Source organism: Paenarthrobacter sp. NPDC057981, from assembly GCF_042886835.1.
GTDB lineage: Bacteria > Actinomycetota > Actinomycetes > Actinomycetales > Micrococcaceae > Arthrobacter.
This window is the reverse complement of sequence record NZ_JBHVQI010000008.1, coordinates 57672-146703: the sequence shown is the minus strand read 5'-3', so window position 1 is coordinate 146703 and position 89032 is coordinate 57672. Positions and strand designations below refer to the sequence as shown.

Annotated in this window: 77 protein-coding genes, 1 tRNA gene, 1 other RNA gene, 2 pseudogenes and 1 riboswitch (1 of these 82 running past the window's edge); of the genes and pseudogenes, 38 read left to right on the top strand and 43 right to left on the bottom strand. The window is 61.8% G+C overall.

Annotated features, from left to right (window positions below; translation table 11 throughout):
* Nucleotides 1-72: 72 nt before the first annotated feature.
* From rho to argS, 6 genes are all read right to left on the bottom strand, one after another.
* On the bottom strand, nucleotides 73-2214 hold the full coding sequence (gene rho, locus ACFVSI_RS10335; protein WP_387822764.1) for a transcription termination factor Rho: 2142 nt from the start codon (nucleotides 2212-2214) through the stop codon (nucleotides 73-75).
* Nucleotides 2215-2517: 303 nt separating this feature from the next.
* Entirely contained in the window at nucleotides 2518-3492 is a 975-nt protein-coding gene (thrB, locus tag ACFVSI_RS10330) for a homoserine kinase (protein ID WP_387822762.1), read from the bottom strand.
* Nucleotides 3493-3494: 2 nt separating this feature from the next.
* Nucleotides 3495-4598: a threonine synthase gene (thrC, locus tag ACFVSI_RS10325; RefSeq protein WP_387822759.1), complete on the bottom strand. Its 1104-nt coding sequence runs from the start codon at nucleotides 4596-4598 to the stop codon at nucleotides 3495-3497.
* Nucleotides 4599-5915 (bottom strand): homoserine dehydrogenase, encoded by a 1317-nt coding sequence (locus ACFVSI_RS10320; RefSeq protein ID WP_387822756.1) that lies wholly within the window; start codon nucleotides 5913-5915, stop codon nucleotides 4599-4601.
* The gene (gene lysA, locus ACFVSI_RS10315) at nucleotides 5908-7371 is read right to left on the bottom strand and encodes a diaminopimelate decarboxylase (RefSeq protein ID WP_387822754.1); all 1464 of its coding nucleotides are present in this window, start codon (nucleotides 7369-7371) and stop codon (nucleotides 5908-5910) included. The genes ACFVSI_RS10320 and lysA overlap by 8 nt, the downstream gene beginning before the upstream one ends.
* A 3-nt stretch (nucleotides 7372-7374) precedes the next feature.
* Nucleotides 7375-9024, bottom strand: coding sequence for an arginine--tRNA ligase (argS, locus tag ACFVSI_RS10310; protein WP_387822751.1), 1650 nt, complete (start codon nucleotides 9022-9024; stop codon nucleotides 7375-7377).
* A gap of 247 nt (nucleotides 9025-9271) precedes the next feature.
* Between argS and ACFVSI_RS10305 the strand changes: the two genes are divergently transcribed.
* The 6 genes from ACFVSI_RS10305 (at nucleotide 9272) to ACFVSI_RS10280 (ending at nucleotide 13862) form a co-directional block, all read left to right on the top strand.
* Nucleotides 9272-9763: a hypothetical protein gene (locus ACFVSI_RS10305; RefSeq protein ID WP_387822749.1), complete on the top strand. Its 492-nt coding sequence runs from the start codon at nucleotides 9272-9274 to the stop codon at nucleotides 9761-9763.
* Nucleotides 9764-9768: 5 nt separating this feature from the next.
* Entirely contained in the window at nucleotides 9769-10641 is an 873-nt protein-coding gene (locus ACFVSI_RS10300; protein WP_387822747.1) for an FAD:protein FMN transferase, read from the top strand.
* The gene (locus ACFVSI_RS10295; protein WP_387822745.1) at nucleotides 10638-12140 is read left to right on the top strand and encodes an FAD-dependent oxidoreductase; all 1503 of its coding nucleotides are present in this window, start codon (nucleotides 10638-10640) and stop codon (nucleotides 12138-12140) included. Before ACFVSI_RS10300 ends, ACFVSI_RS10295 begins: the two co-directional genes overlap by 4 nt.
* Before the next feature lie 77 nt (nucleotides 12141-12217).
* Nucleotides 12218-12290 (top strand) — tRNA-Arg (locus ACFVSI_RS10290).
* Between the two features lie 156 nt (nucleotides 12291-12446).
* Entirely contained in the window at nucleotides 12447-13487 is a 1041-nt protein-coding gene (locus tag ACFVSI_RS10285) for a M4 family metallopeptidase (RefSeq protein ID WP_387822778.1), read from the top strand.
* A 72-nt stretch (nucleotides 13488-13559) separates the two neighbouring features.
* Entirely contained in the window at nucleotides 13560-13862 is a 303-nt protein-coding gene (locus ACFVSI_RS10280) for a protealysin inhibitor emfourin (RefSeq protein WP_387822743.1), read from the top strand.
* Between the two features lie 68 nt (nucleotides 13863-13930).
* On the opposite strand, the gene ACFVSI_RS10275 is transcribed toward ACFVSI_RS10280, so the two are convergent.
* Nucleotides 13931-14899: a GlxA family transcriptional regulator gene (locus ACFVSI_RS10275; RefSeq protein WP_387822741.1), complete on the bottom strand. Its 969-nt coding sequence runs from the start codon at nucleotides 14897-14899 to the stop codon at nucleotides 13931-13933.
* A gap of 81 nt (nucleotides 14900-14980) precedes the next feature.
* Here ACFVSI_RS10275 and ACFVSI_RS10270 point away from each other — a divergent pair, with 81 nt between their 5' ends.
* The 3 genes from ACFVSI_RS10270 to hrpA all read left to right on the top strand — a co-directional run bounded on the left by ACFVSI_RS10270 (nucleotide 14981) and on the right by hrpA (nucleotide 20234).
* Nucleotides 14981-15151 carry a hypothetical protein gene (locus tag ACFVSI_RS10270; protein ID WP_387822738.1) on the top strand — a complete coding sequence of 57 codons (171 nt, stop codon included), beginning with the start codon at nucleotides 14981-14983 and terminating at the stop codon, nucleotides 15149-15151.
* A 146-nt stretch (nucleotides 15152-15297) separates the two neighbouring features.
* A complete protein-coding gene (locus ACFVSI_RS10265) occupies nucleotides 15298-16278 on the top strand; it encodes a helix-turn-helix transcriptional regulator (RefSeq protein ID WP_387822736.1) in 981 nt (326 codons plus the stop codon).
* On the top strand, nucleotides 16275-20234 hold the full coding sequence (hrpA, locus tag ACFVSI_RS10260) for an ATP-dependent RNA helicase HrpA (protein WP_387822734.1): 3960 nt from the start codon (nucleotides 16275-16277) through the stop codon (nucleotides 20232-20234). Before ACFVSI_RS10265 ends, hrpA begins: the two co-directional genes overlap by 4 nt.
* Nucleotides 20235-20303: 69 nt before the next feature.
* Here hrpA and ACFVSI_RS10255 read toward each other — a convergent pair whose 3' ends face one another.
* From ACFVSI_RS10255 to ACFVSI_RS10245, 3 genes are read right to left on the bottom strand one after another with little or no spacing between them, the layout of a single operon-like run.
* Nucleotides 20304-20732 (bottom strand): HIT family protein, encoded by a 429-nt coding sequence (locus ACFVSI_RS10255; RefSeq protein WP_387822731.1) that lies wholly within the window; start codon nucleotides 20730-20732, stop codon nucleotides 20304-20306.
* Nucleotides 20729-21877 carry an NAD(P)-dependent alcohol dehydrogenase gene (locus ACFVSI_RS10250; protein ID WP_387822729.1) on the bottom strand — a complete coding sequence of 383 codons (1149 nt, stop codon included), beginning with the start codon at nucleotides 21875-21877 and terminating at the stop codon, nucleotides 20729-20731. Before ACFVSI_RS10250 ends, ACFVSI_RS10255 begins: the two co-directional genes overlap by 4 nt.
* The gene (locus ACFVSI_RS10245) at nucleotides 21874-22773 is read right to left on the bottom strand and encodes a sulfurtransferase (RefSeq protein WP_387822726.1); all 900 of its coding nucleotides are present in this window, start codon (nucleotides 22771-22773) and stop codon (nucleotides 21874-21876) included. The genes ACFVSI_RS10250 and ACFVSI_RS10245 overlap by 4 nt, the downstream gene beginning before the upstream one ends.
* A gap of 68 nt (nucleotides 22774-22841) precedes the next feature.
* Between ACFVSI_RS10245 and ACFVSI_RS10240 the strand changes: the two genes are divergently transcribed.
* On the top strand, nucleotides 22842-23924 hold the full coding sequence (locus ACFVSI_RS10240) for a PLP-dependent cysteine synthase family protein (protein ID WP_387822723.1): 1083 nt from the start codon (nucleotides 22842-22844) through the stop codon (nucleotides 23922-23924).
* Here the strand turns inward: ACFVSI_RS10240 and ACFVSI_RS10235 are convergent.
* Nucleotides 23921-24574, bottom strand: a complete 654-nt coding sequence (locus tag ACFVSI_RS10235) for an MBL fold metallo-hydrolase (RefSeq protein ID WP_387822720.1) — start codon at nucleotides 24572-24574, stop codon at nucleotides 23921-23923. The two genes, ACFVSI_RS10240 and ACFVSI_RS10235, sit on opposite strands and share 4 nt — an antisense overlap.
* 93 nt (nucleotides 24575-24667) lie before the next feature.
* Here ACFVSI_RS10235 and ACFVSI_RS10230 point away from each other — a divergent pair, with 93 nt between their 5' ends.
* Complete coding sequence (locus ACFVSI_RS10230; protein ID WP_387822717.1) at nucleotides 24668-25144, top strand: Fur family transcriptional regulator; 477 nt, start codon at nucleotides 24668-24670, stop codon at nucleotides 25142-25144.
* Here the strand turns inward: ACFVSI_RS10230 and ACFVSI_RS10225 are convergent.
* The 5 genes from ACFVSI_RS10225 to ACFVSI_RS10205 all read right to left on the bottom strand — a co-directional run bounded on the left by ACFVSI_RS10225 (nucleotide 25141) and on the right by ACFVSI_RS10205 (nucleotide 30555).
* Nucleotides 25141-26031 (bottom strand): metal ABC transporter permease, encoded by an 891-nt coding sequence (locus tag ACFVSI_RS10225; protein WP_387822714.1) that lies wholly within the window; start codon nucleotides 26029-26031, stop codon nucleotides 25141-25143. The two genes, ACFVSI_RS10230 and ACFVSI_RS10225, sit on opposite strands and share 4 nt — an antisense overlap.
* Entirely contained in the window at nucleotides 26032-26847 is an 816-nt protein-coding gene (locus ACFVSI_RS10220; RefSeq protein ID WP_387822712.1) for a metal ABC transporter ATP-binding protein, read from the bottom strand.
* A 175-nt stretch (nucleotides 26848-27022) separates the two neighbouring features.
* Nucleotides 27023-28024, bottom strand: a complete 1002-nt coding sequence (locus tag ACFVSI_RS10215; protein WP_387822709.1) for a metal ABC transporter solute-binding protein, Zn/Mn family — start codon at nucleotides 28022-28024, stop codon at nucleotides 27023-27025.
* 117 nt (nucleotides 28025-28141) lie between these two features.
* Nucleotides 28142-29209, bottom strand: coding sequence for a hemolysin family protein (locus ACFVSI_RS10210; protein ID WP_387822706.1), 1068 nt, complete (start codon nucleotides 29207-29209; stop codon nucleotides 28142-28144).
* The gene (locus ACFVSI_RS10205; protein WP_387822703.1) at nucleotides 29206-30555 is read right to left on the bottom strand and encodes a hemolysin family protein; all 1350 of its coding nucleotides are present in this window, start codon (nucleotides 30553-30555) and stop codon (nucleotides 29206-29208) included. The genes ACFVSI_RS10210 and ACFVSI_RS10205 overlap by 4 nt, the downstream gene beginning before the upstream one ends.
* 490 nt (nucleotides 30556-31045) lie before the next feature.
* Between ACFVSI_RS10205 and ACFVSI_RS10200 the strand changes: the two genes are divergently transcribed.
* The 6 genes from ACFVSI_RS10200 to ACFVSI_RS10175 all read left to right on the top strand — a co-directional run bounded on the left by ACFVSI_RS10200 (nucleotide 31046) and on the right by ACFVSI_RS10175 (nucleotide 38546).
* Nucleotides 31046-34849, top strand: a complete 3804-nt coding sequence (locus ACFVSI_RS10200; RefSeq protein WP_262275387.1) for a multifunctional oxoglutarate decarboxylase/oxoglutarate dehydrogenase thiamine pyrophosphate-binding subunit/dihydrolipoyllysine-residue succinyltransferase subunit — start codon at nucleotides 31046-31048, stop codon at nucleotides 34847-34849.
* 92 nt (nucleotides 34850-34941) lie between these two features.
* On the top strand, nucleotides 34942-35589 hold the full coding sequence (locus tag ACFVSI_RS10195; RefSeq protein WP_387822700.1) for a GDSL-type esterase/lipase family protein: 648 nt from the start codon (nucleotides 34942-34944) through the stop codon (nucleotides 35587-35589).
* 2 nt (nucleotides 35590-35591) lie between these two features.
* Entirely contained in the window at nucleotides 35592-36851 is a 1260-nt protein-coding gene (locus tag ACFVSI_RS10190) for a serine hydrolase domain-containing protein (protein WP_387822698.1), read from the top strand.
* A 78-nt stretch (nucleotides 36852-36929) separates the two neighbouring features.
* Nucleotides 36930-37778: a DUF4097 domain-containing protein gene (locus ACFVSI_RS10185; RefSeq protein WP_387822695.1), complete on the top strand. Its 849-nt coding sequence runs from the start codon at nucleotides 36930-36932 to the stop codon at nucleotides 37776-37778.
* Nucleotides 37778-38392 carry a PadR family transcriptional regulator gene (locus ACFVSI_RS10180; protein ID WP_387822693.1) on the top strand — a complete coding sequence of 205 codons (615 nt, stop codon included), beginning with the start codon at nucleotides 37778-37780 and terminating at the stop codon, nucleotides 38390-38392. The genes ACFVSI_RS10185 and ACFVSI_RS10180 overlap by 1 nt, the downstream gene beginning before the upstream one ends.
* A 79-nt stretch (nucleotides 38393-38471) precedes the next feature.
* On the top strand, nucleotides 38472-38546 hold the full coding sequence (locus tag ACFVSI_RS10175; RefSeq protein WP_369299106.1) for a 50S ribosomal protein bL37: 75 nt from the start codon (nucleotides 38472-38474) through the stop codon (nucleotides 38544-38546).
* Between the two features lie 113 nt (nucleotides 38547-38659).
* Here ACFVSI_RS10175 and rsrA read toward each other — a convergent pair whose 3' ends face one another.
* The gene (rsrA, locus tag ACFVSI_RS10170) at nucleotides 38660-38920 is read right to left on the bottom strand and encodes a mycothiol system anti-sigma-R factor (RefSeq protein ID WP_018776387.1); all 261 of its coding nucleotides are present in this window, start codon (nucleotides 38918-38920) and stop codon (nucleotides 38660-38662) included.
* Nucleotides 38917-39720 carry a sigma-70 family RNA polymerase sigma factor gene (locus tag ACFVSI_RS10165; protein ID WP_387822690.1) on the bottom strand — a complete coding sequence of 268 codons (804 nt, stop codon included), beginning with the start codon at nucleotides 39718-39720 and terminating at the stop codon, nucleotides 38917-38919. Before ACFVSI_RS10165 ends, rsrA begins: the two co-directional genes overlap by 4 nt.
* Nucleotides 39721-39900: 180 nt before the next feature.
* On the opposite strand from ACFVSI_RS10165, the gene ACFVSI_RS10160 reads away from it, so the two are divergent.
* From ACFVSI_RS10160 to ACFVSI_RS10130, 7 genes are all read left to right on the top strand, one after another.
* Nucleotides 39901-40416 (top strand): DoxX family membrane protein, encoded by a 516-nt coding sequence (locus tag ACFVSI_RS10160; protein WP_144659828.1) that lies wholly within the window; start codon nucleotides 39901-39903, stop codon nucleotides 40414-40416.
* 6 nt (nucleotides 40417-40422) lie between these two features.
* Nucleotides 40423-41790: a 3-phosphoshikimate 1-carboxyvinyltransferase gene (gene aroA, locus ACFVSI_RS10155; protein WP_387822687.1), complete on the top strand. Its 1368-nt coding sequence runs from the start codon at nucleotides 40423-40425 to the stop codon at nucleotides 41788-41790.
* Nucleotides 41791-41792: 2 nt separating this feature from the next.
* Nucleotides 41793-42908 (top strand): ribosome small subunit-dependent GTPase A, encoded by a 1116-nt coding sequence (locus ACFVSI_RS10150; protein ID WP_387822685.1) that lies wholly within the window; start codon nucleotides 41793-41795, stop codon nucleotides 42906-42908.
* Between the two features lie 54 nt (nucleotides 42909-42962).
* A complete protein-coding gene (gene hisN, locus ACFVSI_RS10145) occupies nucleotides 42963-43787 on the top strand; it encodes a histidinol-phosphatase (RefSeq protein WP_387822682.1) in 825 nt (274 codons plus the stop codon).
* A 171-nt stretch (nucleotides 43788-43958) separates the two neighbouring features.
* Nucleotides 43959-44072, top strand: a riboswitch (SAM riboswitch).
* 31 nt (nucleotides 44073-44103) lie between these two features.
* Entirely contained in the window at nucleotides 44104-45507 is a 1404-nt protein-coding gene (locus ACFVSI_RS10140) for an aminotransferase class V-fold PLP-dependent enzyme (RefSeq protein ID WP_387822680.1), read from the top strand.
* Nucleotides 45508-45608: 101 nt separating this feature from the next.
* Nucleotides 45609-46430, top strand: coding sequence for a class I SAM-dependent methyltransferase (locus ACFVSI_RS10135; RefSeq protein ID WP_387822677.1), 822 nt, complete (start codon nucleotides 45609-45611; stop codon nucleotides 46428-46430).
* 9 nt (nucleotides 46431-46439) lie between these two features.
* The gene (locus ACFVSI_RS10130; RefSeq protein WP_387822674.1) at nucleotides 46440-47153 is read left to right on the top strand and encodes a metal-dependent transcriptional regulator; all 714 of its coding nucleotides are present in this window, start codon (nucleotides 46440-46442) and stop codon (nucleotides 47151-47153) included.
* Between the two features lie 19 nt (nucleotides 47154-47172).
* Here the strand turns inward: ACFVSI_RS10130 and ACFVSI_RS10125 are convergent, their stop codons facing one another.
* Nucleotides 47173-48627, bottom strand: coding sequence for an MFS transporter (locus ACFVSI_RS10125; protein WP_387822672.1), 1455 nt, complete (start codon nucleotides 48625-48627; stop codon nucleotides 47173-47175).
* A 31-nt stretch (nucleotides 48628-48658) separates the two neighbouring features.
* Here ACFVSI_RS10125 and ACFVSI_RS10120 point away from each other — a divergent pair, with 31 nt between their 5' ends.
* Nucleotides 48659-49033 (top strand): hypothetical protein, encoded by a 375-nt coding sequence (locus ACFVSI_RS10120; protein WP_387822669.1) that lies wholly within the window; start codon nucleotides 48659-48661, stop codon nucleotides 49031-49033.
* Between the two features lie 6 nt (nucleotides 49034-49039).
* Here ACFVSI_RS10120 and ACFVSI_RS10115 read toward each other — a convergent pair whose 3' ends face one another.
* The 14 genes and pseudogenes from ACFVSI_RS10115 to ACFVSI_RS10050 all read right to left on the bottom strand — a co-directional run.
* Nucleotides 49040-50020: a S1C family serine protease gene (locus tag ACFVSI_RS10115; protein ID WP_387822666.1), complete on the bottom strand. Its 981-nt coding sequence runs from the start codon at nucleotides 50018-50020 to the stop codon at nucleotides 49040-49042.
* Nucleotides 50021-50224: 204 nt separating this feature from the next.
* Nucleotides 50225-50593: a transfer-messenger RNA gene (ssrA, locus tag ACFVSI_RS10110) on the bottom strand.
* Nucleotides 50594-50693: 100 nt separating this feature from the next.
* The gene (gene smpB / locus ACFVSI_RS10105; RefSeq protein ID WP_387822663.1) at nucleotides 50694-51164 is read right to left on the bottom strand and encodes an SsrA-binding protein SmpB; all 471 of its coding nucleotides are present in this window, start codon (nucleotides 51162-51164) and stop codon (nucleotides 50694-50696) included.
* 65 nt (nucleotides 51165-51229) lie between these two features.
* On the bottom strand, nucleotides 51230-52645 hold the full coding sequence (locus ACFVSI_RS10100; RefSeq protein WP_387822660.1) for a peptidoglycan DD-metalloendopeptidase family protein: 1416 nt from the start codon (nucleotides 52643-52645) through the stop codon (nucleotides 51230-51232).
* Nucleotides 52646-52697: 52 nt separating this feature from the next.
* Nucleotides 52698-53612: a permease-like cell division protein FtsX gene (gene ftsX, locus ACFVSI_RS10095; RefSeq protein ID WP_144659818.1), complete on the bottom strand. Its 915-nt coding sequence runs from the start codon at nucleotides 53610-53612 to the stop codon at nucleotides 52698-52700.
* On the bottom strand, nucleotides 53609-54373 hold the full coding sequence (gene ftsE, locus ACFVSI_RS10090; RefSeq protein ID WP_144659817.1) for a cell division ATP-binding protein FtsE: 765 nt from the start codon (nucleotides 54371-54373) through the stop codon (nucleotides 53609-53611). Before ftsE ends, ftsX begins: the two co-directional genes overlap by 4 nt.
* Nucleotides 54374-54560: 187 nt before the next feature.
* The gene (prfB, locus tag ACFVSI_RS10085) at nucleotides 54561-55682 is read right to left on the bottom strand and encodes a peptide chain release factor 2 (protein ID WP_387822655.1); all 1122 of its coding nucleotides are present in this window, start codon (nucleotides 55680-55682) and stop codon (nucleotides 54561-54563) included.
* An 83-nt stretch (nucleotides 55683-55765) separates the two neighbouring features.
* On the bottom strand, nucleotides 55766-56293 hold the full coding sequence (locus ACFVSI_RS10080; protein WP_387822653.1) for a pilus assembly protein TadG-related protein: 528 nt from the start codon (nucleotides 56291-56293) through the stop codon (nucleotides 55766-55768).
* On the bottom strand, nucleotides 56290-56823 hold the full coding sequence (locus ACFVSI_RS10075; RefSeq protein WP_387822650.1) for a hypothetical protein: 534 nt from the start codon (nucleotides 56821-56823) through the stop codon (nucleotides 56290-56292). The genes ACFVSI_RS10080 and ACFVSI_RS10075 overlap by 4 nt, the downstream gene beginning before the upstream one ends.
* Entirely contained in the window at nucleotides 56804-57202 is a 399-nt protein-coding gene (locus ACFVSI_RS10070; RefSeq protein WP_387822775.1) for a TadE/TadG family type IV pilus assembly protein, read from the bottom strand. The genes ACFVSI_RS10075 and ACFVSI_RS10070 overlap by 20 nt, the downstream gene beginning before the upstream one ends.
* Nucleotides 57202-57450: a hypothetical protein gene (locus tag ACFVSI_RS10065; protein WP_387822781.1), complete on the bottom strand. Its 249-nt coding sequence runs from the start codon at nucleotides 57448-57450 to the stop codon at nucleotides 57202-57204. The genes ACFVSI_RS10070 and ACFVSI_RS10065 overlap by 1 nt, the downstream gene beginning before the upstream one ends.
* A gap of 86 nt (nucleotides 57451-57536) precedes the next feature.
* A complete protein-coding gene (locus tag ACFVSI_RS10060; RefSeq protein WP_387822648.1) occupies nucleotides 57537-58478 on the bottom strand; it encodes a type II secretion system F family protein in 942 nt (313 codons plus the stop codon).
* The gene (locus tag ACFVSI_RS10055; protein ID WP_387822645.1) at nucleotides 58475-59329 is read right to left on the bottom strand and encodes a type II secretion system F family protein; all 855 of its coding nucleotides are present in this window, start codon (nucleotides 59327-59329) and stop codon (nucleotides 58475-58477) included. The genes ACFVSI_RS10060 and ACFVSI_RS10055 overlap by 4 nt, the downstream gene beginning before the upstream one ends.
* Nucleotides 59329-59682: pseudogene (locus ACFVSI_RS10050) on the bottom strand (CpaF family protein); the annotation flags it as partial. The pseudogene ACFVSI_RS10050 and the gene ACFVSI_RS10055, both read right to left, overlap by 1 nt.
* A 116-nt stretch (nucleotides 59683-59798) precedes the next feature.
* On the opposite strand from ACFVSI_RS10050, the gene ACFVSI_RS10045 reads away from it, so the two are divergent.
* Nucleotides 59799-60698, top strand: coding sequence for a YDG/SRA domain-containing protein (locus tag ACFVSI_RS10045; protein WP_387822643.1), 900 nt, complete (start codon nucleotides 59799-59801; stop codon nucleotides 60696-60698).
* A gap of 116 nt (nucleotides 60699-60814) precedes the next feature.
* Here the strand turns inward: ACFVSI_RS10045 and ACFVSI_RS10040 are convergent, their stop codons facing one another.
* On the bottom strand, nucleotides 60815-61300 hold the full coding sequence (locus tag ACFVSI_RS10040; RefSeq protein WP_387822640.1) for a hypothetical protein: 486 nt from the start codon (nucleotides 61298-61300) through the stop codon (nucleotides 60815-60817).
* Nucleotides 61301-61547: 247 nt separating this feature from the next.
* Here ACFVSI_RS10040 and ACFVSI_RS10035 point away from each other — a divergent pair, with 247 nt between their 5' ends.
* From ACFVSI_RS10035 to ACFVSI_RS10025, 3 genes are all read left to right on the top strand, one after another.
* A complete protein-coding gene (locus tag ACFVSI_RS10035; protein ID WP_387822637.1) occupies nucleotides 61548-62264 on the top strand; it encodes a hypothetical protein in 717 nt (238 codons plus the stop codon).
* A 31-nt stretch (nucleotides 62265-62295) separates the two neighbouring features.
* Nucleotides 62296-63591, top strand: coding sequence for a hypothetical protein (locus tag ACFVSI_RS10030; protein ID WP_387822635.1), 1296 nt, complete (start codon nucleotides 62296-62298; stop codon nucleotides 63589-63591).
* A 717-nt stretch (nucleotides 63592-64308) separates the two neighbouring features.
* Nucleotides 64309-64560, top strand: a complete 252-nt coding sequence (locus ACFVSI_RS10025) for a hypothetical protein (protein ID WP_387822632.1) — start codon at nucleotides 64309-64311, stop codon at nucleotides 64558-64560.
* Nucleotides 64561-64727: 167 nt separating this feature from the next.
* Here the strand turns inward: ACFVSI_RS10025 and ACFVSI_RS10020 are convergent, their stop codons facing one another.
* Both ACFVSI_RS10020 and ACFVSI_RS10015 read right to left on the bottom strand, forming a co-directional pair.
* The gene (locus tag ACFVSI_RS10020) at nucleotides 64728-65387 is read right to left on the bottom strand and encodes a hypothetical protein (protein ID WP_387822629.1); all 660 of its coding nucleotides are present in this window, start codon (nucleotides 65385-65387) and stop codon (nucleotides 64728-64730) included.
* Nucleotides 65388-65535: 148 nt separating this feature from the next.
* Nucleotides 65536-66279 carry a hypothetical protein gene (locus ACFVSI_RS10015; protein WP_387822626.1) on the bottom strand — a complete coding sequence of 248 codons (744 nt, stop codon included), beginning with the start codon at nucleotides 66277-66279 and terminating at the stop codon, nucleotides 65536-65538.
* 187 nt (nucleotides 66280-66466) lie between these two features.
* Here ACFVSI_RS10015 and ACFVSI_RS10010 point away from each other — a divergent pair, with 187 nt between their 5' ends.
* Nucleotides 66467-67048: a recombinase family protein gene (locus tag ACFVSI_RS10010; RefSeq protein ID WP_387822624.1), complete on the top strand. Its 582-nt coding sequence runs from the start codon at nucleotides 66467-66469 to the stop codon at nucleotides 67046-67048.
* 102 nt (nucleotides 67049-67150) lie between these two features.
* On the opposite strand, the gene ACFVSI_RS10005 is transcribed toward ACFVSI_RS10010, so the two are convergent.
* The 3 genes and pseudogenes from ACFVSI_RS10005 to ACFVSI_RS09995 all read right to left on the bottom strand — a co-directional run.
* A complete protein-coding gene (locus tag ACFVSI_RS10005; protein WP_387822621.1) occupies nucleotides 67151-68791 on the bottom strand; it encodes a recombinase family protein in 1641 nt (546 codons plus the stop codon).
* Nucleotides 68792-68852: 61 nt separating this feature from the next.
* A complete protein-coding gene (locus ACFVSI_RS10000) occupies nucleotides 68853-70025 on the bottom strand; it encodes an endonuclease domain-containing protein (protein ID WP_387822772.1) in 1173 nt (390 codons plus the stop codon).
* Nucleotides 70026-70294: 269 nt separating this feature from the next.
* A pseudogene (locus tag ACFVSI_RS09995) lies at nucleotides 70295-71179 on the bottom strand (CpaF family protein); the annotation flags it as partial.
* 277 nt (nucleotides 71180-71456) lie between these two features.
* On the opposite strand from ACFVSI_RS09995, the gene ACFVSI_RS09990 reads away from it, so the two are divergent.
* The 8 genes from ACFVSI_RS09990 (at nucleotide 71457) to ACFVSI_RS09955 (ending at nucleotide 84831) form a co-directional block, all read left to right on the top strand.
* The gene (locus tag ACFVSI_RS09990; protein ID WP_387822618.1) at nucleotides 71457-74201 is read left to right on the top strand and encodes a GH25 family lysozyme; all 2745 of its coding nucleotides are present in this window, start codon (nucleotides 71457-71459) and stop codon (nucleotides 74199-74201) included.
* Nucleotides 74202-74462: 261 nt separating this feature from the next.
* Nucleotides 74463-75809, top strand: a complete 1347-nt coding sequence (locus ACFVSI_RS09985) for a hypothetical protein (RefSeq protein ID WP_387822615.1) — start codon at nucleotides 74463-74465, stop codon at nucleotides 75807-75809.
* A 169-nt stretch (nucleotides 75810-75978) separates the two neighbouring features.
* Nucleotides 75979-76788, top strand: a complete 810-nt coding sequence (locus ACFVSI_RS09980; protein WP_387822612.1) for a hypothetical protein — start codon at nucleotides 75979-75981, stop codon at nucleotides 76786-76788.
* A gap of 84 nt (nucleotides 76789-76872) precedes the next feature.
* A complete protein-coding gene (locus ACFVSI_RS09975) occupies nucleotides 76873-77400 on the top strand; it encodes a hypothetical protein (RefSeq protein ID WP_387822769.1) in 528 nt (175 codons plus the stop codon).
* Nucleotides 77400-80495 (top strand): chitobiase/beta-hexosaminidase C-terminal domain-containing protein, encoded by a 3096-nt coding sequence (locus ACFVSI_RS09970; protein ID WP_387822609.1) that lies wholly within the window; start codon nucleotides 77400-77402, stop codon nucleotides 80493-80495. The genes ACFVSI_RS09975 and ACFVSI_RS09970 overlap by 1 nt, the downstream gene beginning before the upstream one ends.
* Before the next feature lie 212 nt (nucleotides 80496-80707).
* Nucleotides 80708-81463 carry a glycosyltransferase gene (locus ACFVSI_RS09965; protein ID WP_387822606.1) on the top strand — a complete coding sequence of 252 codons (756 nt, stop codon included), beginning with the start codon at nucleotides 80708-80710 and terminating at the stop codon, nucleotides 81461-81463.
* Nucleotides 81460-82488 carry a lysylphosphatidylglycerol synthase domain-containing protein gene (locus tag ACFVSI_RS09960; RefSeq protein ID WP_387822604.1) on the top strand — a complete coding sequence of 343 codons (1029 nt, stop codon included), beginning with the start codon at nucleotides 81460-81462 and terminating at the stop codon, nucleotides 82486-82488. The genes ACFVSI_RS09965 and ACFVSI_RS09960 overlap by 4 nt, the downstream gene beginning before the upstream one ends.
* Nucleotides 82489-82587: 99 nt before the next feature.
* On the top strand, nucleotides 82588-84831 hold the full coding sequence (locus ACFVSI_RS09955; protein WP_387822601.1) for a hypothetical protein: 2244 nt from the start codon (nucleotides 82588-82590) through the stop codon (nucleotides 84829-84831).
* A 194-nt stretch (nucleotides 84832-85025) separates the two neighbouring features.
* On the opposite strand, the gene ACFVSI_RS09950 is transcribed toward ACFVSI_RS09955, so the two are convergent.
* The 4 genes in view from ACFVSI_RS09950 to glf are tightly spaced (at most 2 nt apart) and all read right to left on the bottom strand, a layout consistent with a single transcriptional unit that may run on beyond the window.
* Entirely contained in the window at nucleotides 85026-85754 is a 729-nt protein-coding gene (locus ACFVSI_RS09950; protein WP_144659804.1) for an ABC transporter ATP-binding protein, read from the bottom strand.
* Nucleotides 85755-86612 (bottom strand): ABC transporter permease, encoded by an 858-nt coding sequence (locus ACFVSI_RS09945; RefSeq protein WP_387822598.1) that lies wholly within the window; start codon nucleotides 86610-86612, stop codon nucleotides 85755-85757.
* A 2-nt stretch (nucleotides 86613-86614) separates the two neighbouring features.
* A complete protein-coding gene (locus ACFVSI_RS09940; protein ID WP_387822596.1) occupies nucleotides 86615-88624 on the bottom strand; it encodes a glycosyltransferase in 2010 nt (669 codons plus the stop codon).
* Nucleotides 88621-89032, bottom strand: the final stretch of a protein-coding gene (glf, locus tag ACFVSI_RS09935; RefSeq protein WP_262275417.1) for a UDP-galactopyranose mutase. It continues 773 nt past the right edge of the window; 412 of the gene's 1185 nt are visible here — the last part of the coding sequence; the start codon falls outside the window, past its right edge — the gene reads right to left on this strand; the stop codon is at nucleotides 88621-88623. Before glf ends, ACFVSI_RS09940 begins: the two co-directional genes overlap by 4 nt.

Below are 89032 nucleotides of genomic sequence, written 5' to 3'. Positions count from 1 at the left end.
GCTTCCGATCGCAGATCGGAAGCTGCCCGGCGCAGGGGCGGGGCCGGCATATTTTGAGCGGTTAGAGCCCAGCTACTTGTCGTTGTCCGACTTCGCTCCAAGCGTCGTCTTCTGTACCTGCATGAGGAACTCGACGTTGCTCTGGGTCTCCCGGATCTTGTTGGTCAGCAGCTCAAGGCTCTGCTGCTGCTCCAGGCCGGAGAGGACACGGCGCAGCTTCCACATGATCTTGACTTCTTCAGGCGAGAGCAGGTTTTCTTCGCGACGGGTACCCGAAGCGTTGACGTCCACGGCCGGGAAGATGCGCTTGTCTGCCAGCTGGCGGGACAGGCGAAGCTCCATGTTGCCGGTGCCCTTGAACTCTTCGAAGATGACTTCGTCCATCTTGGAGCCGGTCTCAACCAGAGCCGTGGCCAGAATCGTGAGCGAGCCACCGTTTTCGATGTTGCGGGCTGCACCGAAGAAGCGCTTGGGCGGGTACAGGGCTGCGGAGTCCACACCACCGGACAGGATGCGGCCCGAGGCCGGTGCTGCCAGGTTGTAGGCACGGCCCAGACGGGTCATGGAGTCAAGGAGGACCACAACGTCCATACCCATTTCCACGAGACGCTTGGCGCGTTCGATGGAGAGCTCGGCAACCGTAGTGTGGTCGTCGGCGGGACGGTCGAAGGTGGAGGCAATGACCTCGCCCTTGACCGTGCGCTGCATGTCCGTGACTTCTTCGGGGCGTTCGTCAACCAACACCATCATGAGGTGGACCTCAGGGTTGTTGGTGGTGATGGCGTTCGCGATGGACTGCAGGATGAGCGTCTTGCCGGCCTTCGGCGGGGAAACGATCAAGCCACGCTGGCCCTTACCGATCGGAGCCACGAGGTCGATGACACGGGGGCCGATCTTCTTGGGGTCCGTTTCCAGGCGCAGGCGCTCAGACGGGTACAGCGGAACGAGCTTTGCGAACTCGACGCGGTCCTTGAGTTCCTCGGGAGTCTTGCCGTTGACCGAGGTGACACGGACAAGCGCGTTGAACTTCTGGCGGGCAGACTGCTGTCCACGGTCTTCGCCTTCGCGCGGTGCACGGATGGCACCTACGACGGCGTCGCCCTTGCGGAGGTTGTACTTCTTGACCTGGGCCAGGGAGACGTAGACGTCATTGGCACCGGGGAGGTAACCCGAGGTACGGATGAACGCGTAGTTCTCCAGGACATCGAGGATGCCAGCCACGGGGAGCAGGACATCGTCCTCAGTGACCTCGACGTCGTCAACGTCCGGTCCCTGCGCACGTCCACGACGACGCTCGTTGCGGTCGCGGAAACGGTCGCTGCGGGAGTTTCCGTCACGGCTGTCCTGGCCGCCCCGGCGGTCGTTGCGGTCGTTCTGGTCGTTGCGGTCGCGACGGTTACGGCGGTTGCGGCGGTTGCCGGTGTCGTCGCCGTCGTTGTTCTCTTCACGGCGCCCGCGGTTGTTGTCGCGGCGTTCGCGCTGCTGATCGCCCGAGTCGGACTGCTCGCGCTGCTCACGCTGTTCCGTACGTTCGGTGCGCTGCTCACGCTGTTCGGTACGGTCGGCACGCTGCTCACGCTGTTCAGTACGGTCGGCACGCTGCTCAGTGCGCTGCTCGGCTGCCGGTGCTTCTGCTGCTTCAGCAGGAGCCGCGGCAGCTTCGCCGCGACGGCGGTTGCGGGTGCGTGGCTGGCGACGCTCAGTGCCGGCGTCGGCGGCTTCGGCTGCTGCCGGAGTCTCGACGGCGGTTGCTTCAGCGGGCTCTGCGGCCGGTGCGGCAGTGGCTGCGGCAGCTGTGGACGCGGCGGCCTCAGCAGCTGCGACGACGCCATCGCTTGTTGCACGACGGCTGCGGCCACGGCCACGGCCACGGGGCGCTTCCTGGGCCTCCGCAGCAGCCTCAACGGGCGTGCTGTTCTCAGGGGCCTTGGCCTCCGCAACCGGGGCTTCCTTGGCCGCGGCAGGAGCCTTGGCCGCAGTGGCCTTTGCAGGAGCCTTGGTCGTGGAGGTGCCCGCGCGGTGGGCAGAAATGGCCGAGACCAAATCTCCCTTGCGCATGCGGGATCCCCCCGAAATACCCAGCTGGCTCGCGAGAGCCTGGAGCTGGGCGAGCTTGAGGCCTGCGAGGCCGCTGCTCTTGGTTGCTGCCGTTGACGACTCAGCAGCAGAAGATGATGTGTCCACAGCTGAAGCCAGCTCAGTGGTTTCTGTCACGAAGGATCCTTCCCCCTCGACGGCGTCCAGAGCGAGAGCTGGACGCGATGATTGTTCTGGGCTGCAGTTCAGATCTGCAGCCGGTGATTTTGGCCGTGCCTGATGGATTATGGCCAACAGGGCCGGATACTGATCGTCATCACTGGAACCGGTTACCCGGACAGCCAGCCTGAAATTCAGGAAACAGAGAGAATTCTGCGGACCTGATGCAGGCCGGAAAGAGACGACACCACCAACGTTGGCACAGTTGACGAAAGGTACGGCGAAACACCGAAGTCCAAAATCAGGGAACTGCCCGCGGTTTTACCGGCGGTGCACTTCCACTCTAGCACCTTGAACGTCAACAGCCAGCGTCATCACGCGCCAACCAACGTCGGGTGTGTTGGCGGAGGTAAACGACTTGATGAAATCAACCACCGCGGTGGCGTCCTCCTCACCGTTGGCCAGGACCATCACCGTGGGTCCCGCGCCCGAAACGACGGCGGCATGCCCTGCTGACCGAAGTGCCGCGATGAGGTCGGCACTGGGCCTCATCGCCTGGGCCCGGTAGCTCTGGTGCAGGTAATCTTCGGTGCCGGGCAACAGCAGCGCCGGTTCTGCGGTCAGCGCGTGGATCAACAAGGCAGCACGCCCGGAATTCATCGCCGCAGCGTGGTGGCCAACTGATGCGGGAAGCAAACCGCGGGCGGTCTCGGTGGAGAGCTCGTAATCCGGTACGGCCACAATAGGAATGACCGACGTAGCCACCTCGGCCCGGGTGGTGCTGTACTGCTCGCTGTCCTGCCAGGACAGCGCCAGTCCGCCGAAAATCGCGGGTGCGACGTTGTCCGGGTGGCCTTCCATTTCGCTGGTCAGCTGAAGAATCCACTGCCGGTTCTGTTGCGCTTCTTCCGGCACCATGGCGTTGGCAGCAGTAACTGCGGCAACCACCGCAGACGCCGAGGAACCCAATCCCCGTCCATGGGGATTGACATTGTCCGCAATGATCCGCAGTCCGTTGTGCTGGAAGCCCAAACGGTCCAAAGCGAGATCGATGGCCCGCACCACCAGGTGGCTGGCATCGCGTGGAAGGGTGTCGGCGCCCTCACCGGAGAGCTCGAACGCGAGCTCCCCGGTGCTGAGGGTTTCCACCGTCAAGGTGTCGTAAATCGACAGTGCCAGGCCCAGGCTGTCGTAGCCCGGCCCGAGGTTGGCACTTGTACCTGGGACTTTGACGGTCAGCCGTTGGCCTGCCGCGACGAAAGCACGATCTGTCGCGGTGGGCTGTGTTGATTCCACTTTTAGTTTTCTTCCAGTCCCAGTTCCGCCGCAACGGTGACGACGTCGTTCGGCACCTTGACGGGCTGCACATCGCTGCCGTCTTCGGTCCGGAGGGCCCACTGGGGATCCTTGAGTCCGTGTCCGGTGACGGTGATGACGATGGTTTTGCCCGAGGGAACCTGGCCGGCAGCGTGCTTCTTGATCAGTCCCGCGACGCCTGCAGCGGAGCCGGGCTCGACGAAGACGCCTTCCTTGGAAGACAGCCAGCGGTGCGCGTCCAGGATTTCCTCGTCTGTGACCGCTTCAATCAGTCCGCCCGATTCGTCCCGCGCCGCCACAGCCGTGTCCCACGATGCGGGGTTGCCGATGCGGATCGCCGTTGCGATCGTGTCCGGCTCAGTAATGGGGTGCCCGGCAACGAACGGTGCCGCGCCGGCAGCCTGGAAGCCCCACATTGTGGGAGTCTTGGTGGAAACGGCCGGAAGTGTGCCGTTAGCGGTCTCAAAAGGGGCCGCGTACTCCTTATAGCCCTTCCAGTAAGCGCTGATGTTGCCTGCATTGCCAACGGGCAGGACATGGATATCCGGGGCATCACCCAATGAATCCACCACTTCGAAGGCCCCTGTCTTCTGGCCCTGGATGCGTGCGGGGTTGACCGAGTTCACAAGGAACACCGGGTAGGACTCGCCAAGTTTGCGCGCGATGTCCAGGCAGTTGTCGAAGTTACCGTCGACCTGGAGCAAGGTAGCGCCGTGGGCGATCGCCTGGCTCAACTTGCCCATGGAAATCTTGCCTTCAGGTACCAGCACTGCACATTTCAGACCTGCGGCGGTGGCGTAGGCTGCGGCGGATGCCGAGGTGTTTCCCGTCGAGGCACAAACCACGGCCTTGGCGCCGGCCTCGACAGCTGCCGTCATGGCCATGGTCATACCGCGGTCCTTGAAGGATCCCGTGGGGTTCATGCCTTCGACCTTAAGGTAAACCTCTGATCCGGTCAGCTCGGAGAGCTTGTGGGCGTGAACCAGCGGGGTGCCGCCCTCGCCGAGGGTGATGACCTTGGTGGCTTCCGTGACAGGCAAACGATCAGCATACTCGCGGATTACTCCGCGCCATTGGTGAGCCACTTAGACCCCTTCTACCCGCAGTACGGATGTGACGGAATTGATGACGTCAAGGCCCTTGACGGCCTCGACGGTTGCTGCGAGTGCAGCTTCGGATGCACGGTGCGTCACGATCTTCAGCTCGGCGGACTCAACCTTTGACTCAGAGTCGCGGTGGATCGTTTGACGCATGATTTCGATGGACACGCCGTTCTCCGCAAAGATGTGCGCAATACGGGCAAGGACCCCTGCCTGGTCGGCGACGTCCAGACCGATGTAGTAGCTGGTGTTGGAGGCATCGATGGCCAGTGCAGGTACATGGCCAGTAGTGGTCTCGGTTCGGCCCGGTCCACCCAGAACCAAACGGCGGGCGGCGGATACGAGGTCACCGAGCACTGCCGATGCCGTGGGCGTTCCCCCGGCTCCCTGGCCGTAGAACATCAGCTCGCCGGCATTTTCTGCCTCGATGAACACCGCATTGAAGGCGCCGCGAACCGCCGCGAGGGGGTGTTCACGCGGGAGCAAAGTGGGGTGCACGCGCACCGAGATGCCGCTGCCGTGATCCTCGGAGTCGATCTTTTCCGCAATCGCCAGCAGCTTGATGACGAATCCGGCTTCCTTGGCCGATGCGATGTCCGAGGCACTGACTTTGGTGATGCCCTCGCAGTAGACGTCGTCCAGGGAGAAACGGGTGTGGAATGACAATGACGCGAGAATGGCAGCCTTGGCTGCGGCGTCGTGCCCTTCGACGTCCGCTGTCGGGTCCGCTTCGGCGTAGCCGAGGCGCTGGGCTTCTGCCAGGGCGTCAGCGAACTGCGCGCCCGTGCTGTCCATCTGGTCGAGAATGAAGTTGGTGGTGCCGTTGACGATGCCCAGCACCCGGGTGATCCGGTCCCCGGAGAGGCTGTCGCGGATGGGACGCAGGATGGGGATGGCTCCGGCGACGGCGGCCTCGTAGGACAACTGCACTCCGGCCTTGTCGGCCTCTTCGTACAGGGTGGGTCCGTCCTGTGCCAGCAGGGCTTTGTTGCCGGTGACGACGCAGGCGCCATTCTGGATTGCGGTGAGGATCAACGAACGGGCAGGTTCGATGCCGCCCATGAGTTCGATCACCAGGTCTGCATCCTTGACCAGTGTGTCGGCATCCGTGGTGAACAGCTCGCGCGGCAGCTCGACGTCACGGGGGGAATCAACATTGCGGACGGCGATACCGGACAGTTCAAGACGGGCACCGCTGCGGGCAGCCAGGGCCTCGGCGTCGTCAATCAGAATCCGCGCAACCTGGGCCCCAACGTTGCCACAGCCCAGCAGGGCCACTTTCAAGGTTCGCACTTCAGACATTCGCCACTCCCATGTCGCGGTTCAAGAGATCTTCTTCGGTTTCCCCGCGGACAATGAGCCTGGCGGCTCCGTCGCGTACAGCGACAACGCCAGGCCGGGCCAGGTAGTTGTAGTTGCTGGAGAGGGCCCAGCAGTAGGCGCCGGTACCCGGTACTGCGAGCAAATCACCGGCTGCCACGTCCGCGGGCAGATATACATCTCTAACAACTATGTCGCCGCTCTCGCAATGTTTGCCCACTACTCGGGACAGCTGCGGAGCGGCTTCCGAAGCGCGCGAAGCCAAAATTGCCGAATAATCCGCGTCGTACAGCACCGGACGGGCGTTATCGCTCATGCCTCCGTCTACCGACACATAGCGTCGCGGATACGTAACGTTCTCCTGTCCTGCGGCGTCCCCCGGAGCATCAACGCGAACTGTCTTGAGCGTGCCGACTTCGTAGAGGGTGAACGTTGTGCTGCCAACGATCGCACGACCGGGCTCGATGGAGATGCGCGGCGCGGTAATGCCCAGTTCGTTGCAGGTGGAACGCACGACGGAGGCCATGGCCTGCGCGACTTCGGCTGGCGGACGCGGGGTGTCCACCGGGGTGTAGGCGATACCGTAGCCGCCACCGAGATCCAGCTCTGGAAGGACAATGGAGTACTTGCTCTGCATGGCGGCGAGGAACCGCAGAAGCTTCTCCCCCGCCACGGCGAAGCCATCCGGCTCGAAAATTTGCGAGCCGATGTGGCAGTGCAGGCCCAGGAGTTCAATGCTGGCATATGAAGTCGCCGCTGCCACTGCCTCCTCGGCAGCGGACAAGCCAGCTTCCTCGGTGGAGTCTTCAGCCATTGAGAGGCCAAATTTCTGGTCCTCGTGGGCCGTCGCGATGAACTCATGCGTATGGGCATGGACACCAGGAGTCAGGCGGAGCATGACCTTGGCAGTTTCACCCCTGCCCGAGGCAATCTTGGCGACCCGCTCAAGTTCGTCGAGGCTGTCCACCACGATCCTGCCAACCTGCATGTCCAGCGCACGATTGATCTCGGCGTCCGACTTGTTGTTTCCGTGCAGTCCAAGGTTGGCCCCTGCAATGCCGGCGCGTGCTGCGACAGCAAGCTCACCTCCGGAACAGGTGTCGAGGCGCAGGCCTTCTTCTGCCACCCAGTTCGCGACGGCTGTGCACAGGAACGATTTGCCGGCGTAGTACACGTCCACTCCCCCGCAAATGTCTGCGAAGGCGGCATCGAAGGAGTCCTTGAAGTCCCGGGCACGGGAACGGAAATCGGACTCGCTCATGACGAAGAGCGGAGTGCCGAACTGTTCCTTGAGCTCGCTGACGGCAATGCCATCAATGGTGAGAACACCGGCGTCGTTCTTTTCCACCCCGGCAGCCCACATAGGTGACTGCAGGGCGTTGAGGTCTTCCGGAAGGGCCAACCATTCCGGTGCAAGAGGACTGGCTTCTGTGGTCATTTCCTACATCCGTTCCGGCGCCGAGACGCCGAGCAGTTCGAGTCCGTTGGCAAGTACCTGGCTGGTGGCATCGTTCAGCCACAAACGCGTCCGGTTTACATCCTGTACAGGTTCCTCGCCCTGGGGCGAAACGCGGCAGGCGTCATACCAGCGGTGGTAGGCGCCGGCGATGACCTCGAGGTGGCGTGCCACGCGGTGCGGCTCACGCAGTTCGGCAGCCTTGGCCACGATTGACGGGTAACTGCCCAAATAGGAGAGCAGCTCATTTTCGGTGGCGTGGTCCAGGAGTGCTGCGTCGAAGACAGAGCGGTCCACTCCTGCCTCGGCTGCGTTGCGGGCCGTGCCGCGGGACCTGGCGTGCGCATACTGCACGTAGAACACCGGGTTCTCGTTGCTGTTCTTCTTGAGTAGTTCAGGATCCAGCGTCAGCGGTGAGTCGGCGGGGAAACGGGCCAGAGAGTAGCGGACCGCGTCCTTGCCGAGCCAGGAAATGAGGTCCTTGAGCTCGATGATGTTGCCAGCGCGTTTGGACAGCTTGGCACCGTTGACGGACACCAGCTGACCAATAAGGACCTCGATATTGACCTCCGGGTCATCGCCGGCACACGCCGCAATGGCCTTGAGTCGGTTGATGTATCCGTGGTGGTCCGCGCCGAGCAGATAGATCTTCTCGGTAAATCCGCGGTCCTTTTTGGAGAGGTAGTAGGCTGCGTCCGCGGCGAAGTAAGTGGGTTCACCGTTGGCACGGATCATGACGCGGTCTTTATCATCGCCGAAGTCCGTGGTACGCAGCCAAACCGCACCGCCGTCGTCGAAGACGTGTCCTTGCTCGCGAAGGCGCGCAACAGCGGACTCAATCGCGCCGGCGTCATGAAGTTCCTTTTCCGAGAAGAAGACGTCAAACTCCACACCGAAGTCGGCAAGTGTAGCTTTGATGTCTGCCATCTGGGCCTCGTAGGCGGCAGCGCGGATGACCGGAAGGGCAGCCTCGTCGGTGAGCTCCCGGATATCCGGGTGCGCCTTCAGGACTTCGTCACCAAGTTCGCGGATGTATTCGCCCGGGTAGCCGCCTTCCGGAACACCCCTGCCGTGAAGGCGGGAGAGCACGGAGTTTGCAAAGACGTTCATCTGCGAGCCGGCATCGTTGATGTAGTACTCGGCCGTGACGTCCGCGCCGGAGGCACGCAGAACGCGGGCAATAGCGTCGCCAAGTGCCGCCCAGCGGGTGTGGCCGATGTGCAGGGGCCCGGTGGGGTTAGCGGAGACGAATTCCATGTTAACCACGCGGCCCGCGAGCGCTTTGTTGGTGCCATAAGCGGCGCCGGCCTCGACGATCGTCTTGGCAAGCGTTCCAGCTGTAGCGGCATCCACGGTGATGTTCAAGAAGCCCGGTCCTGCGATGTCGACACCGGTTACACCAGGGATGCCCTGAAGATGGCTGCTCAGGATACCGGCGAATTCACGCGGATTCATTCCGGCCTGCTTGGACAGCTGGAGGGCAATGTTGGTGGCCCAATCCCCATGGTCCCGGTTCTTGGGTCGCTCCACGCGCACGGCGTCGGGCACAGCAGATTCCGTCAAGGCAATTTCGCCAGTGGAGACAGCGTCCTTCAGGCAGGCGGATATGGCAGCAGAGAGTTCTTCGGGAGTCACGGATCTAGCCTACCGGTGGCCCGCAAAGACGCGGAATTCGAGGACCCGTATGTGGATAATTTGACCACAGCTGGTGCACAGCAACGGCTGTCCACCACCACAGACTGAACCATTAGGCTGATTTCAACGTTGTGAAGAACATGGGCACTGGCCGGATCCCTGATCCAGGGGTCATCCGTGCCCCTGACGAACGAGCCCCAGACCACATACTTCCAGTTGAACTTGTCCAGTTGAAACGAGCAGAACCATGACTACGCCACTTCGCAAGAGCATCTTTGTCGGCATCGCAGGCCTCTCCATCGCCGGCACAGCCGCGGGATGCGCGCCCAGCACCCAAGCCCCCGCCACCCAGGCCCCCGCCACCCAGGAAGGCGGCCAGGCATCCACCGGCAGCCCGTCGTCCTCAAGTCAGTCCTCTGCCCCCATCGCCTCTGCGGGATCCAGCACTTACAAGGACGGCACGTACAGTGCGGACGGAACGTACACCTCTCCCAATGGACAGGAGACGGTGGGCGTTGAACTGACGCTTGCCGCCGACAAAGTTTCTGCGGTTAACATCACAGTGCATCCTTCCAACCCCAACACCAAGAAGTTCCAAGGCGAGTTTGCCAGTGGCATCGCCGCCCAGATTGTCGGGAAGGACGTTGACGAACTCAACGTCTCCAAGGTGGCTGGTTCCTCCCTGACGTCGGGAGGATTCAACGATGCCCTCCAACAAATAAAATCCCAGGCGAAGTAGCCATCATGCCCCATCCGGGCTGGAGCAGCTTCAACTTCGAGGGGATCGGTACGAGGTGGGAGATTTCGACCCCTGCGCAGCTCGCTCCCGCACTCTCGAAAGAGTTGCTCGATACCGTCGAGGCCTACGACCGGACGTGGTCGCGTTTCAGGGCGGACTCGTTGGTATACGGCCTCTCCCACAGCCCCGGCAGCATCACGCTTCCGGGGCACGCGGCCGCCCTTCAGGAACTGTACTCGGCGCTGTACCGCCTGAGCCAAGGGGCAATGACCCCCCTCATCGGCAGCAGCCTCGAAAGGCTCGGCTACGACGCCGCCTACTCCCTTAGTCCTTTGGGTATGCCTCAAGCACCGGCCCGTTGGGAGGACGTTCTTGAGTGGACCGGCACGGCGATGACTGGGAAGGAACCCCTGGTGCTGGACATCGGAGCGGCCGGCAAAGGGCAACTGGTGGACCTTTTGGGGGGAATACTCCATGAAGCAGGACACAGTGACTTCCTGGTGGACGGCAGCGGCGACATGCTGCATTCGGGGAGCAACCCCGTCACTGTCGCCCTTGAGCATCCCTACAATCCCAAGCAGGCCATCGGGACCGTTGAGCTGGACAACGCGGCCTTGTGCGCGTCGGCATCCAACCGCCGCGCGTGGGATGACGGGCTGCACCACGTCCTGGACGGGACCACCGGCAAGCCCATCCACACAACGGTTGCGACCTGGACCATGGCCGCGAGCGCACTCGTGGCAGACGGTCTGGCCACGGCCTTGTTCATGATGGAACCGGCACCGCTTGAGGAAGAATTCGATTTCTCGTGGCTCCGTGTTTCCTCGGCGGGGGCTGCCACGTTTTCGGCCGGTTTTGAGGGGAGACTGTTCACATGATTGCCACGAAGTCCCGCATCGACACCTGGTTGGGCCGCTTCACCATGTACCGCTTGATCCTGTGGGTCCTGGGTGTGCTGGTGGTGTACAGCATGGTCCTCAACGTCCTGGGCTGGTTGACGTTCGGCCTGCCCGAGATGCTGGTACATCTGGTTCTATGCCTCGGCGTCACCTATGGTTCGAATCGTTTGCTCGCAGCCATCTTCAGGGTCAAGCCGCACACCGAATCCTCGCTCATCACGGCGCTGCTGCTGTATTTCCTGTTTTGGCCCGCTTTTGGCCTTACGGACATGGCCGGCGTGGCGTTGGCCTGCGTTTTGGCGAGTGCGTCCAAATACGCGCTGGCCTTCCGTGGCAGACATATTTTCAATCCGGCAGCGGCAGGGGCATTCATCACCGGTTTGACCGGGCTGAATATCGCCACGTGGTGGGCTGCCACTCCCGCGATGCTGTGGTTGCTCGTTCCGGGAGTGCTGCTGGTCCTTTACCGCACCCGTAAGTTGCTGATGGCCACTGTTTTCCTGGTGGTCGCAACCAGCATTATTACCGTGGAGTTGCTGAACCGCAGCATGACCCTGGGCCAGGCCTTGTGGCAGGCGTTGGCCCAACGTCCCCTCTTGTTCTTTGTTGGGTTCATGCTCTCCGAGCCGCTTACGCTGCCTCCCCGCCGCTGGCAGCAGCTGGCCCTTGCCGCCGTCGTCGGTTTTGTCTTCGCGGTTCCGTACAACTTTGGCTTCGTGGCCAATTCCCCGGAACTGGCGCTGCTGCTGGGTAATCTCATCGCTTTCTTCCTGGGCCAGCGGGGCGGCGTGGAACTGACTTTCAAGGGTTCGCGCGCCCTGACGCCGCTGAGCACCGAATTCAGTTTCGAGCCCGCGCGGCCGGTTCGTTTCGCTGCAGGCCAGTTCATGGAACTGAACTTGCCCCATTCCGGTTCCGACGGAAAGGGCCGACGCCGGATTTTCAGCATCACCAGCCCTCCGGGGGCTGCGGAAGTGACGTTTGGGGTGGGCACGGCGGAGCCGTTGTCGACAGCGAAGAAGACACTGCTCGCCCTTCGGCCAGGTGACACTGTTTCCGCCACCGCCGTGGGCGGCGATTTCCTCTTGCCGCACGACGCCGGCAAACCGGTTTTGCTGATTGCCGCGGGGATCGGCATCACGCCGTTCCTTTCGCAGCTGGCAGCCGACGGCACTTCACGCGACACCGTGGTGTTGTATCTGGCAAAAAGCCGTGACGACATGGCGTGGCTGGACCGGCTTCAGGCCTCTGGCGCAACGGTGATTGCCCGGCTTGCGGATGGTTCCACTCCCCCCGGGTTCATGTTCGACGCCGGTACCTCCAGGATCGATGCCGAGCGTCTTAAGCAACTGGTTCCGGATGTCGCGGACAGGGAGGTGTACGTCTCGGGTTCGCCCGCGAGTGTTGATTCCCTGCGGTCCGCTGCGCGTGGCGCAGGCGCCCGACGGGTTCACGTGGACTCCTTCGCAGGCTACTGAAACGCCCGTTTTCCTTTGCGGCGTCACGGCTGCTAAGCTCTAGGACGTCCCACCGGCAACGGAGGGATACCCTGGATGCCCTCGTAGCTCAGGGGATAGAGCGTCTGCCTCCGGAGCAGAAGGCCGTAGGTTCGAATCCTATCGAGGGCACAACGAAAACCCCGCCAGTGCAGCTGGCGGGGTTTTCTCGTTGCCGGCTACGTACTATCACTTACGGGCTTACCGGGGCCACTCAGCGAAATTGTCTGCCCTTGCTTCTAGGCTGATTCCAGTTGGTCTTTTCCGATAGCAAAGGGGTTTGCCGTGATGTGTTCCATAGTCCCGCCGTACATGCTTCGCAGGATTGCCGCCCAGGACGAACCCCGGCTCCGTGCCGTGGCGCGCGCTGCCAAAGAGTCCCTCCTGCACATCAAAGGCCTCCAGGCCATTCGCACGGCAACCATCCCCGCAGCGCCGCCCAGTGCCCGCCAGGCCAAACCCGGACCGCCCAAGCGGACCATCTTCGACGCCGGGTCGTTGGAGGACCTTCCAGGACGGCTGGTTCGCAAGGAGGGGGCGTCACCCGTGGGCGATGACGCCGCCGATGAAGCCTACGACGGCCTCGGCGGTACGCACCGCTTGTATGGCGAAATTTTCGGCCGCGATTCGATTGATGACGCCGGACTGCCGCTTGACGCGACTGTTCACTACGGAAAGCTCTACGACAATGCCTTTTGGAACGGCAGCCAAATGGTCTTCGGTGATGGTGACGGAGAAATCTTCCAACGGTTCACCAAGTCCATCAGCGTCATCGGGCACGAACTGGCCCACGGCGTCACCCAGTACACGGCCAACCTGGCCTACCGCAACCAGGCCGGGGCTCTGAATGAGTCGATGTCGGATGTGTTTGGCGTGTTGGTGGAGCAGTACACCAAACAGCAATCCGTGGAACAGGCCAGCTGGTTGATCGGACAGGGCTTGTTTACGGACCAGGTGCAGGGCGAAGCGCTGCGGTCCATGAAGGCTCCGGGCACCGCCTACGACGACGACGTCCTGGGCAAGGACCCGCAGCCGGATTCCATGGACACTTATGTCCGGACCAGCGCGGACAATGGCGGCGTCCACATCAACTCCGGCATTCCCAACAGAGCTTTCTATGTGGTGGCCGCTGAGCTTGGAGGCCATGCTTGGGAGGCTGCGGGGCAGATTTGGTACGGGACTCTGACCAGTGGGGCACTCCCCGCCACGTGCACCTTTGGCAAGTTCGCGAGGACCACGCTTGCAACAGCCGAGGAACTTTTCGGGAGCGGTTCACCAGAGCATGACGCCGTCCGGAAGGCGTGGGACACTGTGAAGGTCAAGGTTTAGTCGCGCGGCAGAGCCTGAAACCGGAATGATTGCGCGCTGAGACAGCAGGGGTAGGACGAGAAGCAGCGGCTCATGAAAATCACGGTCCAACGCAGTGGTGGTATCGCCGCGATGACGCGTGTTTGGAGCGTGGACGCAGTGTCCCCCGATGACAAGGAGCGGTGGCTCCCTATTGTCGAGGCCTGCCCTTGGGATGAAGCCAAGACCCAGGCCCGGTCGGTCAATGAACCGGACCGCTTCATGTACTCCATCAGGGCCGGCCAGCGCCGCGCCACGCTCCCGGACCGTGCTGTCACTGGACCATGGCAGGAACTGATCGAGTGTGCCAAGGCAGAAGGCTCGGAGTCCCGGGGGACTTCCGGCCGAAGGCGCTGACCAGGAGCCCGGGCGCCAAGCCCAGAGCAAGCCGGGACCTGACCACCAGCCCGGCCCGACAGCCGGACCTAGATGGCCTCGGCCAGTTGCCCCCGAAACGCCCGCCGGTAGCTTTGCGGACTGGTATCGAGCACTTTCGCGAAGTGGTGCCTGAGCAGGACCGAGTGCCCGAACCCGGCCTCGCGGGCGATTTCGTCAATGTTGAGTTCGGTGGTTTCCAACAGCTCCTGTGCCCGCAGCACCCGCTGGGAGTTCAACCACGCCGCCGGAGTTGTGCCGGTTTCGGCCCGGAACCGCCGGGCAAAGGTGCGTGGTGACATGTGCAGGCGGGCGGCCAATTCGTTCACGCTGTGTTCTTCGTCCAAATGTTCCACCATCCACCTGAGCAGAGCCTCCATGGGCGCCGATCCACAGGTCGGCATGGGCCGGTCAATGAACTGGGCCTGGCCGCCATCACGATGCGGCGGCACCACCATGTCGCGGGCAATCGCAGCAGCTACGTTGGCGCCGAGCTCCACACGGACAAGGTGCAGGCAGGCGTCAATTCCTGCTGCGGTGCCGGCGCTGGTGATGATGGTCCCGTCCTGGACGTAGAGGACGTTCTCATCAACAATGACGGAGGGGTACCGGCCGGCGAGGTCCTGGGAGTAGTGCCAGTGCGTGGTGCAACGCCGCCCATCCAGCAATCCTGCGCGGGCCAACGCATAGGCTCCTGAACAAATGGACATCACCCACGCTCCCCTGGCATGGGCCGCGCGCAGGGCTTCCAGGACGGACTCAGGGACATCCTTGTCCCTGCCAAACGGAGCCATGATCACCAGATCGGCATCGGCCGCAGCCTCGAGTCCGAGGTCCACGTGGAGGGAGGGCCCTGATTTCATGCGGATGTCTCCGGGCTCCGGGGTGACCACACGGAAGTCGAAGGCCGGAACGCCGGCACCGCGGTCGGATCTGTCGATGCCGAAGACCTCAAAAGCCGTGCCGAACTCGAACACGGAGAAGTCCGGAACCACGATCACTGCCACTGATTTCAACATATCTCCAGTGTGGCAGAAAATTGTCCATATGGGGCATTTCTGCCACTGTTTCTTGATCTCGCCGGGGAGCAGTCTTGAGTTATGGAAATCTTCGGAATCATCCTCTTCATCATCCTCCTCACCGCCGTCGCAGCTACTGTCTCAGCACTCTTGAAGGACGGACGTGGCCACAACCCGCCCGTCACCTCAAAAGAACCTTGGTCGGCTTTTGAAGCACCGAGCGGCCCGTACTGGAATCCCCGCATCTACTGAGCCATACCGGCCTGATGCACTGTCAGCACAACCCATCATCCGACGCCTGCCGCTTCAGGGATCACTGCAGGGATCCTTGCATCGGTGGGCGTCCTTCTGTGTCGTTGCCCCTCCCCCGGCACTGTTGATGGACTAGATTCACTTGCATGATTCAAACCTCCGCCCGGCTGCTGCAGCTGTTGTCGCTGCTGCAGGTCCGCCGGGAATGGACGGGGCCCGATCTCGCCGACCGTATGGGAGTGACCGAGCGGACGGTTCGCCGGGACATCCACAAACTGCGGAACCTGGGGTACCCCATCCACGCCTCCCCCGGGATCGCTGGCGGCTACCAGCTGGGTGCGGGGGCGCAATTGCCACCCTTGCTCCTTGATGACAACGAAGCCCTGGCGGTCGCCTTGGGCCTGAACTCCGTTGCTGCAGGACCGGTTGCGGGCATCGGGGAAGCCTCCGTCCGTGCCCTGGCCAAAGTGGAGCAGGTCCTCCCTTCCCGACTCCGGCCCAGGTTCGCCATGCTCAAGGCGGCGGTCACATCGCTTCCCAGCAACGCAGCAAGCGTCGATCCCCAACAACTGACCGTGGTTTCGGCGGCAATATCGGATCGGCGCCAGATTTCCTTTGATTACGTCACGTCCGACGGCGAGGCCTCACGGCGCTTGGTCGAACCCTACCGCTTGGTGGACACAGGGCGCCGCTGGTATCTCGTTGCCTGGGATGTGGAGCGAGAGGATTGGCGAACGTTCAGGGCAGACAGATTTGCGTCCCTGCCGAGCCAACGCAGGAAGTACACGCCCCGTCCCTTGCCGGCGGAGGACCTGGCAGCGTACGTGCAACAGTCCATTACACGCTCGCCCTACAGGTTCGACGTCGTGGTGCGGCTCCGCGCGCCGCTCGCCGAGGCGTCCGCCGTCGTCAGTTCCCAGTACGCGACGCTGACAGCCGACGGGCCGGCGGCGACAATCCTGCGATCCGGATGGGACAACCTCGCCGCTCCGGCAGCCTACCTCGCGGCGTTGGATCTGGACTTCGAAATTCTTGAACCCGAGGAATTCCGCTCTTTCGCCCGGCACCTCTCCCGCAGGCTCGATGCTGCCGCCGGTCCGGCCACAGTAGACTGGCAGCAGCCATGACACTTCACATTTCCTATCCCGCAGAGCTGCCGGTATCCGAGCGCCGCGAGGATCTGATGGCGGCCATCGCCGCACACCAGGTAACCATCATCGCCGGCGAGACCGGATCCGGTAAGACCACACAGATCCCCAAGATGTGCCTCGAGCTGGGCCTTGGCGACAAAGGACTGATCGGGCACACCCAGCCGCGTCGCCTGGCAGCCCGGACGGTCGCCGAACGCATTGCCTCGGAGCTCGACGTCGAAATCGGCCAGGAGGTTGGTTTCCAGGTCCGTTTTACCGGCGAGGTCAGTGCCGCCACCAAAATCAAGCTCATGACGGACGGCATCCTGCTGGCAGAGATCCAGCGGGACAAGCTGCTCAGGAAATACAGCACCATCATCATCGACGAGGCCCATGAACGCAGCCTCAACATCGACTTCATCCTCGGCTACCTCAAGCGGATCCTCCCGCAGCGCCCCGACCTGAAGATCATCATCACCTCGGCCACGATCGATCCCGAGCGTTTCGCCAAGCACTTCGGCAGCGATGACGAGCCTGCCCCCATCATCGAGGTCTCTGGCCGTACCTACCCGGTGGAGATCCGCTACCGGCCGCTGTCTCAGCCCCTCGATGCCGATGACGAGAGCTCCGACGACGAGCTCGAGGAGGACCGCGATCCCCTCGACGCCGTCTGCGACGCTGTGGACGAACTGGCCAAGGAAGCCCCGGGAGACATCCTCATCTTCTTCTCCGGCGAGCGCGAAATCCGCGACGCCGCCGAGGCCATCAACGGCCGGATCCAAAGCAACCGGCGCCTGACTGGCACAGAAGTCCTTCCCCTGTTTGCGCGTTTGAGCCTTCAGGAGCAGCACCGCGTCTTCAACCCCGGAGGCAAGCGCCGCATCATCCTGGCGACCAACGTGGCGGAGACCTCGCTTACGGTTCCCGGCATCAAGTACGTCATCGACACCGGCACGGCCCGCATCTCCCGGTATTCGCACCGGACCAAGGTCCAGCGACTGCCCATTGAGCGGGTATCACAGGCATCGGCCAACCAGCGTTCAGGGCGTTGCGGCCGAGTGTCCGAAGGCATCGCGATCCGCCTGTACTCGGAAGAGGACTTCGAGTCACGCCCTCAGTTCACGGATCCGGAAATCCTGCGGACCAACCTCGCCGCGGTGATCCTGCAAATGACTGCCATGGGGGTGGCCCGCGGACCCAAGGACGCGGAGAACTTCCCGTTTGTGGAACCGCCGGAGACCAGGGCCATCAACGACGGCGTAACGCTGCTTCGCGAACTCGGCGCCTTGAGCGCCCAAAAATCCCCTGATGCCCGCGGCAACGCCCGCAACGGCGGTGGACTGACCGCCGTCGGACAGAAACTCGCCCAACTTCCCGTCGATCCCCGGCTTGGCAGGATGATCGTCGAGGCCGGCAAGCGGGGGTGCGTCCGGGAGGTCATGATCCTCGCCGCGGCCCTGACCATCCAGGACCCCAGGGAAAGGCCGACTGACAAGCAACAGCTGGCGGCGGAGAAGCATGCACGCTTCCGGGACGAGATCTCCGACTTCACGGGCTACCTCAACCTCTGGAATTACCTCCAGGAAAAGCAGCGCGAACTTTCTTCCACGCAGTTCCGCAGACTCTGCCGCAACGAATTCATCAATTACCTGCGTGTTCGCGAGTGGCAAGACCTGTTCACGCAGCTCCGCCAACTGGCCAAGCCCCTGGGCATCAGCCTCGACAACAAGCGTCAAGCCGACCCCGTAGGAAACTACGAGGGCATCCACATCAGTTTGCTGTCGGGCCTCCTCAGCCACATTGGCCTGCTGGACGAGCGCAAGCGCGAATACGCAGGCGCCCGGGGAAGCCGGTTCGCGATCTTCCCTGGTTCGGCATTGTTCAAGAAGTCGCCTACGTACGTCATGGCCGCTGAACTGGTGGAGACCAGCAGGCTGTGGGCGCGTGTTGCCGCGAAGTTTGATCCACTGTGGGCCGAGCAAGTCGCCCCTGACCTGGTGAAGCGCACCTACAGCGAACCGCATTGGTCATCACGCCAGGGTGCAGTGCTTGCCCATGAAAAAGTCACTCTGTACGGCGTTCCAATCATTCCGAACCGCCGGGTGAACTACGGGCGCATCGATCCCGAGCTCTCCCGTGAGTTGTTCATCCGCCATGCCCTGGTGGAGGGCGAGTGGAGGACTCACCACAAATTCTTCCATCGCAACCGGGCCTTGCTGCAGGAAATCGAGGAACTCGAAACGCGCATGCGCCGACGGGACATCCTGGTGGACGACCAGACCCTGTTCGAGTTTTACGATGCCCGCGTCGGCAAAGACGTGGTCTCCGAAAGGCATTTCGACAAGTGGTGGAAGGACGCGCGCCAGTCCGACCCCCATCTGTTGGACTTCGACCAGTCGCTGTTGATGAGCGAAGACGCCGAAGCCCTGGACGACTCCGCATATCCGAAGACCTGGGTTCACAAGGGCTTTGAGCTGCCTCTGAGCTATGAGTTCCACCCCGTGGCGCCGGGTTCTGCTCCGAATCCGTCCGATGGCGTGAGCGCCGAGGTTCCGGTGCTGTTCCTGAACCAACTGGACGACGCCCCGTTCCGCTGGCAGATTCCGGGCCAGCGGGTGGACCTTGTCACAGCCCTGATCAAGTCGCTGCCCAAGCAGGTCCGGAAGAACTTTGTGCCCGCGCCGGATGTCGCCAGGCAGGCCACCGAAGCCTTGGAAGCCGGCTTCGATCCCGAGGTCGACGAGCTGGAGCCCTCCTTGGAGCTGGTGCTGCGCCGGCTTCGAGGGCACATCATTCCGCCGGGCTCGTGGAACTGGGAGGCCGTGCCGCCCCACTTGCGTGTCAGTTTCAAGGTGGTGGACAGCAAGGGCAAAGTGCTGGACGAGGGCAAGGACCTGGCCCAATTGAAGGAAAGACTTGCCCCGGCCACCCGCCGCGCCATCGCCGAGTCGCTGGGAGCTACGCCCGCGACGACGTCCCGCGCCTCACGGGGGAACGGTTCGGTCGCGCCGGGCGGCCAGGCCACACCGGCCTCCGGCAGCTCCACACCGGGCGACACCCCGACCTCGGCCGAGCGCGCGGTGGCAGAACGGACCGGAATCACGGAATGGGATTTCGGCACCGTGGACCGCCAGGTCAGCAGGACCATCAAAGGCCACGCAGTCACCGGGTTCCCGGCCGTGATGGACGAGGGCAAATCCGTGGCATTGCGCGTATTCCAGACCAAGGCCGAACAGGAATCAGCCATGCGAGGCGGCGTCATCCGGTTGCTGGCCCTGCGTATCCCCTCCCCGGACCGCTATGTGCTCGAACACCTCAGCAACACCGAGAAACTGACCTTCAGCCAGAATCCGCATGGGTCAGTCAGCGCCCTGATCGCTGACTGCGCGTTGGCTGCGATCGACAAACTGGTTCCGCAGGAATTGCCATGGGACCGGCAGTCCTTCGATGCGCTCTACGAAGTCGTCAGGGCAGAACTGATCGATACCGTCTTCACGGTGACCGCCGTCGTCGAACGTATCCTGGCCAGTACCCGACGCATCCAGAAGGCACTCAAATCCAACGCAAGCCTGCCGCTGATCAGTGCGCTCAACGACATGAAGAGCCAACTGGAGCAGCTGGTCTTCCCGGGTTTTGTGGCACAAACGGGCTACGCACAGCTCAGCCAGTTGCCGCGGTATCTGCAGGCCATGGAGAAGCGCTTGGAAAAGCTGCCTGGCAATGTGCAGCGTGACAGCCTCAACATGGGCACCGTTCAGGCCTTGGAGGACGACTATGACGACGCCGTGTCCGCGCTGCTCCCCGGACGTCGGGCCGGCGCTGAGTTAACCCGGGTGCGCTGGATGATCGAGGAGCTGCGCGTCAGTCTCTTCGCAGTGGAGCTCGGTACGGCCTACTCCGTGTCGGAGAAGCGGATCCGCACGGCGCTGAACCAGGCGCTCGCCCCCGCGTAGCGAGCCACGGGCGGAGACGAAAAACCCGGCGGCGCCTTTACAGCACCGCCGGGTTAACTGGGAAGGGAATCAGTCTTCCGGGACAGCCTCGCCGTGCCCGGCCGCCCGCAGCGCCGCACGCAACTTCACAGCCGTCGCGTCCATCACGGCCGGGTCCGGGTTGTGGTCGACGTTGTGGATCTCAAAATCTGCGGTGGAATAGGCGGGCCACACGTGGACATGGAGGTGGTCCACCTCGAAACCTTCCATCAGGACACCCACGCGCTTGGCTGAGAACAACTCTTCCTGGACCTTGCCGATGCTCTGGGCGACATCCATGACTTTGGCCAAAAGCTGGGGGGTAGCGTGCGTCCAGGAGTCGACTTCCTCGCGCGGGACCACCAGCGTATGGCCTTGGGTGATCGGGGCGATGGTCAGGAACGCCACTACTTCTGCGTCCTTCCACACGAAGCGGCCCGGAATCTCCCCGTTGATGATCCTGGTGAACAAGGTACTCATGCGTCTGCCCTTTCGGCTGGTTCCTGCAGTGTTGCGGTGTCCAGCACAAATCGGTACTTCACGTCGCCGGCCACCATGCGGTCATAGGCCTCGTTGAGCTGTTCCGCCCCAACGATTTCGATGTCACTTGCAACCCCGTGCTCTGCACAGAAGTCCAGCATCTCCTGGGTCTCCTCGATCCCGCCAATCAACGAGCCTGCGTAGGCGAGGCGGCGTCGGATGAGCAGGCCCGGGCTGACCGGAGGCATCTCGTCGGCGGGAAGGCCAAGCTGGAAGAGCGCCCCATCGAGCCGGAGCGTACGGAAGTACGGGTTGAGGTCGTGGGGAGCGGCAACGGTATCGATGATGACGTCGATGCTCCGGTTGGCGGCCTCCATCGCGTCGGCATCCTTGGAGAGCACCACGTGGTCCGCTCCGAGTTCTCGGGCGGCATCGAATTTGGACTCGGAAGTAGTGAAGACCGTGACCTCCGCCCCCATGGCCTTGGCGATCTTGACGGCCATGTGCCCCAGTCCGCCCAATCCGACCACTCCTACGGAGTCGCCCTCTTCGACGTCGAAGTACCTCAACGGTGAATAGGTGGTGATTCCCGCGCACAGGAGTGGTGCCGCTGCTGCCGGGTCCAGCGACTCGGGTACCCGCAGCACGAAGCGCTTGTCCACCACTACCGACGTCGAATAGCCGCCCTGGGTGATGGCATCGGCATGGCGGGGATCGGCAGCGCCGTAGGTACCGACGTTGCCGCGCTCGCAATACTGTTCCAGGCCTTCAAGGCAGCTGTCGCATTCGCGGCACGAGTCAACCATGCAACCGACTCCCACACGGTCACCCACGGAGAAGTCCTCCACAGCGGTTCCCACACGGGTTACGTGGCCAACAATCTCGTGGCCGGGCACCAGCGGGTACGGGGGCACCCGCCACTCTCCCCGGGTCGCGTGGACATCCGAGTGGCACAAGCCGCAGAATTCGATGGCGATCTCCACGTCGTCCTCACCAGGCTCGCGGCGTGCCACTGTCAACGGCACCAGGCCGCTTTCGGGCGAGGTGGCACCATACGCCGCAGCCAGCACCCCGGCGGGAGCTTCGGTGGTATCCAGGGTGATGGTCTTCGCGAGGGGTGGGGGCACGGGGCGTCCAGGATTCATGCTTCGACGCTACTCCCGTCGGCGCGGCTCATGCTACTTGAGGCATCGGCGCCGTCTTCGAACGGCGCGTCTCCCACGGCGACATCGTTCGCTGCGTTGTTCGACCACTGCGAAAAGGAACCGGGGAACAACGCGGCGCTGTAGCCCGCAATCTCCAGGGCGGCGATCTCGTGGGAAGCCGTAACGCCGGAGCCACAGTAGACGGCAACATTGGAGTTTTCGTCCAGGCCCAGGAATTCAAAACGGCGCCGTAACTCCTCAGGCGGGAGGAATTTGCCCTCCGAAGATACGTTCTCCGTTGTTGGCGCGCTCAGGGCGCCCGGGATGTGCCCGGCCCTGGGATCGACCGGTTCGACCTCACCCCTGTACCGCTCCCCTGCCCGGGCATCCAACAGGATTCCAGCACGGCTCCACCGTGACGCCTCCAGCTCGGTGATGGACGGCATTCGGCCATCTCCCAGGGAAACATTCCCGACGGCGGCGGTCACCTCGCCTGCCTCCAGCGGGTGGCCGGCGGCACGCCAGGCGGCCAGGCCGCCGTCGAGCAGGTGAACGGACTCCACACCGGCGTTGCGAAGCATCCACCAGGCGCGGGCTGCCGCCATGCTCCCGCTGTCGTCGTACGCAACTATCGTGTCGCCGTCGTTGATGCCCCACCGCCGCGCAGTTTCCTGGAAGCGTTCCGGGGAGGGCAAGGGGTGTCGGCCCCGTCCTGCCTCGGCATGGTCTGCCAGCTCCGTGGGAAGGTCAACGAACACCGCACCCGGCACGTGGGCGGTGAGGTAGTTCGCGTGTCCGTCAGTCCGGCCCAGGATCCACCGCACGTCCAGGAGTACGGTCCGCTCTCCTGATTCAAGGCGCTGGTGCAGTTCCGGGACAGTCATCAGGGTGGCCATGCGTTCTCCTTAGTCGGGATGCGGGCGCCGGTGCTGCCGGAACCACGTTTCCAGCCTAGGCTTATCCGGTGACCAATTCGTGTATTCAGGACAGAACCTGGGCCAGCGAGGCCATCCGCACCATTGAGGCCGAAAACAACCGCTCGGCGGACACGCACCTCTACGCCGTTCCGCTTCCCGAGCACTGGGGTGTGCAGCTGTACCTGAAGGATGAGTCCACGCACCGTTCGGGCAGCCTGAAACACCGCCTGGCGAGGTCGTTGTTCCTGTACGGCTTGGTCAACGGATGGATCACCGAGGGAACCACCATCGTGGAAGCCTCCAGCGGCAGCACCGCTGTCTCAGAGGCCTATTTCGCCCGGCTGATCGGATTGCCGTTCATCGCTGTCATGACCAAGACCACCAGTCCCGAGAAGATTGCGCTCATCGAGGACTTTGGCGGCTCATGCCTGCTGGTGGACCATGCCTCGGAGGTCTACGCCGTTGCCGAGGAAACCGCCCGGACCTCCGGCGGCCACTACATGGACCAGTTCACCTACGCTGAGCGGGCCACGGACTGGCGTGGGAACAACAACATCGCAGAATCGATCTTTGAACAGCTCGCACTCGAAGAGCACCCCGTGCCGGAATGGATCGTCGTGGGCGCCGGAACCGGCGGAACCAGCGCAACCATTGGCCGCTACCTTCGCTACAACAGGTACGCCACCCACCTGGCCGTGGTTGATCCGGAAAACTCCGCCTTCTACCCGGCATGGAGGGACGGCAATGCAGCTACCGCCACGGGGCTCCCGTCACGTATCGAGGGCATCGGCCGCCCCCGCTCGGAACCAAGCTTCGTGCCGGCGGTGATTGACCACATGATCCAGGTTCCTGACGCCGCCTCCGTTGCGGCCATGCGCCACCTCCGCAAACTCACGGGCCTCCACGCCGGACCTTCGACAGGCACCAACTTGTGGGGTGTCTGGCAGCTGGTGGCACAAATGGTGGCAGAGGGCCGCAAGGGCAGCATCGTTTCGCTCATGTGCGACGCCGGTGACCGATACGTAGGCAGCTATTACGACGCCGGGTGGCTGGCTGCCCATGGCCTGGACCCGGTTCCGCACGAGCAAGTGCTGAACCGCTTCCACGACACAGGAGTCTGGACGGGCTAAACCTCCACCGAATCGCGCGGTGCCAGCTTGCTGTAGCTCGTGCCGTAGCGGGCACCGATCCTTGTCACGTGGCCTTCAACGATGCCGCGACCCAGGTCATTGAGCAATCCGTCATGAACCGGGAAGGCCTTGGGTGCGCGCACCGAGATCACGAAGTCCACTACCTCCCCCACCTTCGACCAGGGGGCATTGATGGGAACAAGGAGCGTCTGGACACTGATCCCGTCCGGAACCACAAACGAGTCCCCGGGGTGGAATACGTTCCCATCCACCAGGTAACCGATGTTTGCCACGACAGGAATCTGCGGGTGGATCACGGCGTGCTGTCCCCCAAAAGTCCGGATGCCGAAACCCGCCACGTCAAAAGTTGAGCCGGGATCAACAGAGTGCACGCGTTCAGCCACGTCGCTGTCTTCTTTCAGCGCGGCCGCCACACCTGCGGGTGCGTACACTTCCAGTGCACCATTGCTTCGCAGGGCAGCCAGCACTACGGGCCGGTCGATGTGGTCATTGTGCTCATGGGTGACAAGCACAGCGCTGGCTCCCTCCAACGCCTCCTCCGATTCGGAGAAGGTGCCGGGATCGATGACCAGGACCTTTCCATCCTTCTCCAACCGGACACAGGCATGGGTGTACTTGGTGAGCTTCATGGGGACAGCCTATGGGCCGCCCGTGACAGTTTCCAAGCATCGCCAACTGGTAAAATCGAAGTTTGCCAGCATCCCCACGGAAGTGAGCTTTCCATGCCACACGGCACCAATTCCGCCGCGACCGACCCGAGCAGGCCGGCTGCTCCGGCCACCGGCGGAGTCAAGGAGCAGCGCGTCACCAAGCAGCGCCTGGCCGTCAGCGCCGCCTTGGACGAATTGGATGACTTCGTCAGCACCCAGGAGTTGTATCGCCTGATGCAGAACAAGGGCATCTCGGTGTCCTTGGCCACCAGCTACCGCATTCTGCAGTCCCTGGCCGACGACGGCCTCATTGATGTCCTCCGCAACGGCGAGGGCGAAGCCGTCTACCGGCGTTGCGCCGTCACCGGGCACCACCACCACCTGCTGTGCCGCAACTGCGGCAAGGCCGTGGAAGTCGAAGCCCCCGCCGTCGAGACCTGGGCCGCACGCACGGCTTCCGAACACGGCTTCACGGAAGTGGCCCACACGGTGGAAATCTTTGGCCTGTGCCCCGAGTGCACTGCCAAGAAGGCCGCAGGACAGCTCTAGAGCGCCCGGGCTGGCTGGTCACGCGTGACCCGGCCATTCAAGCCGCGGTCCACCCGCAGCCTGCCAATGATCCGGCACACCACGTAGATCAGGAAAGACAACGTCGTCACGTAGGGACTGATCGGGATGCGGCTGCCAAGGGCGAGGAGGATGCCCCCCACCGTGGAGGTCAGGGCGAACGCGACACTCAAAACGACCACCAGCTTGGGCGAGGTAGTCACCCGCAAGGCTGCCGCGGCCGGGGTGATGAGCAAAGCCAGCACCAACAGCGCGCCAACAATCTGAATGGACAGGGCCACGCTGACGCCCAGCAGGACCATGAAACCGATCGCCAGGCCCCGCACGGGAACACCGCGGGCTTCGGCCATCTCCGGATCCACGCTGGCGAAGCTGAGGGGGCGCCAGATAGCGATCAACGCAATCATCACCACTACAGCGGTTCCGGCCAGGGCCTGCAACTGGACGGTGTCCACGGAGACAATCTGGCCGGTCAAGAGCCCGAATTTGTTGGCTGCACGGCCTTCATAGAGCGCCAGGAAAAGAATCCCCAGGCCCAGCCCGAAGGGCATGATGACGCCGATGATCGAGTTCTTGTCCCGCGCCCGGACTCCCATGAAGCCCAGCAGGACGGCTGCCGCCACCGAACCGATCAGGGAGCCGAGGATGATATCGGCACCGATCAGCAGCGCAAAGGCCGCACCAGCAAAGGACAGTTCGGAGATCCCGTGGACCGCGAAGGCCAGGTCACGCTTCATCACGAACGTGCCCACCAGGCCGCCGAGCAATCCAAGGACAGCGCCGGCCCAGAGCGAATTCTGGACGAGGACCAGCAATTCGCCGTAGTTCTCGAAGTTGAAGATGGTCTGCAGGATTTCGGCCACGTCCACTTAGAGCTCCTCCCCGGCGGTCGCATGGGCATCGTCATGGAAGTGCGTGGTGGCGTCCGGAAGACCGACGACGACGATCCTTCCGTTGGTGTGGATGACCTCCACATGGCTGTTGTACAGTTCGGACAAAACGTCCGTGGTCATGACTTCCTGCGGGGTTCCCACCCGGAACTGGCCACCGGCCAGGTACAGCACACGGTCCACATACTCGATGACTGGATTGATCTCGTGCGTCACGAAGACCACGGCGCTGTTCCGTTCGTGGCATTGTTTGTTGATCAGGGAGCTGACGCCCTGTTGGTGGTGAAGATCCAGGGACAGCAACGGCTCGTCGCAGAGCAGGATCCGGGGTTCGGTGGCCAGTGCCTGGGCCACCCTTAGCCGTTGCTGTTCGCCTCCGGAAAGCTGGCCAACCGGTACCTTGGCGTAGTCCGAGGCTCCTACCAGTTCGAGCAGTTCGTCGATGCGCTGATTGACTTTTCCGGATGCGAGCCGCATCCCCCAGCGATGGCCGTCCATACCCAAGCCCACCAAATCGCGTGCACGCAAGGGGGTGTCCGGTGCGAAGGACTTCTGCTGGGGAATGTAACCGATCTGCTTGCTGCCACGTTCCACCGGATGCCCCGCCAGGGAGACCGTTCCCGCGTGAAGTTCCTGCAAACCCAGGAGGACCTTCAGGAAGCTGGTCTTGCCGCTGCCGTTCGGCCCCAGGACGGCAAAGAACTCGCCCGGGTTGATGTCGAGGTCAAGGTCCTTCCAGAGTGTCCTCTTGCCGAACTGCAGACTGGCTCCGCGGAGGCTCACTACGGGTGTCAAAAGTTGTCCTCTATCCATACGTTGCTGGGAACGTAGTTTGTTGGGTGCCGGCCCGGGGCATCCGGCGTGGTTGTTGGCAGGCCTCGGTGGCGGCAGGCAAAAGGCCCCGCAGCCATCCTGAACATCTTAGGACGCCGGCCGGGCCCTTCACCGCATTTGTGGAAGCGGGAAAACGCTACTTCTTGAGCGCGGAGGAAACCGACTCCACGTTATCGGTCATCCATTGGATGTAGTCCTTGCCGTCGGGCAGGGTCTCAGTGAAGTTCACCACCGGCACCTTTGCGGACTCGGCGGCCCGCTTGACGGTTTCGGTCTGGGGGCCTGCCGTCTGCTCGTTGTACGCAAGGAACCGGACTGAACCGGCGCTAAGAAGATCGGTGGTTTCCTTCATGACGGCGGGCGGAACGTCAGAGCCCTCTTCAACTGCGGCACTGTAGGCCTCGGGCGTCTTGTTCTCCAGGCCCGCAGCTTCCAGGAGGTACAGCGGAACAGGCTCGGTGATCGCCACAGGTGCATGTTCGTTTGCTGCCTTCACGGCATCCAGCTTGCCGGTCAGGTCCTTGAGCTTTGCCTTGAAGGCATCGGCGTTTCCCGTGAACGTTGAGGCCGATGCCGCGTCCAGGCTGCCGAGCTTGCCCGCCACGGCGTCGGCGACCTTGCCCATGACGTCGAGGTTGTACCAAACGTGCTCGTTGAAGTCGCCGTGGCTGTGGCTGTGGCCTTCTTCGGAGTGTGCGTCTTCGCTGTGGCTCGCCTCTGCGGGAGCCAGCCCGGAAAGATCCACTGCGCTGATCATGTTGTCGTGGCCGACCTTGGTTTCGTCGGCAATCTTGTGCAGGAACTCGTCATAGCCCCCACCGTTCTCCACCACGAGCTTGGCCTTGGAAATCGCGAGTTTGTCTTGGGCGCTGGCCTCATAGGAGTGCGGGTCCTGGCTTGTTTTGGTGATGATGGCGCTGACGTTCACCTTGTCACCGCCCACCGCCTTCACGATGTCGCCGTACACATTTGTGGAAGTGACAACCTCGATGGCCCCGGAAGACGAGGGACTGTTGGCCCCGGCGTTACCGGCGCAGGAGGAAAGCAGGAGCGCTGCGATACCTGCGGAAGCGGCTACGGACAGGCGGGCGGCGGAACGACGCACGAAGACCTCGGATCTACTCAAAATGAGAATCAAACACAATTACTGGCAAAAACCAGTGTAGCCCTAAATAGGAATGATTCCTATTTAGGAAAAAGGGTGGGCATCGCTCTGGCAGCGCTGCCCACCCTTTACCGCTTTCCGTCGTCGAAACTAGGCTTCCTGTGCACCAAAGCGCCGGATGCCTGTTGCCTGCGTAGCGTCGCGGATCTCGCCGACCAACTGTTCGATGACGTCCTCGAGGAACAGGACACCTTGGGTGTCCCCGCCGGAGCCGACAACGCGGGCCAGGTGGGAACCGGTGCGCTGCATGACGGACATGGCCCGCTCGATTTCATCGTCAGGAGACAGGTTGGCCAACGAACGGATGCGCCCCTCGGCGATGGGGTGCCGGCGGCCCTCGTCAGGGATGGACAGGATGTCCTTGACGTGGAGGTATCCGGCGAGTTCGCCGTCGTCGTCCACCATCGGGAAGCGGGAGAAGCCGGTACGGCTGACCGCCTTCTCCAGGTCCACCGGCGTCGAGGCCGTCTTAAGCACCACCAGCTTGTCCAACGGAACCATGATGTGGGAGGCCGTGTGCTCCGAGAACTCCAGTGCGCCGCTCAACAGGCCGGTCTCGTCATCCACCAGGCCGTGCCGGGTGGACTCCTGGACGATCGACTGCACTTCCTCGAGCGTAAAGGAAGAAGAGACTTCGTCCTTCGGCTCGATTTTCATCAATCTCAGGATGTGGTTCGCCAGCCAGTTGAGGCTCCAGATGACCGGGTTGACCACGCGGGCGATGAACATCAGCGGTGGCGCCAGCAGAAGGGCGGCCTTGTCCGCCACAGAAACCGAAATGTTCTTGGGGACCATCTCACCGAACGTGACGTGCAGGAACGTGACGAACAGCAACGCAATCACGAAGGCGGTGACGTCCGCCAACTCAACCGGCACGCCGACAAGTTCCAACGGCTCGGCCAGGAGATGGTGGATGGCGGGCTCGGCAACCTGAAGGATCAGGAGGGAGCAGACGGTGATGCCCAATTGCGCGCAGGCGAGCATCAACGACACATTTTCCATGGCGCGCAGGGTTGTCTGCGCGCGTTTGGAGCCGGCCTCGGCCAAGGGCTCGATTTGGCTGCGGCGCGCCGACATGACGGCGAATTCCGCACCCACGAAGAAAGCATTGCCGATCAGGAGGATGACAAGCCAGACAATTCCTACCCAGTCACTCATAAGGCACCTGCCTCGTGCTGGGTGGATCCGGCATCGCTTTGCCCGTCATCCCGGACAATGTGGTGGAAACAGATCCGGTCGATCCTGCGGCCATCCATCCTGGTGACCGTCAGGGTCCCGTCCGGTGTCTCCACGACGTCGCCCACCTTGGCGATCCTGCCCAGCTGGCTCATGACGTAGCCGCCCACGGTTTCATAAGCGGACTCGTCCGGAACTGTGAGGTTCGGAATCTGCTCGGATACTTCGTCCGGCCGAAGCAGGCCCGGAAAGTACCAGTCGCCGGTCGCGCTTTGCAGCACTCCCGGGCGCACTTTATCGTGCTCGTCCGCGACCTCTCCGACGATCTCTTCCACCAGGTCCTCAAGGGTGGCGATTCCCGCCGTGCCGCCATACTCATCAAGCACGACGGCGAGTTGCAGGTTGCCCTCGCGCAGTTCGGAGAGCAGGGCGTCAAGGTGGATGGTCTCAGGGACCTGCAGGATATCGGTCATGATGGCGCCCGCCTGGAGATTGGCACGACGCTCTGCAGGAACAGCCACCGCCTTCTTCACGTGGACCACACCGCGGATGTCGTCCGTGGAATCGCCGATGATCGGAAACCGCGAGTATCCCGTGCGCCGTGCGGCGTCGAGGATGTCGGTCACCGACTGGTCGGCGTCGATGGTCTCCATGCGGATGCGTGGCGTCATGACATCGGCTGCCGTACGCCCGGAGAAGTTCAGGGTCCGGGCCACGAAATTCGCCGTCCCCGCATCCAGCGTGCCAAGCTCCGCCGAACGACGAACCAACGAAGCGAGCTCGGCCGGCGTACGTGCCCCCGAGATCTCCTCCTTGGCCTCAAGGCCGAACAGATTGAGGACCTTGTTGGAGAATCCGTTCAGCACGATGATGGCCGGCTTGAAGACGGCGGTAAACATCAGCTGCGGGCGCGCGAGCCGCTTACCCAAAGGGAAGGCCAGGGCGATGGCCATGTTCTTGGGGACCAGTTCGCCAAGCAGCATCGACAACAAGGTGGCGAAGGCCATTGCCACGATCAAAGCGACAGAGTGGACAACCTCGCTGGGAAGACCCAGCAATCCGAGCGGACCCAGGAGCAGCTGGCCAACAGAGGGCTCCATGACGAAACCCGTCAAGAGCGTGGTCAGTGTGATGCCGAGCTGGCAGCTGGAGAGTTGGGTGGAGAGCGACTTGAGGCACTTCAGCAGGGGGGCCGCAGCGGGGTCACCGTTATCGACAGCACGCTGGACGCTTGCCTGGTCAAGGGCAACCAAGGAAAACTCAACTGCGACAAAGAAGCCGGTCCCGAGAATCAGGGCAAAACCGGCCAGGAGAAGAAACCATTCCACTTAGCGCATCCCTCCAAGGGCAGGCACGTGCAATGGGGTTAAGGCCTGCGGCGCGGGGTTTCGCCCCGGCGGAGGCTGGCCGGGTGCTGCGGACGCATGGTCTGCGGCACCACCGGCAGTGAACGCCGGCGCATGATGGGCATGTGAACGGGTATTGCCGGCTCGACGGGCACGCTGTGTGGAGTTGCCAGGTTGGCTCCCCCGACAGTTCCCAGGCCGGCACCTAGATTTACTGTCCATAAGAACTTCAGTCTACAGTCCGCTTACTCGGGCCTGCCCATGAAAGGATTTAATTCGCAACACGAAAAGCTGGTCCAACCCACTGAGTCGACAGCGACATGATTTAGGTCACCACTATTGGCAGTTAACCAACGATCCTAACTAGACTGTCAGGGGTCTGAGTTCGCGGGACCCGGACCCTGTCCCATCGTTGCGGAAAAGCAACTTTGGCCAGCGGGAAAACAACACTCATGGAAGAGGCGTATTTCAAGTGCCAGAGCAGCCCAGCCACCGTCTACCAGAGGAATTTGGCGGAAACGAGTGGCTCGTTGACGAACTGTACGAGCGGTACCAGCAGGACAAGAACTCGGTGGACACCAAGTGGTGGCCCCTCTTCGAATCCTTTGCTTCCGCTGACGGCACTTCTTCCAACGGAACCTCTGCAGCTCCAGCAGCTGCCAATCCCCCTACCCAAGTACTTCCCGTCGTAGCTCCGGCTGCAGCGGCTCCGGCACCGGCGCCGGCAGCCCCCGCAGCGGCACCGGCCGCCGCCCCTGCGGCTCCGGCAGCGCCCGCTCCGGCGAAGAAAGAACCTGCAACAGTTGCCCGGGACGGTGCAAAGAAGCCCGCCGCCGGCAGCACTGCGCAGCCAATCCCTGCCCAGCTGCCTAAGAGCAACAAGGCCCCCACGGCACCGGAAGAGGATGTCGTTTCCGTCCTCCGCGGTCCGGCCAAGGCCATCGCCACCAACATGGTGACCAGCCTGGAAGTTCCCACTGCTACCAGCGTCCGCGCCGTGCCGGCCAAGTTGCTCATCGACAACCGTGTTGTCATCAACTCGAACCTTGCCCGTGCCCGCGGTGGCAAGGTTTCCTTCACGCACCTCATCGGCTACGCCGTGGTCCGCGCGCTGTCCCAGTTCCCGTCGATGAACGTCTACTACGACGAGATTGACGGCAAGCCCAGCGCCGTGCAGCCCGCGCACGTCAACTTCGGCATCGCCATCGACATGCCCAAGCCCGATGGCACCCGCCTCCTGATGGTTCCGAACATCAAGAAGGCCGAAACCATGGACTTCGCCGAGTTCTGGCACACCTACGAGGACCTCATCAAGCGCGCCCGCAACGGCAAGCTGACCGCTGACGACCACGCAGGCACCACCGTCTCGCTGACCAACCCCGGCGGCATCGGCACAGTGCACTCAGTTCCACGCCTGTCCAAGGGCCAGGCCGCCATCATCGGCGTCGGCGCACTTGACTACCCGGCAGAGTTCCAGGGCGCGAGCGAGAAGATCATCGCCCAGAACGCCATCAGCAAGATCCTCACGCTGACCTCCACTTACGACCACCGCGTGATCCAGGGTGCAGGCAGCGGCGAGTTCCTGAAGCTCGTCCACCAGCTCCTGCTCGGTGCGCAGAACTTCTACGACGAAATCTTCGAAGCCCTCCGCATTCCGTACGAGCCCGTTCGCTGGAGCCCGGACCTTCAGGTGGATCCGGCTGACGAGATCAACAAGGTTGCCCGCATCCAGCAGCTGATCCACTCCTACCGCGTGCGTGGCCACCTCATGGCGGACACCGATCCCCTGGAATACGTCCAGCGCAAGCACCCGGACCTCGATGTCCTGACCTACGGCCTGACGCTGTGGGACCTTGACCGCGAGTGGCCGACCGGCGGTTTCGGCGGCAAGCCGATGTTGAAGTTCCGTGACATCCTCGGTGTTCTGCGCGATGCGTACTGCCGCACCACCGGCATTGAGTACATGCACATCCAGGAGCCTGCTGAGCGCAAGTGGTTCCAGGACCAGCTGGAGCACCCCTACTCCAAGCCGAGCCGCGAAGAGCAGCTGCGGATCGTCTCCAAGCTGAACGCAGCCGAAGCTTTCGAAACCTTCCTGCAGACGAAGTTCGTGGGCCAGAAGCGCTTCTCGCTCGAAGGCGGCGAATCGCTGATCCCGCTGCTGGACGCCATCATCTCGGATGCTGCCGACGACGGACTCGACGAAGTCGCCATCGGCATGGCCCACCGTGGCCGCCTCAACGTGCTCACCAACATCGCGGGCAAGACCTACGCCCAGGTGTTCCGCGAGTTCGAAGGCACCCAGGACCCGCGATCCGTCCAGGGCTCCGGTGACGTCAAGTACCACCTCGGCACCGAGGGAACCTTCACCTCGGACAACGGCAAGCAGACCAAGGTGTACCTGGCCGCGAACCCGTCCCACCTCGAAGCAGTGGACTCCGTCCTCGAGGGCATCGTCCGCGCCAAGCAGGACCGCCTCGACCAGGGCGAATCCTTCCCCGTGCTTCCGATCATGGTCCACGGTGACGCAGCCTTCGCCGGCCAGGGCGTGGTGGCGGAAACGCTGAACCTTTCCCAGCTGCGCGGGTACCGTACCGGTGGCACGATCCACGTGATCGTGAACAACCAGGTGGGCTTCACCACCGCCCCCTCGTCTTCGCGTTCGTCCACGTACTCCACGGACGTTGCCAAGATGATCCAGGCACCGGTCTTCCACGTGAACGGCGACGACCCCGAAGCCGTGGTGCGCATTGCGCAGCTCGCCTACGAGTTCCGCCAGCGGTTCCACAAGGACGTCGTCATCGACATGGTCTGCTACCGTCGTCGTGGCCACAACGAGGGCGATGATCCCTCGATGACCCAGCCGCTGATGTACAACCTCATCGAGGCGAAGCGTTCGGTCCGCAAGCTGTACACCGAATCCCTTATCGGCCGTGGCGACATCACCGAAGAGGAAGCCGAGCAGCTGCTCCGCGACTACCAGGAACGCCTTGAGCGGGTCTTCGCCGAGACCCACGCTGCGCAGACCTCCCCCATCCCGATCATCACTGCGGACTCTGCGGCGGTTTCGGACATCGAGCGCCCGATCGCCCAGCAAGCCGATTTCGGTACCAACTCGCCCACCTCCACGGCCATCTCCGCCGAGACCCTTGCCCGCATCGGCAAGGCCCACTTGGAGATTCCGGAAGGCTTCACCGTCCACTCCAAGCTCAAGCAGCTCCTGGAGAAGCGCGAGCAGATGTCCCGCGAAGGCGGCATTGACTGGGGCTTTGGCGAGATCGCAGCCTTTGGTTCCCTGATCATGGAAGGCGTACCCGTGCGCCTCGCTGGCCAGGACTCCCGCCGCGGTACCTTCGTCCAGCGCCACGCCGTCTTCCACGACCGCGCCAATGGCAATGAGTGGCTGCCCTTGGGCAACCTCTCCGACAACCAGGCAAAGCTGTGGATCTACGACTCCCTGCTCTCCGAATACGCGGCCATGGGCTTCGAATACGGATACTCCGTGGAGCGTCCTGACGCCCTGGTTCTCTGGGAAGCCCAATTCGGCGACTTCGTCAACGGCGCCCAGACAATCATCGATGAGTTCATCTCCTCGGCCGAACAGAAGTGGGGCCAGCGCTCCTCGCTGGTCCTGATGCTGCCTCACGGCTACGAAGGCCAGGGACCGGACCACTCCTCTGCCCGCATCGAGCGATTCCTGCAGCTGTGTGCCGAAGACAACATGATCGTCGCCAACCCGACGACTGCTGCTTCGCACTTCCACCTGCTGCGTCGCCAGGCGTACAGCCGTCCGCGCAAGCCGCTGATCATCTTCACGCCCAAGCAGTTGCTGCGCCTCAAGGGTGCCGCATCCGCCGTCGAAGATTTCACCACGGGCGGCTTCAAGCCGGTTATCGGGGATCCGGAAGTCCAGCCGGCAAACGTGGACCGGGTCATCCTGGTCTCGGGCCGTTTGTACTACGACCTCCTGTCCAACCGTCAGAAGTCCGGCGATACCTCCACCGCCATCATCCGCGTGGAGCAGCTCTACCCGCTGCCCAAGGCTGAGATCGAGGCCGAGCTCGCCAAGTACCCGAACGCTGACATCATCTGGGCCCAGGACGAACCCGCCAACCAGGGTCCGTGGCCGTTCATGGGCCTGAACCTGGCACCGGAGCTTGACCGCAAGCTGCGCTTGGTGTCCCGTCCGGCATCGGCTTCCACCGCCGCCGGCTCCATGAAGCGCCACGCCGCAGAGCAGGATGCCCTGATCAAGCAGGCATTCGAACGTAAGTAAAACCGAAACTGCCCGGCCTGAGGAGCGATTAACACGCCTCAGGCCGGGCAGTTCTGTTTAATGGGACTGAACCCGGGTCCTGAAACCGGCTGATGATCCGGACAATGTGCAAGGACCGCAACGAGTGTGAAGAGGTAACCGTGGAAGACAGGAAGCTGCGCATCGCAGCTGTTGGAGATGAACTGCTTGCGGGCCTGGGGGATCCCCGCGCCCTGGGCTGGCTCGGCAGAGTCCTTGCCCGCACGCCCCAGGACTCTGTCGTGGTGGAAAGCTTTGCGCTCCCCTGTCCCATGGAAGGCACAGAGGGCCTGGCAGCCCGTTGGCAGGACGAGGCCGGCCGGCGCTTCAGCGACACCCACGAGAACCGTTTGGTGGTAGGCCTGTCCGGACGTGACCTTGAGTTTGGCCTTTCCACGGCCCGCAGCCGCTTGAACCTGGCGAACATCCTTGACGGGGCTTCCCACAGCAGCGTCGAGGTCTTTGTCGTGGGTCCGCCGCCCACTCTTGACCCAGCACGCAACAAGCGGCTCGCTGAACTCAATACGGCTTTCGCGGATGTCACTACGCGCAGGAACCACCACTACGTTGACACGTTTTCCCCGTTGCTCAATCATGAGCAGTGGAGGACGGACCTCGCAGCCAATGGGGGAACACCGGGCCAGGCAGGCTACGGATTGATTGCGTGGCTGGTACTGCACCGGGGCTGGTTCCAGTGGCTTAATATCGCCCAACCGGAGTAGCCATGACGCGGAACGCGCAGCTTTCTGTAAGAGCATCGTTGGCAGCAACAGTCCTTGCCGTCGTTGCATCCACAGTTTCCTGCAGTTCCCCTCCCCCTGCTCCGTCGGCTGGGTCTTCCAGCAGCGCCGTCTCTCCGCCCTCGCAGTCAGCTGCCCTGCAGCCGTTCGACGCCGGCGCGTTACGCACCGAGTTCGAACGCGCCGCCAAGGAAGTGATGGTGCCCGGCGCCGTGGTCCTCTTGCAAACGCCGGACGGGAACCTCTCGTCGTCCTACGGGACAGGAGTCCGTGGCTCCGATCGTCCGGTGTCGGCAGAGGACCACATCCGCGTCGGTTCTGTCACCAAGACCTGGACCACCACAGTGGTCCTGCAATTGGTTCAGGAGGGCAGGCTTGCCCTGAGCGACCCCGTGTCCAAGTATCGTCCTGATGTTCCCAACGGTGAGGCAATCACCCTGGAACAGATGATGACCATGCGAAGCGGCCTCTTCAACTACACGGAAACCCTTGAGCTCAACACGGCCTTGGACAACCAGCCGCAAAGGCAGTGGAAGCCCGAAGAACTCCTCGCATTGGCCTTTGCCCATCCCCCGTATTTTGCTCCCGGACAAGGGTTCCACTACTCCAACACGAATACAGTGCTTCTGGGCCTGGTTGCCGAGAAGGTCGAAGGGAAGCCCCTGGGCCAGTTGTTCAAGGAACGCATCTTCGAGCCCCTTGGTTTGAAGGGCACGGTCTTCCCGGACGCCTCGTCCAACAGCATTCCGGACCCGCACCCCAAGGGCTATTTTTATGGCGACAACGTTCTGACTATGACCAATCCCGCACTTCCCGAGGACATGCAGAAGGAAGCGGCATCGGGCGCACTGGCGCCCAACGACGTCACCGACGTGAACCCATCCTGGGCATGGGCCGCCGGTTCAGGGATTTCCACCGCTGACGATTTGAAAATCCTGGGCGAAGCGATGGTCAACGGGAAACTCCTCAATGCCGAGCTGCAGAAAAGGCGCCTCGAGACCTTCTTCCCTACCAAACCTGAGGACCCCAACGGCGCCTCCTACGGCTTGGGAATAGCGAAGTTCGGGAAGCTGTACGGCCACACGGGCGAGCTGCCGGGATTCAACACCTTCATGGGCAGCGACCCGGCTAACGGCGTCACGCTGGTTGTCTGGACCAACCTGGCACCAGCAGCCGACGGGCGGGATCCTGCCGTGGTGATCGCCCGCGCCCTGATCGGCAAGCTGTACCGCGCTTCCTCCTGACCCGGAAGCCCTTGCCTTCCGGAGAAACGCGATATATCGTGATTTCATCAACGCGATATATCGCAACTTGGAGGGATCATGTCAGAGGAACTATGGACCGTGACGGGCCCGCAGACCATTGAAGTGGACAATGTCCGCTCCCTGAAGCTGGGCATCGTCAAAGGCCGCTTCGACATCGTGACGCACGACGAACCCTTTGTGCGCATCGAAATCAGCGAAATCACCGGCGACCCCCTGACGGTGACGCTGGTGGACGGGCGCCTGGAAGTGCGCCACCAGCTGCAGGGCCCCCAAGGGTGGTTCCGCAACCTGATGGGAACGGTTAACAACACCAGTACCAACTCAGTGGTGGTCGGTATTGCGCTGCCACCCGGCGTCGACGTCGAAGCCGGAACGGTGAGCGGCGACGGCATGGTCTCCGGCACCGGTGGCCGTATCCGCCTCAACACGGTGTCAGGTTCAGTCATGGCGGACGGCACCACCGGCGAACTGCATGTCAATACCGTCAGTGGCGAAGTGATCGCCAGGAACCACGACGGCGTCCTGACCGCCAAGAGCGTTTCCGGTGAGGTCACGGCGTCGGGAACCTTCACAAACGTCCGCGCCAGTACGGTCAGCGGCGACCTCAGCTTCGATCTCCAGGGCTACACGAACGACCTTGGAGCCAACTCAGTCTCAGGCGACCTGACCATCAGGCTCCCCCACGATGTGGGGCTGGATATCGTGGCCAAGTCGGCAAGCGGAACTGTGGTGATCGATGACCAGCTGTACGCTCAACCCGGAAGCAATGTGCACACCATCGTGGGACCGGATGAGCGGCTCATGCTTGTCCGCACGAATACGGTGTCCGGAAAGACGTACATCATCCATGGATCAGCACCTGCGGCCGGCAACAGCCCGCACTCACCAGGGGAAGCGGGCCTCTGATGCCTCCTGTGTTCGCCCATGGTGCCTTGCGGCTTTACTTGCTTGCGCTGTTGGAGTCAGGCCCCAAGCACGGCTATGAGCTGATCAAAGCCCTCGGCGATCGCTTCGGAGGGACGTACTCCCCCAGCGCAGGAACCATCTATCCCCGCCTGGGAAAGTTGGAAGAGGAAGGACTCGTTGCCACAGAGACCGAAGGCCGCCGCACCAAGTACTCCATCACCGCCGCCGGACGCGCTGAACTGGACAGCCGCAGGGAAGAACTGGCGGATGTGGAAGACACCATCTCGGCTTCGGTCAGGCGGCTGGCGGACAACTTGCGGGCCGATATCCGCAGCAACATGCGCGGCCTCCGGGCCGATCTGGCCGCGACGGCCGAAGCAGCCCGCGCCAGCGCCGCGTCCGCCACGTCCAGGAGCCGTACGGCGGGCCACACACCCGAGGGCCAGCGGATGCTGAAGGAAGCCGAATTGATGGTGCAGGCCTTCCGGGACGATATCCGCGTGGAGTTGCGACAACACGGAGCATCCCAGCCCCTGACCCCGGTGGCATTGGAGACCGTGCGCGCAGTGCTGGACCAGGCACGTATCTCCATCCGGAACTCACTGAACAGCTGACCGGTTCGCGGCGCGGCACCCTGATGTGCGAAACTGGAGGGCAGCTCTATTGAGTATCAATCATTGAAGGAGGCCAGCTATGAGCAAGCGTGCACGTAAGCGTCGTGACCGTAAGCGCGGCGGCGCGAACCACGGCAAGCGTCCCAACACCTAAGCCAGCGGCTTAGCGTCAAGGCTTAAGAGCGAGGGCCCCGGAAACCATGCGGTTTCCGGGGCCCTTGGCGTTAAGCCCCCTAACGCGGGGCTGCTTTCGAACCAGCGCCTGGATCAGGCATCAACAGGCTTGATGGAATGGATCCTGTCCAGGATGGAGTTCTTGAGGTTCTCCGGCGCGGATTCGGTGCACGAGCGCTTGACCATGGTGCGGATAAGGCACTCAAGGTCATACTGCTCCGCACATTCTTCACACGTGTCCAGGTGCTGCTTGATCTCCGTGAGGTCCTCGCGGGTCAAGGCGCCATCGAGGTACTCATAGATCCGCTGCATTCGCGTATCGTCGCAATCGCCCAATCCCTGGCAGTCGCTCATTTCTCTTTCTCCTGATTGTTGCTTCCGGCCGCGGCCTGATCTTCAGTGTGGGCCTTGAAGCCCCGTTCGGCGGCGTAGTCCGCCAGCATGTCCCGGAGCATCTTCCTGCCGCGGTGCAACCGCGACATGACAGTGCCGATCGGGGTGTTCATAATCTCCGAGATTTGCTTGTAGGCATATCCCTCGACGTCAGCGAAATAAACAGCCAGCCTGAACTCCTCAGGAATGGCTTGCAACGCGTTCTTGACGTCTGAATCCGGCAGATGGTCAAGCGCCTCAGCTTCCGCTGATCGCAGGCCTGCCGATGTATGCGATTCCGCCTTGGCCAGCTGCCAATCCTCGATCGTGTCCGAATTGGACTGCAACGGTTCACGCTGCCGCTTCCGATAAAGGTTGATGTAGGTGTTGGTCAGGATCCGGTACAGCCACGCTTTGAGGTTGGTTCCGGGCTTGTACTGGTGAAACGCCGAAAATGCCTTGGTGTAGGCCTCTTGGACGAGGTCTTCCGCGTCCGACGGGTTCCGCGCCATGCGCATGGCGGCCGAGTACAGCTGGTCTACATACTGCATGGCGTCGCGCTCAAAGCGCTCGCGACGCTGCTCAGGGCTCTCAGCTGCAATATCGACGACGGCCTGGTCCGGAGCGTTGTCATCGTCCGTCACTTCGGCTGCTTCGTACATGGCCGCTGCGGCCGGTTCAATGGTGCTCATCGTTGCCAAGTCTACTGTCAGCTTGGGAGAATCCGGCTGCACCCCATACCCGGCCTCGGGCAGAACCATGCGGTCCTTCACCAAAGTCAAAAAACCAACTCCGTTCAGCGAGCGGCATCAACGTGCCGCAGTCCGGTCTTCACCGCACCTGAAACTCACAACGGTCGCTGCCGGGTAAATATTCCGCAAAGGTGCAAGACTAGAACCCGACTGCACCCCGTGAACACAACAATCATCGAACAGTGTGGCAAGCCACCCAGGAGGCACACCATGTCTTTTATCCGTTTTCTCGCGCGGCCTATGCTCGCGTCCAGCTTCGTCGTCGCAGGTCTGGACAAGCTCAAGAACGCCGATGACACCGCGAAGCAACTCTCCCCGGTCCTTCGGCGCGCCTCGGAATCACTTCCCTTCAGAACCGATGAGAAGACCCTCGCCCGTGTTCTTGGAGGTGCGCAGCTTGGTGCAGGGGTGCTGCTCGGACTCGGCAAGCTTTCCCGTTTCGCCGCCACGGTTCTGGCGTTGACATCGGCCCTGAACTCCTACGTCGAATGGCGTTCGGCGGACATCAGCACCAAAGAGGCCCGCAGCGCCCGGAAGGCCCAGCTCCTGAAGAACATTTCACTGACCGGCGGCGTGCTGCTGGCATCGGTGGACACTGAAGGGCGGCCAAGCATCGCCTGGCGGGCAGAGCACCTGGCAGCCGATGCCCGCAAGGTGACCGGCAAGCAGATCAAGAAGGCAGATAAAGCGGTGCGCAAGGCCGTAGACAACGCAGTTGGAGCATAAGGAAGCATGACAGGAACCACCTCCGCCAATACCGCAACAGGCAAAGCCGCCGACCTTCCGCTGTGGCCGGCTCCTTATGCCAAAGGGCCAGTCGATGCCACAGTAACTGTCCCCGGTTCAAAATCGCTGACCAACAGGTTCCTCGTGTTGGCAGCTTTGGCGGATGGTCCCTCGCGCCTCCGTGCTCCCTTGCATTCGCGCGATTCTGCGCTGATGATCCAGGCCCTTCGGCAATTGGGGGCTACGGTCACAGAGGTTCCCGGTGACGGCGACTACGGACCCGACCTGGAAATCACTCCCCTGGATCCCACAGCCTCCAGCGATGAAACCGCCATCGACTGCGGTTTGGCCGGGACCGTGATGAGGTTCGTGCCCCCGCTGGCTGCTTTGCGCACCGGAGCTACCATCTTCGACGGCGACCCACATGCCCGCAACCGTCCGATGGGCACCATCATCGAGGCACTGATGGCTTTGGGAGTACCGGTGGCAGCGGAAGGCGGCAGGACGCCGTCGGCCCTTCCCTTCACGGTGGAAGGCACCGGCGAGGTGCGCGGCGGGCACCTCGTCATCGATGCCAGCGCTTCCTCCCAGTTTGTTTCGGCCTTGCTTTTGGTGGGCGCGCGCTTTACTGAGGGCCTCCACCTGGAGCACGTAGGCAAACCCGTTCCCAGCCTCGACCACATCACCATGACCGTTGAGGTCCTCCGGAGCGTCGGGGTTACTGTTGATGATTCGGTGCCGAACCACTGGCGCGTAGCTCCTGGCACCATCAACGCTTTCGACCGGCGGATCGAGCAGGACCTGTCCAATGCAGGGCCGTTCCTGGCGGCAGCCCTGGCCACGCGCGGCACAGTCCGGATCCCGAACTGGCCCGCCGGCACCACCCAAGTGGGCGACATGTGGCGCACCATCCTGGCAGCAATGGGGGCCACGGTGAGCCTTCACGAGGGAACGTTGACCGTGACCGGCGGAGCATCCATCCATGGCGCCGACTTCGACGAAACCAGCGAACTTGCACCCACGGTCGCCGCTTTGTGCGCACTTGCAGACGGCCCTTCCCGGCTGACGGGCATCGCCCACTTGCGCGGACACGAAACTGATCGCCTCGCGGCGTTGGTTGCCGAGATCAACCGGCTTGGCGGCGACGCCGAAGAGACCGCTGATGGCTTGGTAATCCGTCCCGCGGCCCTTCATGGCGGGGTGGTCCACAGCTACGCCGATCACCGCATGGCCACTGCCGGGGCGATCCTCGGACTCGCCGTCGAAGGCGTTCAGGTGGAGGACATAGCCACCACGTCCAAAACCATGCCCGAGTTCCCGGACATGTGGACGCGGATGCTCGAATCCGCCACCCCGGACGGGGACAGCAACTGACCATGGGGCGCGACGCACGTTCATGGGATGAATCCGACGTCCGGATCCGGCCAAACAAAAAGGGAACCAGGCCCAGGACAAAGGACCGCCCGAGCCACGACGACGCCGTCATCGGACGCATCATCACCGTTGACCGCGGACGCTACCGGGCGATCGTGGATGAGGACACTCCCAACGAGCGCGTCGTCATCGCAGCCCGCGCCCGCGAGCTTCGGCGGAACCCTGTTGTTCCGGGCGACTTCGTGGCATTGGTAGGCGACGTCTCCGGGTCACCCGACACACTGGCACGCCTGGTCCGGGTGGAGGAACGCAGGACGCTGCTTCGCCGCAGCGCGGACGACACAGATCCGATTGAACGCGTAGTGGTCGCCAACGCCGACCAACTGGTGGTGGTTGTTGCAGCAGCCAATCCGGAACCACGCACCGGATTCATCGACCGCGCCCTCGTGGCGGCGTACGACGCCGGCATTGAGCCCCTGCTGCTGATCACCAAGGCCGACGTCAAAGATCCCACTGAGTTGCTGGCGAACTACCTCAGCCTCGATTTTCCCGTGATCATCAGCCGCACCGCCGATTCTGAAGCGAGCGGCATCGATGCACGCTCCGATGACGGCTTGTCAGCGCGGTTGGACCGGGATGCGGTGTCCCAACTCCGGTCCTATCTGGGTGGGAAAGTCACCGTCATGCTGGGCCACTCCGGCGTGGGTAAGTCCACCATGGTCAACGCCCTGACCGGAGCTGAACGTGCCACCGGCGGCGTGAACGCAGTGACCGGCCGGGGCCGGCACACGTCCTCGTCAGCCTTGGCCCTCAAATTGGCCGATGCACCGTCCGGAAGTTGGATCATTGACACCCCGGGCATCCGTTCGTTCGGCCTGGCCCACGTGGATCCTGACCGGATATTGCACTCCTTCCCGGATCTCGAGCCTGGAACAGAGACGTGCGACCGCGGCTGCAAGCATGACGCTACCGCTGTGAACTGCGGATTGGATGCGTGGGTCAACGATGGCCATGCGGGACCATCCGGTGTGGCACGCCTTGCGTCCCTGCGACGCCTCCTGGGCGCGGATCCCCGCCTGGAAGCCAAGGAAGCCAAGGAACTGGGCACAGTTAACTGACAGTCATGCCCTGACCTCCCCACCGCCGCGCGCGTTTCAGGATAGTTTGGTGGCATGACCCAACCCGCTTCCACCTACAACGACGACCTGCGCCTTGCCCACGTCCTGGCCGATTCCGTCGACGCCCAGACCATGGATCGCTTCAAGGCCCTGGACCTGCAGATCGAAACCAAGCCCGACCTCACACCTGTCACCGATGCGGACAAGGCCGCTGAGGAAGCCATCCGCGGTCAGTTGTCGCGCTCGCGTCCCCGTGATGCGGTCCTTGGCGAAGAATTCGGCAGCAGCGGTCACGGCTCGCGACGTTGGATCATCGACCCCATCGATGGCACAAAGAACTTTGTCCGGGGTGTTCCAGTGTGGGCAACGCTGATTGCGCTGGTGGACGAAGGCGAACCCGTTGTAGGCGTGGTCAGCGCTCCCGCCCTGGGCAAGCGCTGGTGGGCAGCCAAGGACATGGGCGCCTACATGGGCCGGTCCCTGGCATCGGCAACCCGCCTGAAGGTCTCCAACGTTTCCCGCCTCGCCGATGCCTCCATGTCCTACTCCAGCCTCTCCGGCTGGAAAGAACGTGGAAACCTGGACGAGTTCCTGGGGCTCTCCGAGGACCTCTGGCGCACCCGCGCCTATGGTGACTTCTGGTCCTATTGCATGGTGGCCGAAGGAGCTGTGGACATCGCCTGCGAGCCCGAATTGAATCTTTACGACATGGCCGCTCTTGTTCCCATCGTCACCGAGGCCGGGGGACGCTTTACCTCCCTTGAAGGGGAAGACGGCCCGTTCGGCGGCAACGCCCTTGCCACAAACTCCATTCTGCATTCAGAAGTCCTGAAGCGACTCAACCCCGGATTGGACGACCTCCTTCAGCCTCCGGCCTGACTCCTGCCACCTTTGCGTGTATCGAATATTCGACGGCGGTTGCCCCGGTTTTGGGGCAGCCGCCGCTTTTTATTCGCAGGAACCCACGATTTTCAATCCCACGTAACAAACGGCTTAACAAAACTCCGAGGCTTTGGACCCTTCCACGGACGTGCCTTAGCCTTTTTTACAGGTCACGAGTGCCAGCGCTAAACCCCGGTTAGCTGGCCGGCAACCCTCCATTCGCGGTGGGGTGCCCCGGGTGACGACCCGGCCGGTCCGGAACGGATGCGGCAAGCGCGGATCCCCTGAGGGGGTCCCTCTTGAGTGAGGTCCCATGAGCACTGCCACGTTCAACTCAAACATCATTTCTTCCTTCATCGACGAGTCCCCCACTGCTGCCGCAGCCCGTCCGCTCGCCGCCGTCACCGGCGCGGAACTGCAGGCTCCCTTGATCCAAGGTGGCCACGTCCGCTACGCCAACCTTGACTATGGTGCGTCGGCTCCGGCACTGACGATTGTTTCCGCCTACCTCAACGAGGTCCTGCCCTACTACGCGAGCGTTCACCGCGGGGCTGGATTCGCTTCGCAAATCAGCACGTCGGTCTACGAAAACTCACGGAACATCGTCCGTGAGTTCGTCGGTGGACGTGACGATGACTCCGTGATCTTCACCCGGAACACCACGGACTCGCTGAATCTGTTGGCTGGCTGCCTGCCCCACGTCAATGGCCAGTTCGCTGGCGAGGTCCTGTACTTGGACATTGAGCATCACGCGAACCTCCTGCCCTGGCAGGGAGTCCCGCACCGCAGCGTCGTTGCGGAGTCCACCCTGGCCGGCACCGTAGACAAGATTGAAGCCGAACTGGCCCAGGGCGGTATCAGCCTGCTCGCAGTAACCGGTGCCTCGAACGTCACCGGTGAGATCCTGCCGATTGCCCGGCTGGCCTCCCTGGCGCACCAGTACGGTGCGAGGATCGTCGTGGATGCTGCCCAGTTGGCCCCACACCGCCGCGTCAACATCGCTGAGGCGGACGTGGACTACATCGTGTTCTCCGGACATAAGCTCTACGCGCCGTTCGGTGCAGGAGTCGTTGTTGGTCGCCCGGACTGGCTCGACGCCGGCGTCCCGCACCTGGCAGGTGGCGGCGCTGTCCGTGAGGCCCGCCTGGATTCGGTCAGCTGGGCCACGGGTCCGGCCCGGCACGAAGGCGGCTCCCCCAACGTTCTCGGAGCTGCGACGCTCGCCCGAGCCACCCAGGTCCTCGCTGGCTTGGACGAGGACGCCTGGCACGCTCACGAAGCCGGCATCCGCAGCTACCTCGTTGAGGGCCTGGAAGCCATCGACGGCGTAACGGTCCACCGGATCTTCAGCGACTCCGAGGACACCATCGGCGTGGTCAACTTCTCCGTCGAAGGATTCGACGCAGGGCTGGTCGCCGCGTATCTGGCCGCCGAGCACGGAGTAGGCCTCCGCGATGGCCGTTTCTGCGCGCACCCTTTGCTCAAGCGCCTGGGTCTGCCGTCGGGATCCCTGCGGGCAAGCTTCGGAGTCGGCTCCCGGTTGGAGGACGCCACCAGGTTGCTCGCCGGCATCCAGGAACTCAAGCGCAACGGCTTGGGCTGGGACTACGTTGTTGACGAAGGGCGCTGGGTTCCCGCCAACGACCACCGCAGTTACCCCGAGTGGGCGCCCAATACCCCGGGAACCGCAGGGGCAGCTCCCTGCACTGTCGACTAAAGGGTCACGGTCGGCCGGTAGGCACGGCTGACCAAGCGCGATTCCCGGACCGAGGGTAAATTCGTAGGGTATCTTTTGGCTATCCCGTGAAGGAGTCCCGCGTGTCCCTGCGCACACCCGAAGGCGCTCCCGGCATACCCGGCCCCGCCGGACCCCGTGGACCAAAGCTCCATGCCTCGCGTCGGCACGAGCTAGGCCGGAGCTTCCAGGACGGCGGCGAGCACTACGACCGTGTGCGGCCCGGATATCCGCAGGACTCCGTGGACTGGCTCGTACCCGAGGGGTCCACAACCGCAGCAGATCTCGGCGCGGGTACGGGCAAGTTCACCGCCCTTTTGGCTGGACGCGGACTTGAGGTTGCCGCCGTCGATCCTTCCACCGACATGTTGGAGCAACTGCGCAATGCCTATCCCGACGTTCATGCAGCGGAGGGAACGGCCGAGGCAACAGGGCTGGCGGACTCAGCATTCGACGTCGTCAGCGTTGCCCAGGCCTGGCACTGGTGCGAACCTCTCACAGCGAGCACGGAAATCGCACGAATCCTCCGCCCCCACGGCGTCTTGGGCCTGATCTGGAACCAGTTGGACACTTCGGTTCCCTGGGTCCACCGACTTTCGCGCATCATGCATGCCGGGGATGTCCACAAGCCGGGATTCCGGCCAGTTATCGGCCCGGAATTCCAGGGGTTGGAACGCCACCTCACTGAGTGGGAGGATCCGTTGTCACCGGAAGACATCATGGAGCTGACCAAGTCGCGGAGCTATTATCTGCGCGCCAACGAAGCCACACGGGCCAAAGTCATGGGCAACTTGCAGTGGTACCTTTACGAGCACCTCGGCCACGCTCCCGGCGATACGGTGCAGCTGCCTTACCTGACACAGACCTGGCGGGCATATAACGTCCATGATGCCTTGCCACGGTAGGCTTGGAGTGTGAAGACCAGTACGCCCTCCTCCTCGATCGAGGACTACGTCAAGGTCATTTACTCCTATACGGAGTGGCAGGACAAGCCGATCACGTCCTCGCAGCTCGCCCTGCGCCTTGGCGTCGCCAACTCGTCAGTGTCCGAAATGGTGCGCAAGCTCAAGGACCAAGGCCTGGTTGACCACCAACCCTACAGTGCCATCCGACTGACCCCGGAGGGCATGCGCCTGGCCCTTTCCATGGTCCGCAGGCACCGCCTCATCGAAACGTACCTGGTGGAGGAACTCGGTTACAGCTGGGACGAAGTCCATGACGAGGCCGAAATGCTGGAGCATGCGGTATCCGATACCTTCATCGAACGCATGTCTGCGAAGCTCGGCCATCCCGAACGCGACCCGCACGGTGATCCGATCCCCTCGGCCGACGGCACCGTGGAGCTGCCGCATGCCTACCGCATGAACGAGCTCGACCAAGGTCACTCGGGCCGCATCACCCGCATCAGCGACGACAACCCGGATCTCCTGAGGTATCTGGCTGCTGAGGATATTCCACTGGACGCTCCCGTGGAGGTCATGGGACGCAAGCCCTTTGGCGGAGCCTTGGTGGTCAGGATCGGAAGCGGCCAGAACGGACGCGAATTTGACCTCGCTGAAGAAGTCGCCTCCGCTCTGTGGGTTCAAAGCGCAGGCCCCCACCCGGGCTGCGTACTTCCCGCCCGCTGACCACCGCGCCCGTAAATGGTCAGCTGCGCTGCCCGGCTGCGCCGCCGTCGTCGGACGCTGCACCAGGTTCACGGTCAGCGGCGGCTGCCGCCGGGGTCGCCGGGTTGCGGATCCCGACGGCGGACGCGATGGCCCCGGCCAGGAACAGAACCGCTGTTGCCACCAAGGCGTTGTAAAGCCCTTGCCTGGTGAACACCGGCCCCACAATGACGCCCGCGAAAGCGATGGAGATCAAGCCTGCGATGCGGGCGACGGCGTTGTTGACGGCTGACCCGATCCCGGCTTCGGCCTGCGGGACAGCACCAAGGATGGCTGCCGTCAGCGGCGCTACCAGCGTCGCCAGCCCAACGCCGAAAACGATCTGGCCCGGCAGCACCTGAGTCCAGTAGTTGAGTGGCTCCTGCACCGACAGTGACATCAGGAAACCCACACCGCACAGCAGCGGACCGGCCGTCATGAACCAGCGGGGACCGTATTTGCCGGCGAGACCGCCGAAGTACGACGCCCCGACCATCAGGATGACTGTTCCCGGGAGCAAAGCAACACCCGCTATTGTGGCGCCCATTCCGCCGACCTGTTGCAGATAGATACCCATGGCGAAGAAACCCAACGATATCCCGGCGTAAATGGCCAGCGTTGCCAGGTTTCCCCAGCCGAAATTCCGTATGGCAAACAGCTCCAACGGCAACATGGGATCCGCGGTTCGGCCCTCGTGGACCAGGAACAGGATCATCGCCAGCACACCCAGCACCAGGGGCGCCCACACCTGCGGGCTCCCCCACCCCAAGCGACCCTGTTCAATGAATGCGAAGACCGGTCCACCCAGGCCGACCATGGCCAGGAACGCACCAAGGTAGTCGATCCGCTTCGTCCTGTCCCGGGCTGCATCCGAGGAACGAAGGCCTGCAAGAACCGGCCAGATCGCCACCGCGGGGACTACATTGATAAAGAAGATGACACGCCAGGAAAGAAGGTCCACGGCGGCGCCGCCGATCAGGGGAGCAACGATAGCCGCTGCGCTGGTCCACCCCGACCATTGGCCAATGGCCTTCGACTGTGCGGGGCCGGAGAACGACGTAATGATCATCGCCAATGAACTTGGCACCAGAAGTGCGCCCGCAATCCCCTGCAAGGCCCGCGAAATCACCAGGATTTCGCCGGTCCATGCCAAACCGCAGAGCATGGATGTCACAGCAAAGCCTGCCAGGCCCCACTCAAGGATCCGTGCCCTCCCGAAATGGTCGGATAAGGAACCCGCCACCAGGATCAGCGCCCCCAACGTCAGCAGATAGGCATCCACCACCCACTGCTGGATCACCAGTCCGCCGCCCAGTTCCCTGCCGATGGCCGGCAGTGCGAGATTCACCACAAAACCGTCCAGGATGGCAATGAAGGACGCCACGATTGCCACGACAAGAACCCGTTTTTGCAGCGGAGTACTCGGGGGCAAGGCAGGAGCGTCAGTCATGAGCACAGCCTACGCCCGCCACGTCCCGTATCGTTGAATGGTGATCAGCAGACGTGATGCCGCCTTGGCCCTTGATATTCCGATGGAAATGGCCCAGCGCCACGGCATTCCCTCCCGCCTCTCCGAGGCCGATCTTCGTCAGCTGCAGGACAATCCTCCGGCCTGGCTGGTGCAGTCGCGCGCCAACCGAACCGGAAAGCGGCCCGTCTGGGTCCACCTTAGCTGCGCGGTGTGCGGTTACACCGAGGCTGTCCGCCCCAAGAAGTGGTGGCCTGACTTTTCTTTTGTCTACTGCGGAACCCACAGGAACAGCGAGCTGCCCAAGCTCTTCCTTGGTGAAGTCCGGAGTGAGTACGACGGCGTGGGCAGCCGCTTTGTCGGCGTCGTGGACGTGCCGGAGAACCAGGCCTGACCTACCTCACTGCTGGCTCATTTCCGAAGGGAAAGCCGTCAGCTGAACGGTCTTGCCATCCCGGAGCACTGTCAACGGGAAAGGTAGGCCGATGGCTCCCTCAAAGAGCAGCTTCTGGAGGCTTTCCGCGCTGGACACTGCCCGGCCCTGCGCCCGGAGCACGAGGTCGCCCGGCAGCAACCCGGACTTCTCGGCAGGTGAATTGGCAATGACCTCCACCACCCGCAAGCCTTCCTTCTGGCCTGTCCTCACCACGGCGCTGGCGTCGAGCGGGATAGGAGTGCTCACCAGTCCCAGATAGGCCCGGCGGACGCGGCCGTCCCGCAGGAGCGAGCCGATGATGCGTTGGGTTGTCGCATTGATGGGCACGGCCAGGCCGAGTCCCAAGCCTGCAACCGCGGTGTTGATCCCCACGATCCGGCCCTTGGTGTCCGCCAACGCGCCTCCCGAGTTCCCGGGGTTGAGGGCCGCGTCGGTTTGTATGACGTCCTCGATGACCCTCCTGTGCTCTCCGGCCCGGACGGGAATGGACCTTCCCAAGCCGCTCACTACGCCGGCGGTCACTGAACCGGCGAGTCCCAACGGATTCCCGACTGCAATCACCAGTTGGCCCACGCGCAGGGTGTCGGCATCGCCCAGCAGTGCCGGTGGAGGGGTGGACTTGAGGCCACGTACAACGGCTAGGTCGGACAAGGGATCCGCCCCCACCAGTTCAACATCCGTCTGCTTGCCGTCAGCGAAGACAGCCCTGCCGGATTGGAGTCCGGCAACAACGTGGGCGTTGGTGAGCATATATCCGTCCCCGGTGAAGACCACTGCGGAGCCGCTGCCGACGCGGACTTGGCCCCGGCGCCCCGTACTCATCATTTCGATGGCGGCAACATGGGGCGTTACGGACTCCGCTACCCTGATCACCACCCGTGAGTAGTCGTCGAGGGCTTGCCCTTCGTCCGGTTCCTCCATTGCGAAATCCGGCTCGATGCTCATCTTGTACCTCCCGCTGCCTCGCCAACGCTGGTTGCCGGAAAACCCGGCGAAGCGCCTATCCACTTCAACGGTCGAAGCCGTGCCTGTAGTCCTTTGCTTGCTACGCCGTGGGTGAACGGCTGGCCTGACGGGGCTGGGTTCAGGGCGCCGGGCCCCAGAGCACGGCAAAGCCCCTGGACCGCGAGGATCCAGGGGCTTTGCCAAGGGTGGAGATGGGGGGAATTGAACCCCCGTCCGATGTCGTGTTGTCAGGGCTTCTCCGGGCGCAGTTCGCGTCGGATTTTCTCGGCCCCAGCCATCCTGCGAACAGGTGGCTGATCCGGGCCCAGTCATCTAAAAGTCCCGTTTACCTCAATGACGAAGGCAAACAGCAGTGGCTATCTAAATGACGCCAGGAACCGGGGCGATAGCAACCCCAGGCTGACGGACTGTCTTACTGCTTAGGCAGCGAGAGCGAAGTCAGTGCGCTTAGATTCGGCACTTATTGGTTTGCAGACAGCGTTTACGAGATAATTCTGCATCCTCGGCCCGCTTCACCTGTCGCGACTAACATCGTCGAAACCGATCATCCCCGTATTTTGTTACCAAACCGGCAAGCACCACTTGGGTCCCCGTCGGACTACCAATCATAACGCATTCAGCGGGCTAGTCATTCCCACTGGCGTTGTGCGTGTCAGCGCCGGTTGCGCTCACGCAGCTCGCGAAGGGATTCGCGCTTGTCCTGCTGCTCACGAAGCGTCTGCCGCTTGTCATAGTCCTTCTTACCTCGGGCAACGGCGATTTCCACCTTGGCCCGCCCGTCCAGGAAGTAGAGCTGCAGTGGCACGATCGTGAAGCCGGATTCGCGGATCTTGTGCGAGATTTTGTTCAGTTCCTCGCGGTGCAGCAACAGCTTACGACGGCGGCGCGCGGCGTGGTTGGTCCAGCTCCCCTGGTTGTATTCAGGGATGTGGATACCTTCCATCCACAACTCGTCGTTATAGAAGGTGCAGAAGCCATCCACCATGGAGGCATGGCCTTCACGGAGGGATTTCACCTCTGTACCCATCAACGCGATGCCAGCCTCATAGGTATCGAGGACATGATAGTCATGCCGGGCCTTCCGATTGGTGGCCACTACCTTACGGCCACTTTCCTTGGGCACGGTAGAACTCCTTAGTAGATGCGGATTTGAACCAGTGTACGCCAGCGGAGGGACATCTCCGGACTCTAGAGGAGGGTCATGGGATCCACTGCCGTGCCGTTCAGCCACGTCTCGAAGTGCGCGTGGCAACCCGTGGAGTTACCGGTGCTCCCGGAATAGGCAATGAGCTGGCCCTGCGCGACCCGTTGTCCGTTCGCCACCACGATGCTGCTGTTGTGGTAGTAGATGGTGGTTAGCGAGTTTCCTTGCACGACGCCATGGGACAGCTTGACCCGCCAGCCGCCACCATCTGCGGAGTTCCACCCTGAGTTGAAAACCTCTCCCGCTGCCGCGGCGTAGACAGGCGTTCCACACGCAGCGCCGAAGTCGATGCCTGTGTGCATGTAACCGCCGGTGCCGTAGAAATCGATGGTTCCGGGCGGCGTCGCGCGCCATCCGAAGCCGGAAGTGATGGGAACGTAGCTGGCAAAAGGATGACGCAGGCCAAAGGCCGACGGCGACCCGGCAGCAGGCGGGACGTACGGCGTCTCGGGAGGTGCCGGCCGGCCGGCGGCAGCGGCCGCTGCAGCTGCCGCGGCTTCTGCCTCTGCGGCGAGCCGGCGCTGTTCTGCTTCCCAGGCTTCGCGCAGCTTCCGGTCACGCTCCACAATCTCCGCAGCAACAGAGTCCTGCTCTGCCTTCACCCGGGCAAGGTTTGCTTCAATCCCGGGCTTGGCTGCCTGCAGCTGTCCGTTGAGGCGCGTCGTGTCCTCGATCAGCTTGTCCACTTCGGCCTTTTTGCTGGCGGCCTCGTCCCGAGCGGATTTTTCCCGTTGAAGCGCGGCGTCAGCCTTGGCTTTCAGGTCCTGGATTTCTTCCTCGACTGCCACCAGCCTCGCCTGCGAGTTCACGTTGGTCGCATTCTGCTGGGTCAGCTTGGTCATGGCCGCGTTTTGGCTCCGCATGGCCTGATCTGCCAAATCCATGGACTCAGTCAAATTGCCGGACTCGCTGGAGCCGAACAACAGGGCGACGTTGGTGGGTACGCCGCCGGACTTGTAGGCCTGGGACGCGATCTGCCCAATCAGTTTCTTGGTATCGCTGATTTTCTGCTTGTCATTTTCCAGTTGCTCCGTGATTTTGGCCTTGTTCTGCTGTGCAAGCTCAACGCGGGCGGCCAGGGCCTCTACTTCCTTGACGGCGCTTGCAACGCGACCCTGCGCCTCGAGCAGCGCTTGCTGGGCGCCCGGAAGGCGGCCCTGGTAGATCACAAGATCGCCGGCGGCTTTGGCAATGTTCGCGTCCACAAACTCCAAGGACGCCTGTACCCGTGCCGCCTCCGCTTCAAGTGCGGCTTGCTGGTCATCCAGGTTGTCGGCATGGGCCGTCGGCGTTCCGGAGAGGAGACTGACAGCCAGCCCGACGGCGAGGACGGCGCCCAGCATCCGCGCCTGGCCCGACGCAAAGCGCCTACGCAGTGTAATCGGGTCCAACGTGGTCATCAGGAATCCTTTTCGATTGCAGCAGTGGAAAGTCCGGAGAACAAGGGCATGGCTATACCTTCAGGTATTTCCGGAGAGTCAACAGCGACGAGATCCCCGCCAGCCCGGCACCAAGCGCGATCAGCACCGGCGCAATCACCAGGACCTGGGTGGAGGAGATGAACGGGGTGTTCAGGAATTGCTTGGAGAGGTCGCCGTTAAGCCAGAAGTGGGCCATCAGCCACAGCGTCACGGAGGCCAAAACCGCGCCCACGACGGCGGCAATGACGCCTTCGAGGATGAACGGCAGTTGGATTACGGTTTTCGAAGCTCCCACCAGCCGCATGATTCCGGTTTCGCGCCGTCGACTGAACGCCGATAGCCGGATGGTGGTGGTGATCAGGAGTACCGCGCAGAAAATCATCACTGCGGCGACACCCACTGCGGCCACCGATGCCCCGTTCATCCAGGAGAAGATTCGCTCCAGGACCTGTCTCTGATCGCTGACCGTCTCTACTCCGGGCTGGGAGGAAAATGTCTCGCTGATGATCTGGTACTTTTCGGGGTTCTTCATGTTGATGCGGAACGAGGCCGGCAACTGGTCCTCGGACACCGAATCGACGATCGGAGAGTTGGAGAACTGCTCCTTGAAGTGCTTGTACGCCTCGGCCTGGGATTCGAACTGGAAATCGTTGATGTACTGCTTCACCGCAGGTGACTCCAGCATGGCCCGGACGTTGTCCTGCTGCTCCTTCGTGGCCGGCCCCGAGGCGCAACCGACCGCCGTCGAGCCGTCATTGCAGAGGAACACGGCTACCTGGACTTTGTCGTACCAGTAGCCCTTCATCTGGTTGATCTGCATCTGAAGCATTCCCGCTGCACCAACAAAGGTCAGGGACACAAAGGTCACCAGGACCACGGAGATGACCATGGACAGGTTCCGGCGCAGCCCGCTGCCGATTTCCCCCAGGATGAAAAGGAGCCTCACAGCTGTGCCCCCTGAGCGCGGTCGAGTTCCTCGCCACTGGCATCCTTGAGCCTGCGCGACTCGCCTACTACCGGAATCATGGACGTGTACAGGGCCTTGGCCTCATCGCGAATGACTTTTCCATTCTTCAGTTCCACCACGCGGCGGCGCATTTCATTCACGATGTCGTCGTCGTGGGTAGCCATGACCACTGTGGTGCCGTTTTGGTTGATCTTGTCCAGGACGCCCATGATGCCCATCGAGGTAATGGGGTCCAGGTTTCCGGTCGGCTCATCAGCAAGAAGGATCCCGGGACGGTTTACGACGGCGCGTGCGATCGCCACACGCTGCTGCTCACCACCTGAGAGTTCGTGCGGCATGCGCCGTTCCTTGCCTTCAAGGCCAACGGTTTTCAAGACCTCGGGGACGGTTTCGCGGATGATGGAACGGCTCTTGCCGATAACCTGCATGGCGAAAGCAACGTTGGCGAAAACATTCTTTTGCGGCAGCAGGCGGAAATCCTGGAACACCACACCGATGCCGCGACGCAGCTTGGGAACGCGCCAGCTCGAAATGTTGGCAACGTTCTGCCCGGCGACATAGACGGACCCGGCAGAGGCTTTGTCTTCCTTGAGGATCAACCGGAGAAAGGTGGATTTGCCTGAGCCCGAGGCACCCACAAGGAACGTGAATTCGCCGCGGTTGATCTCAAGGCTGACAGAATCGAGCGCCGGTCGGGCATTCTGCTCGTAGACCTTGGTGACATTCTCAAATCTGATCATGGCCCTTAGTACCCCGCCGGACATGACTTAAGTCGCCCAGTCCAACAGCCGGAGCGCGGGCTTTCGATGGGGGAAGTGAGAGCACCGGCCATTCGACTATACGCACGGGCATGCCCGCATCCCGCGGCTTTAGGGGGCGTGTCGCCGAATAAAGGGCGAGTCTGGAAGGCTGCTGGCAGCCCCCTGCTTATGAGCTGGCAGCGGCGTTACGGTTGCCGGTCCGCCAGCGGATACCCGCGTCGATGAAGTCGTCGATGTCGCCGTCGAGCACAGCAGATGTGTTGCCCACTTCGTGTTCGGTCCGCAGGTCCTTGACCATCTGGTAGGGGTTCAGAACGTAGGAACGCATCTGGTCGCCCCACGATGCCTTGACGTCGCCCGCGAGGGCTTTCTTCTCGGCGTCCTGCTGTTCCTTTTTAAGGAGAAGCAACCGGGACTGCAGCACCCGCATGGCGGCCGCCCTGTTTTGGAGCTGCGACTTTTCGTTCTGCATGGAGACCACAATCCCCGTGGGAATGTGCGTCAACCGTACTGCGGAGTCAGTGGTGTTGACCGACTGCCCGCCCGGACCGGACGAGCGGAAAACGTCGACGCGGATCTCGTTGTCGGGGATTTCAATGGAATCGGTCTGCTCGATCAGCGGGATGACCTCAACTGCCGCGAACGAGGTCTGCCGCCGGCCCTGGTTGTCGAAAGGACTGATGCGTACCAAACGGTGGGTGCCTGCCTCCACGCTGAGGGTGCCGAAGGCGTAGGGTGCCTTGACCTCGAAGGTGGCCGATTTCAGGCCTGCTTCTTCAGCGTAGGAGGTGTCCATCACCGTGGTGGGGTAGCCGTGGCGTTCGGCCCATCGCAGATACATCCGCATCAGCATCTCGGCGAAGTCGGCTGCGTCCACGCCGCCTGCTCCGGCCCGGATGGTCACGACGGCCTCTCGTTCGTCGTACTCACCCGAGAGCAAGGTAACAACTTCAAGTTCAGCCAGGGCCTTGCGGATGGATTCCAGCTCCTTGGCAGCCTCCGCCATGGACGCTTCATCGCCCTCATCCTGGCCCAGTTCGACCAAGACCTCGAGATCGTCGATCCTGGCCTCAAGCTTTTCCAGGCGTTCGACTTCCGACTGCCGGTGGGACAGGCGGGAGGTGACTACCTGCGCTGAAGCGGGGTCGTCCCAGAGATCCGGGGCTCCGGCTTGCTCGCTCAGTTCGGCGATTTCAGCTTTGAGGGCATCAACGTCGGTGACGTTCTCGATGGAGCTGTACGTTGCTCGAAGGGCGCGGATTTCTGCGGGAAAATCAATTTCAGCCATGGTTATCCCAGCGTACGCTATCGACCGGGATGCTCTGGCGGTTGCCCATCCGGCTGCTCCATCATTACCGCCTTAGCCTCCGATTACTGCGTTAGCCTCGAGCGCGCAGTTGCCTTCGCCTCGATGACCATCCCCTCGGGAACCAGGAAACTGACCAGCGGCGGATGGGCCACTGCCCTGAGGACCACAACAGCGGTGCCACCGGGTTCGCTCCCGGTTCCCTCCGCCACCACCAAGCGGTCATGTGCGGCAAAGGCTTTGCTCTTGTCCAGATAAGACTCCGCCGTGGCCAATACCCGGTCATCGGCCAGTGATACGGCAGGCACGTTCCCGCCTTGAAGGTCCTCCACCAGGTACGAGTCTGCTGCCGCGAGCGCGGCACCGTCGGCCAGCGACAGGAGCTTCTTGTGCTCCAGATACATTGCGGACGCCGCCATCACCACGGTGGCCAGAAGGAGGGCCAACAGCACGTATCCAAGAATGAGCACGGTGATTTGTCCGTCGTCGCCGGGCCTGCTTGGGTCCCGGAGTCGGCGCCCCGTCCGGACTGCGTTGCCGGAGCTGGCCCTGGGGGCAAAACCCGCTGTTTGGTTTGCACCTGCCCTGCTCACTGGAATCGTCCCACGATTTGGGTGGCGGAGGAGCTCAATCTGCTGGCGTCCATATGCAGTTTGTCCCCGAACGGAACCATCGGAAGGGGTACGTCCAAGCGAACCGTCACGGTTACGCTCGCCCCGGCCGCGAGGCAGTCTTCCTGATCGCAGGCAATCTCCACCGTTGCCTGTTCGGCCGTGTGTCCGTAGTCAGCCAAGGCCACCACAACTGACTGCTCAGCTGCGAGCTTGGCCCGTGCCGGATCCGCCTGGCTGACGAAAACCTTTGCCGCTTGGTCTGCCGCCCCGACCACGCCAAACGATGCCCCCTGGATTTGCCCGACGGTCACGACGAAATAGACCAGTGGCACCATCAGCAGGATGGCCAGGAAGGTGAACTCGACGACCGCACTCCCCCGTTGTCTTTCGAGGCTCCGGGAACCAAGGTTGCCATCGGACGACATTTCGGCCAAGCACAGCGCATGGCGTGCCCTTTGCCGGAGTCCCCGCCCAACGACCCCTGCGTGTTCAGCCAGGAAGCGCAGCATGTCCGCGCACCTCCATCAATCCGCCAGGTCCCAGCAGCCCCAGAACCGGCATCGGTGCCCTCACCGAAATCTCCAGCGTGCGGATGCCCTCGATGTCCACTTCTTGGGTGGTGACATCCTGCGCATATCCTGCGTTCAACGCAGACGTGATCAGCTCGACCGTTCGGGCTTCGGCATCCGAGGGTGTCCGGTCGGCCAGTGCGCCGTAGCGCGCTCCCGACGCTGCGGCGTCTATGAGTGTATTGCGGACATGGAGGATCAGCATGAGCTGGATGACTGACATGCAAAACACGGTCAGCAGTGCTCCGACCAGCACGAAATCGACCACAGCCGACCCCCGTTCCGCGGCGGACCGGTCCTGCCGCCCCAACGCACGAATTACTTGCCCACCTTTGCCATGGCCTGAGTGAACATGTCATTCAAAGCAGGCGTAGCCAGGGCGAGAAGGCCGGCAACCAGCGCCGCGGACATGAGTGTGATCATGACCCACCCAGGCACGTCTCCACGCTCTCGTTCCGCGGGGCCAGGGACTGCCCGAACGACAACGCTCATGAGCCGGCTCCGGGCCGCGAGGGCCCGGACTGATGCTGTGGATGCCATGGACGACGTGCTTGCGATAATTTTCATGGTTCTCCCAATCGTGGTGATGGTCTAATGACGTTTGTTGCCAGAGGGGAATGAGGGCAGGACCCCGGCGTGTGTGGCCGCCGGCCTTAGAGGCTCAGCTGCAGGGCTGCGATGGCCGGAAAAGCGGCGAACAAAACTGTGAGAGGCAGGACGCCGAAAACAAGCGGGACCATCATGGCTATCTCTTTCCGGCCCGCAGATTCCATCAGTTCACGTTTGGCGACATCCCGGACATCGGCAGCCTGCGCCCGAAGGACATCGGCCAGCGGAGTTCCACGTTCCACAGCGACCACCAAGCCATCGAAAAACCTGACCAGCGGAGGCAACTCTGCGCGGCCCGAAAAGGCCTGGAGCGCCTCAGCAAGTGGCTTTCCCGATCGGGCATCCGCCAGGATCAAACTGAACTCGTTGGAAAGTTCACCCTGGGAACTGCGGCTCACTCGGTCCATGGCCCCCAAAGCGCTTTCTCCGGCGGCCACTGCCAACGCCATGAGTTCTGCAAGGCTGGGGAACTCCGACAACATCCTTCTTTCGCGTCGTCGTATCCGCTGGCCGAGCACAAAATCGCGGAGCACGTAACCTCCAAGGGCGCCTCCGATCACGGCAACGAGTGCAAGGACGGGACTGAACTGTCCGGCCCCGGCACGGACCGCGATGACCAACAATGCGAGGATCATGCCGCCACCGGCCCAGAGAATCTGTTCAACCCGGAAATCAAGGATTGATTTCGTGGAACCCGAACGGGCAAGCCGCTTTGTGGCGGCCGCGGTCCCGGCATTCAAGCGTGATATTGAGGTCATGGCATCCCGGAAAAAGGGACGTAGAATCCGTTCCAAGGGCCCAAAGGCGCCAAGGTCTTGTTCCGGGTGAGCCAGTAGGCGGGACTCGAGATTCCTGGCCTTCAACTGTGGGCTGATGCGCTCGGAAAAAGTCACTCGACGCATGAACGGCAGACGCACCAGGATCAGCCAGAATCCGACTCCAAGCAACACTCCCTCAAATACGGCCAAGGTCAGTGACGTGCTCATCGAAGAACTCGTTCATCGTCAGGCAATGCACCGACGCGGAGCATCAATGAATAACAGAGCACCGAGACCAGCAAGCCACCCAGGAGCACCATTGCACCTGCCACTGAGTTATAGGCCAGCATCGCCTCCGGTCGGCTGGCCATCATCAACAGAACTATCCACGGTGCGGCCACCGCCAACCTGGCGGCATTGACGGTCCATGATTGTCTGGCCTCCAGCTCGCTGCGGGTCCGGGCGTTGTCCCTGAGGAAGTCCGATAAGGTCCCCAACATGCGGCCCAGGTCAGATCCTCCCACCTCGCGGGTCATTCGCAAGGCTTCAAGGATGCGGTCCGCAACAGGATCTGCGAGCCGGTCTTTCAACCTGTCAAGGGCTCCCTCAAAGTGCCCTCCGGCGCGGTAGTCCACGCCAAAGTCAAGGAAGAGCGATCTCAGCTCTTCCGGGCCCTTGGATCCCAGCTGGATCAGGGCCTCGGGCAAAGAGAGGCCAGCGCGAATGGCTGAGCGCAGGTGGTCCACGACATCAGGCCACAGCAAACGAAGTGCCGCACGCCGCTTTCGCGCTCTCCACCGAACGATCCCCACGGGCACCCAGGATCCGAACAAACCGAAGCACAGCGAAACTGCAGGCGATCCTGTAGCGACGTAGAACACGACAGCTACTGCCAAGCCAAAGCCGCCGCACGTAAGGAGCAGTGCGAACCCCGTTACCCGTTCTATCCCCGCCGACAGAAGCAACTGGTCCAACCGACGCCGCTTGTTTTTTCCAAGTCTTGGAGCTGGCCGCTCCCACGTGGACCACCAGATAAGGAATAGCCCGAAGCCGCATAGAATCCCCAGGAGCGGTCCCATCAGTTCACCTCAAGCAGAGCGGAGACGTCGAAGCCTGCGCGGGCGAATTTTTCCGCAGCGGGCATCGCATTGGGTTTCGGTTGGAGCTGGCCTGCCATCATCCCAAACACCGTGGAGGACTCGATGATCCCGTTTTCCACCCGCCTGCCCAAAGCGAGGACTTCGGTGACTTGCCGTCGCCCCGATGGATGCCGGCCACAATGGACTACCAGATCGATGCACGATGCCACAGTGGGAACCACGAAGGCGGTGGCGATGTTGGCCCCGGCCAGCAGGGGTAACGTGCAGATCTTGGTGACGGCGTCGTGTGCTGAATTCGCGTGTACAGTGCACATGCCCGGAAGTCCGGAGTTTGTTCAGGCACAGTTCATACTCCCCTGGACAACCTGCCTAAATATCTAATGCCAATTTTCAGATGCGCCCGGCGGGTCTTGATCACGCGAACATTGGCAGGCCTATCATCAAGCTTGTGTCTGAATCGAGCATATTTGGGGAAATCGACGGCGTACCGGCAGGTACGCCGTTTTTAGATCGCGACGAGGTACGAGCGACGGGACTGCACCGTCATAAACAAGCCGGCATTTCCGGGAATTATGAGGATGGCGCTGACGCCATCGTTGTTTCAGGTGGCTACAAGGACGACCGCGACCACGGTGACTGGATCCTATACACGGGCCAGGGCGGCCGCGAGAACGGGCGCCAGGTCGAAGATCAGAAGCTGACCCGAGGAAACAAGGCTCTGGTACTGAGTGAGGAAAGGGGCTTGCCTATCCGCGTGATCCGCGGCGCCGGCGGCGATCCAGCCCATTCCCCAAAGACTGGCTACCGGTATGACGGCCTCTTCTACATCGTCCGGCATTGGGTGGAGGACAGTTACGATGGCCCGCAGATCTACCGGTACGAACTTCGCAAGCTGGAAGGCCAGGGATCATGGACACCGCCAGCGGATAAGAACTCCGACAGCAATGGCGGTGGCCTGCCCCCAGAGGGCAACAGGAAACCCAAGCGGCAGGCATCGGTAGTTCAACGGCTTGTTCGCAATAGTGCGGTAACCCAATACGTAAAGGAGCATTACGGGTACACCTGCCAGTTCTGCGGCATCCGCCTTGAGGTTGATGCCGGTGCTTATGCCGAAGGTGCGCACATTCGCCCGCTGGGCGGAAAGCATGACGGCCACGATGTGCCCAGCAACGTCCTGTGCCTATGCCCAAATGATCACGTGCTCTTCGATAAGGGCGGACTCTATCTGGATGACGAGTTACGCATCCTTGAAAAGGCAACAGGCAGGGTTCGCGGAAAACTAAAACTTATCCACACCGTTGATCCTGCCAACATCTCCTATCATCGGGAGCACGTGGCGGGCGTCTAACCAGAGACGACGCCGCACGCTCAACGGCTCGTATTGGAAGGCTGCCACGCTAACTTGGCAGGGGAAACCGAACGCGGCCCACTACCCCGGCAGGTGCCATGCTCGCATTACCGCAGTCACTGGGACAACTCCCTGCGCGCAATATCCTTCAACGCTTCTAGCAGGTCTTCCATATCGTCCTTCTCACCCCGGAAACTTTCCTGGATGTCCACCTCGGCCTCATACCAAGGCAACTCTTCTGGGAGTTCTTGGAGGATGTCCCGTAGCCGCCCGACCGCGCCCGACCAGGCCTGGTATCCCGCTAAGAACGTCGGACTTGCGTAGAGGTCCAGCAACAGCCATGCGTCGAAGGACTCAAAATCCACGTCAGGAGGCTGAGCATTGCGTTGCCAAATAATATCCGCGCCCCCGACAAACTCGGTTGTATGAATAGCTTGGGTCAGCAGGCGCTCGTATGCCGCACGCTTCCGGTCTTGCGTCCTATTCTGGGCGGCTACGGCAAGCGTATTATCCCTACCCCGCTTCTGTGTCCAAAGCGTGGCCCCGATACCAGCTAACCCCATGACCGCGGTCGTGACAGAACCAATCCATTCCAATGCCATGGACGTAGTTTGTCATCCTTTCGGGAAAGCCGTTCGAGTCCTTCCGTAATTCGCACCCTTGTACACAGGATGCCCCGAAATTACGCGTGGGAACCTCGGCGTACAACGGGAACAGTGTGGTGCGCGGCTGCCACCGCTCCCCACCGCCCCCATACTGGGAAGATCTGACCATCCAAGAGATACATAGCAAAATCAGAAACCTCCAAGCTGTAGGATCAAGTGCCCGATGAACTGGAGGAGTAATACCGTGGGTAACGAGAGCCCTTTCTGGGAGGCATCCATCGCGGTAGCTCCCTTACTTGCACTGACGATCCTTGTGGAACTCCGCGCCATTCAATGGCCGCAGCTCCGTCCATCCGTCAGAATCGTCCTCGCCTCTTATATGTTCTCCGCCGTTCTTTTGCTAAGTTCATCGATCGCAATTTCACTTAGAATCCTGATGAATTGGCGTGGCGACGGGGACTCGGACCGCACATTCGAAGCCCTGGTTGTCCTCTGGTCCATCTTCTATGCACTGTTCGGCGTGATGCTCACCCCTCTATCTCTGAGCATCTACGCAGTGGCCGGGCCGGTTGCCCATCCTGTTTACTTGATTATGCGTATAGGGCGTACACTCCGCGAGCGTCGGTACAAGCGGCATGTACAGGAACTGCATCAAATGCGCCAGGAACTACGGCTGGAGATAACGGAGCGAGTCATCAAAAATAGTGGCGAACTCTTCACACCCGTGGACGACAGCGGTCGCCTTCAGCTGGCGGACGGCCGTCTTGCCGGGCTTCTAAAAGAGTCCTCCGCCTTGAGGGACAGCATCGAAAGGCACGAAGTCTCACACCGAAAGTGGCTGAAAAAGTTCAACCGAAAACTCAAGAAGCTGCGTAAGCATTACCCCGTCAATCAAGTTTCGGACATCTTCGTCCTGTTCTCCAAGGAAAGCAACGGCTGGCTAAACAAGGTCTTCAAGTAAGAAGCCACTCACTACGAGTAAGCTTTCGGCCGTGGAAGTCAATAATCGCGAATGGGCACTCGCCATCTGGTTCGCCGCATTCATACTTTTGGTCCTGCTCTTTCCAGCATCCCGGCGTTCGGCACTCGGCCTGCTGGGCCAGTTCTTTGGGCACCGTATTATGGTGCCCTTTATGACCATGGTTGTTTATACCAGTGGTTCGGTGGCAGTCCTCATAGCCCTCGGGATTTGGGAAGCAAAGCTGATAACCCCCACCATCCTTTGGTTTCTGACCACCGCCCTGGTCAACTTCATGCGCGTTCCCCGCGCAATGAAGGAACCAGGTTTCTTCCGCAAGCTTGCCCTTAGCGCGGTAGCCGCACCAGTGGTGGTGCAGTTCGTGGTGGACCTCTATCCCTTCGGGCTTCTGGAGGAAGTTGTTCTCCAGGGAGGCTTCATCCTCTTCGGCGCTTTGGCCGCGTACACGGGCACGCAGCAAGGACTACGAACCGCTCACCACGTTTTCAACACTCTCGTAGGAATCCTTGCCATTCTGGTAATCGTCCATAGCGTGACAGAGATCGCGTCACAGTGGACGCGAATTGATTACCTCGGGGAAGCCAAAAAGTTCTTGCTGCCGATTGGCATGACGGCAGCCTTTCTCCCTTTCCTGTACGGACTCACCTTGTACGCGTCCTTTGAATCCACGTTGACGCTCATGAGGGTCAGCACTACTAACGACGCCAAGCTGCTGAAACCAGCCTTGGCACTGGCGTGGAGAACGCGCCTCAGTGTGAGGCGCCTGTCGGGGGTCACACCAAGAGCAAGGTTCGACATGGCGCGCGCAACCTCAGTACGGGAAGCCATCACCGCGTTCGATGAAGGACAAGAGGCAGAGGTCGCCCGCCAGCAATTGGCAGCCGATAAGAAGCAGAGACTAATCGACAACGCCGGCCTGGACGGCGTTGATGGCGAAGGTAAAAGGCTCGATCAAAGGGAGTTCGAGGAGACAAAGGCGGCGCTCGGATACCTCCATCTATGCCATGCCGGGCACTACCGGAACACAGGCCGCTACCGTGCAGACATGCTTGAGTTCCTGGGACCTGAGACGTTCGCCAAGAAGGGCTTGCCTGACGGAGCGGTGGTTTCCATGCAGGTTTCCAACGACGGGCAGCAGTGGTGGGCCTGGCGGCGCACCACCTCGGAGTGGGTGTTTGCCATCGGCGCCAAGAAGGCACCGAATGATCGATGGGAGTACGACGGCCCCCAGGTCCCCTCAGGGGGACCGGGTGATGACCCAGCATGGAGGCACTTCATGGAGCCTGCCAAAACACACGAACACTGGTAGCAGGTCTCTTCGCTACGGCTCCGACACCACCCCCTAACGAACACAAACAACCATCCTCATTGCCCTAACTCTCGCTGGTCTCATATGGGCATTCTGACGCCGTTATTGCCGATTTCGCGGGGCTGTTGGTGAATCGGTATGATCGTACGTCGGAGTTATATAGGACAAAATTAGGGCGATGATATGGCGCGACCCAAGGACACATATGGACGTAGATGCGTCCGTTGCATGGCTACACTCCCCCGGCATATCGCACCGCCACCCCACTACGCCAAAGGGCTGTGCGAGAAGCACTACCGCCAACAGCAGCGCAAGAAGCCCCAGTGCAAGGCGGCGGGTTGTGGAACGCGGCTTGAGGCCGGCCATTCCCGCCAAGACTACTGCCGCGCCCACGAGCATCTCCTGTTGAAGGAGCCCATCCGGTCAGCGGCAGCAATGGCCCGAACAACGGAGAGATTCCTCACGAACATCACGCCTAGCCGCGAGGGGCTTGACGGAAAGTTTGGTTGCTGGCCATGGACAGGACGGCGCAACAAGGTCACGCCCAACCCAAGCGGAGAACCGCGACAAGGCTATGGCCTGATCAGCATAGGCAACCATGACTGGTTGGCACACCGATACTCATACGGCATCTTCGTGGGCGGACACCGCCCCGGCCTGACACTGGATCACGTTTGCCGGAACTCGCTTTGCGTGCGGCCAGATCACCTCATGCCCATGACCCAACGCCGCAACAGTGAACTTGAACACAAGCGCGCCATCGACGATCCTGACGCAGTCCTGCGGGATCTGCTCAAGATCCCAGATATGGCTATGGGCACCATGGCATGGGCAATGCTGAACGGGCTACCAATCGGACGCGCAATACCGGGCGGGGATCCGTTCGGTTACGGGCTGGACGGCCAAACCTTCGAACATGCCGTTGGTCCCCCCACTTATCCAGCCGTCTCAGAAATGTTCCGAACGTAACCGGAACTCACAAAAGGTGGGAAATGCACCAGTCACATAGGCGTACATCCCAACAACGGAGCGGAACTCTGCCGTTCCGTCGACTTTCCAATCCGTACGCAAGTAAAGGCGCTATCACCACCGGTCCCGTTGCATGGCGCGGCGGGGTGCCCCCCCCTGCCACAAGGTCAGTCCGCCTCCGGCCCCCTCGGATTGACGTGGAGCAAGGCCTCCGGCAGAATGCGCCCCTCGGATTCTTGAAGCTCGTAGAACTTCGCGAGCTGATCCATTACGCGAGAAATCTCAAGATCAACCAGGTACGCCAGCGAACCCACGCAGCTGGCAAGACCGGCCATCAATCCACCATCAATGCGATCCACCAGGAATGGTGCAACGCCCTTGAACTTCAGACTCTGACGGTCAAAGGTAGCAAGCACCATAACTGACTGCTCGGTCGGGTCAACGCGATGGCCCACGTGGCGGTTGCGGATACTGAGAACGTCATCGTGTGCCAAACGCTGCTCCGGATCCAAGCTTCCCAACAAGTTTTCAATCTTGCTCCGCTGTCTGCCGGCGCCACTTCCTTTGCCCGAAGCGAAGGCACGAGCATACGAGATGACGGCAGACTCGAAGAAGACGCGGAGCTTTGCAGTATCAGCGCTGTCCTCTCGCGCCTCTTCTTCGAAGAGACCACAAGCAGCCGACGCCCCCTCAAGGTCTGATCTGATGGACACCAGATCAGCGAGGTGCATCGCCTCTCGATCCTCAACGATGACGTGGTATTCCTGGTATGTGTCCATCAGGGACACTCCATTGACCACCATGTCAAAGACTCTTGTACCGATCATGACCCGATCGTAGTTGCCTCGCGGTCAATGTACTTCACGGCACGTCGACGGCTGCCACGAACATCAGGTCAAAGGGTCAAGGCTTTCCATTCCGTACGCGAGGAAAGGCGCTATCACTGCCGGGGAAGGCGACTTAATGGTCGGGGGGTCAGCCCCCTACCCTTCCAGCCTTAGATTCGTACGCATTCCGCACGCCCTCGGGGAGCGCGCCGTACAGCTCAGCGGTGCGCCGTGGTTTGGTAATCAGCTCATCAACGAGGGTGTTGATTACCAGGAAGAAAGTCTCAGCAATAGTCTCGTCATCCTCGTCGATATAGATAGTTGCCGACCCGTCGCCATCCTGTTCACCGTGCAGAGCGGTGTTGCCCACATGACGCAGGACGTTCAACAGATCAATCGTTGATGTTGAAAGCCGCCCTTCAAGTCTTACTAGCCGCTCATCCAATTTAGCGCGTCGGGGGCATTCTGGATCCAAAAACTTGACTAGCCGTTCCATAGAGGCGCGGCATAGGGCCGCAGCGGCACGTCGAGAAAAAGGCAATACCGCCACTGCCTCGCGAAAGAGGTCCGCTGCATCTGCTGGCATTTCCTCATGGGGTGCGTGAGCCACGGCAACTCGGGCCGACAGAGGGTCTGGATAGACCAGTGATCCATGCAGCCAGATCGACTGGTTCCCGCAGGCGTAGCACTCACTGGCAGCCCAGCGTGGATCGATGAATTGGGGCCCGGCTGCCGGTTTCATATCAAGGCGCCGCCTGTCCTCGAGGTAGCGGAAGCCACCCTTGCCGTTGGACACATATAGGTCACGCCACTCCTGGGCCGCGAGCGCCCCACAAAGGGGACAAGCAAAACTGGGGTTCAGGTACTTGGGTGCTGGTGTCTCTGGTGCCATGCTGTGATTTTGTCACAGCCTGTAGCGGTGGGTTGTCTCGCAACCCAAGAGTTTTAAGACACTTTGGTTATGAGACACATGGGATGCGAAAAACCACAACAAATGTGTCTCACTTGTATGTCCCGCAAGTTCCTGTTAATTTCTTTGTAGCGAAACACTGTTATGAGACACATCGAAGGAACCATCCATGGCAAAGCTGATCGGATACGCCCGCGTTTCAACGAAGGCACAGGACACCGACAGGCAGGAGGCTGACCTGATCGCCGCTGGTGTGCGGCGAGATGACCTCTATGTCGATCACGGCGTCAGTGGGGCGAAAGCCTCCCGGCTGGAATTGGACAAGGCGCTAGCCGCACTGCATGAAGGTGACACCCTGGTTGTTACCACGCTGGACCGTCTGGGACGATCCACCGCCAACATGCTGACACTGGCTGAGGACATTAAGTCCAGAAATGCGGGCCTACGCGTACTGAACCTGGGTGGAGGTGACGTTGACACCAGCACCCCCATGGGGGCCATGGTCTTCACCGTCATGGCGGCACTTGGTCAGATGGAACTCGAAATCAAGCGTGAGCGAATTAACGACAGCGTGGCCAAGCGGCGTGCCGCCGGCAAGGATCTTGGTGGACGCACTCCAAAGTACACCGATAGCCAGATCAAGAATGCTGCCCGCCTGATCAATGCGGGGGAACCAGCAGCTCAGGTGGCCCGGGACCTTGGCATGTCCCGAGCTACGCTATACCGGCGCATGGCCCAAGCCGGGCTTTAGTCAAAGGACGCACGCACACGACCAGACGCAGTACAGATGCGCCACAGCCGCCCCGCCGGGAGCCCCCAGAAGCGCCTATCGGAGGTCGTGCGGCCCAGAAGGTCACCTGCCGTATTCTGGGCGCTCTAAGCCGGGCACAGGCACCAAGCTGGCAGCTAGGTCATCCGCCGACATGTCACCTTTAATGTATGCGTCAGGAATCCTGAAAGAGACACTCTTCCCGTCCACGTATAAGGACACGAACGTCCCGTTACCAGCGCCCCTGAGCACTGCCGTCTGTGCGGCCAGCCTGTCAATGGCTTGATTCGCCAGCGGCCCCGGGCCTTCCCCCGGAGCCTTGACGACTAGCTGTACCGTGTCCGGGTTAAACACCTTGGTAGAGCCCTTACCATGAGGCAGCAGGACAACATTGCAGATACTCCGGAGGTAATCGCGCCTGTCGTCAATGTGCATTCCAAGCCATTCAAGAGCCTCAGGGGAATCCATAGAAACGAGGGGAACTTCCTCGGTCGGCGGTTGACGTGCCGCCTCCTGCTCAATGCGCACCATCTCGGCAGTGACCGTTTCGAGTTCCTTCCTAATGTGGCTGTTGATGATACCCAGCTGTTGCATTGGGATATTGCCAAGGGCCGCCTGGAGGGCGGCCTCGTCTTGCCGCTTCCGCAACGCTGTCGCTTCCAGCCGCAGTCGTTCCGCCTCCGGGTTGGGGCCAGCATTTCGACCTCGGGCCGCTTCTTGCGCGGCGCGCAAACCGACGATCACGGTGTTAACTACCTTGTCTACAAACTCCATTCGCTTGCTGACGTGTCCAGGTCCACCGACAACGCACCTGTAAATGCGGTGTGTTTCTCTATTCCGCCCCTTAACAGAAGCAGACCTGACGTACTCACCGCAGTGGCATTGGGCTATTCCCGCCAGGAGGTGAACAGCCTTGTTGGACTGCGAGCGTCTCCGAGATGGGTCATTGAGGATGGCGCAGACACCCCGCCACACGTTCTCGGTAACAATGGCAGGGAACGTGGAGGTGCCGACGATTTCCCCATGCAGGTCGGCCAGCCCTGCGTTACGTGGCCGCGCCAACGCTTGGGCCAGTTGGGCGTAGCCCCACTTGTTTCCCCTCGTGGTCGTAATCCCCCTCTCATTCAAGTCACGGATTATCGAGCCGAGGCTGTCGCCCCGTAAGACTCTGGCGCACGCGTCGGCAAGTGCGGCCGACTCCTGCGGGTGCAACTCGGGGATACCGTCAGCAACAATCCACCCGAATGGACGGGTTCCGCCAGTCCACTTACCCGCCCTAGTTGCCTGCTCTGAAGCCCTACGAATCCTCGTGGCCTTGGTGTCTGATTCGTACCGGGCTGCCGCCCCGAGCATCCTTGCCACAAGTTGGCCGGAGTCGCTGGCCAGGTCCATCTCCCCGGCTTTCACTGAGTGCGTGAGCGCCCCGCCAGCCTGACAAGCATCTATGTAGGCCTCCAGCTCCACTGGACGCCTGTGGAGGCGGTCGGGGTGCCAGCAAAGAACGGCATCAACTTCACCAGCAGCAATACGTTTTAGCATCGCTGCGTACTCGGGGCGGGTTTTGCCCGAGTACGCGCTTATATCGTTGTCTTGGAAGACCCGGACAACCTCGTAACCCTTATCGGCCGCGAGCGCCCGGCAGTCTTCCTCCTGCCGCTGGACGCCAAGCTTGGCACCCGTTTTGTCGTCACTGATTCGGCAGTAGATAAAAGCTTTACGAGGCATTGGGTAATCCTAGCCTGCATTGTGCATGAGCAATGTCTGGAAGATCGGAAGATGGCCCAGGTCATACCGCAGCAGAAGTCACGTAGTTGACACCACTATTTCGGATACCAGAGGCTGCGCGAATGTACGCAGCAGCCTTGGTCAGTACTTCTTCGCTGTCCTGAAACATACCGAGGCCCACATTGCACTGGCCGCATAGGAGACCTCGCACCTGCCCTGTCAGGTGGTCGTGGTCGATGTGTTCGCCCTCACGTTCCTCACAGATTGCACACAGGCCGTCTTCACCAAGGAGGTCCCTAAGAACTGCCACGGTCACACCGTACTTAGCCGCACGAAGGAAGAGGTTATAGCAGTCACCGCTGCAGAACTTCTCATTGGGCCGACCTTCATTGGGTTTGCCACAGAAAGCACATTCGCTGAACGGACCGCCCGACCAACGACGCCTTGCATCCTCCCTGCGGCATTCTGCTGAACAAAAGAGCCGCTTATCTGGCGCCAACTCCTGGCACCAATGACAGGTTCCAGTGGGTTTCCGGCGAGAGGGCTCCGCCAACGGGTCACCGTATCGTTGCGACCGGCTGTAGTGCAGCGTGCACCAAGGGATACCCGGCGTCCATCTACTCCTGTCACAACCTTCAATCTCGCAGGCGGACAATTCCGCCCCTCGCTCGCGGGCAAGTCGGCCGTTGCGCTTCTTTCGACATTCATCACCACAAGTCAGGGGCAAGGCACCAGCGCGACTCCCCTCCCTTTCAACCAGAAATTCCTCGCCACACTCTGTACATATCACGCTTGGAGGACCAGGTGGGGGCGGCGGTGGATTATCTAAGGCCCACTGGGCCTGTTCCTCCAGCCGGATGGCACGCTTCTGGGCTCGAATTATCCCGGTCTGGCGTGCCCGCCGTCGCCGATAGCATTCATCTCCGCAGGTCAGTCGCGGCTTTCGGGATTCACCCCTGGGAAACTCTCTTCCGCATTCCTCACACACCGACACCTCTACGCGTCGCGCTCCCTGGTGGCCAGCTGCCACGGCCCGAGAAGGTCTGGCCCTGAGGCCCGACGCAATTTCTGCAGCCGCCTCGGAATTGTATTTCTGTGCACGTAGCGACCTGGCTTCCTGACGGCAGTGTTCACTGCAATACTCAGGACTTCTGGTTGTTGCATAGTCAGGCTTAGTAAACTCGCCCCCGCAGGCCTTGCAGGACAGAAGCGCGACGATGATATCGGAAACCATGGGATGGGCATCCAAAATTTGTTCAGATTCCATGTCGCGCTGAAGGTCTCGCTTAGCCTGCGAGAGACGATTACGCCGCACTCGGCGGCAGTCCGGGCTGCAGGTAAGCGGCGCTACCCCCCTGTGACCCATGTCCACCCAAAAGGCACTCCTGCATTCCGTGCATGTCAACTCCATAGGAGAAGGCTAAAGGCAAGCACAGACACTGAGACCGATCACCGAGGCTTGGACCCGTCGACTCCGCGCCTGTACTGTCTATGATTAATTTCAGGGAGCCCGGAGTTCAAAGCGATCAGCATGTCCAGGCTTTCAGCTTCGCGGACTTCGCCAACAATCAACCTGTCCGGCCGCATTCGAAGGGCTTCCTTGACCAGCCTGCGGAGTGGGATCTCGCCTTCACCTTCCAAGTTCGGTTGACGGCATTGAAGTCCGATCACGTCACGCAAAGGAAGCTGCAGTTCAAAGATCTCTTCAACGGTGATGACGCGCTCCCGGGAACCAATGTGGGCCCCAAGGCAATTGAGCATGGTGGTCTTTCCAGCCTGCGTGGCCCCGGAGACAAGAATGTTGAGTCCGCTGGCCACGGCCGCACCGAGAAACCTTGCCGCCTGGGGCGAGAGGCTGCCAAGCTCAACGAGGTGCTCAAGCCTGTTTGCCCGGGCCGTGAACTTTCTGATATTCACGGCCCAGTGCCTCCTGGTGATGTCAGGGATGGCGACATGGAGCCTTGATCCGTCCGGGAGCGCTGCATCAACGAATGGCGATGACAAATCCAGCCGGCGTCCGGAAGTCTTCAGCATTCGCTCGACCAGATCGCGGACTTGCTGCTCGCTCAGACTCACCGTGGTTAGTTCCGACTCCCCGTTCCGGGCAACATAGACCTCATGGGGAGCGTTGATCCACAGTTCTTCGATGGCGTCGTCGTCAAGAAGCGGCTGCAGCGGCCCGAAGCCCGCGACGGCGTCGAAAATGAGGCGGCGGGCTGTCTCAAGATGCCCCAAAGGAGGAAGCGGAGCAAGGAGCGCGCGTTCGTCGTAGTCGTTGACCGCTTCCTCGACCAGGGAGCGGACGTCCCCGGCCTGTTCCAGGGGATCCAAGCCCCGGCGCCGGATCAGTTCCCGGACCTCTCCCTCGACGATCCTTACTGCATCCACAGCTCTCCCCAATGGTCATGATTGCGTAAACGAGAGGCGCATCTCGAGTGACTTACGCTACGTGAGCCATGGGACCGCCTCAAGTCTGCCGGCGCGGTATGTGGATAACTTGGAACAGCCAGTCACAACAGCACCGTCAATCCCACTAGTCACTCCTGTTTCAGGATGTTAGGGTAAAGCCCGTTAGGAGCTGGCCTATGGTCTCACGCGCAGGCGCCCGAAGCTTGTCCCTAAGCCACACCATGCACCGCTGAGCCGCGGTACAGGGCCGGATGTGATGATGAAACATAAATTGATGGTCCCGGCGGGACGGATTCCGTTGGCGCGCGTAGGGCTGGCGCTGGCCGTCGCCCTTACGGCAGGCAGTTTCCTTGGAGCGCCTGCCTGGGCCCAGACCCCGGTCCCCCAACCGGCACCAGCTTCCGGAGCTCCGTCACCAGGATCACCCCAGGGCCCCAAACCAGCAGGTAACGGCCCCGCGTCGTCTCCGGCCGAAAACAGCCCTCCCCCCGGAAAGTTGCCTGACCAGCAAGCGCCGATCACCGGCGTCGAACTTTCTCCTGGAGGTGCGACAGCACCGGCTGCCGGCCCCGACAGCAAAGCCGAAGCGCAAACCACAAAGCCCGGGGCGATGCCGGGCAACGCTCCGGACGCCGAGACCATGAAGGCCGCGATGCGGGCGTCCATCCCGGCTGGCGGCGCCGAAATGGGCCAGCGCTCCCCCAGGGTCGTCACTGCCAATCAAGGCAAGGAAGCGGCCGCGCCCGCCCGAGCCAAGTCCGTTGGTGGGGCTGTCCAGGCGTTGGTACCGATGGCAGCCGACCCGGACCATTGGCGTCCCACCATCGGGATCCAAGGCCAGGACGTCAGCGCCCACCAGGGCAATGTCGACTGGCAAAGCCAATGGACCCAGGGCTCGCGGTGGGCCTACGTCAAGGCGTCCGAAGGTAACTACTACCTCAACGAAAACTACGCCCAGCAGTACAACGGCTCCCGGAATGTTGGCATGGTCCGCGGCGCATACCACTTCGCCATCCCGAACTGGTCATCCGGTGCCGACCAAGCCAGGTACTTCGTGGCAAACGGGGGCGGATGGTCGGCAGATGGCTACACTCTCCCGCCGGTCCTGGACATTGAGTACAACCCCTATGCCGGACGCACCATCAACGGCTTCTACTTCGGCAACACTTGTTATGACATGTCCAAGGCCCAGCTGGGTCAGTGGGCGGCCGACTTCGGCAACACGGTCAAGGCATTGACCGGCAGATTCCCCGTCATCTACAGCACCACCGACTGGTGGAACACCTGCGTGGGCAACAGCACATTTGGCAGCTACCCGCTCTGGATCGCTTCGTACTGGAACAATCCCACCAACGCGCCCGGGTCTTTGCCGGCCAGCTGGAACGACTACTCCATGTGGCAGTACAGCAGCACCGGTCCCTTCGAAGGCGACTCCAACATCTTCAACGGCACCTACGACGAGCTCCGTACCTTTGCCCGGGGCGTACCTGCCCCCTCGAATCCCTCGATCCGATCCGGTGCGGATGTGCTGGCAGCAATGCCCTCCGGACGACTCGACAACTTCCCCGCCGACGGGCAAGGACGAATAACCGGCCCGGTGACCATCGGCTCCGGCTGGGGCAACGCCCTCTCCGTCCATGTTGTCGACTGGAACCAGGACGGTGTCCAGGACATCCTGGCCCAATGGGCGGACGGAACCCTTCAGGTCTATCGGGGTAACTCCGCAGGCGGCTTCAGTACACCCATCCAGGTGGGCAGCGGCTGGCAGGAAATGTCTTTGGCTGCCGGATGGTGGAACTCAAGGGATGCCTTCCCCGGCGTCATTGGACAGGACGGTGACGGCAACCTGTACCGGTATCAAAACGCCTCCGGAGGTGCCCTGAGTGGCGGCGTCCAAATCGGCACCGGGTTCAGCGGGCACCAGTTCAACCTTTTGGATTTCGACGGCGACGGCAGCCAGGACCTGGTGTCAAGGACCGCCGACGGTACCATGAGGCTGTTCCGCAGCAACGGGCTCGGTTCGTTCCTTTCAGAGCCTGCACGGGTCATTGGCAACGGGTGGTCGGCCATGACGTCGGTCAGCTCTTCCGCGGGCTTCAACGGTGCGGGTTCACAGGGGCTGCAGGCTCGGGCTGCCAACGGCGACCTCTACTTTTACCCGGCCGTGGGCGGCTCCTGGGGCAACCGCTTCCTGACAGGTTTGGGGTGGAACGACGCCATGCTTATAGGCGGCGCCCCCGTCAATGTTGAGAGCACCCTGGGCGTTGACGAGCCCGATGTCCTGGCCATTCGGCAGGACGGCAACCTGTATCGGTACGCGGGTTCAGGGTCAGGCTCCCTGAACTCCCCTGAGCTGATCGGCACGCAATGGACCGGGTTGAAGGCCGGTTTCCTCACCGACTGGAACGGCGACGGCGCTTTGGACATCCTCGCGCAATGGAGCGATGGAAGGCTGAGCCTGTACCCGGGCCTGCAAGGCCGGGGCTTCGGCGGGCCCATCAGCCTCGGCACAGGCTGGCAGGACTGGACCCTCACTGTAGGACGGTGGAAAAAGTCTGATACCCGGCCAGGAATCGTGGGTTATGACCCCGCAGGCCGTTTGTTCCAGATCAGCAATCCCTCGGGTGGTGCCCTGGGAGCCCGTACCCAGATCGGAACGGGCTGGTCAGGCCTGGACATCGTTCAAATGGACTTCGATAAGGACTCCAACGCCGATCTCCTGGCGAAAAATGCCACGGGCAACCTCTTGCTCTACCGATCCAACGGCAACGGGGCTTTCATCACGGAAGCTCCGGCGACCGTCGGTACGGGGTGGAATGCCATTAACAGCTACGGAGCCATCCGCGGATTTGCGGGAGCGAACTCAACCGGAATCATCGGTCGAACTACCGGCGGTGAACTCCGCTACTACCCCGTCGGGCAGAACCGGGCCTGGGGCTCACCCAGCGTGATCGGATCCGGCTGGGGCGGCCTGAAAATCCTCTCACCAGCAGCAAGGTAGCCGGGATAGCAAGCAAGGAACGACCTGTTGGGAAGGGCCCGCAAACTCCAGAATGGAGTGTGCGGGCCCTTTCCGTTTTCGCCGGAAAGCGTCGGAAATGAAACAAATGATGTCCGCTGCAATGGATAGGCGTCATATCCGAACATTGCGTGGTCTAATAAAGGTGGTCTCACGTTTTGGCTGTTCAGCGCAATGGGAAACGGGCTTTGTTTGGGGGCAAACGAAGGTCACCACTGGCGCACAATCAAGGAGTGATCTTTCATGGCGTTTACCGTTTCTACGGCCAAGGTCAGCATTTCCCCGTCCATCGATGTCAATCCGTACATGGCGGGGTACGGGACCCTCGACGGTGGTCGCGAGGCCACCAGCAGTGCACCTTACGAATCCCTGTGGGTCCGCGCAATCGTACTGTGGGAGGACGGCTCGCCGAACCTCATCATGAGTGTGGATATCCTCGCTTTGCCGCACTCAATCCACCAAAGTGCCAGGGCAAGGATCCTTCAGCTGGCAAACTGGACCAACGGTGACATCCTGATCCAGTCGACCCACACGCACAACGGGCCAGTAGTGGTTGACACCCTTCACCCGTTCATGTGCTACGGGCTATCTGATTTGTCGATGGTGGAAACCTACAGCCAGCACCTTGAGGATGACCTCGTGGATGCGGCCCAGCAAGCGCTCAACAACGCACAGACAGCGGTCACGCTCGACTACAAGGTCACTACGGCGAGCATCGCCTACAACAGGGCGGGGTTGCCGTACCTGGAAGACACGGTTCCCGTTATCGTCGCGCGCCGCTCGAATGGCAAAGCGCGGGCCGTGATTTTCAATTACGCGTGCCACCCTGTAGCTGCCGGTATGCGCACTCTCTTCGACGGAGATTTCCCCGCAGGGGCTTGCAACTACATCGAAAACAACAATACGAATTGCTTTGCCCTGTTCCTCCAGGGCGCGGCAGGCGACCAGAATCCCATGGGCGAACCCAGCTGGGACCTTCGCGACGAATATGCCACCAAACTTGGTTCAGCAGTGTCGATCGCAATGCAGACGCCTGGTCGAACCATCGGCAGTCCGCTCCAGACGAGCTACAAAGAGATCCAGATACCGCTGGACATCACGCCTACTGCTGGAAATCTTGCGGCGGTCAGGGCAGCCTATGCTTCGCGCCTGCCGAACCTCGACGGCAACCCTGCCTGGTACGGACGCCATGCCCAGGTGATGATCGGACGGATCGACAGCGGAAGCTACGCCACGACCGTAACGTGCCCATTTCAGGTGTGGAAGTTCGGTGGAAGCCCGCAATTGAAAATCGGTATTGTCGGCGGGGAGCTGGTCAGCGGCTACGCGGCATATTTCCGGTCGAAGTACGGCGGCGCAAATGGCGTCATTGTGGGCGGTTACGGTAACGAGTCGTGCTACTACCTGCCGAGCGCCCAGTTCCTGCCACCATACTCGGTGGGCGGAAGTTACGAGGGTGGTTGGGATCCCGACTATCCCGGGATCGCTGGCGGCTCAATGACCGTCTACGGCCACATCGCCCACTTCGTGGGTGGCACAGGCGGCGTGGAGGCCACCATCATCAACACCCTGAATTCCATGCTCGCCTAGGCACGCAGGGGTTTTGAAGGCCTTGGCTGTCGGCCAAGGCCTTCAACGTTCCGCAGCGTTACTCCTGCGTCACCTGCCGCACAAACCGTAGCGGTATCGATACCCGATTCGCCGGGCATTCCATTGACCCGGCTGACTGCTCCGGAGAACCATGGAGCTGGAGGCCCTGATGCGTTTTCACTACCTTTCAGCAGCAGCTGCAGCTGTGCTGCTGCTTGCCTCGGGCTGTTCCTCGGCGCCGGGAGCAACACCCACGACTTCCGCCACCTCCTCATCCCCCACCACTTCGACGTCCCCGCCGCAGTCCGCACCGCCGTCGGAAACTCCCTCAGATCCCTCCAGCGAACCTGGTGAAGGCAGCGGACAGGGCGCCGGCGATCCGGACGACTCGGGCCGCTTCTCCTACTCCTGTACCAGCCTCAATGGCGTACCCGACACCACTTACTCGAGCCTGGCCGAGGTCTGGGCATCGTCAGGTTATGTGCGTTTGGACGCCTGCACGGCCAACTACCAGGGCCCACAACCCTACGAACCCACGGAAGACGAAGCCAGGATCATCGCCATCGCCGAGCCAGGCAAGGACCCGGCCCAAGGCCTGGAATCCTACTTGGCGGCGTTGGGACTTTGCACCCGCGTCAGCGATGATTCCGCTTCGCAAGTCTTCGGCGGCAGCAGCCGCCAGCTCCTGCAGGCTGCCAGCCAGCTCTGCCCTAAAGCGCCCCAAGGAAAAATCATTGCGCTGTGGGCCGCAGGCGCCCGCGCCGGTGACGGCCAACATACAGTCGGCGACGGCGGCCTGGCCGCCGGTAAATTCCATCTCCGGAAAACGCCGCCGGAAGGCTGCAGCTGGAGTGTCAAAGGGCCGGATGGCGGCCAAAAGGCGGCCGGCGGCGCTGTCGAAGGACAAGCCGGAATTCTTCTTGCAGAAAAAGACGTCTTAAGTAGTGACAAATGCGGAATATGGGAGAAGATGGAGTAATGCAGCCGGCAACGGCTGGGGCGAACATCCAACTGCATGCGGAGCTGGGGAGCATCCGAATGAAGTGGGGATCCCTCGGTGGATATGCCAAGACGCGCTGTCGTCCAATTTGGCCTAGCCGGTCTCGTTCTTACGGGCTGCTCTGTCCAAGCCACGCAAAAAGTTGAGCCGTTCCGGCTGGGCGTAACGAATGCCGGCGATGCCGACACTCCTCGTCGCGAAAGACCGGAACCGGTAAAAAGGTACAAGTTTGACTGTCGTGGGGCGGACGGAAATTCGCTCGCAGTCCTGTCAAGCCTTCCGGAAGTCTGGGCGAATACCCAGTACAAGAAATTCGCCGACGTCCGGGTTGCCTACGTCGGCCCGCAGCCCCAGGTCCTTGAAGCCGAGGAAAACGCTGCCGTCAATGTCGCGATTGAAGCCGGGGCCTCGGGTAACCGGGCGGATATCTGCCTGGCAATAGTCAAAGCATGCACCCGCAGCAATCCCCCCACCATCAGTACCGCTCTGTATGGGCTCGGTGGGCCGCCGATCGTCAAAGGCGCACTGACCCTGGCCCCCATGGCGCCTCAGTCGGCAGTCCTGACCAAGTGGCTGAAGGAAGTGGCGTGATGGAACAGTCCACAGCCCGTGCCTTCACCCCAAGCCGGCTCCGCGGCAAGAAACTGACAACATTGGTGGCGGCAGCGGCTTTGGCCGTTGCCGGAATGACCGCCGTCGTCTCCAGCACCCCGGCCTTCGCCGACCAACAGCGCCAGGTGGTCGGCACTGGTCTTTCCAAGGCTGCCGGCACAGTCGTGGATCCCGTCGGCAAAGTATGGGTTTCGGACAGTGTCGCCGGCTTCTGCCGCATGTCCGAGCCAACCAACGGACAACCCGGCACCGTAGAAAAGGACACCTGCCTGGGCGGTAGCCTGCCCGGATCAGGGCAAGGTGCAAAGGTGCCCGGAGTGGCCAGCATCTACGATCCCACGCCCGCCCAGGTAGGCAGCGGTGATGAGATAGCGTTCATTCCTGACGCCTCGGTGGGAAGCTCGCATTTGGTGCGCGCCGAATGGAGTCCTTCCCTGAACCGCTTCGAGTACAGCAGCACGCTCTCCATCTTGGATGGCGATGTCAGGCCGAACGCCGTCAGCGACGGTCCGGACGGCAACATCTACCTTTCCTTTGCGAATGCGCGCTCGATCATCAAGATCGTTGATCCGACCATCAAGCACCCGAGCATCGAAACCATCGCCTCGGTGACTACCAAGGCCCTGGGCCTGGTGGCCGCGGGCTGGGACAGCAACGGTCACGTCAGCGTCTACGTGCTGGAAACCACCGGGCTTCGGGCCTTTTCGGCCCCGGACGACGGCGACATGACCAACTATGTGCCGCTGGCGTCCTACAACGTTGGTGTCGCCTCGTCGATCTACTACGACTACGACGCCCACATCATCTACACGGGCACCAGCACTGGGACCACTGCGGCCGATGCAGGTAAGGACAAGGTTTCACGACTGAATCTGAATACCGGAGTTGTCGACAACTCCTGGGCTTTGGGCTTCAGCAAGATCAGCGGCCTCGGCATGCGTGGTGGCCAGTTGCTGGTCTTGGACGATCCCGGTCAACTGAACGCAACACCGGCTACCGGCCAAGGAAAGATGAGCCTCCTGGGCGGAGTCGTAGCCCAGATAACCTCCGGCCCGACGCTGGCAAGTGGGGCGCAGTCGCCTAATCCCGCCTACACCAACGACACAACACCGACGTTTGGTGTCAGCGCGGATCCGAGCGGAAGCGCTTTGGAATGCTCCGTCGGTGGGGCCTGGACGGATTGCACCAGTGGCACGTACACCTCAGCCGTCCTGGCAAACGGACCGCAGACGTTCTCAGTACGGCCGGCTCCGGGAGGCGTTCCCGTTTCGCGGACGTTCACCGTGGACACTGTGGCCCCTGCCGCGCCCGTCTTCACCGCACCAAACAGCGGACAGGTGGTAAACGGGAAGCCGGTACTCGGTGCGACCTTCGAAGCCGGAACTACGCTGAGTTGCTCGGTTGATTCCACGGCGGACGCTGACTTCAAGGCCTGCGTACCGGGAGACACCTTCACGCTGACCACGGAAGGTGCGCACACCCTGCGCATCAGGAGCACGGATCCCGCCGGCAACGTCGGCCCTGCTGCTTCCTTGAACGTGACAGCGGACCTCACTGCTCCGCAGGTGGCAATCACGGCTCCGGCCAGTGGCGCCACAGTGGGTGCCGGATACCAGTTCCAGTTCGCCTCCACTTCACCGGATGTGGCCGGATTCCGCTGCCGGCTGGGGACAGATGCCTTCACGGCATGCACCTCCCCCAAGGTTTACGCCGACATCGCCAATGGACCGAACAGGTTCGAAGTTGAAGCCCGGGACGCTGCGGGGAACACGACGGTGGCCGGTGTGAACTTCACGGTCTTCGTCGCTGACACAACACCACCAACCGTGACGGCGGATCCCGTTGCAGGCACCTACGGCCCATCGAGCAAGATCACGCTCACGGCCAACGAAGCCGGCGCGAAGATCTACTACACGGAAGATGGCAGCACACCCACTACGGCCAGCACGCTGTACACCGCTCCCATAACGATGGGCAGCAAGACGATCAAGTACATGGCGGTGGATGCCTCGAACAACGCCTCTGCACCACAGACGCAGGTTTATGTGCTGGACAACGTTGCGCCGACTGTCACTCCCAGCCCCCAGGGCGGCAACATCACCCTGGGACAAAGCGTCACGCTGACGACAGAAGCGGGGGCAAAGATCTACTACACCACCGATAATTCCACCCCGACTGTGTCCAGCCAGGTTGGAACCACAACGGTGACGATCACACCCACGGCAACGACCACGGTGAAGTACTTTGCCGTGGACACCGCTGGAAACCAATCCGCAGTGGCCTCCCAGACGTACACCGTGCCTCCGGCCCCCGCCAATACCTGGAAGGACTACAACTCAGACGCCAAGAATGACGTCCTGGCCCGCGACGCGGCCGGAACACTGTGGCTCTACCCGGGCAACGGCACAGGCGGTTGGCTGGGCAAGGTCAACACCGGTACCTCCTGGAACAACTACAACCTGATCATTCCCACCAAGGACTTCAGTGGAGATGGACGCAGCGATGTCTTCGCCCGGGATGCCGCCGGACAACTGTGGCTCTTCAAAGGCAACGGAACAGGCGGTTGGCAGCCGGCGGTGTCCGTCGGAAGTGGTTGGAGTGGAATGACGGCAATCGTCGCTCCCGGCGACTTCAGCGGAGATGGCAAATCCGACCTTCTGGCAAGGGATGCATCAGGCGTGCTGTGGCTCTACAAGGGAGACGGCCTGGGCAAGTTCACCGCAGGGGCAACGCAGGTCGGGGCTGGCTGGAACGTCATGAATGCCATCTTCAGCACCGGTGATTTCAACGGTGATGGCAAGACTGACGTGATCGCCCGGGATACCGGCGGCGCCCTCTGGCTCTATCCAAGCAATGGCACGGGCGGCTGGGGCACCCGCACGCAGATCGGCAGCGGCTGGGGCGGCATGACGGCCCTCCTCGGCCCAGGCGATTTCAATGGCAACGGCAAGTCCGATGTCCTCGCCAGGGATGCCAACGGCAATCTGTGGCTCTACCCAGGCAATGGCACCGGTGGGTGGCTTGCCTGGGGGCAAGTAGGAACAGGATGGCAAGGATTCACGTCGCTCCCCTAGTGGACTGAACCGCCAGCTTGCCGTTTCGAGGGGTGCATCGGAGAATATCCGGTGCACCCCTTTCGTTGGCTGCGTTCCGTGAGCACACCATGCTTCCACGGATCGTTTGCCGCAATGAACTAGACTGAGGGTTTGCAAGGACCTCGTGACGCCAGCGTTGCGGGCTGCGGCTGGCGTCAAGAATTCGTCGGCACGAACTACCGAGGAGAGTCTTGACTTTCGACCAGGCAGGCCAACCGGATCTCTCCGTTGTGATCCCGGTCTATAACGGAGAACGGATATTGGCGGCAACCATGGCGCGCCTTTCCGGCTATCTAACCAGTGGCAACTCCGAGATCATCATCGTGGAGAACGGATCTTCCGACAACACACTTCAGGTTGCCCGTGAGCACGCGGTGGACACTCCGAACGTAACGTTCCATGTTCTCCAAAGCGAAAAAGGGATGGGAAACGCATACCGGAAAGGCATTGAAGCCAGCTCCGGTCGACGCGTCCTCCTGACCGCGGACGACCTCCCCTTCGGGACGGATGATCTTGATGAAGATGCAAAGCTCACCCCCAAGCCGCACGTGGTCATCGGTTCCAAGGCGCACAAGAATTCGAACATCCAGCGCAGTCCCCTGCGCGGACTCACCACCTTCGGATTCAAGACGCTTCGACAGGTGATTCTTGGATCCAAGGTTGGCGATTCCCAAGGCACGCTGATCGTCGAGGGCGGCTGGTTGCGGAGCATGGTGCATCGTTTTGACGATCCCGGCTTCCTCTTCAGCACCCAGGTTGTCTACGCCGCTGAAAAGCAGGGATTCGACATCGTGGAAGTTCCCGTCACTTTGGCCCCCGACGACGAACCCGGCGAAACCACCATCCGGACTGCCGACGTCGTCAAGATGTTCAAAGGCCTGGTGGCCATGCGCCGCCGGAAGAATGAACTCTCAGCCGCCCCCAGCGCTGGGACCCACGCCTCATGACAGGATCCATCGCAGAAACCCCGTCAAACGAGAACGACGTGAACCTGGAACAGCCGCCCGCGAAATCCACCAAAGCCAAGCTGGTGGATTTTGCCCGGCGTGCCCTCGTGGTCATCGTCTTTGCCGCTGCTGTCTATTTCATTGCGGTCCAATGGCCTCAGGTCCAAGCCACCGTCTTTGCACTGGAATGGTGGCAGGTCCTGCTTTCCCTGCTGGCCCTCATTCCGGGTGTTCTTCTCGGCATGTACATGTGGCGGGTCGTCATGTCCAGCCTGCTGAAGGCGGTGGACGTCGAGCCACAGGGCTTGGTCCTAAACCAGATCTACCTCGTTGGCCAGATCGGCAAGTACCTTCCCGGTTCAGTGTGGGCATTCGTCCTCCAGATGGAGCTCGGCCGCAAGAACGGCATTGCAAGGGCCCAGGTCTTCGTGGCCTCGCTGGTAAGCACCGGCATCACCATCGGCGCGGCATTGGTGGTCGGAGCTTCAGCGCTGCCGATCCTCGTCCAGCGCGAGCCCAATCTGCAGTGGCTGTACGTCATCCTGCCCGTTGTCATCCTGGCGATGAACCCGAACGTTGTGACCTTCCTGGTCAACCTCGTGCTCAAGGTGTTCCGTCGGCCACCGCTGCCCGAGCGCATCCAGGCGAACACCATGGTCAAGGCCTTCATTCTCGGCGTCCTCATGTACCTCTGCTACGGCCTGCACTTGTGGATCCTGGTCGGTCACGAGGCAACCCTGGATCTCGCTACGTTCCTGGTCCTCACCGGAGCTCTGGCGCTCGGAATGACCTTGGGCGTGCTCGCGTTCCTGCTTCCCGCCGGCGTGGGGGCGCGTGAGGCCATCCTCATCCTCGCATTGGCCGGCATGATGACGGCCGGTGCTGCAACGGCAATTGCCGCGCTGTCCCGGATCATGTTCACCGTCGCAGACCTGCTCTGCGTCGGCATCGCGTTCGTGCACTTCCGGTGGCGCCAACAGTCAGCTTCCAAATCACCCGGAGAAAGCACCTCAGAGCCCAGCTGATGCTGTGGGTCTTTGTCGCGCCCGGGAATCAACGATTCCCGGGCGTTCTTCGGGGTAATATCCAAACTTATGCCGCGCGCTAAGGAGCAAGGTACGACCATGACAGCAGTAACCTCCGGGGCCACTGCCCAGCGCCAGCCGGTCACCAGGCGGCGCTACTTCATGCAGCACGACTGGCATTGGGGCATCGTTACCGCCGCCATCGCGGCAATCTCCTCCATCATTCCCAGGCTGTTCAATCCCACGTTCTACTACTGGGATGACATGATGCAGTCGTTCCTTCCCCTGTGGCGGCACATGGGTGAGGAGATCCGCTCCGGCCGGTTCCCGTTGATGGAACCCGGTGGCTGGGTTGGCGGCAACATTGTTGCCGAAGTGGGCTATGGAATCTTCAACCCCGTCAATATCATCAATTCCGTCATCGTCTCCAACTTCGAGAACCTGTCGCTGGCGAGCTATTTCATCATCGTCCAGTTCATCGCGTTGTTGGCCTTTGGCACATACATGCTCGCCCGCGATTACGGCTCCAACAGGCCACTGGCCCTTGCCGCCGGCGTAGCCATTCCGTTCAGCGGCTTTACCCTCTTCTATGAGGCCGCCCGTTGGCCGGGCGGCCTGATGGCGTTTGCCTGGATCACGGTCTTCTGGTGGTCAGTGCGCCGATACGCCCGTCGAAACACCTCACCGTTCCTGCCGTTCCTTCTTGGCTTCATGACCATGACCGCGGGCAATCCCTACGGTGCCATCGGCGTCATCCTCGTCCTGGCTGCAGTTGCCATCGAGTTGATGCTGATGCGGCACTGGCGTCGCCTGATTCCGATCGTCATCGTAGGCGCGCTTGTGGGTTTGACCGCCGTCTTGGTCTACTTCCCTCTGCCCCTCAGCTCCGCGGTTACCGTGAGGCAACAGAGCGAGATTCTCAACGACCTGTTCCTCTCGCCTGACATGTCTTCCCTGTTGACGATGAGTACCTCCTCCATGAGGCCCCGGATCAACAACTTCTGGGCCCCCATCGACAACGTTCCATCGAGCTACCTGGCCTGGTTCGTCCTGCCGTTGCTTCCTTGGCTTGACTTCCGGAGCTTCCGTAACCGGTCCCGCCAGATCTTCAGCATCTACATCATCACGGGAATCTATTTCCTCCTGACGTTTGCTCCTTCCCAGGTTCTGGTCTTCCGCTGGCCCATCCGTCTTATCGAGTACGTGTACCTGGGTGTCATTGTCCTGGTGGCCGTTGTAGCATCGGCAGGCCTGAAAACGACTGCCTGGAAGAAGCGCCTGGTCATCACGGTGGCCATTCTCGGCTTCGGCACCTACCGCGCGTGGTCCATGGTGCCGGAGGGCGGCAAGTGGCAGGTCTTCACGCTCGCCGTAACGCTGGTCCTTGTTGCGCTTGCTGTCCTGGGTTGGAAGCGGTTCGGATACCGTGGCCTTGCCGCCGTGATGGTCATCGGCACCATCGCCACCCTGGGCATGCAGTCCCGGCAGTTCGTACCCAACAACGCAGTGGCCGGCATCGGCTCTCCCGTGGATGCTGATACCCTGCGGGACTCGACCAGCAACTACAAGGGCAATACCATCCAGATTTTCAACACCATGAAGATCACTGGTGAGGAATTCACCGAGGGACGCCTCCTCTACGGCAACCAGATCCTCAATGCCGACGTCAACAACAGCATGGGCCGCTACAGCGGAATCAGCTTCACTACGTACGTCAATGCCTTGTGCATGAACTACCGCGGTGAAACGTGCCCGCTGGCCTACACCGAGTTGTTCAAGCAGGCATCACCGGAAATCAACGCGACTCTGGCTGACGTCCTCCAGGTTGAGACCGTCGCCGTCCAGAAGACCCTGATCGCCCCGGATCAGCTGAACATTGCACCGGGTTGGTCAATTGTGGCATCGGACGAGACCCGGACGATCCTCCAGCGCCAGAACCCCCTGCCGCACCCCGGCACGGTGTCGTGGGTGTCTGACGGTATTACAGTCCAGGACTCCACGAGGACCGGCAACGACGAGCACGTCCAGTTGTCAGGCATTGGCAGCGGCGGGAAGCTTACCTTCGCCCGCCTCGCCTGGCCCGGATACACCGTCAAGGTAGACGGCCAGACGCAGCAACTGACCCAGGGCCCAGCCGGCGTCATCATGGTTGACCTCCCCGCGGGTGCCAAGACCGTGGACATCTCCTTCACGACGCCGGGACTCACCATGGGACTGGCAGCACAGGCTGCTGCGTGGCTCGGAATTCTGCTGTTCACCGTGTTCCACTACGTAAGGCGCTACCGCCGCGGGAAGTCTGCGGGGCAGACAATCCAGCAACCGGCCGAAAAGGTCACGGTATAAGCCCGCTGAACGGCTGTAGCCAGGAAAAGAGCGTCCACCCCAACGGGATGGACGCTCTTTTCGTATGCATGGCTTTGGTTCCAGCCTCCCCCCTTCCTGAAGAGGAGGAGCGAGAACAAAAGGCCGTTGTGCCTCTGCGTGAACAGAGGCACAACGGCCTTTTGGACTCCGGTGGCTTTGGCTCCCTTAGGGGTTCAGTGCTCCCGCAGCCAGGCCACGGCTTCGTCAGCAGGGCCTTCGAACTGCACCGTGCCGGAGGAAAGCACCACTCCCCTGTCACAGATCCTGGAGATCATGTCGAGGTCGTGGCTGACAACAACGAGCGTGCGGCCCTCGTCCGAAAGCTGCTTAATCTTGGCCAGGCACTTCCGCTGGAAGGGCTCATCGCCCACGGCCAGGATTTCGTCCACGAGGAAGATGTCCGGCTGGGTATGCACCGCCACTGCAAAGGCAAGGCGCAAAAACATACCGGAGGAATAGAACTTAACCTCGGTATCGATGAACTGTTCAATCTCGGAGAAGGCGACGATGTCCTCGAACTTCTCGTTGATCTCCTGTTCCGTCATGCCGAGGATGGCGGCGTTCAGGAAAACGTTCTCGCGCCCGGACAGGTCCGGGTGGAACCCCGCGCCAACCTCGATCAACCCGGCTACACGGCCCTTGGTGCGAACCGTGCCCTTGTCGGGGAGAATAACGCCGGAAATGAGTTTCAGCAGCGTTGATTTGCCGGAACCGTTGAAGCCCAGCAGGGCAACGGTCTCCCCCGGCTGGATTTCAAAGCTGACGTCATGGAGGGCATCGAACTTCCTGGTGAGATCGCCCCGGCGTCCCTTAACAAGCCAAACGAGTGTCTCCTTCAAGGAGTGCGAGTGGCGTAGGTTGAACGTTTTCTTGAGGTCCTTGACTATTACAGCAGCACCCATTTAGACCTCCTGCGCAAAGTGGCCCTCAAGCCGTCGGAAGACAAGCTGGCCGATGATGAGGAACAATGCAGCCATTCCGAGCCCGAGCAGTCCTGTCCACATCAGGTGCGGGGGCAGTTCAACGGGTCGGTTCACGGTGGGGTACCAGAACGCCCAGTGGAAGAGCTCAACGGCTACGGTGATGGGATTCAGCTGATAGATCGCCAGCACCCATTCCGGGGCCAGGCGCCGGATCATAGTCCAGTCGTACAGAACGGGCGAGGTCCAGGTGACGATCATCATCAGCATGTCGACGATGTTCTCAGCATCCCTGAAAAAGACGTTGATGGCACCGGCCAGCAAACCAAGACCAGTAGCCGTGACTGCAACGATGACGAAGCCCAGTGCCGCCCCGATGAGCTGGAAGACATCCGGATGCCAGCCCGTGAGCAAGGCAGCGGCAAGCAGTACCACCAGCTGCGGCAGGAAGTGAACCGCCGCCACCCACACCGAAGCCACCGGGAAGAGCTCGCGCGGCAAGTAGATCTTCTTCACCAAGGCAGCATTGGAAACAATGGAGCGCGTGGCGTTCGAGAACGCTTCGGAGAAAAAGTTGATGACGATGACGCCGGAGAACATGTACAGCGCGTAATTGGGGATTTGGTCCCCAACACGCAGCACAATGCCCAGGGCGAAGAACAGCACCACGTACTGGACCAAGGGCTTGACATAGGACCAGGCCAAGCCGAGGACCGAACCACGGTAGCGGACCCGGAGTTCCTTACGGACAATCAACTTCAGGAGGTACCGGCGTCGGTAAACGTCCAGCAGGCCGGCACCTACCCCCGGAACAGCATATGTATCAGTGGAAGTGGCCATTGCTACTTGTTAGGCTCCGATGCTTCGAACGTCTTGCGCCAGGATTCCACCGAGGTAATCTCCGGAAGTGCATCGCGGTACTGCGTGCGGAGGGTCTCCCAGTTGGAGAAAAGCTGCGCGTGCAGCTTGGCGGATTCAACCACAAGTTGGCGGGCCATTTTGGGATCCCTCAGGTGCCAGGATGCGCCGGTGCCATCTGCGTTCGAGACCACCGCGCTGTCCAGGTGCGCCAGGCTCCACCATTTTCCGTCCTGGTGGGCCACCTGGGCCTCCGGGTTGGCCTTGGCGGTGTCCCGCACAGGAGCCAGCGTCTGCTTCAAGACTGTCTTGACAGCCCACGGAAGAAGGCCGAGGGCACCAGGCTGCTTGTAGGACTGGGGCTTCTTCGGCGGACGCTTCCGGAAGACCTCCGGGAAGGCGGCAGGGTCCGTCTTGATCTGGGAGTCCGGGAATTCATCGCGCATGGCGCGAAGCTTCGGCATGGTGGTGGGTAGTTGCTTGTGAAGATCGCCTGGTCCGGCAAGGACATCACGCAGGGCCATAACGCGGGCCTGCTCAGGGTAGTACTGCATCGAGACCAGGTGCTTGATGTCCGCGTTCAGGCTCTCCCGGAGGATTCGACCACCCTTGGGGAACGGCGAGTGCAGGAGAGTCGCGATGAGGCGGTTCCGCTCGTGGTAGTAAGCCTGCCAGTCCACGGAGTCGTCTTTATCGGCCCAGGAAACGTGCCAGACTGCCGCGCCAGGAAGGGTTACAGTCGGGAAGCCGGCGGCACGGGCACGAAGCGAGTACTCGGCGTCGTCCCATTTGATGAACACAGGCAGTGAGAGCCCGATGGTCTCAACCACGGCCTTGGGGATGAGGCACATCCACCAACCGTTGTAGTCGGCGTCCCAGCGGCGGTGCAGCTGCGGTGTTGAGCGCAGACCCGCCTGCGAGAAGTCGTGGTCCCCCAGGCCTTCGACCGGACCCCAAAGGAACCGGTAGAAGTTGACCACCTCGGAGTAGGCGTGCAGAACCGACTTGTTGTACATGTCGAACATGTGACCGCCAACAATGGTCGGCTTCCTGCAGAGGTCGGCGAACGCTACCGCTCGCATGACGCCCTCTGTCTCCAGTTCAATGTCGTCATCGAGCAGCATGACGTAATCGCTCTTGTCGGACACGAGCATCTCGTACATGTTCCGGGCGAAACCACCCGAACCGCCAAGGTTGCCTTGGTTGATGATCCGCAGCTGGTCACCCATGGATTCAGCGACGGCGTCAAAGCCGGCTTCGTCGGCGACTTTCTTGTTTCCTTGGTCGACGATGATCAGTTCGGCAAGAATTTCCCGGAGCCCGGCATCGCCATCAATGGCCTTGATGGTTTCCAGGCAGTAGTCCGCTCGGTTGAAGGTAGTGACGCCCAAGGTGACACGGCCGTGGGGGCGACCCTCGTCGGGCACGGCCCAGTGGGCGCTTTTCAGCGCCATGCCCTCGCCGCCGGCGATGAGGTCGAACCAGTACCAGCCGCCGTCGCCAAACGGTGCCAGCGTCAATTCGAAATCGTTGGCAGCGGACCCTTCAACCAGTACGGAATCCACGCGCTGGGAAGCTCCACGGGCGTTGGAGCGGTAGACGATGATGGTTCCTTCGCCCTCGGTTTCGAGGTGGAGGACGGTCTTCGTGGCAATCGTCCACTTACGCCAGTAGCTGGCAGGGAAGGCATTGAAGTAGGAACCGAATGAGAGGCGTTCTCCGCGGCGGACCTGGACGGAACCACGGTCAAGGATGTCTTCGGGGTGAAGCTGCCGGGCGATGCCTACTGCCTGTACTTCCGAGCTTCCCTGGCTGCCCTTCTGGACCGTGCTCGTGTCGGGGTCCACGTAGAGGGGAAGGGTGTCAAGGTCGCGGTTCGCCGGGAAAATGACCCGCTGAACAATCCGCAGGTTTTCTTCCGTTGAACCGGGAACATCCGCGGCGGTAGTAGCCGTCATGGCGATCTCCTGGCTTTCATTTGTTGTGGCGGTCACGCGTCCACTCCCCCACTTTCAAGCTTTGCGCCGCCGGTGAAGTGCGGCTTGATCTTGTTGTCGTACATTGACAGTGCGGAGCCAATGGCCATGTGCATGTCAAGGTACTTGTAGGTGCCAAGGCGTCCACCGAACAGCACCGATTTCTCACCCTTGGCGAGATCGCGGTAGGCAAGAAGCTTCTGGCGGTCGTCGGAGGTGTTGATGGGGTAGTAAGGCTCGTCGCCCTTCTCAGCAAAGCGCGAGAACTCGCGCATGATGACCGTAGCGTCCTTGGTGTAGTCGCGCTCCGGGTGGAAGTGGCGGAATTCGTGGATGCGGGTGTACTTTTCCTCGGCATCGGGGTAGTTCATAACGGCACAACCCTGGAAGTCCTCGATGGGCAGGACCTCTTCTTCAAGGTCGATC

What these genes read in the sequence shown, in the direction of transcription:
- ACFVSI_RS10320 (WP_387822756.1), bottom strand. Translation starts at nt 5,915, where the DNA reads ATGTCTGAAGTGCGAACCTTGAAAGTGGCCCTGCTGGGCTGTGGCAAC.
- lysA (WP_387822754.1), bottom strand. Translation starts at nt 7,371, where the DNA reads ATGACCACAGAAGCCAGTCCTCTTGCACCGGAATGGTTGGCCCTTCCG.
- ACFVSI_RS10305 (WP_387822749.1), top strand. Translation starts at nt 9,272, where the DNA reads ATGACTACGCCACTTCGCAAGAGCATCTTTGTCGGCATCGCAGGCCTC.
- ACFVSI_RS10300 (WP_387822747.1), top strand. Translation starts at nt 9,769, where the DNA reads ATGCCCCATCCGGGCTGGAGCAGCTTCAACTTCGAGGGGATCGGTACG.
- ACFVSI_RS10295 (WP_387822745.1), top strand. Translation starts at nt 10,638, where the DNA reads ATGATTGCCACGAAGTCCCGCATCGACACCTGGTTGGGCCGCTTCACC.
- ACFVSI_RS10285 (WP_387822778.1), top strand. Translation starts at nt 12,447, where the DNA reads ATGTGTTCCATAGTCCCGCCGTACATGCTTCGCAGGATTGCCGCCCAG.
- ACFVSI_RS10280 (WP_387822743.1), top strand. Translation starts at nt 13,560, where the DNA reads ATGAAAATCACGGTCCAACGCAGTGGTGGTATCGCCGCGATGACGCGT.
- ACFVSI_RS10275 (WP_387822741.1), bottom strand. Translation starts at nt 14,899, where the DNA reads ATGTTGAAATCAGTGGCAGTGATCGTGGTTCCGGACTTCTCCGTGTTC.
- ACFVSI_RS10270 (WP_387822738.1), top strand. Translation starts at nt 14,981, where the DNA reads ATGGAAATCTTCGGAATCATCCTCTTCATCATCCTCCTCACCGCCGTC.
- ACFVSI_RS10265 (WP_387822736.1), top strand. Translation starts at nt 15,298, where the DNA reads ATGATTCAAACCTCCGCCCGGCTGCTGCAGCTGTTGTCGCTGCTGCAG.
- hrpA (WP_387822734.1), top strand. Translation starts at nt 16,275, where the DNA reads ATGACACTTCACATTTCCTATCCCGCAGAGCTGCCGGTATCCGAGCGC.
- ACFVSI_RS10255 (WP_387822731.1), bottom strand. Translation starts at nt 20,732, where the DNA reads ATGAGTACCTTGTTCACCAGGATCATCAACGGGGAGATTCCGGGCCGC.
- ACFVSI_RS10250 (WP_387822729.1), bottom strand. Translation starts at nt 21,877, where the DNA reads ATGAATCCTGGACGCCCCGTGCCCCCACCCCTCGCGAAGACCATCACC.
- ACFVSI_RS10245 (WP_387822726.1), bottom strand. Translation starts at nt 22,773, where the DNA reads ATGGCCACCCTGATGACTGTCCCGGAACTGCACCAGCGCCTTGAATCA.
- ACFVSI_RS10235 (WP_387822720.1), bottom strand. Translation starts at nt 24,574, where the DNA reads ATGAAGCTCACCAAGTACACCCATGCCTGTGTCCGGTTGGAGAAGGAT.
- ACFVSI_RS10230 (WP_387822717.1), top strand. Translation starts at nt 24,668, where the DNA reads ATGCCACACGGCACCAATTCCGCCGCGACCGACCCGAGCAGGCCGGCT.
- ACFVSI_RS10210 (WP_387822706.1), bottom strand. Translation starts at nt 29,209, where the DNA reads ATGAGTGACTGGGTAGGAATTGTCTGGCTTGTCATCCTCCTGATCGGC.
- ACFVSI_RS10195 (WP_387822700.1), top strand. Translation starts at nt 34,942, where the DNA reads ATGATCCGGACAATGTGCAAGGACCGCAACGAGTGTGAAGAGGTAACC.
- ACFVSI_RS10190 (WP_387822698.1), top strand. Translation starts at nt 35,592, where the DNA reads ATGACGCGGAACGCGCAGCTTTCTGTAAGAGCATCGTTGGCAGCAACA.
- ACFVSI_RS10185 (WP_387822695.1), top strand. Translation starts at nt 36,930, where the DNA reads ATGTCAGAGGAACTATGGACCGTGACGGGCCCGCAGACCATTGAAGTG.
- ACFVSI_RS10180 (WP_387822693.1), top strand. Translation starts at nt 37,778, where the DNA reads ATGCCTCCTGTGTTCGCCCATGGTGCCTTGCGGCTTTACTTGCTTGCG.
- rsrA (WP_018776387.1), bottom strand. Translation starts at nt 38,920, where the DNA reads ATGAGCGACTGCCAGGGATTGGGCGATTGCGACGATACGCGAATGCAG.
- ACFVSI_RS10160 (WP_144659828.1), top strand. Translation starts at nt 39,901, where the DNA reads ATGTCTTTTATCCGTTTTCTCGCGCGGCCTATGCTCGCGTCCAGCTTC.
- aroA (WP_387822687.1), top strand. Translation starts at nt 40,423, where the DNA reads ATGACAGGAACCACCTCCGCCAATACCGCAACAGGCAAAGCCGCCGAC.
- ACFVSI_RS10150 (WP_387822685.1), top strand. Translation starts at nt 41,793, where the DNA reads ATGGGGCGCGACGCACGTTCATGGGATGAATCCGACGTCCGGATCCGG.
- hisN (WP_387822682.1), top strand. Translation starts at nt 42,963, where the DNA reads ATGACCCAACCCGCTTCCACCTACAACGACGACCTGCGCCTTGCCCAC.
- ACFVSI_RS10140 (WP_387822680.1), top strand. Translation starts at nt 44,104, where the DNA reads ATGAGCACTGCCACGTTCAACTCAAACATCATTTCTTCCTTCATCGAC.
- ACFVSI_RS10120 (WP_387822669.1), top strand. Translation starts at nt 48,659, where the DNA reads ATGGTGATCAGCAGACGTGATGCCGCCTTGGCCCTTGATATTCCGATG.
- ACFVSI_RS10115 (WP_387822666.1), bottom strand. Translation starts at nt 50,020, where the DNA reads ATGAGCATCGAGCCGGATTTCGCAATGGAGGAACCGGACGAAGGGCAA.
- ACFVSI_RS10100 (WP_387822660.1), bottom strand. Translation starts at nt 52,645, where the DNA reads ATGACCACGTTGGACCCGATTACACTGCGTAGGCGCTTTGCGTCGGGC.
- ftsE (WP_144659817.1), bottom strand. Translation starts at nt 54,373, where the DNA reads ATGATCAGATTTGAGAATGTCACCAAGGTCTACGAGCAGAATGCCCGA.
- prfB (WP_387822655.1), bottom strand. Translation starts at nt 55,682, where the DNA reads ATGGCTGAAATTGATTTTCCCGCAGAAATCCGCGCCCTTCGAGCAACG.
- ACFVSI_RS10075 (WP_387822650.1), bottom strand. Translation starts at nt 56,823, where the DNA reads ATGCTGCGCTTCCTGGCTGAACACGCAGGGGTCGTTGGGCGGGGACTC.
- ACFVSI_RS10065 (WP_387822781.1), bottom strand. Translation starts at nt 57,450, where the DNA reads ATGAAAATTATCGCAAGCACGTCGTCCATGGCATCCACAGCATCAGTC.
- ACFVSI_RS10060 (WP_387822648.1), bottom strand. Translation starts at nt 58,478, where the DNA reads ATGAGCACGTCACTGACCTTGGCCGTATTTGAGGGAGTGTTGCTTGGA.
- ACFVSI_RS10055 (WP_387822645.1), bottom strand. Translation starts at nt 59,329, where the DNA reads ATGGGACCGCTCCTGGGGATTCTATGCGGCTTCGGGCTATTCCTTATC.
- ACFVSI_RS10040 (WP_387822640.1), bottom strand. Translation starts at nt 61,300, where the DNA reads ATGGCATTGGAATGGATTGGTTCTGTCACGACCGCGGTCATGGGGTTA.
- ACFVSI_RS10025 (WP_387822632.1), top strand. Translation starts at nt 64,309, where the DNA reads ATGACCCAACGCCGCAACAGTGAACTTGAACACAAGCGCGCCATCGAC.
- ACFVSI_RS10020 (WP_387822629.1), bottom strand. Translation starts at nt 65,387, where the DNA reads ATGATCGGTACAAGAGTCTTTGACATGGTGGTCAATGGAGTGTCCCTG.
- ACFVSI_RS10015 (WP_387822626.1), bottom strand. Translation starts at nt 66,279, where the DNA reads ATGGCACCAGAGACACCAGCACCCAAGTACCTGAACCCCAGTTTTGCT.
- ACFVSI_RS10010 (WP_387822624.1), top strand. Translation starts at nt 66,467, where the DNA reads ATGGCAAAGCTGATCGGATACGCCCGCGTTTCAACGAAGGCACAGGAC.
- ACFVSI_RS10005 (WP_387822621.1), bottom strand. Translation starts at nt 68,791, where the DNA reads ATGCCTCGTAAAGCTTTTATCTACTGCCGAATCAGTGACGACAAAACG.
- ACFVSI_RS10000 (WP_387822772.1), bottom strand. Translation starts at nt 70,025, where the DNA reads ATGGTTTCCGATATCATCGTCGCGCTTCTGTCCTGCAAGGCCTGCGGG.
- ACFVSI_RS09990 (WP_387822618.1), top strand. Translation starts at nt 71,457, where the DNA reads ATGATGAAACATAAATTGATGGTCCCGGCGGGACGGATTCCGTTGGCG.
- ACFVSI_RS09985 (WP_387822615.1), top strand. Translation starts at nt 74,463, where the DNA reads ATGGCGTTTACCGTTTCTACGGCCAAGGTCAGCATTTCCCCGTCCATC.
- ACFVSI_RS09980 (WP_387822612.1), top strand. Translation starts at nt 75,979, where the DNA reads ATGCGTTTTCACTACCTTTCAGCAGCAGCTGCAGCTGTGCTGCTGCTT.
- ACFVSI_RS09975 (WP_387822769.1), top strand. Translation starts at nt 76,873, where the DNA reads ATGCCAAGACGCGCTGTCGTCCAATTTGGCCTAGCCGGTCTCGTTCTT.
- ACFVSI_RS09970 (WP_387822609.1), top strand. Translation starts at nt 77,400, where the DNA reads ATGGAACAGTCCACAGCCCGTGCCTTCACCCCAAGCCGGCTCCGCGGC.
- ACFVSI_RS09960 (WP_387822604.1), top strand. Translation starts at nt 81,460, where the DNA reads ATGACAGGATCCATCGCAGAAACCCCGTCAAACGAGAACGACGTGAAC.
- ACFVSI_RS09955 (WP_387822601.1), top strand. Translation starts at nt 82,588, where the DNA reads ATGACAGCAGTAACCTCCGGGGCCACTGCCCAGCGCCAGCCGGTCACC.
- ACFVSI_RS09950 (WP_144659804.1), bottom strand. Translation starts at nt 85,754, where the DNA reads ATGGGTGCTGCTGTAATAGTCAAGGACCTCAAGAAAACGTTCAACCTA.
- ACFVSI_RS09945 (WP_387822598.1), bottom strand. Translation starts at nt 86,612, where the DNA reads ATGGCCACTTCCACTGATACATATGCTGTTCCGGGGGTAGGTGCCGGC.